We start from the raw sequence: 111203 nt of genomic DNA on the forward strand, positions 1-111203 counted from the left end.
GGGCGTTGCGCGCCAATTGGCACAAGCCATCGTGCGCGACGGCGAGGGCGCGACCAAGTTCATCACGATCCGCGTCGAAGGTGGGCTCGACACGGCGGAATGCCGGCAGGTGGCCTACGCGGTCGCGCATTCGCCGCTCGTCAAGACCGCGTTCTATGCGAGCGACCCGAATCTCGGTCGTATCCTGGCCGCCGTCGGCTATGCGGGCATCGCCGATCTGGACCAGACGGGCATCGATCTCTATCTCGACGATGTCCACGTGGCGGTCCAGGGCGGCCGCAATCCGACCTACCGCGAAGAGGACGGGCAGCGCGTGATGAAGCAAAGTGAAATCACCGTGCGCATCGGCCTGGGTCGTGGCGACGCCGCAGACACCGTCTGGACCTGCGACCTGAGTCACGACTACGTGTCCATCAACGCCGACTACAGATCATGAAGCCCCCACGCTCGCTTTGCTTGCTCGGCGCCCCAGGCGCGGCCGGGCGGTCGCTGACATGAACGAGAAATTCGAACGCCTGATCGATCGAGCCGAGCAACTGATCAGCCGCATCGAATCCATCCTTCCGCAACCCCTCGCGGCGCCCGCCGACTGGAGCGCCTCCATTGCCTGGCGCTACCGCCGTCGCAGTTCGGGCCACGGCACGCTGGAGCCGGTTCGCCACGTGGCGACCATGTCCCTCGACGCGCTGAAGGAAATCGACGTCCAGAAAGAGAAGATCGAACGCAACACACGGCAGTTCGTCGAGGGCAAGCCCGCGAACAACGTGTTGCTGACCGGCGCACGCGGCACAGGCAAGTCGTCGCTGATTCGCGCCTGCCTCCAGGCCTACGCGCCGCAAGGTCTGCGGCTCATCGAGGTCGACAAGGCCGAACTCACGGATCTGCCGGACATCGTCGAGGTGGTCTCGAACCGTCCGGAGAAGTTCATCGTTTTCAGCGACGACCTGAGCTTCGACGAGGGCGAGCCGGGCTACAAGGCGCTCAAGTCGATCCTCGACGGTTCCATCGCTGCCGCGACGCCCAACGTGCTGATCTATGCGACCAGCAACCGGCGCCATCTGTTGCCGGAGTACATGAAGGAAAACCTCAGCTATACCCATACCGAGGATGGCGAGGTGCATCCCGGCGAAGTGATCGAGGAGAAGATTTCGCTTTCCGAGCGATTTGGCCTGTGGGTCAGCTTTTACCCGTTCAGCCAGAACGAATACCTCACGATCGTTGCGCAATGGCTGTCGTCCTTTGGTGTCGACGCCAAGGCCATCGAGGCTGCACGGCCCGAGGCGCTGGTCTGGGCGCTGGAGCGGGGCTCTCGCAGTGGCCGCGTGGCCTATCAGTTCGCGCGGGACTACGCCGGCCGCGCCGCCTGAGGTCTGCAATGACGGATTCGCGCAAACACACCGAGGTCGCGGTCGGCATCCTGATCCGCGAGGATGACGCGCTACTCCTCTCGACCCGCCCGGAGGGCAAGCCGTACGCGGGTTACTGGGAGTTCCCGGGCGGCAAGATCGAGGCGGGCGAGACGGTCGAGCAAGCCTTGCGGCGCGAACTGCACGAGGAACTCGGCATCACGATCACGGGCGCCGAAGTCTGGAAGGTGACCGAGCACGACTACCCTCATGCGCTGGTGCGTCTGCACTGGTGCAAGGTCAGGGTGTGGGACGGCGACTTCGAGATGCGGGAAGGTCAGACGATGTGCTGGCAGCAACTGCCGCTCGATGTCGTGCCGGTTCTGCCGGGCGCCTTGCCGGTCCTGGGATGGCTCGCCGCCGAACGCGGGCTGCCGGTCCTGCCGGATCCGGCGACCCGCTGATTTTTGCCGACAAGGCCCGGGCAGGCCTTACTGCCGCTTGGGATCGCCGAACGGATCGTCGTCCGGCGGCGCTTCGGCCGGCATCCTGAACTCTTCGCTCGCCCAGGCCCCGAGGTCGACACCCTTGCAGCGGGCGCTGCAGAAAGGCCGGTAGGGGTTGCTTGGCGCATAGACGCTGTCCTGACCACACGCCGGACAGCGCACGATCCGCTCGCCGAAGGAGTTGGTGCCGCTCATGCGCAGAGAGTGAGCTCGAAGGGTGTGTCTTCAGTGCTGTGATGCAGTCGGTCGTCGGCTTCGTGCCGCATGAGCCGAACCGACACCATCAACCGGTTGCCGCTGATCTCGGGAATCAGCCCCAGCTTCGGATCGATGCGCAAGCGCAGGAGCTGGAAGCTACGGCCTTGGGGCAGGGTTTGCTGGAACTGGCCCTTCGTCGCGATCACCTTGTAGGGAACGTCGGCATCGCGCAGAAGCTTGAGCAGCAGGTAGATGGATTCCGCTAGCGGAGCGAGCGTGGACGACCAGCGCTCGAGGTCGGCGCGCCGCTCCGGGGCGCGACGGTTCTGCCAGGCGTAGTAGGCCGGCAGATCGAATTCGCAGGTGCCGCCCGGTATGCTAGCGCGGCTTCGAATGCTCATCAGCCACTCGTTCTCGGTCAGCGCCTGGCCGGCTTTCCCCGGGACGGTGTTGAGCGTCGTGAAATTGCTCTCCAGCTTGCTGACGACCTGGTCGAGCACCGTTTCGGCGATCGCCGGATTGCCGCGGTAGCTGTTGAACACATTCTTGTGCTTGTCGAGATCCCTCAGCACATCGGCCTTCAGGTCAGCGCGCGCCGCCACGTCCATGACCTCGAAGATCGTGACAAGTGCGTAGTGGTGCAAGAGGGCCGAATCGGCAGGCACCAGTTCGCCAAGGCGGCGAAAGAGATGCTCCAGCCGCAAATAGGTCCGGATGCGCTCGTTGAATGGGTACTCGTAAAGGATCACGCGTGACGGCTTCCGGTCGGGATGATAGCTTCAAGAAGCCTTGGCGGGCGGCTCGGGCAGGATCTTGCGCACCGCTTCCAGCATTCGCTGTCCGAGGACCAACTGACCGCGCATCGAAATGTGCGTGTCGTTGGGAAAATAGAAATCGCGAACCTTCGACTTCTGCTCTTTGGCGAAGCTGAAAAGGTCCGGACCAAGGTTCAATTCCCTGAGGGCGGTCACAAAATCTTTCGAATGTTCCGGCACGATATAGACCGTGGTCTTGTTGGGTATGACCATCCACATGATGGTTCGGGAAGTGTGCGCGTCGCTAAAGGCGCGCATTTGCTTCGCATTTTCCAGTGTGATTTCGCCGTTGTCGTCGTCGTCCTTGAAGAACAACGCCTTGCTGCACAGACGGTTGCTGAAATAGGAGCAGCCGTCGATGACGGGGCGCGCCCAAGACTGATTGATCGCCCGCATGTCGCCTTGGGATTCCTTCGCCCTGCGCGTATTCCTGTAGGTCGTGTAGCCGGAGGTCAGCTTGCCCTTCCAGTTCAGCTCGAATCCAGGCACTTGTTCGATAGGCTTGAAGAAGGGGTCGAGCCTGAAGTCGACGGGCTTTTTTAACGGCAAGCAATTCTGCGTGTGGGCGAGGCGGCCGCCTAGCAGGCGTTCAACGCTTTCGAGCACAACGAGCTTGCCGCGGAAGCCGATTTGGTCCAGCCAGGCGTCGAAATCCTCGCAGAGCCCTTCGTCGACTTGGCCCCAGTACATCGTCGTGATGCGGTAGCCCGCTTGCGTCAGCACCGATTGCCAACGGTTTGTCATGGAAAAGCTGTCTCCGATGACAAGGATGTCCGCCTCGGAGATCGGCGAAGCGCGGAGGTATTGCGGCTCGACATGCGGCTGTGCGAGTTGCCATCCGAACTCGTTGTCCGAGATCTGGCCGATGCGAGACAGATCGCCATAGGGGACCGTCGTCCCCAGGGTGGTGACGAGCATGGCAACGATGACGGCGAAGCCGGCCAGGAAGATCTGCAGCCAGAGTTTTGCGGGCGTCATATCAGAACTGGAAATAAAGGAACGGGCTGTAGGAGCCCAGTCTCGACACGCAAAGTCCAAGCAGGATGACGGTTGCCAGGGCCATCAGCCCGGTGAAGATCCGGGCCGCGCGCGGCCGCCCGGCCAGAGCCTGCGCTTGCGGCACCCAGCGCTGCAACGTGATGGTCGGCGGCAAGGCAAGACAGATGAACAGGCCCACCAGCATGGTCTGGAAGAACTCCGGCTTTCGGATCGGAACCGGTCCGAATTCAGTGAAGGCCGTCAGCTCGGTACCGTGCATTCCCAGCATGCCCTTGTAGATCTCCATTGCGGCGCTCATGCTCTCGGCGCGGAAGACCACCCAGGCGATCATCACGCAGATGAAGGTGAGGAACCAGCCGAGCACGCGCGCCAGGCGTCCCGGCGCGACATTGCGGCGCACCTTCGCATTCCAGAGGTGATTGATCATCAGGAAGGTGCCGTGCAGCGCGCCCCAGATCACGAACGTCCAGGCGGCACCGTGCCAAAGTCCTCCGAGAAGCATGGTCAGTAACAGGTTTAGATAGCGGCGCGCCGGACCCTTTCGATTGCCACCCAGCGGCACGTACAGGTAGTCGCGCAGGAAGGTGGACAGCGAGATGTGCCAGCGGCGCCAGAACTCGATGATGTTGGTCGACTTGTACGGCGAATTGAAGTTCAGTGGCAACTGCACACCGAGACACAGCGACAAACCCACGGCCATGTCGGAGTAGCCCGAGAAATCGAAGTAGATCTGCAGCGTATAGGCCATGACGCCGAGCCATGACGTGTAGAGCGTCGGGAGGGTGCCGTTGTGCACGCCCGTGAACATCAGGTCCGCGTACTCTCCCATCCGATCGCCGATGAGCAGCTTCTTGGCGAGGCCGAAGACGAAGATCGCAAGCCCGAGCGAGACCTTGTTCAGGTCCATCCGGTAAGTCGCCGGATTGGCGAACTGCGGCATCATCTGCGCGTGATGGAGCACCGGCCCGGCGATCAGGTGCGGGAAGTAGGTGACGAACAGCACGTAGTGCACGAAGCTGCGCTCATGCACCTTGTCCTGCCAGCAGTCGACCAGGAAAGCGATCTGCGTGAACGTGTAGAAGGAAATGCCGATCGGGAGGGCCACATGGAGCAGCGGAATCGGGGAAAGACCGGCTGCGGCAAGGCCCTCGTTCACGTTGCTGACAAAGAAGTTGGCGTACTTGAAAGTCGCGAGGACGCCCAGATTGACCACGAGCGCGACGACAAGCATGCGCTTGCGCCCGGCATCGGTCCGCCCGGGGCCCCGGGTCAGGCGCAGGCCCGCCCAGTAGTTGAAGCAGATCGATCCCACCAGGAGCGGCAGCGCCTGGACGCTCCACCAGCCGTAGAAGAACAGCGACGCCAGCGCGAGGAAACCGGCCGCTGCACGCGCATTTCGCTTTCCGATCAGGAAGAACCCGAAGAAGACAATCGGGAAAAAGCAGAAGATGAACGCGTACGAATTGAAGAGCATCTTTGGGGATGTGGCTCGCGGGGCCGAGTGCGCTCCGCTTTCTTGTTGTCCGGCGCCCGCGCCGTTGGCCGACGATTATCGCGCGTCGAATCCCCTCCACCGCTGCCACAAAACCCGAACAGCCTGAGACAGTTCCGCGAGGGTCAGGTTCTCGTTGAAGATCACCGCATCGGCTGCTGCCCTGCGATGGCTGCGCGCGGCCTGCTGCGCGATGACGGAGCGAACCGCTTCGGCCGTCCAGTCGGATCGCGCGAGGACGCGTTGCAGCTGGGTCGCTTCGCTGGCATCGATCACCAGCACGCGATCGACGATCGCGCGCCAGCGTCCGGACTCCACCAGCAGGGGCACGTCGAACACGATGGGTTGCCCTGCGGCTGCAGTGGCTGCCTGCCGTTCGCACTCGGCGCCGATCAGCGGATGCAGGATGGCCTCGAGCCGCTTTCTGGCCTCGGCATCTGCGAAGACGATGCCGCGCATGCGTGCCCGGTCCAGGCCGCCATCGGGGGCAATGATCGAAGGACCGAATTCTGCCTCGAGCGCTGGCATGGCAGCGCCCTGCGACTCTGCGACGGACCGTGCGATCGCGTCGGTGTCGACCAGCTTCGCACCGAGCGAGACCAGCGTGGTGGCGACGGTGCTCTTGCCGCTGCCGATGCCGCCGGTCAGGCCGATGCGCATGGTGCGCAGGCCCTCAGAGGCCGACCACGCGAAGGATCGCGTCAGGCCCGAACAGCATTGCCGTAAAGCCGGCGCCGGCAAGGAAGGGACCGAAGGGGACGTAGCCGCCTTCTCGCAATCCGCTGCTGAACTTGAGAGCGAGTCCGACGATCACGCCGATGACCGATGCCATCAGGATGATCGGGACCAGCGCCTGCCATCCAAACCACGCGCCGAAGGCGGCGAAGAGTTTGAAGTCGCCGTAGCCCATGCCTTCCTTGCCTGTGGTCAGCTTGAACAACCAGTACACGGCCCAGAGGGAGACGTAGCCTGCAACGGCGCCCCAGACAGCGTTGGCGAGCGGCACGCCGGTGAAGCCCGCCATGGCCCCCAGCAAGCCAGCCCAGAGCAGCGGGAGTGTGATGTCGTCCGGCAGCAGGGTGGTGTCCCAGTCGATCAGCGCCAGGGCAAGGAGCGCCGCCGCAAAGCCGCACCATGCCAGGCTGCCGAACTGTCCCGGCATGCGCCAGACGCACCAGGCGAACAGTGCGCCGGTCACCAGTTCGACCAGCGGGTAGCGCATGCTGATCGGCGTCTTGCATGCGGAGCACTTGCCCCGAAGGAAGAGATAGCTCAGGACCGGGACGTTTTCGTACCAGCGAATTGCATGGCCGCATTGCTGGCAGCGGGAATGCGGCACCATCAGATTGAATCGCTCGGTCGGCGCGGCGGCTTCTCCGGCAGTTGCGCCGGCGCATTCCGCAGCCCACTGCGCTTCGAGCATCTTCGGGAGGCGATAGATCACGACATTCAGAAAACTGCCGATCAAGAGCCCCAGCACGCCGGCCAGCGCGGCGTCCACCCCCTGCGAAACGAGCATCAGACGACCTGGCCGAGCTTGAAGATGGGCAGGTACATGGAGACCACGATCCCGCCGATGATGACGCCAAGGAAGACGATGATGATGGGTTCCATCAGGCTCGACAGCCCGGCGACCATATCGTCGACCTCGGACTCATAGAAGTCGGCTGCCTTGCCGAGCATGTGGTCGATCGAGCCGGATTCTTCGCCGATGGCGGTCATCTGCAGCACCATCGAGGGGAACAGGTTGGCATTCGTCATTGCCGTCGTGAGGCTGGTCCCGGTCGAGACTTCCTGCTGGATCTTGACGGTGGCATCGGCATACACCGAATTGCCCGAAGCACCGCCCACGGAATCGAGCGCCTCGACGAGGGGCACACCTGCGGCGAACATGGTCGCCAGCGTCCGGGTCCACCGCGCCACGCACGACTTGTCGATCAAGGTGCCAAAGATCGGCAGACGAAGGAGCAGCCGGTCCATCACCTGTTGCACACGCTCGTTGCGCTTCCAGGCCTGCAGGAAGAAGTAGATGCCACCACCAATGACGCCAAAGATCAGCCACCAGTAGGCGACAAAGTATTCGCTGATGGCCATGACGATCAGCGTCGGCGCCGGCAAGTCCGCGCCGAATGAAGTGAACACCTGCTTGAACGCGGGAATCACGAAGATCATGATGATCGCAACCACCACGAACGCCACCACGACCACCGACGTCGGGTACATCAGCGCCGACTTGATCTTCGACTTGATCGCCTCGGTCTTCTCCATGTAGGTGGCAAGACGATCGAGCAGGTCTTCCAAAATACCGGCGGCTTCGCCGGCTTCCACGAGGTTGCAATAGAGGCTGTCGAAGTACTTCGGAAACTTGCGAAAAGCGGAGGACAGTGAAGTACCCGTTTCCACATCGCTTCGGATGTCGTTGAGCAGCTTCGCCACGCTCGGATTCGCGTTGCCGCGACCCACGATGTCGAAGGCCTGCAGCAGGGGCACGCCAGCCTTCATCATGGTGGCGAGCTGACGGGTGAAGATGGCGATGTCCTTCGGCTTGATCGCCTTGCCGGAGCGCATGCGCCGTTTCTTGATCTTCGTGGTCAGTACGCCCTGACGTCGGAGTGCCGCCTGCACCTGGTTTTCGCCGGCGGCCCTGACTTCACCGCGTACCGTCTTGCCGTTGCGGTCCTTGCCCTCCCACTCGAAGACGTATTCCTTCAGGGTGGTCCGGTTTGATGCTGCTGCCGTTGCCATTGAATCTCCGCTTCTCGATGCTATTCGTTGGTGACCGCAAGCACTTCTTCAAGTGAGGTCAGCCCCTGCATGACTTTCTTCAGGCCCGACTGCCGCAACGAGCGGACGCCTTCGGATTCGGCCTGCCGCGCGATGTCGAGGGCGCTTCCGTCACGAAGAATGATCTTCTGGATCTCTTCGGTGATCGGCATGACCTGGTAGATACCGACACGACCCTTGTAGCCGCCGTTGCACGCGGAACATCCTACCGGGTGATAGGGCTTCCAGGTGTTGTCCACCTCGTGCGGCTTGAAGCCGGCATCGATCAATGCCTCCTTGGGCAAGTCGGCGGGCGCCCGGCACACCGTGCACAGACGGCGTGCGAGGCGTTGCGCGGTGATCAGGATGACGCTGGAGGCGATGTTGAAAGGGGCGATGCCCATGTTGCGCATCCGGGTCAGGGTTGTCGGCGCGTCGTTCGTGTGCAGCGTCGAGAGCACCAAGTGGCCTGTTTGCGCGGCCTTGATAGAGATGTCCGCGGTCTCGAGGTCGCGGATTTCACCGACCATGATGATGTCCGGATCCTGCCGCAGGAATGCGCGCAGCGCAGTTGCGAAAGTCAGGCCCGCCCGTTCATTGACATTGACCTGGTTGACGCCGGGCAAATTGATTTCGGACGGGTCTTCTGCCGTGGCGATGTTCACGCCGGGCTTGTTGAGCAGGTTAAGGCAGGTGTAAAGCGACACCGTCTTCCCGGAGCCGGTGGGCCCGGTGACCAGCACCATCCCGTACGGGCGGCCGATCGCCTGAAGCAGGCGTTCCTTTTCGACTGCGTCGTAGCCGAGCGCATCGATGCCGAGGCGCGCGCTGCTCGGGTCCAGGATACGGATCACGATCTTCTCGCCGAACAGCGTCGGCAAGGTGCTCACCCGAAAATCGATCACGCGCTCGGGACCGATCTTGAGCTTCATCCGTCCGTCCTGCGGAATGCGCTTTTCGGAAATGTCCAGGCGGGAAATGACCTTGATCCGCGACGCCAGCTTGTCCTTGATGACCGTGGGCGGGCTGGCGATCTCGCGCAACTCGCCGTCGATGCGGAAACGCACCCGGTAGTTGTGCTCATAGGGTTCGAAATGGATGTCCGACGCGCGCATGCTGAACGCGTCGAGCAGCATCTTGTGCAGGAAGCGCACGACCGGTGCGTCTTCGACTTCGGCAACGGCCGGGTCGTTGGATTCTCCGGCGGTCTCTGTCGCCACCTCATCGAATTCGAATTCGGCCCCGATGATGCTGTCGATGGTTTCGGCGGCGGTGACCGCTGCCGCTTCGATCATCCGGGAAAGCTTGTCGTACTCCGCGATGACCCAGTCGACGCCCATCTGGGACGCAAACTTGATCTTTTCTGCTGCCTGCTGGTCGGACGGGTCGGCTGTTGCAACAATGAGACGGTTGTTGCGCTTGCTCAACACAACGACGCGATACGCCTGGCAAAGCTTCGGGTCGAGAAGATCCTTCGGAAGGCGCTGCGGGTCGATCGCGTCGAGATCCAGAAGCGGTGCGCCGAACGCGCTTGAGAGGGTGTGGGCTAGGTCTGCTGCCGACACTGCGCCGGTGCCGGTCAGTTCAGCGATGAAGCTGGTCCGAGCGCTGAGAGACTTCTGGTAGATGTCTTCGGCGACTTTTGCAGGGAGCTTTCCAGCCGAGACCAACGCACGTGCGAGGCCCGGAAGAGCGATCGACGAGCTTTCTTTGACTAGGGGTTCGGCAGCGGCCATTCAACGAATGTAAGAGACGTGAAAAATTGCTTCACGATCATCGCTGATCGCCTTGGGACTGTAAACCGGCCCGGGCCCATTTGGGCGCGCAGCATTTGGCAATTACAGCCCCAAAAGGCTGGTCGGGGTGAGAGGATTCGAACCTCCGGCCTCTACGTCCCGAACGTAGCGCTCTACCAGGCTAAGCTACACCCCGATGGTTGCAAGAAAAGAGAGTCGTCCTTCGTGGTGACTTAGGCGCGTCGCTCAAGCAACTGAGCCGCTAATTGTAGCAAACCGGCGGAGTGCGAATTTGCAGGAAAACCACGAAGTGCATCCATTGCGCGTTGGGCTTCTGCTGCCGCTGCCGCCCGCGTGGCTTCCAAAGCGCCTGTTTCGCGCACGATGGCAACAACTTGCGGTAGTTGCGCCGTGTCGCCCGCCTCGATGGCGGCGCGAATCAGAGCGCGTTGGTCCGACGTGCCTCTTTGCATCGCGAGGATCAACGGAAGCGTGGTCTTGCCTTCGCGCAAGTCATCCCCGACGTTCTTGCCGGTCTCGTTCGCGTCCCCGGCATAGTCGAGCACGTCATCGATCACCTGAAATGCGGTGCCAAGAGCCTGTCCATAAGTGGCACACGCTTCCTCAACTTCCGGCGACGCTCCCGCCAGCACGGCTGCGAGGCGCGTGCTTGCCTCGAACAACTTGGCGGTCTTGGAGCGGATCACGCGAAGATAGGCTTCCTCATCAAGAGACGCGTCGTGCATGTTCATCAACTGCAGCACTTCGCCCTCGGCGATGACGTTGGTGGCGTCTGCGAGGATCTCCATGATTCGGACGTCATTGGCGTCCAGCATCATCTGGAAAGCCCTGGAGTAGAGGAAGTCTCCCACGAGGACGCTGGCCGGGTTCCCGAACGACTCGTTGGCGGTCGGCCGGCCTCGGCGAAGGGTGGACTCGTCAACCACGTCGTCATGCAGCAGCGTGGCGGTATGGATGAATTCCACGACAGCCGCCAGGTTGAATCGCTGCTCTCCGCGATAGCCCAGCGATCCCGCCATGAGAAGAAGCAATGCGGGCCGCAGCCGCTTGCCGCCAGCGGAAATGATGTATCTGGAGACTTGGCGAACCAGGGGCACGCCGGTATCGAGCCGGTCGGCGATCACGCGATCGACCCCCGCCATGTCTTCGGCGATGAGGGCCAGTACGGCAGCGGCGGGGGAAGTGTCGGCGGCGGGAACTGACAAAACAAGGGCGCTTGCGCGCTGCATGGAATGCGACGATGGCGCGGAGGGCTGGAAGTTGCAGATTATAGGGAGACCGCCCCACCCAAAGCCGGCCGGTCGAGGGCAACTCGCTTGAGAAAGATCTCGCGTGCTAGAATATAAGGCTCTGCGGAATTCGCCGCGGAGCCATCTTATTTCAAGAGGTCAACATGTACGCGGTCATAAAAACCGGGGGCAAGCAGTATCGCGTTGCTTCCGGCGAGAAAATCAAAGTAGAACAGATTGCTGCGGACGTAGGCCAGGAAATCGTGATCGACCAAGTGCTCGCCGTCGGCGACGGTAGCGCAATCAAGGTTGGTACGCCCCTGGTGTCCGGCGCAACGGTGACAGTCACGGTACTGTCGCACGGGAAGCACGACAAGGTTCGCATCTTCAAGATGCGCCGTCGCAAGCACTATCAGAAACGTCAAGGCCATCGCCAGCAGTTCACCGAACTGCAAATCGGCGCGATCGCTGGCTAAGGAGCTGATTCCATGGCACAGAAAAAAGGCGGCGGCTCAACGCGAAACGGGCGCGATTCAAAGCCCAAGATGCTCGGCGTGAAGGCGTTCGGCGGTGAATTGATCAGCGCAGGCTCGATCATCGTCCGCCAACGCGGTACCCAGTTCCACCCCGGCGTCAACGTCGGTGTGGGCAAGGATCACACGCTCTTTGCCTTGGTCGACGGCCATGTGTCGTTCGGTACCAAGGGTGCGCTCAACAAGCACACGGTCAATGTGACTCCGGCCTGAGCCAGTCACTTCGATCTTTCGAAGCCCCGCTTTGCCGGGGCTTCTTCATTTGTAAACTGGACATCTCATGAAGTTCGTGGACGAAGCCTTCATCGACGTTGCCGCTGGCGACGGTGGCAACGGCTGTGTGTCGTTCCGCCATGAGAAGTACAAGGAATTCGGGGGGCCTAACGGCGGCGACGGGGGACGTGGTGGTCACGTGTTTGCCGTGGCCGACTCCAACCTCAACACGCTCGTCGACTTCCGGTTCTCGCGCCGCCATGAAGCCAAGCGCGGGCAACACGGCATGGGGTCCGACATGTTCGGCGCCGCAGGCGACGACATCATTCTGAAGATGCCCGTCGGCACGATCATTTCGGACGCCGAGACCGGCGAGGTGCTGTATGAGTTGCTGACCCCGGGCGAGGTCATCACCATCGCCAAGGGCGGCGATGGCGGGTTCGGCAACATGCGGTTCAAGAGCGCCATCAATCGGGCGCCCCGCCAGAAGACGCCTGGTTGGCCTGGGGAGAAGAAGAACCTCAAGCTCGAACTGAAGGTGCTCGCCGACGTGGGGCTGCTCGGCATGCCGAATGCAGGCAAGTCGACGCTGATCAGTGCAATCTCCAACGCGCGTCCACGCATCGCCGACTATCCGTTCACCACGCTGCACCCGAATCTCGGGGTGGTACGTGTCGGACCGGAGCAAAGCTTCGTTGTTGCGGACCTTCCGGGCTTGATCGAAGGCGCCTCCGAAGGCGCGGGCCTCGGGCACCTGTTCTTGCGCCACCTTCAGCGGACCCGACTGCTGCTGCATGTGGTCGACCTGGCGCCGTTCGACGAGAACGTGGATCCTGTCGCGCAGGCCAAGGCCATCGTTGGCGAGCTTAAGAAGTACGATTCGGCGCTCTACGAAAAGCCGCGCTGGCTGGTTCTGAACAAGCTCGACATGGTGCCGACGGACGAGCGCGCCGCGCGAGTCAAGGACTTCGTCAAGCGACTGCGTTTTAAGGGGCCGGTGTTTGAGATTTCGGCTCTGACGCGCGAGGGCTGCGAGCCGTTGGTGCAAGCCATCTACCAGCACGTGAAGGCAGAGCAGGTGGCCGAACAGCCGCCGACGGAAGTCGATCCGCGCTTTTCCTGAGTGCCGGCCCTTTCGACGGCGCCCGTCACACCGAGATTCCTGCAGCATTCCCAGACCGCAACAGCCTCAAATGACTTCCAGCAGTGGTTCCAGCGCCCTCCGTGACGCACGGCGCATCGTCGTCAAGGTCGGCTCCAGCCTCGTCACCAACGAAGGCCGCGGCCTGGACGAGAACGCCATCGGCGAATGGTGCCGACAACTTGCCACGCTCGTGCAGGACGGGCGGGAAGTGGTAATGGTGTCCAGCGGCGCCATCGCCGAGGGCATGAAGCGGTTGGGCTGGCGCGTACGCCCTCATGAGATTCATGAACTACAGGCTGCCGCCGCCGTTGGCCAAATGGGGTTGGCGCAGATCTACGAGACGAAGCTGCGAGAAAACGGCATTGGCAGTGCCCAGGTGCTGCTGACGCACGCGGACCTCGCCGATCGCGAACGCTACCTGAACGCGCGATCCACACTGGTCACCTTGCTCGCGCTGGGTGTCGTACCCGTCATCAACGAGAACGACACGGTCGTCAACGACGAAATCAAGTTCGGCGACAACGACACCCTGGGCGCGCTGGTCGCCAATCTGGTCGAGGCCGATGCGCTGGTGATCCTGACGGATCAGAAGGGCCTTTTCAGCGCCGACCCGCGCAAGAATCCTGACGCCCGCTTCGTCCATGAAGCGGCAGCCGGAGACCCGGCGCTCGAAGCGATGGCAGGCGGTGCAGGCAGCAGCATCGGCCGCGGCGGCATGATCACGAAGATTCTTGCGGCCAAGCGCGCGGCAGCCTCCGGCGCATCGACCGTCATTGCCTGGGGACGCGAGCCGAACGCCTTGCTGCGTCTGACGGGTGGCGAATCCATCGGTACGTTGCTGATCGCCCAGACGGCCAAGCACCAGGCGCGCAAGCGCTGGATGGCCGATCACCTGCAGTTGCGAGGGGCGGTACTGGTCGATGCGGGTGCCGCGGCCAAGGTGCGCGGAGAGGGCAAGAGCCTGTTGCCGATCGGGATGACAGCGGTCGAGGGAGAGTTCTCGCGTGGCGACGTGATCGCCATCCGCGACGAACAGGGCGCCGAACTCGGGCGCGGCCTGGCCAACTACTCGAGCGCCGAGGCGCGGATGCTGTGCCGCAAGCCGTCAGCGGAGTTCGAACGCCTGCTGGGTTACGTCGCAGAGCCTGAAATGGTCCATCGCGACAACATGGTGCTGATGCCCGACGGCCGGTGATCGGCGGCGGCGCTCTACTGAACCTCGCGAATCGGATTCTTGAGCTGCTGAACCATCTCGCTCACAGACAGTCGGGCGGAATGGCCACGACACAGCGCCTGCGAAGCCAATTCCTTGGCGTAGCGTGAGTTGAGGTCGTTGAAGCGCTTCCATTCCGGGCTGGACACGTGGTGCCAGGTGCCCTGGTTGAAGCGGGCGTACTGCTTCACCTCGTCGGTCTCGCAGCGCACGCCTTCGTAGAAGGCGTTGTTCCCACCGCCGGCCTTGCTGCTGGCCACGATCACATAGCGAACGATGCCATCACGGCTCACTGCGATGGTGGCCGGGTCGACACCATACTGAAGACTGAAATGCCGCGGCATCTCGAGAGGGAGCAACTTCTTCTCGTCGAATGCGGGGGGCGGCGGCACTTCGCCCTCTTTCCACTCGTCGTCCTTGGCCGTCACCGTCGGCAGGGGGGGAGACCCGGCCTGGGCCCAATCCTTGTTGTCGGTGTCCCTTGGCCTCGAACTGCATGCCGCAAGCAGACAGACCAAGACGACGGCGAGGCCATGTCTAGCGTTGAACGTGAAGCGGGTCGCTGGGGTCGGGCGCTGGATGAGGGGCATTGGGATTCGGGTCGAAGCTTGCCCCGGGAGGCAGCTCGAAATGGGGTTCATGGCCTGCAGCCGGCGGATGGCGCTCGAACTCGCGAGCACGCACATTGCTGCGCAGGAAACGGTTGCGAAAATCCTGCCGGGGCAGGTAACGGGCGAGTTCGGTCAGCGCCATCTCGTAGACGCCGCGCTTGAATTCGACCACGACGTCCAGCGGGACCCAATAGTCGTGCCAGCGCCAAGCGTCGAACTCGGGGTGGTCGGTGGCACGCAGGTTCAGATCCCAGTCGTGACCGATCAGTTGCAGCAGATACCAGATCTGCTTCTGGCCCTTGTAGTGGCCGCGTGCGTCACGGCGGATGAACCGATCCGGCACCTCGTAGCGCAACCAGTCACGGGTACGGGCCACGATGCGCACATGCTCCGGGTGGAGGCCTACTTCCTCGTGCAGTTCCCGGAACATGGCCTGCTCGGGACTTTCGCCGCGATCGATGCCGCCTTGCGGAAACTGCCAGGAATGGGTGCGAATGCGTTTACCCCAGAAAACCTGGTTTCTCTGGTTGAGCAGGATGATGCCGACGTTGGGCCTGAAGCCGTCCCGGTCGAGCATAATCAAACCCCAATTTTTTGAACTGAGTCGATTATGCATGCCGGGTTGCCCACGGCAAGCGACCGTTCCAGGTCTTGTCAAGGCCTGCTCTCCCGGCATCACCCACCCGTACCCTCTGTCCGCGACCGATGAAAGCTTCCCGATTCTTTATCTCCACCCTCAAGGAAGCGCCGGCCGATGCCGAAGTCGCGAGCCATCGCCTCATGATGCGGGCCGGCATGATCAAGAAGCTCGGCACCGGCATCTATACCTATATGCCGATGGGCCTGCGGGTGATCAACAAGGTCGAGGCGATCGTCCGCGAGGAAATGAACCGCGCAGGCGCAGTCGAACTCGCCATGCCCGTGGTGCAGCCTGCTGAAATCTGGGAAGAGGCCGGCCGCTTCCAGGCCTACGGCCCCGAACTCCTGCGCATCAAGGACCGTCACGATCGCTCCTTCGTCATCCAGCCGACCAGCGAGGAGGTCGTGACCGACATCGCGCGGCAGGAGATCCGCAGCTACAAGCAGCTGCCGAAGAACTTCTATCAGATCCAGACCAAGTTCCGTGACGAGCGCCGTCCGCGCTTCGGCCTGATGCGCGGGCGCGAGTTCATCATGAAGGACGCCTACAGCTTCGACCGTGACCTCGATGCCGCGAAGGCCAGCTACCAAGTGATGGCCGACGCGTATCGCAAGATCTTCGATCGCTTCGGACTTCGGTACCGGGCGGTGGCCGCGGACAGCGGTGCGATCGGCGGTGACGTGAGCCAGGAGTTCCAGGTGATCGCCGCGACGGGCGAGGACGCGATCGTCTACTGCCCCGACAGCGACTACGCCGCCAACATGGAAAAGGCCGAGGCGCTCGCGCCGACCGGTCCGCGTGCGGCCGCCACCCAGCCTTTGGAGAAGACGCCGACGCCGGGCAAGAGCACATGCGAAGACGTGGCGGCCCTGCTGGGCGTCCCACTGTCGACCACGGTGAAGTCGCTGGTCCTCGCCACCGACATCGTGGACGCCGCAGGCAACATCATGGGCGCCCAGGTCTGGTTGCTGCTCGTTCGCGGCGACCACGACATGAACGAGATCAAGGTGAGCAAGGTCCCGGGGCTGGACAACGGCTTCCGCTTCGCGACTGCCACCGAGATCGAGGAACACTTCGGCTGCAAGCCCGGCTACCTGGGCCCGCTGAACCTCAAGCAACCAGTGACGATCGTCGCCGACCGCGAGGTGGCCCTCATGGCCGACTGGATCACCGGCGCCAACGAGGTCGACTTCCACATGACCGGCGTCAACTGGGGCCGCGACTTGCCGGAGCCCGATGCGGTGGCCGACATCCGGAACGTGGTCGCCGGCGATCGCTCTCCCGACGGCAAGGGCTTGCTCGCGATCGAGCGTGGCATCGAGGTCGGCCACGTCTTCGTGCTCGGCACCAAGTACAGCAAGCCGATGAATGCGACCTTCCTCGACGAAGCCGGCAAGCCCCAATTCCTCGAAATGGGTTGCTACGGCATCGGCATTACCCGGCTGCCGGCTGCCGCGATCGAGCAGAACAATGACGAGCGCGGAATCATCTGGCCCGATGCCATCGCGCCTTTCACGGTCGTGGTCTGCCCCATCGGGATGGACCGCAGCCCGGAGGTCAAGGCCGCGGCCGAGGCGCTCTATGAGCAATTGCTGGCGGCTGGCGTCGACGTGCTGCTGGACGATCGCGGCGAGCGCCCAGGCGCCATGTTCGCCGACTGGGAACTGATCGGCGTACCGCACCGCGTCGTGATTTCCGACCGGGGCCTCAAGGAAGGCCAACTTGAATACCAGCACCGTCGCGACACCGCGGCAACCAAGGTGCCCGCTGCGGGCATCGCGGAATTCATTGCCGGCAAGCTGGCTGCCGCATGAGCGTTGCTGCGGCGCAGGGGGGCGCATCCAGCCTTTCGCGGCGCCTCTGCCTTGGCAGCGCCGCGGCTGGCGTTGCCTCTCTCGTGCTGCCCCGCAGCGCCGTCGCCGGCGCCCAGATCGAGGAACCGCTGATTGACTCGGTCCGCACCGCGCTCAGCTCGGCCATCCACAACAAGGCGCCGCCGGTACCCGAGTTCGGCAACACCGAGGCGCGGATCGCCTACCTGCGCTGGCTCGGCGAGATGAGCGAGCGGCTCAAGAAGAAGGTGCCTGACTGGCCGACCCGCAAGGAATTCCTGCAGACCGCGTGGTACGAGGCACGCCGCTCCGGACTCGACGTCAGCCTGGTGCTTGGCCTGATCCAGGTGGAAAGCAACTTTCGCAAGTTCGCCGTCTCCAGCGCAGGCGCTCGCGGCTACATGCAGGTGATGCCCTTCTGGACACGGGTCATCGGCGACGGCGACCCCTCCAAGCTCTTCCACATGCAGACGAACCTCCGTTTCGGCTGCGTGATCCTGCGGCACTACCTCGACCGCGAGCAGGGCGACCTCTTCATGACGCTCGGCCGCTACAACGGCAGCCGGGGCAAGGCGCCTTACCCCGATGCCGTCTTCGCCAACCAGCGGCTGTGGGTGTTCAAGGACCGCCGGGCCGACGATTGAGCCTCAGCCCTTGGTCGCGGCGCCTGCGCGCGTGACCATCACCTGGTCGATGCGGAAGCTGTCGACGTCCATCACCTCGAAGGTATAGCCCGCCCAGGTCACGCTGTCCGTCCGCTTGGGCACGCGGCGCAGCATCACCATCAGGAAGCCGGCGAGCGTCTCGTACTCGTCGTCGTGCGGCAGCGCGTCGATGTCGAGTGCACGCTGCACGTCCTGGATGGGCGTCACGCCGTCGATCAGCCAGGAGTTTTCGTCCCGCTTGACGATCTGCTGCTCCTCGTCCTGGGCCCCGACCAGGTCGCCCATCACCGTGCTCATCACGTCGTTGAGCGTGATCACGCCCACCACGAGGCTGTATTCGTTGACGATGATCGCGAAGTCCTCGTGCGCCTGCTGGAACTGCTCCAGCACTTCGGTCAGCGAAAGCCGGTCCGGAATGACCAGCGCCTTGTGAAGCGGCAGGCCCTGGGCGAAGGAGAGCGGCTGCCCGCTCAGCACGCGCTGGAACATGTCCTTGGCGTCGACGTAGCCCAGCACGTGGTCGATATCGCCTTCGCAGACCGGGTAGGCCGAGAAAGGTTCGGCGACGATGCGCGCGCGCAGCACCGACTCGGGGTCGTCCCGCAGGAACCACGCGATGCGGTCGCGCGAAGTCATCACGCTGCTGACGAGGCGAGTATCGAGCTCGAAGACATTGGCGATCACCTGCTGCTCCCTTTCGGCGAGCACCCCGGCGCGTGCACCGGCCTCGGTCATGGCGAGGATGTCGGCTGACGTGATCTTCTCGTCGCGCTGGCTCGGCATGCCGAGCAGCTTGAACAGCAGGTCGGTGCTGACCGCGAAGAACCAGACCAGCGGCTTGAAGGTCGTGATCAACACCTGCATCGGCCCGACCATGCGCACCGCGAGGCGCTCCGGGTTGCTCATCCCCAGCCGTTTCGGGAACAGGTCCGCAAAAACCAGGAAGACCGCGATGATCGTGACGAACGACGCGAGAAAGGCGGCGTTCTGCGACGCTTCCACGCTGAGCCACATTTCGAACAGGTTCGCGTAGTAGGGGCTGAGCGAGCCTTCGCCCACCACGCCGCCCAGGATCGCGACCGCGTTCAGGCCGATCTGCACGACGGTGAAATAGTGGCCGGGATGCTCCTGGATGCGCATGACCCGCTCGGCGCGCACGTCGCCTTCGTCCGCCATCTGGCGCAGGCGCAGGCGACGCGAGGCGGCCAGCGAGATTTCGGCAAGGGAGAAGAAGGCGCTCGTCGCGATCAGCGCAACGATGACCAGCAGGCTTTGAGTCAGGGTCATGGGTCGGTCGATGAAGACCGACATCGTGCCATGACTCGCGACGCGCGCCTTATTGAACGAATCCGATGCGGCTCCTGGCGACGCTGGCGCGCGGGAGGTCTTCGACCCGCACTTCGTCCCGGCCAGCCAGCCGGGCATTGCCGAAGCCGGTCATCAGCGCCCGGCGCATCTCGCGCGGTGCAAGCGTGGCGAGGTGGTCGAGCACATCGCCCGAAGGCTCGTCGGCCAGCAGCCGCCCCCAATCGTGGTCGCTGCGAATCGAGAGGTAGAGCTGCCGTGCAATCTGGCGTGCGGCCTCGAGCGTCGGTGCCTCGATCTCGAACACGTTCATGCGGTTCAGGATGGGCTCCGGAATGCTGCGCTCGTCGTTGGCGGTCGTGATCCAGATCACCTGGCTGGCGTCGATCGGCACCTCGGCGAATTCGTCGACGAAGGCGTGCGCGGTGTCGTGCTCCAGCAGGTTGTACAGGGCGCCGAGCGGGTCGTACTGGCTGTCGGCGCCGGCCTTGTCGATCTCGTCGATCACCATCACCGGGTTCGCGTACTGCCCGTCGACCAGGGCTTCGAACACCTTGCCCGGCTTGGCGCCCTTCCACTGCGACGACGCACCGGAAAGCAACCACCCGGCGGTCATCGAATTCATCGGCACCAGTGACATCCCCGTGCCGAGCAACTCGGCCAGCTTCTTCGCGAAGTGTGTCTTGCCGATGCCGGGCGGCCCGAGCAGCAGCATCGGCGTGACTTCGAGGCCGTCGCGGCTGTCCTGGGCGAGGGCGACGTGGCGGCGGACGTCGTCGAGCACTTCGGTGAAGTTGGGCAACTGGGCGTACAGCGCGGCCATCTCGGGCACGCCGCTCGGCTTGACCTGGAAGCGATCGGGCCCGCGTTCGAGCATGCGCTCATAGGTGGTCCGCAGGTGTTCGTGGTCGCGGTCGGGCAGCTTGGCGAGCTTGCGTTCGACATCGTGTGTCTGGAACACGCTGCGTAGATTGGCCACCGGCAACTGGAATGACGGTGACGCCGGGACGAGACTGCGGGAATCCATGGACACCTCCGGTTTCGAACACGCTTTGGACAGCATAAGCCGTGCCCGGGTTCGACGGATGTCTACGTTTTCTCGCTTTGAGGTGTTTTGGAAATCTGTCGCGGCGCAGTCACACGCCGCCTTGCGGATGGGTCGGATCGACCCACAGCACCGACTCGGGCTTCTCGGCCGGCTCGATGTCGAGATTGATCGCCACCGCTTCCCCGTCGCTGCGGCAGAGCACGCATTCGAGCGCTTCGGTCTCGCTGGCGTTGATTTCCTGGTGCGGCACGTAGGGTGGCACATAGATGAAGTCGCCAGGGCCCGCCTCTGCAGTGAACTCCAGCCGCTCACCCCAGCGCATGCGCGCCCGACCCCGCACCACGTAGATCACGGATTCAAGATGCCCGTGATGATGGGCGCCGGTCTTGGCATTGGCATGGATGGTGACCGTACCCGCCCACAGCTTCTGCGCACCGACCCGCGCAAAGTTGATTGCCGCGGCCCGGTTCATCCCCGGCGTCTGCGCCGTGTTGGCATCGAGCTGGTTGCCGGGAATCACCCGCACCCCGTCGTGCTTCCACGCGCCTTCGTCATGCGCGTCCCCGTGATCGCCGTGATCGTGGCTCATAAAAGCGTGAGAAGAAACCGCCCCCTTCGCGAAACACCGCGGATCCGGCTTCGCCGGTCCGCCGGTGTTGCCCCCGGCAGGGGGAAGGCAAAGCGACACGAAGTGCGCGCAGCCTGGGGGCGAGTCACATTCAAGCCGGACTGTTGTTCAGCATCTGCTGCAGCTCGCCGGATTCGTACATCTCCATCAGGATGTCCGAACCGCCGACAAACTCGCCCTTCACGTAGAGCTGGGGGATGGTCGGCCAGTTGCTGTATTCCTTGATGCCCTGGCGAATGGCGTCGTCTTCCAGCACGTTGATGGTCTTGAGCGTTCGCGTGTCGACTCCCACGGCCTTGAGGATCTGGATCGCGCGGCCAGAAAAACCGCACATCGGGAAACTCGCGTTGCCCTTCATGAAGAGCACGAGGTCGTTGGTCTTGACGAGATCGTCAATGCGTTGCTGGGCTTCGGACATGGGGGACTCCTGGAAGTTGGATTGGGCGGATTATTTCACTGCGCGCCAGATCCCGCCTGAGCATCGCGCGATGCCGGCGAGATCGTCGCGGCTTTGGGCTTCGGAGAAGCCGCGCTCCATCAGCAGGCGGCGCACCGCCGTGGCCTGGTCGTAGCCATGTTCGAGCATCAGCCAGCCGCCGTCCGCCAGATGGGCCGGCGCCGCCTGGACGATGCGGCGGATGTCTTCGAGACCGTCGTCGCCGGACACGAGCGCTTGGAGTGGTTCGTGGCGGAGCGCGGGCAAATGGGCGTCACCGGTGGCGATGTAGGGCGGATTGGAGGCGATGAGGTCGTAACCCACTTCCGCGTCGGTCAGCCAGTCGGCTTCGACGAAGCGGACCGGCAACCCGAGTCGCATCGCATTGGCGCTCGCGACGGCAAGGGCGTCGGCACTGGCGTCAACCGCCGTGACCTGGGCGTCCGGGCGGGCATTCTGGATCGCCAACGCGATGGCGCCACTGCCCGTGCCGAGATCCAGCACCCGGGGCGAGGTCCGGCCGTCCAGGCACCGCAGGGCCCACTCGACCAGGGTTTCGGTATCGGGCCGAGGCACCAGCACGCGCTGGTCGACCCGCAGTCCGAGACCGTGGAATTCCTTTTCGCCGACCAGGTAGGCCACGGGCTCCCCCGTCGCCCGACGGGCGCAGAGCTGCGCGAATGTAGGCCACACCGGATCCGCCAGCACATCCGTGTCATGCGCCAGCAACCATGCCCGCTCGCTCGCGGAACGCCCGAGCGTATGCAATAGCAGCAGCTGGGCATCGAGCCGATCGACGCCCAGGCCTATCGCCGCGGCCAGCATCTGGGCCGCGGTTGACGGCGAGTGGGTGCCCGGGGACGTCACGCCGGGAGACTGGCTTCGAGTTCGGCCAGTTGCTCGGCTTCGCGCGCCGATTCCAGCGCCGCCAGCACGTCGCCCAGATCGCCTTCCATGATCGCCAGGAGCTTGTACAGCGTGAGGTTGATGCGATGGTCCGTGAGCCGCCCCTGCGGGAAGTTGTAGGTGCGGATCCGGTCGCTCCGGTCGCCGCTGCCGATCAGACCCTTGCGCAGGGCGGCATCCTTGGCGGCGCGCTCGCTACGGTCCTTCTCCTGGATGCGGGCCGACAAGACCTGCATCGCCTTCGCCTTGTTGCGATGCTGGCTTCGGTCGTCCTGGCATTCGGCGACGATGCCCGTCGGAATGTGCGTGATGCGCACGGCCGAATCGGTCTTGTTGATGTGCTGTCCGCCCGCGCCGCTGGCCCGGTAGGTGTCGATGCGCAGATCGGCCGGATTGATCTGCACTGCCTGCGTCTCGTCGGGTTCCGCCAGCACCGCCACCGTGCACGCGCTAGTGTGGATGCGCCCCTGCGTCTCCGTCGCGGGGACGCGCTGCACGCGGTGGCCGCCGGATTCGAAGCGCAGCTTGCCGAACACGTCGTCGCCCATAACACGCACCACCACTTCCTTGTAGCCGCCGAGTTCGCTTTCGCTTTCGCTCACGATCTCGCAGCGCCAGCCGGCGCGCTCGGCATAGCGCGTGTACATCCGCAGGAGATCGCCCGCGAAGAGCGCCGATTCGTCGCCGCCCGTGCCGGCACGGATTTCGAGGAAGGCGTTGCGCGCATCGTCCGGATCCTTGGGCAGCAGCAGGCGCTGCAGCTCGTCTTCGAGCTGGACCAGTTCGGCCTCAGCGCTGGCGATTTCCTCCCGCGCCATTTCGGCCATGTCGGGCTCGTCGAGCATCTCCCGCGCGCCCGCGAGTTCGGCCTCCCGCTGGACGTAGCGGTGATAGCGCCCCGCGATCTGCGTGACCTCCGCATGCTCGCGCGAGATGGTGCGGTACTGCGCCATGTCGGACATGATGTCTTCCCGCGAAAGCAGGAAGTCGAGTTCGCCGAGGCGTTGCGCGTAGCGCTCGAGTTGGTGACGCAGGAATGGTTTCACGGAAGCGATGAAATGGCGAAAGGGGCGGACCGCGTGGATGCGGCAACGACTTGAGGCGGCAGCGCCGCCGGCGCGACGGGCGTCGCTAGGACTCTTTGCGCTGGTCGCTGCGGAGATCGTTCCGCAGGAAGAGACGCGAGATCGCCTGCGCCGTGTGTTCGCGCGCGGTGGCGTCCCCGGCGTGCAACTCGGCCATGGCGCCATGCAGCATCTTCTGCGTGAGACCGCGGGAGAGCGCTTCCAGCACGGCGTCGACGCTTTCGCCCCTGGCGAGCAGCTTGCGGGCGCGTGCCAGTTCGGTGGCGCGCCATTCGTCGGTCTGCGCGTTGAGTTGCCGGATCAGCGGCACCGTGCCGCGCTGGTCCAGCCAGTGCATGAAGCTCTGCACGCCGGCGTCGATGATGACTTCGGCCTGTGCGACGGCGGCCTGCCGGTTGGCATGGCCCTGCTGCACGACCTGCGCGAGATCGTCCACGGTGTAGAGATAGACGTCTTCCAGCGCCTTCACCTCGGGTTCGATGTCGCGCGGCACCGCGAGGTCGACCATGAACATCGGGCGGTGCTTGCGCAGCTTGAGCGCGCGTTCCACGGCGCCGAGGCCGATCAGCGGCAGGGTGCTCGCGGTGCAGCTCACGACGATGTCGAATTCGGCGAGCCGCGCCGGAAGGTCCGCGAGCCGCATGGCCTCGCCGCCGAAGCGTGACGCCAGCTTCTCTCCGCGCTCGATGGTGCGGTTGGCGATGACGATGGACTTGGGCTGCCTGGCAGCGAAATGCGTCGCCGCCAGGTCGATCATCTCGCCCGCGCCGACGAAAAGCACGCGCGTGCGTTGCAGGTCTTCGAAGAGCTGGCCGGCCAGCCGGACCGCCGCGGCCGCCATGCTGATGGAATGCGCGCCGATCTCGGTGGCCGTGCGAACTTCCTTGGCCACGGCGAAGGAGCGCTGGAACAACTGGTTCAGCGTGCTGCCCAGGGCGCCCGCGGTTTCAGCCGCCCGAATGGCATCCTTCATCTGGCCGAGGATCTGCGCCTCCCCCAGCACCATCGAATCGAGGCCGCTGGCGACGCGGAAGGCGTGACGTGCCGCCTGGTCGTCGTGCAGCGCATAGGCGTGCGAGCGGAGGAGGGCCGGGGCGACGCCACCGCTCTGGGCCAGCCAGTCGACCGTGTGGTCGAGCGCCTGGTGGTCGGCGGCGCAGTAGATCTCGGTGCGATTGCAGGTCGAGATGATCGCGGCCTCCACGGCGGGGTGCCGGCCGGACGCGAAAGAGTGCCGCAAACTGTGGAGTGTCGGGGCGATCTGGTCGATGGCGAACGCAAAACGACCGCGCAGGTCGAGCGGCGCGGTCGTGTGGTTCAACCCAAGGGCCCAGACTGACATAGCCGCTGATTATAAAATCAGCAGCCCGCAGACGGCTCGCCGTCCGAAAAATGGCCGTGGCCATGGCGGCGATCACTCCGGTCGCCGTTGCGCGACGTTCCCATGGCCCCGCTGGACCTTCTTGACCACCTTCTCAATTTCGTTGCCCCGGCGTTCGTCGTCGGTTTTCTGTGCGCCATCCTGGGCCGGTTCGCGATGCGTCGGTCGCCCAGGAGCCTTGCCTGGTGGGTCCAGGGTGCTATCAATTTCGTAGTCGGTGTCATGGTGCTGGCGGCCGGGCTGATCGTCTTCGGGCGCGACGGAATGATGGCCACCTACGCCGCGCTCGTGGCCGCATGCGGCACCAGCCAGTGGCTGGTCAACGGAGGCTGGCGCTCCTAGGGCGCGACGATCGGGCCCACCGGCGCGGCGGCGGCCACGACGGGCGGCACCGGAGGCGCCCCCGGGGCGCCCGGCGTGAGCGGAACTCCCGGATAGGCGGCCAAAGGCATGTCCGCCGCAAGCAGGCCATCGAGGATCGAGAAGAGGACGTCGCTGCGCACCCCGCCCGCGAGGCGCGGACTTGTCACGTAGCCGATCGCCTGGAAGATGAGGACGCCCACCTCGATGCCTTCGAGCGTGACCGTCGGTGCCGGCGTCGGCAGCACGCCCGGATGATTCGCGAACGCCGCCAGCATCACATCGCGCGCACGGCTGGCGTTGGTGGCCAACGGCATCGGCAGGCGGATGAGCACCCGGCCCTCGGCGTTCGCGAGCGTCATGTTGCGAACGGTCTTGGTGATGAACTCCGAGTTCGGCACGATCAGCGTCGACCGGTCGCCCAGTTGGATCTCCGTCGCGCGCACGTTGATGCGCCGCACATCCCCTTCGGCCGTCCCAAGGACCACCCAGTCGCCCACCTTGACCGGCCGCTCCGCCAGCAGGATCAGCCCCGAGATGAAGTTCTGCACGATGGCCTGCAGGCCGAAGCCGATGCCGACCGACAGCGCACTCGCCACCCAGGCGATGCGTTCGATGCCGATGCCGAGTGCCGAGAGCGCGAATGCAACCACCACGATCCCGCCCACGTAGCCGAGCAGGGTGGTGATCGAGCTCTGCATGCCGGGCTCGAGGGCGGTGTTCGGCAGGAAACGCCCCGCCAGCCAGCGCTTGGTGATGCGCAACGCGACGAAGCCGCCGACCAGCACCGAAACCGCGCTGAAGATCGCGCCCGGCACGAGCTGGAGCTCCCCGACCTTGACGCCGGTCGCGAACTTCCCGCTACGCAGGAACACCTCACCCGGACTCGTGCCCAGGGGCGCTGCCAGCGCAATCACCATATAGAAGAACAGCGCCACGCGACTCAGGCCGGACAGCGCGATCGCCGCCTGATCGAGGGTCCGGGACTCCAGCCCGAAGCTGGACTGCAATCGCTGGCCGAAGTTGCTGCGCGAGGACACCACGGCCATGAACAGGTCGTCGGCGAACTTGAACAGCACGTAGAACGCCGCCACCACGATGCAGGTCCAGTTGAGCTGGCTCGCCAGGAAGCTCGCCAGCGCGACATAGCCGATGGCCACCAGGACCCAGATCACGACCAGCGCAAGGGCGACCACCCCAAGCAGGATGCCCACCCAGAGCGGCCGATCTTCGAGCTCGGACGCCGGCGCGGCGGCTGTCGCGGCTCCCGCGTCCGAGCCCGACGGCTTGATGCCTTCGGCCGGCGCGGCAGGCGGTTCCCGCAGCCGAAGAAGCATCGCACCGATCATCAAGGTGAGGGTCAGCGCCGTCATCACATGGGCGCCGACGATGGCGGCGAAACTGGCGTCCACCACCGCATTCACCTGCGACGTCGCCCATGCCATCGTCCCGACCAGCGCCATCAGCCAGGGGAACGGCGCCAGGCGCGAGGCCATGCCGTCCGGGATCGGCGGCAGGCGCCACGACGGCCGGCCGTTGGACAGCAGCGCGCGCCCGAGCCCGACCACGAAGGCGATGAAGATGCTCGATTGCACGACGGCCTGCCCGAGCTTGCGGGTCTGGGCGCCCCAGATGCCGTGAGCGTCGAAAGTTGCGTAGACGCCCTGCGCCGCCAGCCCGACCAGCAGCACATTGGTCAGCACGATCGCGATCACCAGCAGCGAACGCCGGAGACGGCCTCCCGGCAGGACGCGTGCGGCGAGCTGCGCCAGTGCCCGCTCGGCGGCCCAGTTGCCCAGCAGCGCGACCAGCAAGGCCACCACGATACTGATCACCACGGCCGAGAAGTGGGACGGTTGCCGCGCCACGGCGAGGCCCTTCTCCAGTTCGGCACCGAGTTCGCGCAAGCGGTCGATATCGGAGGGCCAGGCGTCGGCGATGTCTCGCCAGAATCCCATGCCGAGGGGCGAGCGTGAGCGTTCGGTGAGCTGGGCTTCGAAGAGCGCACGACGCTTGGCCAGGAGGTCGCTGGCCCGTTGCTGGGCGCCGACCGTCACGAGGCGCGCCAGCCGGACGTCGGCATCGATCTCGTTGCGTTCCTTGATCAGCGCATCGCGGCGACGGGTGATGTCGGGACTCTCCGCCGCAGCGCCGCCGGCCGGGGCCGCGCCCAACTCGCCCAGTCGCGCATTGAGGTCGTTGAGTTCTCCTGTGCGCGAGACGATGAACTTGTCGACGGCTGCGCTGAGTTCCCTCAGCTTTGCGATCGGGACTGCAACGTTCTCGTCGCTCTCGACGGACTTGGGGATGTTGTCGAGGCGGGCCCGCAAGTCGGCGACGCTGGGGGCGACGTCGGGCGCTGTTCCCTGGGCGAACGCAGTGCTGCAAAGCACTGCAGCGAACAGCACGGCCGCGAGACGTTGGAGCCAGCTCATGACTTCATCATAGAAGGCGACCGTTCCTGCCGCGAGACGGAGCGCCCTGCAAGCCTCAGCTCGCCGGACTGAACCTGTCGACGCGGTCCGTGATGATCCCGTCGGTGCCGAGTGCGATCAGATGCCGGGCGGCCCAGTCATCGTTCACCGTGTAGCTCAGCGCGCGCAAGCCGGCCGCGTGCACCTGCGCCACGGTCGTTGCGTCCCACAGCGCGTAGTTGCAGACGATCGCCACGCAGCCGAGTTGCGTCGCTGTATCGAGCCAGCCATCCCAGAGTGTGTCGAGCAGCAGGCCGCGCGGCAGGTCGGGCTGCGTTGCCTGTGCGCCCCGCAGCGAGTCGGGGGCAAACGATGTCAGGAAGGGTGGCGGAAGTGACGCGTCAGTCCAGAGTTGCGCCGCATGCCGCGCCACGGTTTCGCCAGTCAGCCGCTCCAGGCCGGGGGTCGGCTTGATCTCGATGTTGAGCGCATGGTCGTTCGCGATGCAGAAGCGGATCAGGCTTTCGAGGCTGGCCAGCGGCTCGCCGGCATAGCGGCGGGAATGCCAGGCGCCGGCATCCAGGCGGGAAAGCGCGGCCCAAGCCTGATCGCCCGCAATCCCGTGGCCGTTGCTCGTCCGTTCGAGCGTGCTGTCGTGCAGGAGAAAGGGCACTCCGTCGGCGCTGAGCTTGGCGTCGCACTCGAACATCCGGTAGCCGAATTCGGCGCCGAGCCGGAATGCGGCCAGCGTGTTCTCGGGCGCGAGCTTGCCGGCGCCGCGATGCGCGATCCAGCGCGGATAGGGCCAATCGGAGGCCGTCACCTGATTGCTCATGTCGTACGCTTGCCGGAACCGGCGTCGAACCAGTGCAGCTTGTCCTGTCGGGCGGCGATCTTGACGGTGTCGCCCGGCGCCGGCGGCGGCTGGCCCTCGTCCATCCGCATGATCACCGGCTCGTCGCCGATGCGGCCATAGATCAGTCGCTCCGCGCCGAGCAACTCGACGTGCTCGACCTGCACCGACCAGCCGCTCGCATCGAGCGTCATGTGCTCCGGGCGTATGCCCAGGATCGTGCCCGGCCGCACGCCGGGTGCGTGCCGCAGCAGGTTCATCGGCGGCGATCCGATGAAGCTCGCGACGAAGGTGGTCGCGGGGCGCGAGTACACATCCTCCGGCGTGCCGAACTGGTCCATCACGCCAGCATTCATGACGATGATGCGCTGCGCCAGCGTCATCGCCTCGACCTGGTCGTGGGTCACGAAGAGCGAGGTGATGCCGAGTTCGCGGTGGAGCTTCTGGATCTCCAGGCGCGTCTGCGCGCGCAGCTTGGCGTCGAGGTTCGACAGCGGCTCGTCGAACAGGAACACCTGGGGCTGGCGCACGATCGCGCGGCCCATTGCCACACGCTGGCGTTGTCCGCCGGACAGCTCGCGCGGCTTGCGCGCCAGCAGATGGCCGAGTTCCAGGATCTTCGCCGCCTTGTCGACGCGCGTCTTGATCTCCGGGACCGGCACCTTGGCGATCTTCAGCCCGTAGGCCATGTTGTCGAACACCGTCATGTGCGGGTAGAGCGCGTAGTTCTGGAACACCATCGCGATGTCCCGCTCGGCCGGTTCGAGGTTGTTCACCACGCGGTCGCCGATGCGGATCTCGCCCGCGCTGATCTCCTCCAGGCCCGCGACCATGCGCAGCAGCGTGGACTTGCCGCAGCCCGAAGGCCCGACGATGACGATGAATTCATGGTCGGCGATCTCGGCACTGACGCCGTGGATGACCTGGTTGGCCTTCGGCCCGTGGCCGTAGCGCTTGATGACGTTGCGAAGCGAAAGAGCTGCCATGTTGGTGCTTGTTAGTCTGTGGTGCCAGTGGCCCGTTGAGTGCGCGTCTCGGTCCAGGAATACCGCGGATCCGGCTTCGCCGGGCCGCAGGTATTGCCCCCTGCATGGGGGTGGGCGGTTACGCGAAGCGAGCAAGCCTGGGGGTGTGTCATTTTTCAGTGTCGACAAGGCCCTTGACGAACCACTTCTGCATCAGGATCACGACGATCGCGGGTGGCAGCATGGCGAGAAGCGCCGTGGCCATCACGATGTTCCATTCGTTCTGCCCGTCGCCGCCGGCAATCATCCGCTTGATGCCGATCACCACCGGGTACATGTCCTCGCTCGTCGTCGCGAGCAGCGGCCAGAGGTACTGGTTCCAGCCGTAGATGAACTGGATGACGAAAAGCGCGGCGATCGAGGTCTTCGACAGCGGCACCAGGATGTCCCAGAAGAAGCGCATCGGCCCGGCACCGTCCATCCGCGCGGCTTCGATGAGTTCGTCGGGCACGGTCAGGAAGAACTGCCGGAACAGGAAGGTGGCCGTCGCTGATGCGATCAGCGGGATGGTCAGGCCGGCGTAGCTGTTGAGCATGCCGAGGTCCGAGACGACCTGGTAGGTCGGCCCGATCCGCACTTCGACAGGCAGCATCAGCGTGATGAAGATCGCCCAGAAGCACAGGCTCTTGAAAGGAAAGCGGAAGTACACGACCGCGAACGCCGACAGCAGCGAGATCGCGATCTTGCCGAAGGTGATGACCAGCGCGGTCACTAGGCTCACCCACATCATCCGCGCCACCGGGGCCAGGGAACCCGCGCCCGCGGTGCGGCCGAACAGCGCGGACTTGTAGGTTTCCCAGAAGTGTCCGCCCGGGAGCAACGGCATCGGCGCCTGCACGATCTCCTGCGCCGTGTGGGTCGATGCCACGAAGGCCAGGTAGAGCGGAAAGGCGACGATCAGCACGCCGAAGATCACCACGGCGTGCGCCAGGATGCCGAGGGAAGGACTGCGTTCAACCATGATGGATATCTCCCGTACGGTCGCGCGGAGCCCGGTGAGGTCCAGGAATCCCGCGGAACCGGCTTTGCCGGGCCGCTGGGATTGCCCCCGGAAGGGGGGTGGCGGCCACACGAAGTGGGCAAGCCTGGGGGTGAGCTCTCATCAGTAGTTCACTTTCTTCTCTACGTAGCGGAACTGCACGACGGTCAGAACGACGACGATCGCCATCAACACCACCGACTGCGCGGCCGAGCCGCCCAGGTCCATCGCCTTGAAGCCATCGTGGTAGACCTTGTAGACCAGGATGCGCGTGGCCGTCCCCGGGCCGCCCTGGGTCGCCGTATCGACGATCGCGAAGGTGTCGAAGAAGGCGTACACCACGTTGATCACCAGCAGGAAGAAGGTCGTGGGCGACAGCAGCGGGAACTGCACGGTCCAGAAGCGCCGCCACGGCCGCGCGCCGTCGATCGCGGCGGCCTCGATCAGCGATTTCGGGATCGACTGCAGGCCCGCGAGGAAGAAGAGGAAGTTGTAGGAGATCTGCTTCCACACCGCGGCCATCACGATCAGCGTCATCGCGTGCTTCGAATTGAGCAGGTGGTTCCAGTCGATGCCGATCTTGCCAAGCGCGTAGGCGATCACGCCCAGCGACGGCGAGAACATGAAGACCCACAGCACCGCGGCCACGGCGGGCGCCACGGCATACGGCACGATCAGCAGCGTCTGGTAGATCATCGCGCCGCGCACGATGCGGTCGGCGAACACCGCCAGCAGCAGCGAGAGGGCGAGGCCGATGCCGGCGACCAGGACCGAGAAAAGGGCGGTCGTCTCGAAGGACTCGATGTAGGCCGGATCGTTGAATAGTTCCCGGAAGTTCTGCAGGCCGACCCACTCGGTCGAGGTGCCGAAGGCATCCTGCACCTGCATGGATTGCATCAACGCCTGGCTCGCGGGCCAGAAGAAGAAAACGATGATGACGATGAGCTGCGGCGTGAGCAGCGCCCAGGGCAACCAGCCCGAGCGAAAGACGACGCGTTTTTCCATGAGCGATACCGAATGAAAGACCGCCCCCCTGAGAACGATTCCGCCCCGGCTGCACGGCAGGCGGGGCGGTGGATGTTAGCTCGCCGGGAGCGGCCGGAGCCGCGAAGAGAGCCTCAGCTCTTGTTTGCCTTCTGGAAGCGTTCGAGTTGCTCGTTGCCGCGGGTCACGATGGCGTCGAGTGCTTCCTTGGCGGTCTTCTTGCCGTTCCAGACCTGTTCGAGTTCTTCGTCCTCGATCGAGCGGATCTGCACGTAGTTGCCCAGGCGGATGCCGCGGCTCTTGTCGGTGACCTTGCGGATCATCTGGGTCACGGCGACGTCGGTGCCCGGATGCTCCTTGTAGAAGCCGGACTTGTCGGTCAGCTGGTAGGCCGCTGTCGTGATCGGCAGGTAGCCGGTGCGCTTGTGGCTGGCGGACTGGACTTCAGGCGTGGAAATGAAGCTGAAGAACTTGGCGATGCCCCGGTATTCCTCGGGCTTCTTGCCGGCCATCACCCAGAGGCTGGCGCCGCCGATGACGGTGTTCTGCGGCGCGCCCGGGACATCCGGGTAGTAGGGCAGCGCGGTCAGGCCATAGGCGAACTTGGCGTTCTTCGCCACGTTGCCGTAGAAGCCGGAAGAGGTCGCGATCATGGCGCATTCGCCGGAGACGAACGACGCTTCCGGCACGTTGGAGCGGCCCTTGTAGACGAACAGGCCCTGCTTGGCCATGCTGGCGAGGTTCTCGATGTGGCGCTGGTGCAGCGGCGAATCGACCTTCAGGCGTGCGTCGGTGCCCGAGAGGCCGTTGTTCTTCGTGGCGAACTCGACGTTGTGCCAGGCCGAGAAGCTTTCGAGCTGGGTCCAGTTCTGCCAGGCCGTGGTGAACGGGCACTTGTGGCCGCTGGCCTTGAGCTTCGCGGCGGCCGCGACCACTTCGGGCCAGGTGGCGGGCGCCTTGTCGGTCGGCAGGCCGGCCGCCTTGAACGCATCCTTGTTGAAATAGAAGATCGTGGTCGAGCTGTTGAACGGGAAGCTCAGCATCTGCCCGTTGGGCGCCGTGTAGTAGCCGGCGACCGCGGGGATGTAGGCGGCCGGATCGAACTTCTCGCCGGCGTCCTTCATGACCTTGCCCACGGGCACGATCGCGCCCTTGCTGGCCATCATGGTCGCCGTGCCCACCTCGAACACCTGCAGGATGTGCGGCGCGTTGCCGGCCCGGAAGGCGGCAATGGCGGCGGTCATCGATTCGTCGTACTGACCCTTGTAGGTCGGCACGATCTTGAATTCCTTCTGGCTCTCGTTGAACTGCTTCGCCAGGTCGTTGACCCATTCGCCGTTGACGGCGGTCATGGAATGCCACCATTGGATTTCGGTTTGCGCGAACGCGGGGGTGAACAGCGTCGCGGCCAATGCCGAGGCCATGGCGAGCGTCTTGAATCGCATGAAGACTCCTGAGGGGGGAAACAAAAGCGCGGATGCTAAGTCGGGTGTATGACACGACAGCGTCACAATATTTTCGCGAGCGCGCATTGTTCACCAAAGCGGGGAAACCCTTTTTGGCGCCCGCCCCACGGACTGCATGCTGCAGCGCACCATGCTAGCATCGTCCTCCCTTTTTCTTGGCTCTGCCTCCTGGGTTCTGGCGGGCCTTCCGGACGCGCATGAGCAAGACTTCCCTCGACAAAAGCAAGATCAAGTTTCTCCTGCTGGAAGGCATCCATCCTTCGGCGATCGGGGTGCTGCACGCAGCAGGCTATACCAACGTCGAATCGCTCTCGGGTGCCTTGCCCGATGCCGAGCTCAAGGCCCGCATCGCGGACGTGCACTTCCTGGGCATCCGGTCGCGCACGCAATTGACTGCCGAGGTGTTTGCCGAGGCGCAAAAGCTGGTGGCAGTGGGTTGCTTCTGCATCGGCACCAACCAGGTCGACCTCGACGCGGCGCGCGAGCATGGTGTCGTCGTCTTCAACGCCCCCTATTCGAATACGCGCTCGGTCGCCGAACTGGTGCTGGCCGAGGCCATCCTGCTGCTGCGCGGCGTGCCCGAGAAAAGCGCGGTCGCGCACCGTGGCGGCTGGCTCAAGTCGGCCGACAACGCCTTCGAGATCCGCGGCAAGACGCTGGGCATCGTGGGCTACGGCTCCATCGGCGCGCAGCTCTCCGTGCTGGCGGAGGCGCTGGGCATGCAGGTCGCCTTCTTCGACGTGGTCACCAAGCTCCCGCTCGGCAATGCCCGCCAGGTCAGACTGCTGCCCGACCTGCTGGCGCAGAGCGACATCGTGAGCCTGCACGTGCCGGAGACGCAGGCGACGCAGTGGATGATCGGCGCGAACGAGATCGCGGCCATGAAGCCCGGCGCGATCCTGATCAATGCGTCGCGCGGCACCGTGGTCGAGATCGATGCCCTGGCCGCCGCGCTGAAAGACAAGAAGCTTCTGGGTGCCGCGATCGACGTGTTCCCCATCGAGCCGCGCAGCAACAAGGACGAGTTCCAGTCGCCATTGCGCGGGCTGGACAACGTGATCCTCACCCCGCACATCGGCGGCTCGACCATGGAGGCGCAGGCCAACATCGGGCTGGAAGTGGCCGAGAAGCTCGTGAAGTACAGCGACAACGGAACCTCGACCTCGTCCGTCAACTTCCCCGAGGTGGCGCTGCCTGCGCACCCCGGCAAGCACCGCCTGCTGCACATCCACCGCAATGTGCCGGGCGTGCTCTCCGAGATCAACAGGATCTTCTCGGACAACAACATCAACATCGCCTCGCAATACCTGCAGACGAACGAGAAGGTGGGCTACGTGGTGACTGACATCGATGCCGCCTCGTCCGACCTGGCCCTGGAGAAGCTGGCCAAGGTGCCGGGCACCATCCGCAGCCGCGTCCTGTTCTGACCGCCCGGCAGGCCGTGCGGGCCTGCCTTAAAATTCACGCCCCTGGTTGATGGGCGCGCAGCGCCCGACCGAGGCCACTCCCCGATGAATGCTCCGACCGCGTTGACGGCGTTGTTGTCGCAGGCCGCAGAGCCTGTGCGATTGCGTGAGATCCCCTACAACTACACCAGCTTCTCCGATCGCGAGATCGTGATTCGCCTGCTCGGCGAGCGCGGCTGGGAACTGCTCCAGATCCTCCGCGCCGAGCGCCGCACCGGCCGATCGGCCCGCATGCTCTATGAAGTGCTGGGCGACATCTGGGTCGTGCAGCGAAATCCCTATCTGGTCGACGACCTGCTGGACAACCCGCGCCGCCGCGGCCAACTGGTGGATGCGCTGAACCACCGGCTGAGCGAAGTGCAGAAGCGCCGCACGCCCGACATGGACGCCCAGCGCGACCTGTTGGTCGGCGAACTCACCGGGCTGGTGTCCCAGGCCATCTCGGCCTTCGACACCATGTTCCGTGACGTGGCCGCCCTGCGGCGCAAGGCCACGCGTACGCTGCGCCGGCTCACCGCCAAGGACAACATCAAGTTCGACGGGCTCTCGCGCGTGTCGCACGTGACCGACGCGACGGACTGGCGCGTCGAATACCCCTTCGTGGTGCTTACGCCCGACACCGAGGCCGAGATGGCCGGCCTGGTCAAGGGCTGCATCGAACTGGGCCTGACCATCATTCCGCGCGGCGGCGGCACCGGCTACACCGGCGGCGCGATCCCGCTCACCTGGAACAGCGTCGTCATCAACACCGAGAAGCTCGAGGCGATGACCGAGGTCGAGGCGACTTCGCTGCCCGGCCTGGAGGATCCCGTCCCGACCATCTGGACCGAAGCCGGGGTGGTGACGCAGCGCGTCGCCGATGCGGCCGAGCGCGCGGGCTTCGTGTTCGCGGTCGATCCCACGTCGGCCGAGGCCTCCTGCGTCGGCGGCAATGTCGCAATGAACGCCGGCGGCAAGAAGGCCGTGCTCTGGGGCACCGCCCTCGACAACCTCGCGTCCTGGCGCATGGTGACACCACAGGCCGAGTGGCTGGAGGTCACGCGCGTCGGCCACAACCTCGGCAAGATCCATGACGCCGAAAGCGCCGTCTTCGAGCTGCAGTACTTCGCCGCCGACGGCAAGACTGCACTGCGCGCCGAACGGCTGGAGATCCCCGGCAAGACCTTCCGCAAGGAGGGCCTCGGCAAGGACGTGACCGACAAGTTCCTGTCGGGCCTGCCCGGCATCCAGAAAGAGGGCTGCGACGGGCTCATCACCAGTGCGCGCTGGATCGTGCACCGCATGCCCGCGCACACGCGCACGGTCTGCCTCGAATTCTTCGGCAATGCCAAGGATGCGGTGCCGAGCATCGTCGAGATCAAGGACTTCATGTTCGCCGAGCAGAAGCGCTCCGGCGTGCTGCTCGCAGGCCTGGAGCACCTGGACGACCGCTACCTCAAGGCCGTCGGCTACGCGACGAAGTCGAAGAAGCATGGCGGGCTTCCGAAGATGGTGCTGTTCGGCGACATCGCGGGTGACGATGCCGATGCCGTGGCACGCGTGACCTCCGAGGTGGTGCGCATCGCCAATTCGCGCAGCGGCGAGGGCTTCATCGCCATCAGCCCCGAGGCGCGGAAGAAGTTCTGGCTCGACCGCAAGCGCACGGCCGCCATCAGCAAGCACACCAACGCCTTCAAGATCAACGAGGACGTGGTGATCCCGTTGCCGCGCATGGCCGAGTACACCGACGGCATCGAGCGCATCAACATCGAGCTCTCGCTGCAGAACAAGATCGCGCTCGCCGACGAGCTCGAGGCCTTCCTGGCGCGCGGCAACCTGCCGCTCGGCAAGAGCGACGATGCCAACGACATCCCCTCGGCCGAATTGCTGGAAGACCGCGTGGCACAGGCCGTCGCGCTGGTGCGCGAGGTGCGCTCGCTGTGGCAGGGATGGCTCGACAACGTCGAGGCGCTCTTCCCGCAACTGCAGGACCATTCGCTGCGCGCCAGCTGGAAGACGCAGATCCGCGCGCCGCTGGCGACCATCTTCTCGGGCGCGGAGTTCGCGCCGATCCTCGCCGAATGCAATGCCATCCACCAACGCGTGCTCAAGGGTCGCGTGTGGGTGGCGCTGCACATGCACGCGGGTGACGGCAACGTGCACACCAACATCCCGGTCAACAGCGACAACTACGAGATGCTGCAGTCCGCGCATGCCGCGGTCGCGCGCATCATGGTGCTCGCGCGCAGCCTCGACGGCGTGATCTCGGGCGAGCACGGCATCGGCATCACCAAGCTCGAGTTCCTGAGCGACGAGGAGCTGCAACCCTTCACCGACTACAAGCGCCGGGTCGACCCGGAAGGCCGGTTCAACAAGGGCAAGCTGCTGCGCAGCAACGAGCATCTCGGGCAGGACGGGCGCTCCCTGCATGCGGACCTGACCAATGCCTACACGCCGAGCTTCGGCCTGATGGGCCACGAGTCGATCATCATGCAGCAGAGCGACATCGGCGCGATCGCCGACAGCGTGAAGGACTGCCTGCGCTGCGGCAAGTGCAAGCCCGTCTGCGCCACGCACGTGCCCCGCGCCAACCTGCTCTACTCGCCGCGCAACAAGATCCTCGCGACCTCGCTGCTGGTCGAGGCTTTCCTCTACGAGGAACAGACCCGGCGCGGCGTGAGCATCAAGCACTGGGAAGAATTCGAAGACGTGGCCGACCACTGCACGGTTTGCCACAAATGCCTCTCGCCGTGCCCGGTGAAGATCGACTTCGGCGACGTGTCGATGAACATGCGCAACCTGCTGCGCAAGATGGGCCAGAAGTCCTTCCGGCCCGGCAACGCGGCGGCGATGTTCTTCCTCAACGCCACCAACCCGCAGACCATCAAGATGATGCGCACGGGCATGGTCGACATCGGCTTCAAGGCGCAGCGCCTGGCCAACGACCTGCTCCGCGGGCTGGCGAAGAAGCAGACCGCCGCACCGCCGGCCACGCTGGGCCCGGCGCCGGTCAAGGAGCAGGTGATCCACTTCATCAACAAGAAGATGCCTGGTGGATTGCCCAAGAAGACGGCCCGCGCGCTGCTCGACATCGAGGATGCGGACTACGTGCCGATCATCCGCAACCCGAAGGCGACCACGCCCGAGACCGAGGCCGTGTTCTATTTCCCGGGTTGCGGCTCGGAGCGGCTCTTCTCGCAAGTGGGGCTCGCCACGCAGGCGATGCTGTGGCATGCGGGCGTGCAGACGGTGCTGCCGCCGGGCTACCTCTGCTGCGGCTACCCGCAGCGCGGCAGCGGCCAGTACGACAAGGCGGAGAAGATGATCACCGACAACCGGGTGCTCTTCCACCGCGTCGCCAACACACTGAACTACCTCGACATCAAGACCGTGGTGGTGAGTTGCGGCACCTGCTACGACCAGTTGCAGGGCTACCAGTTCGACAAGATCTTCCCGGGCTGCCGGATCATCGACATCCACGAGTACCTGCTGGAAAAGGGCATCACGCTGGGCGACGCCGGCGGTGCCGGCTACCTCTACCACGACCCCTGCCACACGCCCATGAAGCTGCAGGATCCGATGAAGACCGTGAAGGCCCTGGTCGGCGACAACGTGCTCAAGAACGACCGCTGCTGCGGCGAGTCCGGCACCCTGGGCGTGACGCGGCCGGACATCTCGACGCAGATCCGCTTCCGCAAGGAAGAGGAGCTCCGCAAGGGCGAGGCCGCGCTGCGTGACGCCGGCAAGGTGGCGCCAACGGACAACGTCAAGATCCTCACGAGCTGCCCGAGCTGCCTGCAGGGCCTGAGCCGCTACGGCAACGACCTGAACAACGGCCTGCTCGAAGCCGACTACATCGTGGTCGAGATGGCGAACAGGATCCTGGGCGAAGGCTGGATGCCCGAGTACGTGGCGGCCGCCAACCAGGGCGGCATCGAGCGGGTGCTGGTGTGACGGACAAGCGCATCGCCGGCTGCCCCTTGTGCGACGAAGTCGGCGGTCGGCTGGTCTTCGACGCATCGAAGCTGCGCGTGATCCATGCGGCCGAGGCGAACTTTCCCGCGTTCTATCGCGTCGTGTGGAAGGACCATGTGCCCGAATGGTCCGACCTGTCGCCCGAAGACCGTGCCCTTTGCATGGAGGCCGTCGCCACGGTGGAACAGAGCCTGCGCGACGCGCTGGCACCCGCGAAGATCAACCTCGCCGCACTCGGCAACATGGTCCCGCATCTGCACTGGCATGTGATCGCTCGCTTCGAGTGGGACACGCGCTTCCCGTCCCCCGTCTGGGCCGCGGCACAGCGCGAGGCCGATGCGGAACGCGAAGCAGCGATCGAGGCCATGCTGCCGGCGATGGAACGCGATATGGTCCAGCGCCTGAGCGCAAGGAGTTTCTGATGGCAGGTTTGAAATCGGGCGCGCCCACGCCGCTGTCGATCACGGTGCACAACCAGTCGCGGGTGCTGGAGGTCGGCTTTTCGGATGGGGCGAGCTTTCGCATCCCCTTCGAGCTGATGCGCATCTGTTCGCCATCGGCGGAAGTGCAGGGCCATGGGCCGGGGCAGGAAGTGCTGCAGACCGGCAAGCGAAATGTCGGCCTGATCGATCTGCAACCGGTCGGCAACTATGCCGTGCAGCCCATCTTCAGCGATGGCCACGAAACCGGCATCTACTCCTGGGACCTCCTGTACGAACTCGGCGCCCGGCAGGACCAGCTCTGGGCCGACTACGAGCGGCGCCTGGCCGCGGCCGGCGTGGACCGCGACGCACCGATGCCCGAAAAGGGCGGACACGCCTGCGGCAGTCACTGACCGCGAATGCCCGGTGTCCCTGCGGGGTCGTCAGCTTGATGTGAACGCTTCCGGCCTAACATCGGGCGCATGAGTACTACCCATTTCGGCTTTGAATCGGTCGACGAAAGCGACAAGGCACGCCGCGTGCGCGGTGTCTTCGATTCGGTAGCGAAGCGCTACGACGTCATGAACGACCTCATGTCGATGGGCCTCCATCGCGCATGGAAGGCCTACACGGTCATGGTCGCCAACGTGGGCGAAGGCTCCAAGGTGCTCGACATCGCGGGCGGCACGGGCGACCTCGCGCTCGCCTTCGCGAAGAAGGTCGGCAGCACCGGCGAGGTGGTCCACACCGACATCAACGAGGCCATGCTGCGCACCGGACGCGACAGGCTGCTCGATGCCGGCGTCGCGTTGCCCACGCTGGTCTGCGATGCGGAGAAGCTGCCGTTCCCCGACAACCACTTCGACGTTGTCACCGTTGCCTTCGGCCTGCGCAACATGACCCACAAGGACATTGCGCTGAAGGAAATGAACCGCGTGCTCAAGCCGCGCGGCAAGCTGCTCGTGCTCGAGTTCTCGAAGGTCGCCAAGCCGCTGCAGAAAGCCTACGACTGGTATTCGTTCAGCGTGCTGCCGCGCCTGGGCAAGGTGGTCGCGGGCGATGACGCCAGCTACCGCTACCTCGCCGAATCGATCCGGATGCATCCCGCCCAGGAGGAACTCAAGACCCTGATGAAGGAGGGCGGTTTCGGGCATGTGGACTATCACAACATGACTGGCGGCGTCGTGGCCCTGCATGTTGGAATCAAGTGTTGAAGTTGTTTGTTCGCCGAAGAGGAGACGTCATGAAGAATTTCTGGTCCGTGATGCTGGTGTGTGCGCTGGCCATCGTGAGCATCGATGCCGACGCTGCCCGCATGGGCGGCGGAAAGTCGTTCGGCAGGCAGTCGGGCAACGTGACCCAGCGCCAGGCCACCCCGCCTGCGGCACCCGCCGCCACGCCGGGCGCGCCCGCGCAGAATGCCAACAACGCGACGGCGGCCAAGCCCGCTGCCGCCCCTGCCGCTGCGCCCGCCGCGGCACCCAAGCGCCCGTGGGCCGGCATGCTCGGCGGCCTCGCTGCGGGCCTGGGCTTGGCGTGGCTCGCGCATTCGTTGGGCCTCGGCGCCGCCTTCGGCAACATCCTGCTGATCGGCCTGCTGGTGCTGGCCGCCGTGGTCGTGTGGCGCATTTTCGCGGCGCGTTCGCGCAACGGTGGTGGCGCTACGCCCCGCGCCGGCGGCTTCGCCTTCCAGGGCGCGGGCAATCCGGCGGATGCGACCGCGCCCGTTCAGTACAGCCCGAACAACGTCGGCAACGATGCGTCGGCCCGTCCGTGGGAACGCAGCGCCGCTGCTTTCGATGCGACCCCCGCGCAGCCCGAGCATGTCGGCGGCTCGTCGATGGCCGGTGCGGCCGCGGCGGGCGGCGGCAGCATGATCGGGTCGGCGCTGGCCGGCTCGCAAAGCTGGGGCATTCCGGCAGGCTTCGATTCCGAAGGCTTCCTGACCGCCGCGAAGCGCAACTTCGTGACCCTGCAGGACGCCTGGGACCGCGCCGACATCAACATGCTGCGCTCGATGATGACCGACGGCATGGTCGGCGAGATCCGCCAGCAACTGGCCGAGCGCGAGGCCCACACGGGCGGCCAGCCGAACAAGACCGAGGTCGTGATGCTCGACGCCAAGCTGCTGGGCATCGAAGAACTGCCCGACGCCTACCTGGCGAGCGTCGAGTTCTCCGGCATGATCCGCGAGGACGTCTCCTCGGGTCCGAGCCCGTTCCGCGAAGTCTGGAACATGACCAAGCCGACCAGCGGCGCCAGCGGCTGGCTCGTAGCAGGGGTTCAGGCACTTCAGTAGGCGCTCCGCGCTTCGAACCGGTCGCAAGACCGGGATAATGGGGATCATGGTCACACCATCGTCCCCATTTTCTTTTCTCGACGACTTGTTCAATCGCGTCGGCAGCCGCCTGCAGCCGCCGGCCTGGGCGATTCACGAGATCCAGCACCGGGCGGTGCTCTTCCTGAATCACGTGCTTCAGCAGGAGCCGGAGGCGCAGCAGCGCCTCATGCGCCAGCAAGGCCGCGTGGTGCAGTTCGAATGGCGTTTCGTGACGATGAAGTTCGTTGCCACGCCGGCCGGCCTGCTCGACCTGGCGCCCGAAGGCGCGGCGTCCGAGCTCACGCTGACCGTGACCGAGGAGTCCCCCTTCGGCCTCGCACGCGCCGCATTCCGCGGTGAGAAGCCCGCGGTGCGGATCGAAGGCGACGTGCAACTGGCGGCGGAGGTCAACTGGCTGGTAGACCACGTGCGCTGGGACGTGGAGGACGACCTCGCGCGCGCCATCGGCGATGTGCCCGCGCACACGATCGCGACGGGCGCCCGCCGCGTGGTGGAGGCGCTGCGGCACTTCGTCGGCGAGCGCTCCGGCAAGGCCGGCGGGCCTGCAGCCGAATGAGGCGCGTCTACCGCGGCATCTTCATCGTCTGGGTCGCACTCCGCTTCGGCCTCGACGAACTCGTTCTCACCAGCTTCCAGAAGCCGTGGCTGCGTGTGGTGGCCCGCATCGTGTCGATCGGGCGCAAGCTCGACGCGCCGCGCGGCCAGCGCCTGCGCGAGGCGCTGGAGCGGCTCGGGCCGATCTTCGTCAAGTTCGGCCAGGTGCTGTCCACCCGCCGCGACCTGCTGCCGGCCGACATCGCCGACGAGCTGGCGTGGCTGCAGGATCGGGTTCCGCCGTTTCCGTCGAAGGTGGCGATCGCCACCATCGAGCGCGCCTTCCGCAGGCCTGTCGGCGACATCTTCGTGCAGTTCGACGAGACGCCGGTGGCAAGCGCATCCATTGCACAGGTGCATTTCGCCACGGTGCGCGTGGGCGACGGCACCGTTCGCGAGGCCGCGGTCAAGGTGTTGCGGCCGGGCATGCGCGACGTGATTGAGAAAGACCTGGCGCTCATGGCCATGATGGCCGGCTGGGTCGAGAACCTCTCGGCCGACGGCAAGCGCCTGAAGCCGCGCGAGGTGGTCGCGGAGTTCGACAAGTACCTCCACGACGAACTCGACCTGGTGCGCGAGGCGGCCAACGCCGCCCAGTTGCGTCGCAACATGGACCCGCTGAAGCTGGTGATGATCCCCGAGATGTTCTGGGACTTCTGCCATCCGGAAGTGATCGTGATGGAGCGCATGAAGGGCGTCCCGATCGCCCAGCTCGACCGGCTGCGCGCGGCCGGCGTCGACATCCCGAAGCTGGCGCGCGACGGCGTCACCATCTTCTTCACCCAGGTGTTCCGCGACGGCTTCTTCCATGCGGACATGCATCCGGGCAACATCCAGGTGAGCCTGGATCCGGCGACCTTCGGGCGCTACATATCGCTCGATTTCGGCATCATCGGAACGCTGACCGAGTCCGACAAGGAATACCTCGCGCAGAACTTCGTGGCCTTCTTCCGGCGCGACTACAAGCGGGTGGCCGAACTGCACCTCGAGAGCGGCTGGGTGCCGCTGGGCACCCGCATCGACGAACTCGAAGCAGCAATCCGCACCGTCTGCGAGCCGTACTTCGACCGGCCGCTCAAGGAGATATCGCTGGGCATGGTGCTGATGCGCTTGTTCCAGACCTCCCGCCGCTTCCATGTCGAGATCCAGCCCCAGCTGGTGCTGTTGCAGAAGACCCTGCTCAATATCGAAGGCCTGGGGCGCCAGCTCGACCCCGAGCTCGACCTCTGGAACACCGCCAAGCCCTTCCTGGAAAAGTGGATGAGCGAGCAGATCGGCCCGCGCAAGCTGTTCGAGCAGCTTCGGGCCGAGGCGCCGCGGTATGCCAAGCTGCTGCCGCAATTGCCCCGGCTCATGCACGATTTCCTGGAAAATCGGCCCGCGGACCACCGCCGCGAACTGATGGAGCTGCTGGCGGCTCAGAAGCGTACGAACCGCCTCCTGCAGGCGATCATCTACGGTGGCATAGGATTTGTATTGGGGTTGATCGCGATGCAGGTGCTGGTGCGCGTGCGTCTTTTCTGATTGGAGGAAATTGCCGTGCTGTTGACCCTGGTCATCGTCTACCTGCTCGTCACCATCGCGATCGGCCTGTACGCGGCCAGGCGCGTGAAGAACACCACCGACTTCGCGATCGCGGGGCGCCACCTGCCGCTCTACATGATCGTGACCACCACCTTCGCCACGTGGTTCGGGTCCGAGACCGTGCTCGGCATCCCGGCCAAGTTCATCGAGGGCGGGCTGAACGGCGTCATCGAGGACCCCTTCGGCGCCGGCACCTGCCTGATCCTGGTCGGGCTGTTCTTCGCGGGCAAGCTCTACCGCATGACGTTGCTGACCATCAGCGACTACTACCGTGAACGCTTCGGCCGCACGATCGAGGTCGCCTGTTCGCTGATCATCATGCTGAGCTACCTTGGCTGGGTGTCGGCGCAGGTGACCGCGCTGGGTCTGGTGTTCAACGTGCTGTCCGGCGGCGCGATCAGCATCCCGCTGGGCATGGTGATCGGGGTCGTGTCGATCCTGGCCTACACGCTCTTCGGCGGCATGTGGTCCGTCGCGGTGACGGACTTCATCCAGATGATCATCCTGGTCCTGGGCCTCGCGGTGATTGCCGTCTTCGCCGGCAACATGGCGGGCGGCGCCGACAAGGTGGTGGCTTTCGCGGTCAGCAAGGACCTCTTCAAGTTCTGGCCCGAGCCGAACCTGAAGGACATGATCTTCTTCTTTGCGGCGGCGATCACCATGATGCTGGGCTCGATCCCGCAGCAGGACGTGTTCCAGCGGGTGATGTCGGCCAACAGCGTCAAGTCCGCCACGCGCGGGCCGGTCATTGGCGGCGTGGCCTACATCCTGTTCGCCTTCGTGCCGATGTTCCTGGTGGCGAGTGCGCTGCTCATCATGCCGGAGGAGACCGCCACGCTGCTCAAGGAGGATCCGCAGAAGGTCCTGCCGACGCTGGTGCTCGAGAAGATGCCCTTCGTGATGCAGGTGCTGTTCTTCGGCGCGCTGCTCTCGGCGATCAAGTCGACGGCTTCGGCGACGCTGCTCGCGCCGAGCGTGACCTTCACCGAGAACATCTGGCGCCAGTTCCGCCCGGCGGGCAGCGACAAGTCCAACCTGATGACCATGCGGATCACGGTGCTGCTGTTCAGCGCGGCGGTGCTGACCTACGCGATCCGGATGCAGGGCACGCCGATCTATGAACTGGTGTCCGGCGCCTACCAGGTGCCGCTGGTGGGCGCGTTCGTGCCCCTGGTCTGCGGCCTGTACTGGCAGCGCGCGACCACGCAGGGCGCGGTGGCGGCGGTGGTGCTCGGTATCGGCGTCTGGCTGCTGTTCCTGGGCATGCCCTGGGGCAAGGAGTTCCCGGCGCAACTGGCGGGCCTGCTGGCTTCCTTCGGCGGCATGGTGGCCGGTTCGCTGGCGCCGCAGTGGGTGTCGAACACGCGCACGCCGCACCGTCCGCTGGCCGTCGACCCTGTCTGATCCCCTCGGAGGCGGGCCGGAGGGCGCCCTATAATCGAGGGCTTTGCGAGCGGCCGCCGGTCGCTCATTCCGCCCTCCCAATCCATGCCAATCTACGCCTACAAGTGCAGCGCCTGCGGCTTTGCCAAGGACGTGCTGCAGAAAATGTCCGACGCTCCGCTGTCGGACTGCCCTTCCTGCGGCGCGAGCGCGTTCAGCAAGCAGCTCACCGCCGCCGGCTTCCAACTGAAGGGTTCCGGCTGGTACGTCACCGATTTCCGTGACGGTGGCGGCGGCAAGAAGAATGGCGACGGCGCCGCGGCGGGCACGGCCACCCCGGCGGCGCCTGCTGACGGCGCCGCAGCCAAGCCGGCGGACGCTGCCGCCAGCGCACCGGCGCCTGCTCCCGCATCCGCACCCGCACCCGCCGCGGCACCCTCGTCCAACAGCAGCGACTGAGATCCGCCATGCTCGCGCTGCGCAAATGGCTGCTGTCCGGCTTGCTGGTCATCGTCCCGTTGGTCATCACGCTGGGCGTGCTGAACTGGATCATCGGCACGCTGGACCAGACGCTTTGGCTGCTCCCCGAGGATTGGCAGCAGTACCTCACCGACCACAAGGTGCGCGGGCTCGGCGTGCTGCTGACGCTGGCCATCCTGCTGTCCGTCGGTGCCATCGCGAGCAATTTCGTCGGCAAGCGCCTGCTGGGATGGGGCGACGCGGTCGTTCGCCGGATCCCGGTGGTGCGCTCGATCTACTCCAGCGTCAAGCAAGTTTCCGACACGCTGTTCTCCGAGAACGGCAACGCATTCCGCACCGCGGTGCTGGTCCAGTGGCCGCGTGAAGGCGTCTGGACCATTGCGTTCGTGACCGGCACGCCCGGCCACGAAGTCGTGACCCACCTCGGCGGTGGCGACTATCTCGGCGTGTACGTGCCGACCACGCCCAATCCCACGGGCGGCTACTTCGTGATGCTCAAGCGCAGCGACTGCATCGAACTCAAGATGAGCGTGGACGACGCGCTCAAGTACATCGTCTCGATGGGGGTGGTCGTTCCTGGCGGCCCCGCAACGATCGCGATCAAATAAAGATGCGCCTCACCGGCGCCGGAATCCACCTATGCCCATGCGTTCAATCTACTGCGGTCTCGTGACCGAAGCCCTGTTGGGCCAAACCGTCACCCTTTGCGGCTGGGTCAATCGCCGGCGCGACCATGGGGGCGTGATCTTCATCGACCTGCGCGACCGCGAGGGCTATGTGCAGGTCGTGTGCGACCCGGATCGCGCGGCCACCTTCGCCACGGCCGAGGGCCTGCGCAACGAGTTCTGCGTGCAGATCACCGGCCTCGTGCGTGCACGCCCCGAGGGCACGATCAACGAGAACCTCAAGAGCGGCAAGATCGAAGTGCTCTGCCACGAGATGAAGGTGCTGAATCCGTCGGTGACGCCGCCCTTCCTGCTGGACGACGACAACCTGTCGGAAACCACGCGCCTCACGCACCGCGTGCTGGACCTGCGCCGTCCGGTGATGCAGCGCAACATGATGCTGCGCTACAAGGTCACGATGGAGGCGCGCAAGTTCCTCGATGCCAACGGCTTCATCGACATCGAGACGCCCATGCTCGGCAAGTCCACGCCCGAAGGCGCGCGCGACTACCTGGTGCCGAGCCGCGTGCACGACGGCAGCTTCTTCGCGCTGCCACAATCGCCGCAGCTCTTCAAGCAGCTGCTGATGGTCGCCGGCTACGACCGCTACTACCAGATCGTCAAGTGCTTCCGCGATGAAGACCTGCGCGCCGACCGTCAGCCCGAGTTCACGCAGATCGACATCGAGACCTCGTTCATGGCCGAGGAAGAGATCCGCGAAATGTTCGAAGGCATGATCCGCAAGGTCTTCCGCGCGGCCGCCGAGGTCGAACTGCCGCCGTTCCCGGTGATGAGCTATGGCGACGCCATGTTCAAGTACGGCTCCGACAAGCCGGACCTGCGCGTCAAGCTCGAATTCACCGAACTGACCGACGTGATGCGCAACGTCGAATTCAAGGTGTTCGCCCAGGCGGCCAGCACGCCCGGTGGCCGGGTGGTCGCCCTGCGCGTGCCGGGCGGCGGCGGTGAAGGCGGCATGTCGCGCGGCGAGATCGATGCGTACACCGAGTTCGTCAAGATCTACGGCGCCAAGGGGCTGGCCTACATCAAGGTCAACGACGCAGCGCAAGGCCGCGAAGGCCTGCAGAGCCCGATCGTCAAGAACCTCAACGACGCATCGCTGGCCGAGATCATCGCGCGCACGGGCGCTCGCAATGGCGACATCCTGTTCTTCGGCGCCGACAAGGAAAAGGTCGTCAATGACGCGATCGGCGCCTTGCGCGTGAAGATCGGCCACAGTGCCTTCGGCAAGAAGAACGGGCTCTTGGAAGACCGCTGGGCGCCGCTGTGGGTGGTCGACTTCCCGATGTTCGAGTTCGACGAGGAAGGCCAGCGCTGGTCGGCCGTGCACCATCCGTTCACCGCGCCGAAGGACGGTCACGAGGACCTGATGGACACGGCACCCGAGAAGTGCATCGCCAAGGCCTACGACATGGTGCTCAACGGCATCGAGATGGGTGGCGGCTCGGTGCGTATCCACCGCGAGGAAGTGCAGAGCAAGGTGTTCCGTGCGCTCAAGATCAGCGCCGAGGACGCCCAGAACAAGTTCGGCTTCCTGCTGGATGCCCTGCAATACGGCGCGCCGCCCCATGGTGGCATCGCGATCGGCCTCGACCGCCTGGTGATGCTGCTGAGCGGTGCGGATTCGATCCGCGACGTGATCGCCTTCCCCAAGACCCAGCGTGCCCAGGACCTGCTGACGCAGGCGCCGAGCCCGGTCGACGAGAAGCAGTTGCGCGAACTGCACATCAAGCTGCGCAACGCTCAGCCGGCGGCTTGATCGGACAGGGGCTGCAAGCATGAGCGAGCGCCCCTGGAAAATCCCCGAGTCGGTGCTGGTCGTGATCCACACGCCGGCGCTCGACGTGCTGTTGATCCAGCGTGCCGACGCCGATGACTTCTGGCAGTCGGTCACCGGCAGCAAGGATGCGGTGGACGAACCCCTGACCCTCACCGCCTCGCGGGAAGTCGCAGAGGAAACGGGCATCCTCTGCGGCGAGGGCAGCGACCTCGCGCCCCATCTCGTCGACTGGCAGCTGCAGAACATCTACGAGATCTACCCGCGCTGGCGTGCCCGCTACGCGCCGGGCGTCACCCACAACACCGAGCATCTCTTCGCCCTGCGCCTGCCGGAGCGGGTGGCGCCGACACTCGACCCGCGCGAGCACACCGCATGGCGCTGGCTGCCGTACCGCGACGCGGCGGATGCCTGCTTTTCACCATCGAACGCCGAAGCGATCCTGCTCCTGCCACAATTTGCGAAATGAATTCGCCGGCAAACACCTTCCGAGTGGCTACTTACAACATCCACAAGGGTGTTCAGGGCATAGGACCGGCGCGACGCCTCGAAATCCACAACCTCGGCCACGCCATCGAGCAGCTCGATGCCGACATCGTGTGCCTGCAGGAGGTGCGCAAGATGAATCGCCAGGCCGCGGCCCGCTTCCGCCACTGGCCCGAACTGCCCCAGGCCGATTTCCTCGCGCCCGAGGGCTATACCGCCGTCTACGAGACCAATGCCATCACCCGCCATGGGGAGCACGGCAACGCGCTGCTGACCCGCTGGCCGGTGCTGCGCAAGACCCACCAGGACATCTCGGACCACCGCTTCGAACAGCGCGGGCTCCTGCACGTGGTGATCGATTTCGAGGGAACCCCCGTGCACGCCATCGTGGTGCATCTGGGCTTGATCAAGGGCAGCCGCATCCGCCAGGTCGCCCAGTTGCGCGAATTCATCGAGCGCGAGGTGGCGCCCGGGGAGGCGGTGGTCGTGGCCGGTGATTTCAACGACTGGGGCGCGCGCATGCGCTACGCCATGAATGCGATGGGAATGCGCGACTCCAGCGACCTGCGCGGGCCCCGGACGCTGACCTACCCCTCGCGCATGCCGGTCGCGCAGCTCGATTTCATCTATGGCCGGCAGCTGGAGCCGCTCGCATGCGCCGTGCCGCGCGGCCCGATCTGGGCTCGCATGTCCGATCACCTGCCGCTGGTCACGGACTTTTCGCTATCGAAACAATAGCAATGCGGTGAGGCGGGCAGGGCTTTGTAGGGGCAATCGCACCATTCCATTCGCTGTTAGGATGCGCTAATGCTTAGGACCATCGACGCCGCGAGGCGCCCCGCGGAAGGGGCTGAAGACGAGGGCACCCCCGTGTCCGTGAAGATTCGCGAGCGCCTGCTCGCCGCCCGCAAGCGCTTCAACGCCAACGACAACATCGCGGAGTTCATCGAACCCGGCGAACTCGAACATCTGCTCGACGAAGTCGAAGACAAGATGAAGAGCGTGCTGGAAAGCCTGGTGATCGACCTCGACAACGATCACAACACCGGCAACACGGCCCGTCGCGTCGCCAAGATGTACCTCAACGAGGTGTTCAAGGGCCGCTATGTGGCGCCGCCGTCCCTCACCGAATTTCCCAACGCAGAGCACCTGAACGAGCTGATGATCGTCGGCCCGATCACGGTGCGCAGCGCCTGCTCGCACCACTTCTGCCCGATCATCGGCAAGCTGTGGATCGGCGTCATGCCGAACGAGCAGACCAATGTGATCGGCTTGTCGAAGTACGCACGTCTGGCGGAGTGGGTCATGGGCCGTCCGCAGATCCAGGAAGAAGCCGTGGTGCAACTGGCTGACCTGATCCAGGAAAAGACGCAACCCGACGGCCTGGCCCTGGTGGTCGAGGCCGAGCACTTCTGCATGCAGTGGCGCGGCGTCAAGGAGATGGACAGCAAGATGATCAATTCGGTGATGCGCGGCGTGTTCTTGAAGGATCCCAACCTTCGCCGCGAATTCCTTTCCCTTCTTCCGCGCAAGCGCTGAAACATCATGCTCGTACGTCTTCTCTACGCCAGCCGTGCCGCGGACACGAGTCCGGGGGCGATCGAGGCGATCCTTGCGCAATCGCGCTCGCACAACACTGCCTGCGGCATCACCGGCATCCTTTGCTATGGCGCGGGCGTATTCCTGCAGGCCATCGAAGGCGGCCGGATGGCGATCAGCGAGCTGTACGGCCACATCCAGAAGGATCCCCGGCACAAGGACGTGGTGCTGCTGCACTATGAGGAAATCTCCGAGCGCCGCTTCGGCGGATGGACCATGGGCCAGGTCAATCTGTCGAAGCTCAATGCCTCGACCTTGCTCAAGTATTCGGAGCGGCCTGAACTCGACCCCTATTCGGTGTCGGGCAAGGTCTCGCTCGCACTGCTCGAAGAGTTGATGGCGACCGCCGCCATCGTCGGTCGACACTGACGCGCCATCCGCCGGGTGCTGCTGCTCGGTTGCGATTTCTCGAGCGCGCCGAGCGCACGAAAGCCGATCGTCATCGCGCTCGGCAGCGCCGGCGAAGGGCGAGTCCGCCTGTCGGGCTTCGAGTGCTTCGCCTCGCTCGACGCCTGGGCCCGATGGCTCGCCGACGCTCCGGCTTGGGTCGGCGGGTTCGACTTTCCCTTCGGCCTGCCGCGCGAACTGGTCGAACAGCTGGGATGGCCGCTGCAATGGCCGGCGCTCATCACCCACTATTGCGCGCTCGACCGTGCCGAGATCCGTGAGACCTTCGCGGCTTTCTGTGCATCACGGCCTGTCGGCGGCAAATTCGCCCACCGTGCGACCGACGGCCCCGCCGGCTCCAGCCCGTCGATGAAATGGGTCAATCCTCCTGTCGCGTTCATGCTGCATGCCGGCGTGCCTCGGCTGCTGGAAGCAGGAGCGATGCTGCCCGGATTGCATGTGCCTCCGGAGGGTGGTGCGCGCATTGCGTTGGAGGCCTATCCGGGCCTGCTGGCGCGCGAACTGATCGGCCGGCGCAGTTACAAGAGCGATGACGTCGGCGCCCAGACCGAGGCGCGCCGGCAGGCAAGGGCCGACCTGGTCCAGGCGCTGGAGAAAGGCTCTGCGCGATTAGGGCTTGGCCTCGTCATGGACAGGTCCGTTCGGCAGCAACTGCTGGACGACGCCAAGGGCGACTGCACCGACGCGGCGATCTGCCTGCTGCAGGCGGCATGGGCGGCGGAACGCCGATCCAGCCGCGGCCATGGCTACGGCCTGCCGGCGGAAATCGATCCGCTGGAGGGCTGGATCGTGACGGCCTGACCGCCCCATGTCCTACAGCAGGATGAGCCTCCGCCGCAGAGCGACGCCCGCACACGCTCGCTAGATTGAATTCAGTGGTTCGGGCGAACCACTGATCACCAACTTGCGAAGGAACTGCAATGAACAAGGACCAAGTGGCTGGCCGCGTCGAAGAGGCCAAGGGCAAAGTGAAGGAAGTCGCCGGCAAGGTCACCGGCAGCGAAAAGCTCCAGACCGAGGGTGCCGTGGACCAGGCGGCCGGCAAGGTTCAGAAGACCTACGGCGACGTCAAGGAAAAGGCCAAGGACGCCATCAAGAAAGACGCCGACAAGCTGTGACCCCAGGGCTTGCGCAACCCGTTGCGCAAGCTCACCCATCTCGACAGGAGGTTCTCATGATTCAACGCAACCCCATTTCCGGAAAGTCTCGTCACGTGCTGGCATGGATGCTCGCGAGCGGCGTGCTTGCATTGACCGCGTGCGGCGACAAGGCCGGCAACGAAACCGCCGGTCAGAAGGTCGATTCGGCCATCGCCAAGACGGAGCAGGCAGGCGCCGATGCCAAGGCCAAGTCGGAGGCCGCTGCGGCATCCACGGGCTCGAGCATGAAGCAGGGTGCCGCCGACGCCAAGGAAGCGGTGAAGGATGCGGGCGCGAGCGTCGCCGGCGCCGTGGACGATGCGACCATCACTGCCGCCGTCTCGAGCGGATTGGCCAAGGATCCTGACCTCAGCGCCATCAAGATCGACGTCGACACCAAGGGTGGAACCGTCAACCTGAGCGGCCCTGCGCCGAGCGCGGCTGCGAAGGCCCGTGCCGAGGAGATCGCGAAGTCCGTCAAGGGCGTTAGCGCGGTCAGCAACAATCTCGAAATCAAGTCGTGAGCCCTTGAGCGAAGCGCACATGAAAAAGCCCGGGGCTCCCGGGCTTTTTCATTGGTTGGCGAATCTTCAAGGATTCAGCCAGTCTTTCAACTCGTCGGCGTGCTCTTCCTCGTCGGTGAGGATTTCCTCGAGCATGCGGCGGGTTGTCGGATCCTTGTCGCCGATGAGCGCGATCATCTGGCGATAGGACTCGACGGCAATGCGCTCCGCGATCAGATTGGCGCGCACCATCGCCTGCAGATCCAGCGCCTCGTTGTAGTCGGCATGGCTGCGTTCCAGCAGCGTCTTCGGATTGAAATCCGGTTCGCCGCCCAGCTGGACGATACGCTCGGCGATCTTGTCGGCATGGCCCGACTCTTCGTTGGCGTGAACGAGGAATTCCTCGGCAATCTTGGGCGACGCCTCACCGGTGGCGGTGAAGTAGTGGCGCTTGTAGCGAAGAACGCAGACCAGTTCGGTTGCGAGCGCATCGTTGAGCAGCTTGACGATGTCGTCTCGCCAGGGGCCGTAGCTCGGCGTGACAGCGCCTTCGTCGAGGCTCTTCGACGCCGCATCGATGGCGGCCTGGTCGAGAACCAGATGTTCCGGACGTTCTTTGACGGCGGTGTTCATGGAGGATCCTTTCGTGGGGTTGTGTTTTTCTGCATCAGCGTGTTCACCAGATCGGCAACGTCGGATGTCTTGAGCACGGCTGCCAGGACCGCCGTGATCGACAGCAGCCGCCATGGCTTGACCAGGACCAGCAACGCGCCCGTGGCGGCCGCGGCCGCGACGAGCTTTGCAGGCTCTTCCCGGGCATAGCGTTCCAGGAGCGGGCGGGCAACCTGGGTGACCGCATTGGCGGGATGCCTCCGCCACCAGCGCCGTGCCACGTTCCGCGCGACCGAGGCCCAGGCGAATTGATTCGCTGCCTGGTTGGACAGGCGAGGCCGTTGAACAATGTCCGGGTCTTCGGGGATAGGCGGGCGGTCCCCCTGCAATTGGGAAACGAGGGCCCGGCGAGATATCGCCAGGCGCTGTTGCGGCGACAGGCTGTCCGGCTCAGCGGCCATGGCGTTCTCCCGCCGAATGAAGCGCGCGGACGTCCGCTTTAAGTTGTGCGCGGAGGTCGGCAAAGGCGTGGAATTCCTGCGGTCTGCTGGCGATGTATGCCGAGAGCAGCGCAATCAAGACCGCAACGCCCGGAACGACCGCCAGGACCCAGTGAAAGCTCCCATGCAGCATCCCGAGCATGACGGCGACGCCGATCAGGCCGAGTGCCAGCATGGCGCTCACCGCGGCGAGGACGCCCGCGACCATGCGGGCGACCACACCGCGCGTCGCTTCGTGCGTCTCCTGCCGCACGAGCGCGCCGTAGTTGGCAAGATGATCGGCGATCAGCTCGGGATGCCCGAGCACCGTGGAGTAAATGGGATGAAGCATGTTGCTGCAGGTGCTTGGGACGGGCTCCGCCGGAGCCGATGGGGCGCGATCGGTTCAGCGGATCAGTAGTCGTCGCGCCGGCGGCTGGCCAGCACGATCAACGCCGTGATCGCAGCGCCGGCGGCCGCAGCCACGAGCACCGAGCGAACAGGCTGATCGGCGATGTACTTTCCCGTCACGTCCGCAGCCGCCTCCAGGCGACGCTGTGCGCGGGCGCTGGTCGTCGATGCAGCGTCGAGCCCGCGCTGCACGGCCTGCTGGACGCGGGCTGCGAGCTGCTCCACCGCAGGCTCTGCATCGCGGCGAAGGTCGCGGACCTTTTCGCCAGCGGCGTTCACCGCGTTCTGGGCATAGGCGCGCGTCGTGTCGATGGCGTCATTTGCGGTCTGGCGCGCGTCGTCCGCGAGTTGGGCGGGAGTCTTTGTGGTCGTGTTCATGAAGTGGATCCTTCCAGGAGATTGGATTTGTTTGCGAGTGCCTGCTCATCGTAACGACGCTAACCGCGTCGCATCAAGCCCGCGATGAAACTGGCAAGGGCGAGAATCAGGAAGATCACGAAGAGAATCTTCGCGATTCCGACGGCGCTGGCCGCGATGCCGCCGAACCCGAACAGTGCGGCGATCAAGGCAATGACCAGGAACACGACTGCGTAGTGCAACATGCTGAGCTCCTTTGGAAGAAGGACTGGTTGAGATGAATACCAGCGCGTTCGATGGTGGAACGGCCTGGACCCAACGTTAAAAGGGCCGTCGCCCGGACCCTGTCAGCAGCAGGGGGCGGGGGGCGTAGGAGAGGGCCGAATCAGCCCGGTTGCCTCAGGCCGGACTGAAGAGACTGGACGGCAGGACAGCGCTCAGCTTCGTTCCCTGGCCGGGCAGGGACGACACGGTCAGCTTGCCCTTGGCTGCCTCGACACGATGGCGCATGCCCGCCAGCCCGTGCGTCGAGGGGCGCGCGTGCTGGGTGTCGAAGCCCTTGCCGTTGTCGGCCACTTCCACGACGACGTGGTTGCCGTAGTTCTTCATCACGATGCTGGCTTCGGTGGCCTGCGCGTACTTGCTGATGTTGGTGAGGCTTTCCTGCACCATCCGGTAGACCGTCAGCTGGTTCGACTCGTCGAGGTTCACGGGTTCGAGCACCATCTCGATTTCCATGTTCGAGCGTTCCGCGAACTCGCGCCCGAGGATTTCCAGCGAAGCGACCAGGCCGAGGTTCGACAGCGAGGACGGCCGGAGGTCTTCAATGATGCGGCGCTTCAGTGCGATGCCGCTGTTCAGGAGCTCGTTCAGGTGCTGCAGGCGCTGCGTCGCATCGGGCGAGTCGGTCAGCCGCGATTTCAGGCGCGCGACGTCGAGCTTGGCGGCGGTGAGCAGCGAACCCAGTTCGTCGTGCAGCTCCCGCGCCAGGTAGCCCCGTTCGGTTTCGCGCACCTGCTGCAGATGGGTGGCGAGTTCGGCGAGTGTCGCGGTGCGCTCGCGCACTTCGTCCTCCAGCGCATTGCGCTCGCGCTCGAGCGCCTTCTGCTGCCGCTCGCCGACGGAGCGCAGCGCGTGGGTCTGGCGCAGGTAGAGGTAGAAGGCGGCGAGTCCCGCCAGCGCCACCAGGCCGATGCCGATGCGCGCGAAGCGCAACGACTTGGCGATTTGCAACTGGCCCCGCGTGAGTTCGTCGTTCCGGATCGCGATCAGGTCGCCGGTCTCATTGCGAATGGCTTCCATTTCCTCACGGCCCACATCGGTCGTGATGACGAATTTCCAGGCATCCTCGTTGCCGTTCTCGCGCAGGCGGACGCTCATGTCCATCTCGGCGAGCTTGCGCGACACGTGCTTTGCGAGCTGGTTCAGTTGCGCAAGTTCGCCCGGGCGTTGCGCATAAAGCACCTGGAGCGCGGCCAGATGGCCGTCCACCTGCTTGACCGCGATGTCATAAGGTTCGCGATAGCGGGCTTCACCTGTCAACAGATAGCCCCGCTGGCCCGTTTCTGCATCGAGGACGTTCTGGAGCATCAGGTTGAGCACCATGCGCGCACGTTGGGCGTCGCCGACTTCGGTGAGCGCCTGGGAGGATTGTCGGTAGCCGGCTTCGTTGATTCCCACCAGCACCAGCGCTGCCAGCACGGCGAGCGTCAGGCCAAGGGCCATCTTCGGAAAAGCTAACCAGCGCATGAGGGTTCCGAGTAATGCCTGTGGTTTAAATTCGTGAATAATCAGAGTCGACCAGGGACCGGCATGTTGCGACGCAAAAGGCCGCGATACAAAGAAGGTAACAGATGATCAAGATCGGAATTGTGGACGACCACGCCATCGTGCGCTCCGGCTTGCGCCAGTTTTTCTCCGAGCACGTCGATCTGCGCGTGGTGGGTGAAGCCGCGAGCGGCCGCGAAGCGATCGAACTCGTTCGCACCACGGAGCTGGACGTGCTCGTGATGGATCTGTCGATGCCTGGTCAGAGCGGCATCGACGCGTTGGCGATGATTCGCGCCAAGGCGCCGGATGTCGGCATCCTGATCCTGAGCGGCTATCCGGAAGAGCACTACGCGATGAACCTGATCCGCCAGGGCGCGAGCGGCTACCTCAACAAGGAGTGCGATCCGATCGAGATCGTGAACGCGATCCGCACCATCTCGCTGGGTCGTCGCTACATCACGCCGGCGGTGGCCGAACTGCTGGCCCGCCAACTCGACCGCAAGGACGATGCGGCACCGCACGAGCAACTCTCCGAACGCGAGTTCCAGGTGTTCCTCAAGCTGGCGAAGGGGGAGACCGCGGGCGATATCGCGAAGACGCTGTCGCTGTCGGTCAAGACGGTGAGCACGTACCGTACGCGGCTAATGGAGAAGATGAACCTCTCCTCCAACAGCGACCTGACCTATTACGCCCTGAAGAACAAGCTGATCGACTGATCAGCCGGCGGTCGGTTGCGGCCGCCTAGTTGCGGCTGGTCGACTGGCGGAGCCTGGCAGTCTGTTCGATGCAGAAATCGATGAGACCGTCGATTTCGTTCGACTTGTCGAAGACGGCATCCACCCCGAACTCTGCACAGCGCTTGCGAATGTCGGGCGTGGCGTAGTTGCTGAGCACGACCACCTTCTGGTCGGGTCGGCGCGACATGCAGGCCTGCACGACGCCGAGGCCGCTTCCCTGCTTGAGAAACAGGTCGACGATGGCCAGTTCCCATTCGTCGCCGTTGGTGCCCAGCCATTGGCTGGCTTCGGCTTCCGTCTCTGCAAAGCCGATAGTCGATATGCACGTGAGCTCTTCCAGAGTGCCGACGAGGTTCTCTCGGATCGTGACGTTGTCTTCGACGATGTAGGTTTTCAAACGTGGGTCCATGAGAACCGCTTGCCCCTTGGCGAGCATCGAGGCGAACCGGGAAATCGCCTCAGAAGATGCTACTGATTATTGTCAGACATCATGCAGGGTTCCGGGGCTTGCGGCTGTAGGCGTGGTCTTACGAAGACATGGGAACTTCGGACGTAGGTGCGGGAGCACAGTAACACCGGCCAGCTACCGACCCTTGCGGTAAGGCACGCCCCTTACCCTTTGGCAAGATTTTTTTCAATGCCGATCCGACCACCCACTCGAAAGCAAGAGCATGAATAGCGTATGGAGTTACGTTGCAGCAGGTCTGCTTACCCTATGCGCTGCGGCAGCCGTGGCTGGCGGTGAGCCGGCCATGGCGGAGTTGAGGCTGGCCGCAGCAGCTACAGCGGCTGGGGCCGCCGCGGCGGACATTTGTTTCCTCGCTGCGCCCGAGGCCGACAAGTCGGCCAGCAGTACGCCGGCGACCGAATGAAGGCCTAACAGCCCATGACCGTGAACGCCGCGTCGCTGCGTCGCTCGGTCTGGTTCAGGCTCGGCGCGGCTTTGATTGGCCTGCTGGTCGTGCTGGTGCTGGTGATTGCGTTCTTCCCGTGGGATCTGCTGCGGGAACCCGTCAATCGCTACGTGAGCGACAAGACCGGTCGCAAGTTCGAGATCACGCGTCACCTGGACGTGCACGTCGGGTGGCGACTCGCCACTGTCAAGCTCGACGGCATCGAGTTTGCCAATCCTCCGTGGGCGCGGGATCCGTATCTGGTGCGGGCTGAGCGCGCGGAGTTCGACCTCAGTTTCTGGCAACTGTTTTCACGCAAGCTCGTCCTCCCTCGCCTAGCCCTGGATTCGCCATCGCTGGGCCTCCAGATGGAGGAAGACGGCCGGCGCACCTGGGCATTGGGCAAGGACACGGCGGACGAAGGGACGGTTCCGACCATCGGGTTGCTCCAGGTCGATAGCGGCTCGCTCGACTTTCTCGCGAAGCACCTGGACGTCGACCTTCATGCGGATTTCAACTTCGACTCCGCCCGGGGCGACATGCCGCTCACCTACGCGATCAAGGGGCGATACCGGCGCCAGCCGCTCACCGCCGAAGGCCGCACGGGCAACGTGCTGCAACTGAATGCCGCGGGCCAGCCACCTTTCCCGATCGAGATCGCGCTCGTGGCCGGGCAGACCCGTCTGAAAGCCCACGGAACGGTTGCCGAACTGGCCAGTCTCGATGGCCTGGATGCCGAGTTCGACATGAGGGGGCAGAACCTTGGCAACCTCTATCCCGCCTTGGGTATCGCGCTGCCGCAGACGCCGCCCTACGCACTCAGCGGCAACCTCCGCAAGCAGGCTTCGCTGTGGGAAGTCCGGGGCCTCAAGGGTCGTCTGGGGCTGTCCGACATCGGTGGCGACATGCAGTTCGACAAGTCGCAGAAGGTGCCCCACCTGGGCGGCACGCTGCGCTCGCGCGTCATGGACATGGACGATCTCGGGCCGCTGATCGGCCTGCCACCGACGAGCCGATCGGCCAATGCCGTCGAAGGTGTCGCGCCGCCGCCCACCATCACGCAGGTGAAGGGCAAGCGGAGCGATCCCGGCCGAAAGGTGCTTCCCGATGCCACCTTGGACTTCGAGCGTCTGCGCGCCATGAATGCCGAGGTGAAGTACACGGCCGACCGCATCCAGAACGTGCGTGAAATACCGCTGGACAAGGGAAGCGTGCAGGTGAAGCTCAAGGACGGCGTGCTGAGCCTGGACCCGCTCGTGCTAGGGATCGCCAGCGGCAACGTGGCCGGCGCGATCCGCATCGATGCGACCCAGAACCCGGCGGACATCCGGGCGGCGCTGGACATACGCGCCATGCAGATCAATCGCTTGATTCCGAAGGTGGAAACCCTGAAGACCAGTTTCGGCCGCCTCGATGGGCGCATCAATCTGTCCGGGCGCGGGAATTCCGTGGCTGGCTGGCTGGGCAACGCCTCTGGAGACGTCGCCGCCATCACGGGCCGCGGCCAGTTCAGCAACCTGCTGCTGGAGTTCCTGGGGCTCGATGGCGGTGAAATCATCAAGTTCCTGCTGGAAGGCGATCACAACGTCACCTTGCGCTGCGCCGCGCTGGCCTTCGACGTCGACAAGGGCGTGATGAGCGGTCGCAGCGTGGTTTTCGATACGACGGACACGGTGTTCAACGCCACCGGCAACATTAATCTGGGCAAGGAGACGATGGACATCGTCGTGCGGCAACAGCCCAAGGACATGAGCATCCTGGCGTTCCGCACGCCGCTGGTCGTCCGCGGCACCTTTGCTGCGCCCAAGGCCGGGGTGGAAGTCGCGCCCCTGGCGACGCGTGGAGCGGCGGCTGTGGCCTTGGGTCTGATCAATCCGCTGCTCGCCCTGGCGGCCACGATCGAAACAGGGCCCGGGCAGGATGCGGCCTGCCAAGAGGTGCTTGCCGAGTCGAAACAACCGAATTCGGGCGCTGCCGCGGCGGGCGCCGCCAAGGCGAGAAAGCAGCCGGCGGCGAGCGGAGGCTAGGGGAGCGGACGGTGTCCGCAGACGCTGCAGCTGGGGTCACGTGCCACACGCATGTTGTCGAACGCCGTGCGGCGTCCGTCGAACATCAGGAGGCTGCCCGCGAGAGAGGGGCTGATGCCTGCGAGCAGTTTCAGCGCCTCGCTGGCCTGCAGGGTTCCGATGGTGCCCACCACAGGCGCGAAGACGCCGAGCACCGCGCAGCGGGTCTCCTCGAAGTCTGCGTCAGGCGGGAAAAGGCAGGCATAGCAGGGTGAGGCCGGGTCGCGCGTGTCATAGACGCTCAACTGCCCGTCGAAGCGGATGGCTGCGCCGGCAACGAGCGGCTTGGCGTGCTCGACGCAAGCGCGGTTCACGGCATGGCGCGTGGCGAAGTTGTCGCTGCAATCGATCACCACGTCCGCCGCCGCCACGAGCCGGGCCAGAAGATCGTCGTCGGCACGCAGCTTGTGCGTTTCGATGGCGATGTCGGGATTGATGGCGCGCATCGCTTCAGCGGCCGAGTCGACCTTGGCCATCCCGACGCGTGCCGTCGCATGCGCCACTTGCCGCTGCAGATTGGTGAGGTCGAGTTCGTCGTCGTCCACCAGCGTGATGCGTCCGACGCCGGCTGCGGCCAGATACAGAACGACCGGAGAGCCCAGGCCTCCGACACCGATGACCAGCGCGTTGGCCGCACTGACCCGGGCCTGGCCGTCGATACCGAATTCCTCGAGCAGGATATGGCGCGAATAGCGCAGGAGGTCCTGGTCTTCCATGCGCGCGCCGATCGCCGGGGCGAGGGCTCCTCGATGGAGCCGCCCCAGGATCAGTTTTCCTTCTTTTCTTCCTTGTTCTCGACGATGACCTGCGTCTTGCTCACGAGCACTGGCTGGCCCTTGAGACGGTTGAACGCCTGCGTCAGCGCGAAGTCCTGGGCAGAGCCGAATTCAGGCACCTTGCGGTCCTGTGGCGGCTTTTTGGCTTCTTCCTCGAGGCGCTTGCGAGCCTCGTCGCGAGCCTTCTCACGCTCCGGATCCTTGCTCTCGGGGCCCTGGCCGCTGGCGAGGTGCTTCTCGAGATCCGCCTCGCGCATGCGCAAGGCCGCGAAGGGGCTGCCTTCCGCGCTCTCATCAACCAGCACGTTGGGGACGATCCCCTTGGCCTGGATCGAAGTGCCGCTCGGTGTGTAGTAGCGTGCCGTCGTGATCTTCAGGCCGGTGTCAGGGCCGAGCGGGCGCACCGTCTGGACGGAACCCTTGCCGAAGGTCTGGCTGCCCATGATGGTGGCGCGCTTGTGATCCTGCAGCGCGCCGGCAACGATTTCGCTGGCCGAGGCCGAGCCTTCGTTGACGAGCACGACCAGCGGCACCGTCTTGAGCGCGGCGGGCAGGCTGCGCAGCGGATCGCTGCCGGCACGGCGCTGGTAGAACTCCGGCGCGGCCTTGTACACCGACTTGCTTTCGGCCAACTGGCCGTCCGTCGACACGACGGTGACGTTCTCGGGCAGGAACGCGGCGGAAATCGCCACGGCGGCATCGAGCAGACCGCCCGGATCGTTGCGCAGGTCGAGCACCAGGCCCTTGAGGTTCGGGTCCTGCTTGTAGAGCTCGTCGACCTTCTTGACGAAGTCATCGACGGTGCGTTCCTGGAACTGCGACAGGCGAATCCACCCGTAGCCCGGCTCCATGATCTTGCCGCGGACCGATTGCGTACGGATTTCCTCGCGCGTGATGGTGACGGGGAAGGTGCGGTTCTCGTCCTTGCGATAGATCGTCAGCAGCACCTTGGTGTTGGCTTCGCCGCGCATGCGCTTGACGGCCTCGTTGAGCGACAGCCCGCGAACGGCGGTGTCGTCGATCTTGGTGATCAGGTCGTTCGGCTTGAGGCCGGCGCGGAACGCCGGAGAGCCTTCGATCGGGGACACGACCTTGATCAGGCCGTCCTCTTGCGAAATCTCGATGCCCACGCCCACGAAGCGGCCCGTCGTGCCCTCGCGAAATTCCTTGAAGGACTTCTTGTCGAAGTACTGCGAGTGGGGGTCGAGCCCGGCGACCATGCCGGAAATCGCATCCGAGATGAGCTTTTTCTCGTCGACCGGTTCGACGTAGTCGCTCTTGACCATGCCGAACACGGCAGCGAGTTGCTGCAGTTCCTCGAGCGGCAGTGGAGCCAGGGAGCCTCGTGCAACAGTTTGCAACGAGACGGTGGTCAGCGCGCCGGCAAAGGCGCCCGCGGCAACCCAGCCGGTGATCTTCAATTTCTGGCCCATGTGTAAGTGTCCTTGTCGCCTGTCAATCCAATATACAGGGCTTGGAAGCAAGTTGTCTGCCGTGGTTCCGCGAACCCGTCGATGACGCTCTGACTTTCTTCAGCCCTTGCCTTGCGCGGCGACTGCGGCTACGGCTTTCTCCGCCGCATCGGCATCGCCGAGGTAATAGTGGCGCAAGGGCTTCAGCTCGTCGTCGAGCTCGTAGACCAGCGGAATCCCGTTGGGGATGTTGAGACCCACGATCGCGTCGTCGGAGATGCCGTCGAGGTACTTCACCAAGGCCCGGATCGAATTGCCGTGCGCTGCGACGACCAGCCGGCGCCCAGCGCGGATCGCCGGCGCCATGGATTCGTTCCAGAAAGGCAGTACGCGCGCCACCGTGTCCTTCAGGCACTCGGTCAGGGGCACCTGTTCGGGGGAAAGCTTTGCATAGCGCACGTCGCCGCGCTCGCTGCGCGGATCACCGGGGTCCAGGGGCGGCGGCGGCGTGTTGTAACTTCTGCGCCAGACCAGAACCTGCTCGTCGCCATATCTCTTGGCGGTTTCCGCCTTGTTCAGGCCCTGAAGCCCGCCGTAATGGCGTTCGTTCAGGCGCCAGGAATGCACAACCGGCAACCAGGTGCGGTCGAGTTCGTCGAGTGTGTGCCACAAGGTGCGGGTGGCGCGCTTCAGCACGCTCGTGTAGGCGACGTCGAAGTCGTAACCCTCGGCCTTGAGGAGCCGGCCAGCCTGCTTGGCCTGCTCGACGCCTGTCGGCGTCAGGTCGACGTCAGTCCAGCCAGTAAAGCGGTTTTCGAGATTCCAGGTCGATTCGCCGTGGCGGATCAGTACCAGTTTGTGCATGAGAGAGGCCTTTGGGAACGCGTGCGGAAACCCGACATTCTAAAATCCGGGGTTTGCCACTCAAGGAATAACGTGAAATTCATCGTCGACAACTGGATGCTGATCCTGATTGCGCTCAGTTCGGGCGGCATGCTGGCATGGCCGATGGTGCGCGGCGCCAACGCCGGGTCACTGACGGCGCAGGGCGCGGTGCAACTCATCAACCGTGAGCGCGCGGTGGTGGTGGATGTGCGGGAGCCCGAGGAATTCGCGGCGGGCCACGTCACCGGTGCAAAGAACGTGCCGCTCAATCAACTCGAGCAGAAGCTGCCTACCACGGTCAAGAACAAGACCTTGCCCTTGTTGCTCGTGTGTGCAACGGGCGGCCGCGCACAGCGGGCGGTTGCCATGGCCAAGAAGCTGGGCTACGAGCAAGCCCAAGCGGTGGCCGGCGGACTCAAATCCTGGAAAGACGCTAACCTTCCGGTTGAAAAGGCCTGAACTTCCAAGAGATACCCCCCGATGCAAGCTGTCAAGATGTACACGACCGCCGTCTGCCCCTACTGCATTCGCGCGAAGCAAATTCTCAAGTCCAAGGGCGTCGAGCAGATCGAAGAGATCCGCATCGACAGCGATCCACAGGCTCGCGCCACGATGATGGACATCACCCAGCGCCGCACGGTGCCGCAGATCTTCATCGGCGAAACGCACGTCGGTGGCTGCGATGACCTGATCGCCCTCGACGGCCGCGGCGGCTTGGTGCCCCTCCTGCAACAGGCCTGAGTCGGTAGTCCTTCCCCCCAAGGCCGGCGCTCGACGCCGGGAATAACGCGGAACGGGCTTCGCCTGTTCGCTGGTATTGTCCCCGCGAGGTGGTGGGCGATAATCTTTCTCCAGAAGCCCGCTCCGGGATATCCGGGGCGGGCATTGTTTTGACACTCGAAAGTTCAGCCATGGCCGACCAAGCACAAGATCCCGTCTTCCAGATCCAGCGCGTCTATCTGAAGGACCTGTCGCTCGAACAACCCAATTCGCCGGCCATCCTGCTCGAGCAGGAACAGCCCACTGTCGACATCCAGCTCGGCGTGGACGCCCAGCCCGTGACCGACGGCATCTTCGAGATCACCGTGTCGGCCACCGTGCAGACGAAGATCCAGGACCGCACGGTCTTCCTGGTCGAGGCCAAGCAGGCCGGCATCTTCGAGATCCGCAACCTGCCCGAAGAGCAGATGGGCCCGATCCTCGGCATCGCCTGCCCGCAGATCGTCTACCCGTACCTGCGCGGCAACGTGGCCGACGTGATCCAGCGCGGCGGCTTCCCGCCGGTGCACCTGGCCGAAATCAACTTCCAGGCGATGTTCGAGCAGCAGCAGGCGCAAGCCGCGGCGCAGACCTCGCCCATCATCACGCAGTAAACCTGCCACCGCGCAACGCCGATGAGAATCTGCGTGCTCGGCGCCGGTGCCTGGGGCACGGCGCTTGCGGTGAATGCGGCTGGCCGCCACGCGGTCACCCTCTGGGGTCGGGACGCGGCGCAGATGCAGGCCATGTCGGCAGCGCGTGAAAACGCGCGCTACCTGGCCGGCGTCTCCCTTCCTCCTTCTTTGACGCTGCTGTCTGGCAAACCATTCGATGCCGTGGCGGGTGCCGATCTCGTGATCGTCGCCACGCCCATGGCGGCGCTGCGGGAGCAACTCGGCAAGCTGCGCGATGTCGCCTGCCCGGTCGCGTGGCTGTCCAAAGGCGTCGAGCCGGCGATCGCCGGCTCCGGCGAGGAAGGCCTGCTGGCGCACGAAATCCAGGCGCGTGTGGCGCCCGGGCTGCATGCCGGCGTGCTGAGCGGCCCCAGCTTCGCACTCGAGGTGGCACAGGGACGTCCGACGGCCCTGGTGGCCGCGAGTGCGCATGCCTCGGTGCGCGACGCGCTGGTCGGCGCCTTCCATGGACCCGCGTTGCGCGTCTATGCCAACGAAGACATCGTCGGCGTGGAAATCGGTGGTGCCGTCAAGAACGTGCTGGCGATCGCAACCGGCCTGGCGGACGGTCTGGCGCTGGGCCTCAATGCACGCGCTGCGCTGATCACTCGCGGTCTGGTCGAGATGACGCGCTTCGGCGCCGCGCTCGGCGCACGGCCCGACACCTTCATGGGGCTTTCCGGCCTCGGCGATCTGGTCCTTACAGCCACCGGCGATCTGTCGCGCAACCGAAAGGTCGGCCTGCTGCTGGCCCAGGGGCTCACGCTGGAGCAGGCGGTCAACTCGCTGGGCCATGTGGCGGAAGGCGTCTATTGCGCCCGAACGGTGGTGCAACGCGCGCGGCACCTGGGCGTGGAGATGCCCATTGCGTCCGGCGTCGTCGCACTGCTCGATGGCCGCGTGCGGCCCGCGGAAGCCGTCGCCGAGCTGATGGGTCGCGAACCCGGCGTCGAATCGGCCTGACCCGCCCCCGCGGCGGGGCTCAGGCCGGCGAGTAGGCGAGGCGCACGTAGATCGGCGCGAAGGCCTCGGCCTGCGTGATGTCGATCAGCGTCTCTTTCGCGAGTTCGAGCATCGCAATGAAGGTGACGATCAGCACCGGCGTGCCGCGCGTCACGTCGAAGAGCTTCTCGAACTCCACGAACTGGCGCCCCTGCAGATGGCGCAGGACGATGCTCATGTGTTCGCGCACACTGAGTTCCTCCCGCGAGATCTTGTGGTGTTGCACGAGCTTGGCGCGCTTCATGATGTCGGCCCAGGCTTCGCGCAGGTCGACCACGTTCACGTCCGGAAAGCGCGGCTTGAGCGATTGCTCGATGTAAACCTGCGCCTTCCAGAAGTCGCGCCCGGCCTGGGGCATGGCGCTGAGCGAGGCGGCCTGCAGCTTGGTCTGTTCGTATTCGAGCAGGCGGCGAACCAGTTCGGCGCGTGGATCCTCGGCTTCCTCGCCCTCGGCCGTCTTCTTGGGCGGCAGCAGCATGCGCGACTTGATCTCGATCAGCATCGCGGCCATGAGCAAGTATTCGGCCGCCAGTTCGAGGTTGGTCTGGCGAATCTCGTCGACGTAGCTGAGGTATTGCCGCGTCAGCCCCGCCATGGGGATGTCGAGGATGTTGAAGTTCTGCTTGCGGATCAGGTAGAGCAGCAAGTCCAAAGGGCCTTCGAAGGCTTCCAGGAACACCTGGAGCGCCTCGGGCGGGATATAGAGGTCGTTCGGCAGCGCGAAGAGCGGCTCGCCGTAAAGCCGGGCGAGGGCAACCTGGTCGATGACTTCGGGCATGGCCGCGACAACGGCAACGCCGTCGTCGGCGATGACTTCGTCCGGCGTGGAGCGGGTGTCATCCGCCGTGGCGGCATCGCCCTGCCGGCGGGCGCTGGAGCCCGGTACGGCGCGAATGACCACTTACTTCACGCGGGTCTGGTAGACGTACGGCTGCTGCGGCACCTTGGCTTCGCCGTACTCGCTGAGCAGGCTGCGATCGAGGTGCTTGTCCCACAGGAGTGCACGGCCGGCGCGCTGCTCGGCCTCCAGCGTCGGCTTCTTCTCCTTCATCTGCTCGATGAAATTCGTGATTTCGGACGTGTAGTGCGGGCGGGCGAAGATGGACATGGCGATAGGGACCTTTGGGCGGATTTTACCGGGTGGAATCCGCCTTGAACCGGCCGTCGGCATGCGTTAGCGTGGCGACACCATTTTTGAACCCAGGAGAAATGCCGATGAAGCGCCGACACACGATGGTCCTCCTCGCCTTGTCTGCCGGCGCGGTCTCGCTGATGGTGGCCTGTACCAGCAGCGGGCCCGCCGCGCAGCAAAGCAAGACGAGCTTCTTCATCACCAGCGTGAATCCCGGCAAGGGCGCCGATTTCGGCGGGCTGGCGGGCGCCGACCGCTACTGCCAGAGCTTGGCGGCCGCCGCGGGCGCCGGCGGGCGCACCTGGCGCGCCTACCTGAGCACCACCCCGGCAGGGGGAGCGCCCGCGGTCAATGCCCGCGACCGCATCGGCGCCGGGCCCTGGTACAACGTCAAGGGCGAACTGATTGCGAGCAACGTCGAGCAACTGCACGGCGACAACAAGATCAACAAGCAGACGGGGCTGACGGAAAAGGGCGACGTCGTCCCCGCGAGCGGCGACCCCGTCAACCAGCACGACATCCTGACCGGTTCGTCGCCCGATGGTCGCGCCGTCAACGATCCCGGCAAGGACACCACCTGCGCGAACTGGACCTCCGGCGGCGACGGCTCGGCGATCGTCGGACATCACAACCGCATGGGCACGAACGCCCCTCCCGCGTCGATGTCGTGGAACTCTTCGCATCCCACGCGAGCCTGCAGCATGGATGCTCTCAAGTCGACGGGCGGCGCGGGACTGCTTTACTGCTTCGCGCAGAACTGAAGTCGCGATCCCGGACCGGGCCGTGGAGCAGCGGCCTTAGACTCGGCGCCACCTATAGACAGTGGAGGCGCACATGGCGCGATCGAGAACCCGCTGGCGCCTGGCGATTGCGCTCCTGAGTGCCGTCTTCTGGCTTGCCGGCTGCGACAACAAGCACATCGCCGAACTGGAGGAGGGCGTGTCCACGGAGGCCGACGTGCGCGCGCGTTTCGGCGAGCCGGAGAACGTCTGGGACTCGCCGCAGGGGCGCGTCCTCGAATACAACCGCCAGCCCCAGGGGCAGAAGAACTACATGATCACCATCGGCGCCGACGGCAAGATGGCCGCGCTGCGCCAGGTGCTCACCCCGGTGAACTTCGACAAGGTGCGGCCCGGCATGCCCATGGAAGACCTGCGCAAGCTGCTGGGCAAGCCCGCGAAGCGAACGCCCTATCCCTTGAAGAAGCAGACCGAGTGGGAGTGGCGCTGGGTCCAGCCGCCGAATTCGCCCATGGTGTTCACCGCCACCCTCGACGACGATCAGCGCGTGGTGAGCGCAGGGTCATCGCCGGACCGCAGCACCGAGGCCAACTAGGGGCTCATCCAGCGTGCGCGGCCGGGCCCGGCGCGCGCGACGCGAGCTCGTCCGCGAAGCCCGATCGCACGATGACCTCCAGCGGCTGGGGCTGCAGCGATTCGATGCGCAGCAGGCCGTCGCGCGACAGCACGGCCTTGTGCACCTGCCGCAGCGCATCGAGCCCCGTGGCGTCCAGCGAGATGAGGTGCATCGCATCGAGCACCACCGTCATGCCGCGCGGCGCGCGTTCGACGGCCTGCACCGCCGGGTCCAGCTTTGCCGCCGCGCCGAAGAACAACGCACCGTAGAGCCTGAAGGTCAGCACCGGCGGCTCCAGCGACACCATCTCGACGCTGAACAAGGTGCTCATGCGGCGCACGAACAAGGCGCAGGCCAGCACGATGCCCGCCTGCACCGCGACCGTGAGGTCGAACACCACCGTGAGAAAGAAAGTGCCCAGCATCAGCAGCCGGTAGTGGCGGCTGAAGCGCCGCAGCATGAACGGCGAGAACTCGCGCCATTCGCCCATGTTCCAGCCCACGTACAGGAGGATGCCGGCGAGCACCGCGAGCGGCACATGGTGCGCAAGCGGCGCAGCCACGAGCACGACCGCCATCAGCGTGAGCGCATGCACCATGCCCGCGATGGGCGAAGTCGCGCCGGCACGCAGGTTGGTGATGGTCCGCGCGATGGTGCCGGTGGCCGGCATGCCGCCGAAGAAGGGAACGACCGCGTTGGCGATGCCTTGCGCCATCAGCTCCTGGTTCGGATCATGGCGCGGCAGGCCGCTGACCTGGTCGGCCACGCGCGCGCACAGGAGCGATTCGATGGCGCCGAGCATCGCGATGGTGAGCGTCGGCGTCACGAGCTGCTTGACCGTCTCCCACGAAAAGTCCGGCAGTGCGAAGCCCGGCACGCCGTCGGGAATGCCGCCGAAGCGTGTCCCGATCGTCTCGACCGGCAGGCTGAATCCCCAGGAGATCAGCGTCAACGTGATCAGGGCGACGATGGGCCCCGGCATGCGCGATCCCGCCCGCGCGGCACGCGTTTCGACGAGGCGCCCCAGCACCCGATGCACGGCATGGCCGACGCGCGTCTTGCCGCGCAGCAACTGCGGCCACGCGAACAGGCCGACGAGGCAGGCGAGCCCCAGCCCGAACGCATGGGGATTGAACGAGCCGAGATGCGTCGCCAGCGTGTGCATCTGCGAGAACATGTCCGCCGGCATCTTCGCGATCGAAAGCCCGAGCCAGTCCTTGATCTGGGAGATCAGGATCAGCACCGCGATGCCGTTGGTGAAGCCCACCACGATCGACAGTGGGACGTAGCGCACCAGCGAGCCCAGCCGGAACAATCCCATCAGGAACAGCAGCACACCGGCGCAGGCGGTCGCGATCAGCAGGTTCGCAACGCCGTAGCGTTCGACGATGCCGTAGACGATCACGATGAAGGCGCCGGCCGGTCCGCCGATCTGCACGGCCGAGCCGCCGAGCGCCGATATGAGGAAGCCCGCGATGATCGCGGTCCAGATGCCGGCCTCGGGCTTGAGCCCCGAGGCGATTGCGAAAGCCATGGCCAACGGCAGTGCCACGATGCCCACCGTCGCGCCGGCGCCCAGATCCTTGAAGAAGCGCTCCCGGTCGTAGCCTGCGAGTGCGTCGATGAGCCTGGGGCGGAAGCCGGCCAGCTTCAGGGGAGAGGTCATGGGGCGCTATTGTGGACGCCCCCTGCGGCTACTTCGAGTCGCCGGGAAGTACCGCATCCGCTGCGGCACCCACCGCCTTGCCGGTGATGCGCACCGTGCCGATCGCCGCGTCGGCCGCAAGCCCGACCGCGCCCGCGCCCACGCTCACCGCGGTGCCCGCCACGCTCGCCGCCGCCCCCGCCACCGCGCAGCCGCTCAGTGCGACGGTGCACCCCAACGCAAGAACCAGCCCCGTGCGTGAAACACCGCGGAACCGGCTCCGCCGGGCCGCAGGTGTTGCCCCCTGCAAGGGGGTGGGCGGCCACACGAAGTGGGCAAGCCTGGGGGTGCGCATCACCGGACTCGCATGCCGGGTGTCGCACCGGGCCAGGGTTCCAGCACATGGATGCCAGGGTTCGCCTTCTCGTCCGCATGGCTCGCGGCCAGCACCATCCCCTCGGAGATGCCGAACTTCATCTTGCGCGGCGCCAGGTTCGCCACCAGCACCGTGAGCTTGCCGACGAGCTGCTCCGGCTGGTAGGCCGAGGCGATGCCCGAGAACACATTGCGCGTCCTGCCTTCGCCGGCATCGAGCGTCAGGTGCAGCAGCTTGGTCGATCCTTCGACCTTCTGGCAGGACACGATCTTCGCGATGCGCAGGTCGATCTTCGCGAAGTCGTCGATGGTGATGGTCGGCGCGATGCCCTCGCCCCCGGGCAGCTCGGTCGCGGCAGGCGCTTCGGCGGCTGGCTCCGGTGGCTCGAAGAGTTGGTCGAGCTGCTTGTCGTCGACGCGCTGCATCAGGTGCTTGTAGTCGTTGATCGCGTGGCCTGCGCCCAGCAGCTTGTCCGCGTCGTCGAACAGCAGCGGCGCGCTGCCCAGGAAGGACTCGACCTGCGCCGCCAGCGCCGGCAGCACCGGCTTGAGGTAGATGGTCAGCAGCCGGAAGGCCTCGATGCAGGTCGTGCACACGTCGTGCAGGCGCGCCTCCATGCCCTCCTTCTTGGCGAGTTCCCAGGGCTTGTTCTGGTCGACGTACTCGTTGACCTTGTCGGCCAGCAGCATGATCTCGCGCAGGGCCCGTGCGTAGTCGCGCCCGTCGTAGAGCGACTGCATCGATGCGGAGGCGCCCTGCAACGTCGCCAGCAGCGCCGCACCGTCGGCCGACACCACGCCCAGCTTGCCGCCGAAGCGCTTGGCGATGAAGCCGGCCGCGCGGCTCGCGATGTTGATGTACTTGCCGATCAGGTCGGCGTTCACGCGGGCCATGAAGTCCTCGGCCGTGAAATCGACGTCCTCCACCTTGGCGTTGAGCTTGGCCGCGATGTAGTAGCGCAGCCACTCGGGGTTCATGCCGATCGAGAGGTACTTGAGCGGGTCGATGCCGGTGCCGCGGCTCTTGCTCATCTTCTCGCCCGAGACGGTGATGAACCCGTGCACGTTGACCTGGCTCGGCGTCTTGCGCTCGCTGAACTGCAGCATCGCGGGCCAGAACAGCGTGTGGAAGTAGACGATGTCCTTGCCGATGAAGTGCACCTGCTCGACCGAGGGATCGGCCACGAACGCGTCGAAGCTCTGCGAGGTGCGCGAAGGATCGTGCCAGTGGTTCGCGGCCTGTCCCTTGTCGAAGTGGTTCTTCAAGCTTGCGAGATAGCCTACGGGCGCGTCGAGCCACACGTAGAAGTACTTGCCGGGCGCGTCGGGGATCTCGATGCCGAAGTAGGGTGCCTCGCGCGAGATGTCCCAGTCGGCCATGCCGGCCTCGAACCACTCGCTGGCCTTCTTCGCCATCTCGGCCTGCAGCTTGCCGTCCTGCGTCCAGCTCTTCAGGAAGTCGACGACCTTCGGATCGGAGAGCTTGAAGAAGAAGTGCTCGGAACTGCGCAGCTCGGGCGTCGCGCCAGTGAGCGTCGAGTAGGGGTTGATGAGTTCCGTCGGCGAATAAACGCTGCTGCACACCTCGCAGGCGTCGCCGTACTGGTCCTTGGCGTGGCACACCGGGCATTCGCCCTTGATGTAGCGGTCGGGCAGGAACATGCCCTTGACCGGGTCGTAGAACTGCTCGATCGTGCGCGTGGCGATCATGCCGCCGGCCTTGAGCTTCCTGTAGATGCCCTGCGCGAGTTCGGTGTTCTCCAGACTGTCGGTCGAGTGCCAGTTGTCGAAGCGGATGTGGAAGCCGTCGAGGTATTCCTTGCGGCCCGCGGCGATCTCGCCGACGAAGGCCTGTGGCGTCTTCCCGGCCTTCTCGGCCGCGATCATGATCGGCGCGCCGTGCGCGTCGTCCGCCCCCACGAAGTGCACCATGTGGCCCTGCATGCGCTGGAAGCGCACCCAGATGTCGGCCTGGATGTATTCCATGATGTGGCCGACGTGGAACTTGCCGTTGGCGTAGGGCAGGGCGGTGGTGACGAAGAGTTTGCGCTGGGACATCGCGAAGGGCGCTTTCGGGAGAGAAGGAAACGGCTGGAAACGGACTGCGGCTGGCGCCTACGCCAGCGGGAGGAGCCGCATTTTAGGTTGCGGGGCTATAGTCTTCGCGTCGACCGAGGATCACCCGTGATCACACAGTACGAAATCACCCTTGCCCAGGCGGCGGACGCGCAGGAGATCGCGGCGCTGTCGCGCGACGCGATCGAGCGTGGTCTCTCGTGGCGATGGACCGAGCGGCGCGTGCGGCGCAGCATCCGCGACGAGGCCACCAACGTGGCCGTGGCCCGGCGCGACGGCGTCGTCCTCGGCTTCGCGATCATGCAGTATGGCGACGACGATGCGCACATCTCGCTCTTCGCGGTGCGCCCGTCGCAGCGTCGCAGCGGCCTGGGCACGGCGCTGCTGGCCTGGCTCGAGACCACCGCGGCCGTCGCCGGCATCCGGACGATCCGCCTGGAAGCGAGGGCGGGCAACGCGGATGCCAAGTCCTTCTACCTCCGGCACGGCTTCACCGAATCGGGCACGAGCCCGGGCTACTACGAAGATGTCGAGGACGCGGTGAGGATGGTCAAGCGCCTGGGGCCGGAGGCCTGAGCGCCGCATCGCGCTCGCGACGCCACGTTCCTGGCGGCGTGCCGACGACGCGCTTGAACGCCCGAACGAAGGCAGCCTCGGACTCGTAGCCGACATCGAGCGCGATCGCCGCGACCGAGGCGCGCGTGTCGACCAGCAGCCGTGCCGCCTTCTGCATGCGCCACTGCGCCAGGTACTGGATCGGCGCCACGCCCACCAACTGCACGAAGCGCTCGTGCAGCGCCGAGCGCGAGAGGCCGACCTGCCGCCCGAGTTCGTCGATCGACCAGTCGTGCGATGGCTGCGCGTGCATCAGCGACAGCGCACGCCCCACGAAGCGATCGCGCAGTCCTGCCAGCCAGCCGGCGCTCTGCGCGGGAAGCTGATCGGCATAGCGTCGCACGGCATCGACGAACATCATCTCGCTCATCCGGGCCAGCATCGCCTCGCCGCCGGCACGCTGCGCATGCGACTCGGCCACGGCCTGCCGGGTGAAGCCGGCGATCCACGCGTTGTCGCCGGTCGCACGCAAGTGCAGCAGGTGCGGCAGCGCGTCGATCAGGGGGTTGAAGGGCTGCAGGTCGCAGCCGAGGAAGCCGCAGACAACGGTCGCGTCCACGTCCGTGTCCGTCGGCGCCGAGCGCATGACGTTCTGGCCGCTGTAGGTCAGGCGCACCGGGAGCTGTTCGACGCTCACGTCGGGGAACCAGCCGAAGTCGCCGTTGCCGCGCATGCCGGGCTGGCTCGACACCACGTGCGCGTCCCCGTGCGGAAACATCACGACGTCGCCGGCGAAGAGCTGGACCGACGGGCCGCCCGGGATGCTCGCCCAGCAACTGCCCTGCGCGACCGCGTGGTACTCGATCACGTGATCGACGCCGCGCATCAGCATCGGCGCGAGCTCCTTCGCCGACGGCGCTTCGGCCGCCCACTCGCGGCAGCCGCTGATGCTGAAGAAGACCGCGCCGCGCAGGCGCACGCCCTGCAGCACATCCGATAGCGTGTCCTGGCTCATCCGGCGGCTACAGCGGAGCTTCGATCAAGTGGCGCGGACAACCGGTCAATCCGAAGGACTGCGCACATGCAACGGAGGACGCGCAGTCAAGTGCCGAGGACGGAGGGCGAAGCAAGGGACCGTGCAGGCAAGAAGAATGAATCCAACCCTCGCGATCGCTACGCGGCGGCCCGTTCTTCAATGCGTTCATATCAGGAGCACCCCATGCAATCCGTGACCTACCTTACGCTGGACAAGGACGTCCGGCAAGCCCGGCAGCCCGAGCTCGCGGCGTTCACTGCGCAGATCAGCGGCGGCGTCCTCGACGCCGCCGACGCGGCCTACGATGAAGCACGCGCGGTCTGGAACGCCGGCATCGACCGGCGCCCCGCACTGATCGCGCGATGCCTGAGCGACGCCGATGTCCAGGCCGCGGTCCGTTTCGCCGCGGCGCACCGGATGCTGCTCAGCGTGCGCGGCGGCGGCCACCATATCGCGGGCAACGCGGTGGCGGAGGGCGGGCTGATGCTCGACATGTCCGGCATGCGCGCCATCCACATCGATGCGGCGAAGCGCACCGCGCGCGTTGGTCCCGGTGCGCTGCTCGGCGATCTGGATCGCGAATCGCAGGCCCATGGCCTGGCGACGCCGCTCGGCATCAACTCGACCACCGGCGTGGCCGGGCTTACGCTGGGCGGAGGCTTCGGCTGGCTCACGCGCCGCCACGGCATGACCGTCGACAACCTGCTTTCCGCCACCATCGTGACGGCCGACGGCGCCCTGCGCACCGCCTCGGCCACCTCGGAGCCCGACCTCTTCTGGGCGCTGCGCGGCGGCGGCGGCAACTTCGGCGTCGTGACCTCGTTCGAGTTCCAGCTGCACCCGGTCGGCCCGGACTTGTACGCCGGTCTCGTCGTCTATCCGATGGCGCAGGCCCGACAGGTCCTGCGCGCCTGGCGCGACTTCACCATGGACGCTCCCGACGAACTCAGCGTGTGGGCCGTGATGCGCAAGGCGCCGCCGCTGCCCTTCCTGCCCGCCTCGGCGCACGGCACCGACGTGCTGATCCTTCCGTTGGTCCACTGCGGTCCCGTCGAGGCGGGAGAGCGCGCGGCCGCACCGGTGATGCGCTTCGGCGATTCCATCGGCACACACCTGGGGCCAACACCCTATGCCGCATTCCAGTCGGCCTTCGATCCCCTGCTGACAGCGGGTGCCCGCAACTACTGGAAGTCGAACAACTTCAGCCGACTCAGCAACGAAGCGCTCGACGTCGTGCTCGCGGCCGCCGGTCGCCTGCCGGGGCCGGAATGCGAGATATTCATCGCCCAGCTCGGCGGCGCCATGGCGCGCGTGAAGCCAACGGCGACGGCCTTCGCCGGCCGCGATGCGAACTACATCATGAACGTGCATGGCCGATGGAGGGACGCAGCCGACGACGAGAAGGTGCGCGCCTGGGCGCGCCGTGCCTTCGAGGAGGCGGCGCCGCACGCCACCGGAAGCGGCTACGTCAACTTCCTGACCGAGGACGAGGCCGAGCGCGTGGCCGCGAGCTACGGTGTGAGCCACGAGCGTCTGCAGGCCGTGAAGCAACGCTTCGATCCGGGCAACCTGTTCCGGATGAACCTCAACATCGCGCCGGCCGCGCTGCCGCTTCGGTGAGTCCGCCATGAGCCGCTTCGACGCCCATGGCTGCCGCGTCACCGGCGCCACGCCGTCCGCCCTGGCTGCGTACGAGCGGGCGCTCGCCGCGTTCCAGAGCTGGCGCGGCGGCGTCGAGGAGGCGCTGGGATCGGCGCTGCAGGAAGGGCCGGCCTTCGTGATGGCCCACGTGCTGCAGGCCTACCTTCTGATCTGCAGCCGCGATCCGCGCCGGGTGCGCTCTGCACGCCCGGTCCTGGAGCGCGCGGCCGGCCTTCCGGCCAATGGCCGCGAGCGGCTGCACCTGGCCGCGATCGCGGCGGCGCTCGCCGACGATTACGAGAGCGCCAAGACCAGGCTCGGCGAACTGCTGGCACAGGACCCGCTGGATGTGCTGGCACTGCAGGTTGCGCACATGTTCGACCACATCACCGGCGACGTCGACAACATGCGCAGCCGGGTGCCCTCCGTCTTGCCGTTCTGGTCGCGCGACCTGCCTGGCTATCACGCGGTGCTGGCCATGCATGCCTTCGGCCTCGAGGAAAACGGCGAGTACGAGCGCGCCGAGGAAGCCGCCTGCGCCGCGCTGGCCCTGGACCCCCTCGACGCCCGGGCCCACCATGCGATGGCGCACGTGTTCGAGATGTCCGAGCGCGCCGATGCGGGCGTGCGCTGGATGAACGCGCACAGCGACGCCTGGAGCATCGACACCGTCGTCGCGAGGCACGGCTGGTGGCACGTGGCGCTGTTCCACATCGCACGGCACGCCTTCGAGGACGCGCGGGCCCTGTACGACCGCCAATGTGCGCGCCGGCCCCTCCGGCCAGATCGGCGACCTGATCGATGCTTCCGCGTTGCTCTGGCGGCTCGAATTGGCGGGTGGCGATGCCGGTTCGCGCTGGACCGAACTGGCGATCGGGTGGAGCGCGTACTTCGATGACGGCTTCTGCAGCTTCAATGACCTGCACGCCATGCTCGCCTTCGTCGGCGCGCGCGACTGGGATCGCGCGGGACGGCTCGAGCGGGCGCTGGTGAGGGCGCAGGCATTGCCCACGCGCCACGGCATGACGACGCGGCAGCTCGGCCTGTCGTCGTGCCGTGCGCTGGTCGCATTCGGGCAAGGCAACGATTCCCTGGCGATCACGCTGCTGGCAAGCCTGCCGGCGCTGGCGCATCGGATGGGCGGAAGTCACGCGCAGCGCGACGTGCTGAACCTGACCCTCATCAGGGCCGTCGAGCGCATCCGCAGGCCGGCACGGCACGGCGGCCGCACCGCACCAAACCGGCAACTCGTGCGCCACAACAGCGCATGAGCTTCGGCCTGCAGGCCACTCGCGGGGGGCTTTCGGTGCGAACCGGGGCCGTGGAAGGCGGATTCCTTTGGCACGGATGTTGCTCGATCACCTGCACTGTTCCGTCGGCACCGTTGCCGCGGATTTACGGTGCCTCCGCTAATGACGGCGGGATTCGAGCGAACTGTGCGCGGTGACGCAAGCGGTTCGCCTGTTCCAACCCGATTCGCATCCGTTCCACGCGGGGGTCCTCTGCAACTGGCTGTCTGACAGCTTCCTTGCGGTCTGCACCCGTCACGAGGGCGGTTGTGTGCAGGATCCGACATGAAGATTGCAGTGATTGGCCACGGCATGGTGGGCCACAAGTTCCTGGAGCAACTCGACGAGCTCGGCCTCGCGAACGCAGAGGTCACGGTGCTGTGCGAGGAGCCCCGTCCGGCCTACGACCGCGTTCACCTCTCCGAATTCTTTGCCGGCAAGACCGCCGAAGACCTGTCGCTCGTCGAGCCCGGCTTCTTCGAGCGCACCGGCTTCACCCTGCGCCTTGCCGCCCGGGCCGCCGCCATCGAGCGGCGCAACAACACCATCACCACCGCCGACGGCGAAGTGCTGCACTACGACAAGCTGGTGCTGGCCACCGGCTCCGCGCCCTTCGTGCCGCCGGTGCCGGGCCGCGACCGGCCGCATTGCTTCGTCTACCGCACCATCGAGGACCTGGAAGCCATGAAGGCCTCCGGCGCACGCTCCCGCACCGGCGTCGTCGTGGGTGGCGGCCTGCTTGGGCTCGAATGCGCCAAGGCCCTGCGCGACATGGGGCTGGAGACGCACGTCGTCGAGTTCGCACCGCGCCTCATGGCCATGCAGGTGGACGACGGCGGCGGTCGCGCCCTGCGCACCGGGATCGAGGCGCTGGGCGTGCACGTGCACACCGGCCGCAACACGGTGGAGATCACCGATGGCGCGACGGCACGGCATCGCATGGTCTTTGCGGACGGCACCTGGCTGGAGACCGACATGATCGTGTTCTCCGCCGGCATCCGCCCGCGCGACGAACTGGCGCGCCAGTGCGTGTTGGCGGTGGGCCCCCGCGGCGGCGTGGCAGTGGACAGCCATTGCCGCACCAGCGATCACGACGTCTATGCGATCGGTGAATGCGCATCGTGGAACGAGCAGGTCTTCGGCCTCGTCGCGCCGGGCTACGACATGGCCCGCGTCGCCGCGAAGCACATCGCCGGGCAGCACGATGCCGCCTTCACCGGCGCCGACATGAGCACCAAGCTCAAGCTCATGGGCGTGGACGTGGCGAGCATCGGCGACGCGCACGGCAGGACACCGAAGTCCCGCGCCTACCAGTACGTCAACGAGCACAAGCAGATCTACAAGAAGATCGTCGTCAGCGAGGACGGCAAGCAGTTGCTCGGCGCGGTGCTGGTCGGCGATGCGGCCGAGTACGGCACCCTGCTGCAGATGGCCCTCAACGGCATCACGCTGCCGGCCGATCCGGAATTCCTGATCCTGCCTTCGAGCGACGGAAAGGCACGGCCCGGGCTCGGCGTGGACGCGCTGCCCGACAGCGCCCAAATCTGCTCGTGCAACAGCGTGACCAAGGGACAGATCTGCGCGGCGGTCGGCGAGGGCGCCTGCACCGTCGCGGAGTTGAAGGCCTGCACCAAGGCCGGCGCCACCTGCGGGGGCTGTGTTCCCCTGGTCGGCCAGGTGATGAAGGCCGAAATGGCGAAGCGCGGCCTGACGGTAAACAACCACCTCTGCGAGCACTTCGCCTACTCGCGCCAGGAGCTGTTCCACCTGATCCGCGTCGGCGAGATCCGCAGCTTCGGCGACCTGCTGGCCCGACATGGCAAGGGCCTCGGCTGCGACATCTGCAAGCCCACCGCCGCCAGCATCTTCGCTTCCTGCTGGAACGAATTCGTCCTCAAGAAGGACCTGGCCGGCCTGCAGGACAGCAACGACTACTTCCTCGGCAACATCCAGAAGGACGGCAGCTACTCCGTCGTGCCGCGCATGCCTGGTGGCGAGGTCACGCCTGAAGGGCTGATCGCCGTCGGCCAGGTGGCGAAGAAGTACGGCCTTTACACCAAGATCACCGGCGGCCAGCGCGTGGACCTCTTCGGTGCGCGCGTCGAGCAGCTGCCGCCGATCTGGGAGGAACTGATCGCCGCCGGCTTCGAATCCGGCCACGCGTACGGCAAGTCCCTGCGCACGGTGAAGAGCTGCGTCGGCTCGACCTGGTGCCGCTACGGCGTCGACGACAGCGTGGGCCTGGCCGTCGAGCTGGAGAACCGCTACAAGGGCCTGCGCGCACCGCACAAGATCAAGTTCGGCGTCTCTGGCTGCACCCGCGAATGCGCCGAGGCCCAGGGCAAGGACGTCGGCATCATCGCCACCGACAAGGGCTGGAACCTCTACGTGTGCGGCAACGGCGGCATGAAGCCGCGGCACGCGGAGCTGATTGCCACCGACCTCGGCAAGGCCGAGCTGATACGGCTGATCGACCGCTTCCTGATGTTCTACGTGCGCACCGCGGACCGCCTGCAGCGCACCAGCACATGGCGCGAGAGCCTCGAAGGCGGCCTGGACTACCTGAAGGGCGTGCTCATCCAGGACACCCTCGGCCTTGCCGACGAACTCGAGGCGCAGATGCAGCGCGTGGTCGACACCTACCAGTGCGAGTGGAAGACGGCCGTGAACGACCCGGCCACGCGCGAGCGCTTCCGCTCCTTCGTCAACAGCGAGAAGCCGGACGAGCACATCGTCTTCGTGAAGGAGCGCGGCCAGAACCGGCCCGCCCGCATCGATGAACGCGCCGAAGCCGTCGACGACGTTGCGACCGCCTGAACACCCGAGGACATTCCCGATGACCACCGAAACGCTTCACTGGACAGCCGTGTGCGCCGCCACCGACATCCTGCCCGACACCGGCGTGTGCGCGCTCGTGGAGGGCGTACACGTCGCGATCTTCCGCGTCGGCCAGCAGCAGGACCTCTATGCCATCGACAACGTCGATCCCAGGGCGAAGGCCAGCGTGCTCTCGCGCGGGCTGGTCGGCAGCCTGGGAGACCGCATCGTCGTGGCTTCGCCGCTCTACAAGAACCACTTCGACCTGCGCAACGGGGAGTGCCTCGAATCACCGGAGTACTCGGTGCGGGCGCATGCCGTGCGCGTGCAGGAGGGCCGCGTGCTCGTTGCGCTCGCGTGATCCCTTCGTCTCCCTCTCTTCACCAGCTTTCATCTTTCGCCGTCTTCAAGGAATCCCCATGGCCTATCTAGCACCCGCCGAGTTCGTCACCAAGATGGTCGACGCCGGCGAATCCAAGCTCCTGATGTCCACCCGCGACACACTCATCCGCTCGTACATGGCGGGCGCCATCCTGGCGCTGGCCGCGGCCTTCGCCGTCACGGTGAGCGTCAACACGGGCAACCCGCTGGTCGGCGCGATGCTGTTCCCGGTGGGCTTCATCATGCTGTACCTGATGGGCTTCGACCTGCTCACCGGCGTCTTCACGCTGGTGCCACTGGCCGTCCTCGACAAGCGCCCCGGCGCGACGTGGCGCGGCTGCCTGCGCAACTGGGGGCTGGTGTTCGTCGGCAACTTCGCGGGCGCGCTGACCGTGTCGGTGTTCATGGCGATCATCTTCACCTTCGGCTTCTCCGAAGGCCCGAGCCTCGTCGGCCAGAAGCTCGGCGCGATCGGCGAAGGACGCACGATCGGCTACGCGGCCCACGGCGCCGCCGGCATGCTGACGCTGTTCATCCGCGGCGTGATGTGCAACTGGATGGTATCCACCGGCGTCGTCGCGGCGATGATGTCCACCAGCGTGTCGGGCAAGGCGATCGGCATGTGGATGCCGGTCATGGTGTTCTTCTACATGGGCTTCGAACACTCGATCGTCAACATGTTCCTGTTCCCCACCGGCCTGATGCTCGGCGGCAAGTTCACGCTGATGGACTACTTCATCTGGAACGAACTCCCGACGGTGCTCGGCAACCTCGTGGGCGGCCTGACCTTCGTCGGCGCGACCCTGTATTCGACGCACTACAAGACGGCGCCGAAGCGCGTCCTGAGCTGAACCATCCCTCGCGTCCCGACGCCTGAAGAAGCCGGCATTGCGCGTGACGCGTGCTGGTGGGGCTGCGCGTAGCGCGGGGCAGTGATCCGCGCCGCTGTCAGCCGCCGATCTGCGCTGTCGCGTCCGCTGCCAGTGCCTTCTCGACGACCGCGCGCGGCAGCGTCGGCGCGAACGATTCGATGAAGGCGTGCACATACCCGCGCAGGTAGTTGCCGCGGCGCACCGCCAGCTTGGTGAGGTTGATGCCGAACAGTTCCCCCGCATCGAGCGCACGCAGCTGCGTGTCGCGCTCGGCCTCGTACGCGATCCCCGCGACGATGCCGACACCCATGCCGAGCTGCACGTAGGTCTTGATCACGTCCGCATCCATGGCGGTCAGCACGATGTTCGGCGCCAGGCCTCGCTCTTCGAAGGCCTTGTCGATGCGCGTGCGGCCGGTGAAGCCGGTGTCGTAGGTGATCAGCGGATAGCGTGTGAGCGCCTCGAGCGTGAGCGTCTCGCCGAGCAGCGCATGGCCGGGCGGCACGATGACCGAGTGCGTCCAGCGGTAGCAGGGCAGGGCCACGAGTTGCGGGCAGTCGCCCAGCGCCTCGGTGGCGATGCCGACGTCGACCTCGCCGCTCAGCAGCATCTGCGCGATCTGCTTGGGCGAGCCTTGATGGAGGTGCAACTTCACGTTCGGAAAGTGCGACCGGAACTCCTGCACCGCCACGGGCAGCGCGTAGCGCGCCTGAGAATGCGTGGCCGCGACCGAGAGCAGGCCGCTCTGCCTGGCCACGAACTCCTGCCCGGCGTGTCGGAGGTTGGTGCTCTCCATCAGCATGCGCTCGATGATGGGAAGCACGTGGCCGCCGGGTTCGGTAAGACCGGTCAGCCGCTTGCCCGCGCGCACGAAGAGCTCGATGCCCAGCTCTTCCTCGAGTTCACGGATCTGCCGGCTCACGCCGGGCTGTGAGGTGTGAAGCGTGTGGGCGACTTCGGTGAGATTGAAGCCGCAGCGCACGGCCTCGCGCACCGAGCGCAGTTGTTGGAAATTCATGATGCTCGAACGAAAAACGGCGCCCGCAAGGGCGTGACGGGCCATTGTCCGCAGAGCCTTCAGATTGGGGAACGACCGATTCGTTGATTCCAAATAGAGAAATCATCTTTGGGCCGCGCCAGGAGCCTTCAATGGCGTCAGGCGCCGGTCGCGAAGCCGGGGTCGAAAGTCGGTCGCACATCCAGCGGCTGCTTGATGAGTCCCACCTGATAGTAGAAGTCCGCCGTGCGTTGCTGGTCGGCGATCACCTGCGCGTCGATGGGCACCCACTTCTGCTCGCGGCGCTCGAACTGCAGCCTGGCCGCCTCGGGCGGGATGCCGATGATCCGCGCGAGCGTTGCGGAGAAGGCGTCGACATTGCGGTACGACCAGGCTTGCGCCTTCACCACCCGTTGCAGGAAGTCCTGCAGCACCGGTCGCTTCGCGGCGATCGCCGCATCGGTGGCCGCGAGGTAGCTGAGGCCGGGCAGCAGGCCGCGCCCGCTGACCAGGACCTTCGCGTGATGGCTGGTCTCGGCCAGCGCGGTGTAGGGCTCCCAGGTCGCCCAGGCGTCGACCGAGCCCTGCGTCAGTGCGAGCTTGGCGTCGGCGGGCGCGAGGAAGCGGATGTTGACGTCCTCCGGTTTCAGGCCCGCCGTGGTGATGGCCTTGAGCGTTACGTAGTGGCCGATCGAGCCGCGGTTGGTCGCGATGCTCTTGCCCTGCAGGTCGGCCGCGGTCTGCAGCTGCGAATCCGGCCGGACCAGCACGGCCGTGCCGTAGGAATCGGAGCGGTTCGCGCCGATCGCCTTCACGCGCGTGCCGGCCGCGAGCGCGAAGATCAGCGGCGCATCGCCGATCGGGCCCGAGTCCACGGCGCCCGCATTGAGCGCTTCGGCCAGCGGCGCGGCGGCGGGGAACTCCGACCACTGGATGTCGTAGCCGAGGCCTTCGAGTCCGCCTGCCGCTTCGAGCAGCGCGCGCAGCCCGCCCTTCTGGTCGCCGGCCTTGAGCACGGGGCGCGATTGCGCATGCAGGACAGCCGTCGGGAGTGCGAGCGCCGCAGCGCCTGCGAGCGAGTGAGTGATGAATTGCCGTCGGGATGCGTTCGTCATTGAATTTCCTTGGAGGACAGCCTCACAGAAGCAGTTCGGGCTCGGCCTCGACCAGCCCTTCGTAGAGGCTCTCGAAGGCGTGCAGCGCACCCTCGGGCCCGCCGATCTGGCCATGCGTGTGGCGTGCGACCGCCTCGTCGATGGGTTGCGGCTTGCCTGCGGCTTCGGCCAGCAGTTGCGTATGGCAGGCGTTGTCGAGCGCGATGTACCACCACGCGGCCGCCTCGACACTGGGTCCCGCGCTCAGGATGCCGTGGTTCTTGAGGATTGCGCCCTTGCGATCGCCCAGCGCCCTGGCGATGCGCAGGCCCTCGCTCTCGTCGACCACCATGCCGGTGAAATCGTCGAAGAGCGCATGGTCGTCATGGAACACGCAGGCGTCCTGCGTGAGCGTGTCGAGCGGGCGGCCCAGGGTCGACCAGGCCTTGCCGTAGGTCGAGTGCGTGTGCGCAGCCGCGATGATCTTCGGGTTGTATTCGTGGATGGCGGCGTGGATCGCGAAAGCCGCCTTGTTGAGCGGGCGATCCCCGACCACCGTCTCGCCCTGGGCATTGACGAGCAGCAGGTCCGACACCTTGATGCGCGAGAAGTGCACGCCCAGCGGGTTGACCCAGAAGTGGTCCGTCAGCTCCGGATCGCGCGCCGTGATGTGACCGGCCAGGCCCTGCGCGAAGCCGAAGCGGGCGAAGAGGCGGAACGCGCCTGCGAGCCGCTCCTGCCGATGCCGGCGCTCGGCCTCGACGCTGGTGCGTGCCGGGGGCGGATCGAACCAGTATTTGTGCTGCGGATGTGGATTGAGGACGAGTCGGCCCCGGGTGCGATCCCCGGTGCGGTCGAGTTCGAGTACGGCGCTCATGCGATCCTTTCTGGCACGTGGATGCATCGACCGCTCAGGCCGCCTTGCGGCGCGCGGCAATGCGCTGGGCCACGAGTTCGCGTGTGCGCGGAATCAGTTCGCGGCCGTAGTCGATGGCGTCCTCCAGGGGGTCGAAGCCGCGGATCAGGAAGGTCGTCACGCCGAGGTCGTAGTAGTCGAGCAGCGCATCGGCCACCTGCTCGGGCGTGCCGACCAGTGCGGTGCTGTTCGAGCGGCCGCCGATCTCCTGCGCGACGGCAGTCCACAGGCGCTTGTCGAGGCGCGTGCCTTTTTCCGCGGCGGCGAGCAGGCGCCTGGCACCTTCGCTCTGCTGTGGGCCGCCGCGGCCGAAGCCTTGCACCACGCGCAGGCGGCGGGTCTCGGCCAGGATGCCGTCGGCGCGCTCCCAGGCTTTCTCCTCGGTTTCCGCGAGGATCGGACGGAACGACACCGAGAAGCGCACGCTGCGGCCATGCTTCGCAGCTTGGGCGCGCACGCGGCCCGTGAGTTCGCGCGCCTGGTCGAGCGATTCGCCCCACAGCGCATACACGTCGGCATGCTTGCCGGCGACAGGGATTGCCGCCTCCGATGCACCACCGAAGTAGACCGGCACATGCGGCCTGCCATTGAGCGACTGCGCCGGCTTCACTTCCGAGAAGGCGTCCTTGAAGCGGTAGTGCGCGCCTTCATGGTCGAAGGGCCTGTCGCTGGTCCACACCTTGCGCAGCACGTCGAGGTATTCGTCGGTGCGGGCGTAGCGCTGGTCGTGGTCGAGCCAGTCGCCGTCGCGCTTCTGCTCTTCGTCCGAGCCGCCGGAGATGTAGTGCACGCCGAGCCGGCCGCCGCTGAACTGGTCGAGCGAGGCGAACTGCCGCGCTGCGAGCGTCGGCGCGACGAAGCCCGGCCGGTGCGCCAGCATGAAATGGATGCGCTCGGTCACCGAGGCGGCATAAGCCACGGTCAAGGTCGCGTCGGGGCTGGTCGAGTGGTGCGGCACCAGCACGCGGTCGAAGCCGGCCTGCTCGTGGGCCTGCGCGAAGGCACGGACGTAGTCGCGGTCGATGGCAGGGCCGCGTGCGGGGTGGATCTCCGAGACCTTCTGGGCCTGGATCATGCCGATGAATTCGATGTCGCTCATGGGTGCGTCCTTGGTACGAGAGAGAGGAATGAACAAAGGGGTCAGGCCGGATTGCCGCGCGATAGCGCAGGGCCGAAGCTGCGGTCCCACAGCGGCGCAACGTCGGTCGGGCCGTCGAGCACGCCGAGCTTCAGGAAGGTGTCGGCCACCTCCTGGTGGCTGCGCACCACGGCGTTGGTGACCGGGCCGAGCCCGTAGTCGTTGCTGCGGCCGTTGAAGAGTTCGATCAGGTCGCCGACCGGCACGCGCGTCTCGGCGGATTGCGCCTTGGCGTAGTCGAGGTAGTTGTCGTTGGCCCAGGCGTAACCGCGTTGCAGGCGCAGCAGGAAATCGGTGATGGCGGCATGGCGCAGCGGGTCGTCCACCGCGCGCGGATTGGCATAGACCGGGAAATCGCCGGAGAGATAGCCCTTGCCGGTCTTGATGGTCCTTGCGCCGTACTGCGTGCGCGCGAGCTGGCCGTTGTAGCCGTAGATGGCCCAGGCATCGAGGTCGCCGCGCGCGAAGGCCGAGAGCCCATCGGCGGGACTCAGGTTGATGGGCTGGATGTCGCTGAACGAGAGACCCACGTCGGCAAGCTGCTTGCTCAGGTAGTAGTGCGCGGTGGTGGCGCGCACATAACCCACGCGCTTGCCTTTGAAGTCGGCGACGGACCGGATCGGCGCATCCTTGCGTGCCAGCGTCGCCTGGTTGTTCAGGTCCTCGTGAATCACGGCAATGAAGCGCACCTGGGCCTTCTGGCGCGCGGCGAAGGTGGCGGGGATCTCGCTGCCCGAGCCCACGTCGAGCGCGTCGCCCTGGATGGCTTCGATGTGGAGCACGCCGTTGTTCAACTCGCGCCAGTCGATCCTGTAGGGCGTCTTCCCTTGGCCCGAGGCTTCGATCAGCGGGCGCCAGAGGCCCTTGTAGGTGCCGATGCGCAGCGTGACGCCGGAGAGGTCGGCGGCCGTCGCCGCGACGGCGGAGGCGGCCAGCGGACCCGCCGCGCCCAACGCAGCGGCCGCGCCCGCGGCCTGCAGCCAGCGGCGGCGCGACCAGACGGCGGCAAGGTCGGGATGAAGAGGGAATGTCATGAAGCTCGCGCCTTCCGTGTCGCTTTGAGGAGAGGCGTGACCGTAATGCGCGGCGCATCGAAAGCGAACGCAGAAAAATGAGTTTGGATATGCGGCTTCCGTCGTTTTCCTGTGCGGCGGCTGGGGCTAAGGTCCTGCCCCATGAGTTCACAAGTCCTGCGCCGCCTGGTGGCCGCGCCCGAATCGGACGACGCGTTGCTCGCGCGCCTGTCGTCCCAGTTCGCCGAGACCGCGGCCGATCACGATCGCAGCGGCGCCTTTCCGCGCGAGAATTTCGCCGCGTTGCATGAGAACGGGCTCGTCAGCCTCGTGGCACCGCGCGCGCATGGCGGCGGCGGTGCGTCATTGAAAGGCGCGCGCCGCGTGCTGGCATCCGTGGCCTATGGCGAGCCCGCCACTGCGTTGATCCTGACGATGACCTGGCTGCAGCACCTTGCGATCGGCCGCACCGACAGCCGTTGGCCGCCTCATCTGCGAGAACGCGTGTTGCGCGACGCGGTGCGCGACGGTGCGTTGATCAACGCCTTGCGCGTGGAGCCCGCGCTGGGCTCGCCCGCACGCGGCGGCCTGCCGGCCACGACCGCGCGCATCGAAGGCGATCAGTGGAGGCTCGACGGACACAAGCTCTACACGACCGGCGTCGAGGGACTGAGCTGGCTGTCGGTCTGGGGCCGGACGGATGAAGCCTCGCCGCGCGTCGGCGTGTTTCTCGTTCCGCGCAATGCGCCCGGTGTTCGCGTGATCGCGAGCTGGGACCACCTGGGCCTTCGCGCATCGGGCAGCCACGAGGTGGTCTTCGAGAACGTCGCGATCCCGCTCGACCATGCGGTCGACCTGCGCGCGCCGGCCGAGTGGGCGCCCGATGCCGGCAGCCAGACCGACATCGACGCGCATGCCACGCAGCAGGCCTGGATGGTGGTGCTGCTGGGCACGCTCTACGACGCGGTGGCGCGGGCGGCGCGCGATTGGCTGGTCGGCTTCCTCAACCTGCGCGCCCCGAGCGGACTCGGTGCATCGCTGGCGACGCTGCCGCGTGTGCAGGAGGGCGTCGGCGAGATCGAATCGCTGCTGCGGACCAGCCGTGTCCTGCTCGATCACGCGACCGCCGAAGTCGATGCAGGCCGCGCCCCTTCCGCATCGGAGAGCGGCTTGCTGAAATACGCCGTCACCACGCAAGCGATCCGCGCGGTGGAACTGGCGCTGCAGCTGAGCGGCAACCACGGGCTCACGCGCCAGAACCCGCTCGAACGCCACTATCGCGACGTGCTGTGCAGCCGCATCCACACGCCGCAGAACGACGCGATCCTGGTCGCCGCCGGCAAGGGCGCACTGGCGCGATGAGTGCGCGACTGCGCGATTTCGTCATCGCTTTCGGCCGGCTGCTCGATACGAATCCCGACGAGCCTCGCATCGTGGAAGAGGGCGGGGCGTTGCTGCGCGGTCTCGTGGCGCGCGACGACTGGCTGCCGGATGCCTTTGCGAAGCCGCATCCCGGGCGCTATCAGCAGTACCTGTTGCATGTCGATGCGACGGAGCGCTTTTCGGTCGTGAGCTTCGTGTGGGGACCGGGGCAAGCCACGCCCGTGCACGACCACACGGTATGGGGCCTGATCGGCATGCTGCGCGGCGCCGAGATCAGCCAGAGCTATCGCGAGAGCGACGGCCTGTTGCTGGCCGAGGGCCCGCCGGTGCGTCTCGCGCCGGGCGATGTCGAGGCCGTCTCGCCGGGCATCGGTGACGTGCACCGCGTGCGCAACGCCCACGACGACCGCGTGTCGGTCAGCATCCATGTCTACGGCGCGGACATCGGCAAGGTCCGGCGTCATACTTATCCAACTGGGGGCGGGCGCAAGCCCTTTGTCTCCGGCTATTCCGAATCGCCTCCGTGCCCGCTTGATTCCATCCCATGACCGCCACTCTCTCCGTCAGCGCCGTGCGCGCCCATCTGCTCGCACGCGACGAGATCGCCTTGCTCGACGTACGCGAGGAAGATCCCTACGCACAGGCCCATCCGCTGTGGGCTGCGAACCTGCCGCTGTCGCGCATCGAGATCGACGCCTGGCGCCGCATTCCGCGTCGCGACACCCTGATCGTGGTCTATGGCGCGCATGAGGGAAGCGACCTCGCGCCGCTCGCGGCCGCGCGGCTCTCCGAGCTGGGCTACACCCAGGTGCACCTGCTCTCAGGCGGGCTCGACGGCTGGCGTGCAGCCGGCGGCGAGCTGTTCCGCGATGTCAACGTGCCGAGCAAGGCCTTCGGCGAACTGGTGGAGCACGAGCGCCATACGCCCTCGTTGTCGGCGCAGGAGGTCAAGTCACTGATCGAAGCGCGTTCCGACGTGGTTGTGCTCGACGCGCGGCGTTTCGACGAATACCAGACCATGAGCATTCCCACGGCGACCAGCGTGCCGGGCGCCGAACTGGTTCTCCGTGTGCGCGAGCTGGCGCCCGATCCGCGGACGCGGGTGATCGTCAACTGCGCCGGCCGCACCCGCAGCATCATCGGCACGCAATCGCTGGTGAACGCGGGCATTCCCAATCCGGTCACGGCGCTGCGCAACGGGACCATCGGCTGGAAGCTGGCCGGGCAGGTGCTCGACCACGGCGCGGCGCGTCGCGCTCCCGAGGCGGGTGAGGCGAATCGCGTCGTCGCGCAGGCGAATGCGCAGGACGTCGCCCGGCGCGCGGGCGTGCGCTGGATCGGCCTGGAAGCGCTCGCGACGCTCGAAGGGCCGGGCCGCACGGTCTACCGCTTCGACGTGCGGACGCCTGAGGAGTACGAGACGGGCCATCTGCCCGGCTTCGCCAGCGCGCCCGGTGGGCAACTTGTGCAGGAGACCGACCACCACGTTCCTGTGCGCGGGGCGCGCATCGTGCTGGCCGATGACGACGGCGTGCGCGCACCGATGACCGCTTCGTGGCTCGCGCAGATGGGATGGGAGGTGTATGTGGTGGCGCCGCAGTCCGCGGCTGCACGCAGCGAGCAGGGCACGGCGCCGGCCGACCATCCCGCCGCGCCGTCGGTCGCCGGGATCGCGCCGGACCGGTTGGTTGAGGTGCTCGGAATTTCATCGCAAGACACCGTGGTGATCGACGTCACGACCAGCGCCAACCACGCGAAGCGCCACATTCCGGGCGCATGGTTCGCGATCCGCGCCCAGCTTGCGCACGCGCTGGACGTCGTTCCTGTCGCTCGGCGCTATGTGCTCACCTGCGGCAGCAGCCTGCTGGCTCGCTTCGCGGCCGTCGATCTGCGCGCGTTGCTCGCTGCGCGCGGGCGGGATGCCGAGGTGCTGGTTCTCGAGGGCGGCAATGCCGCATGGTTCGCCGCGGGGCTGCGTGCGGAAACCGGATGGACGCGGCTTGCGACGCCTGCAACCGATCGCTACCGGCGCCCGTACGAAGGCACCGACGCACCGGCGGAAGCGATGCAGGCGTACCTCGACTGGGAATTCGGCCTCGTTGCGCAACTGGCTGCCGACGGCACGCACCACTTCAAAACGATCTAGATCGGGGCGGGCATGCGCTCGCCTCCAGACTGCCATGACGGCGCTTCAGCGCCGGGATAGCCGGGCGCGTCTCATCACTCGAAGGAGACGATGCCTTCTTGATTCGATGTTATGTATATTCATCGCTCTCAAGAAAAATAGAGAACGGCAGAGGAAGCCGGACACAAATGAATAGCCTACACATCCCGACACGGCTCGGCCGTGTGCTGTCGCGTTGTCGCGCCTGCCCGACAAGCCCTGAACCTTCGCGGTTCACCGCACCTGCCCCCAAATCCGACCCCATCGCGTATTGCGTTGCCCGCTGATTCGCCAGCGTGATCTGACGCCGCCGCAGGCCATCGAGGCCTGCGGCGCTCGCCTGCGCATCGGCTAGTCGCGACCCGACACACATTCGCCTCCCGTCGCTACCCGGCTCGCCGCCTGGACAGCGGCGGACCCGCATGGCGCATGAGAGAGAAATCAACCTGAAGGAGGCCCTGGCATGTTGAGCAACCGAACCTTGTCCGTCGACTCGCCTGCGATGCCGCGGCACCTCGGCGCGCCCGCACTCGACCCCGTGCGCCTGTCCGGCCGAGAGGGCCTCAACAGCTTGTTCGAATACGAACTCCTGCTCAAGACACCGGATGCGCTGAATCTCGGCGCCAGCGCCGCCGCCGACTTCAACCTCGACGACTTCATCGGCCGCGAGATCAGCTGCAGCATCCAACTCGACGGCTCCGGTCGGTTCCTCCCCGGCGTCGTTGGCGCAAGCGTCAACAGCATCGGCGCAGGCGTGCGCCAGATCAACGCCCTCATCGCCGACGCTGCGTGTCTCGGCGAAGAAGGCCGCCACATCGAGTACCGCTTGACCCTGCGCCCCTGTCTGCACCTAGCGACATTTCGCACCGACTGCAAGGTCTTCCAGAACAAGACGGTCGTCGACATCCTTGATGAGTTGCTAGGCGACTATGACTTCCCCGTTGACAAGCGCCTCATCGAAACCTACCCCCAGCGCGACTACCAGACTCAGTACAACGAAAGCGACTTCGAATTCTTCGAGCGCCTTTGCCAGGAATGGGGCATCAGCTACTTCTTCGACCACTCCGAAGGCAAGCACCGGCTCGTGCTCATCGACAACATGGGCGCGTACAAGGAGAACGCGAGCGAGGCCTATCGGCAAGTCGAGTACCACACCGCGGGCTGGAGGCCCGACGCCGAGTACATCCACAGCTTCGTCCCCCGGAACGAGCTCACCAGCGGGCACTACACCACCAGAGACTACGACTACACCCGGCCGCGCGCCGATCTCACCTTGACTCGCAGCGACCCGCGACCCACCGGGCAGGCTGACGGCGAGGTCTACAAGTGGCACGACAGCAGCGCCGGTAGCCACTACGCTCAACCCAAGGCCGGCGCCGCCGACGTCAACGACCCGCACGAAGAAGGCCGCCACTTGTTACTGCTGCGCATGCAGGCACTGCGCACGCATGGGGCACGCGCGAAGGCCTGCGGCAACCTCCGGGGCATGGTGCCGGGCTGCACCTTCAGGCTCGCGCAGCACCCGCGCCAGCAAGCCAACGTCGAGTACCTGATCCTCGATGCACTGCTCCTCATCGAAGACGTGGCGCAGGACAGCCAGATCAAGGACGCGGTGCCGGGCCGTTCTCAGCAATGGCGAGTCGAAGTCGACTTCACTGCGCACCCCGTCAGTGAGCCGCTTCTCCCCGCGCTGACCCGGAAGAAGCCCCACAACTACGGCCCGCAAAGTGCGCTTGTCGTCGGCCCCGAAGGCCAGAACCTGTGGACCGACGAGTTCGGCCGCATCAAGGTGCAGTTCCCCTGGGACCGCGTCGGCGGCAGGAATGCCAACAGTTCATGCTGGGTGCGCGTCTCTTCCCCCTGGGCCGGCAACCAGTTGGGCGGCATCCACATCCCCCGCATCGGCCAGGAAGTCATCATCGACTTCATGGGAGGCGACCCCGACCTGCCGATCTGCACGGGACGCGTGCATAACCAGTCCAACCTGCCACCGTGGACCTTGCCGAGCCATTCGGCGCTCTCCGGCTTCCGGTCGAGAGAGCTTACAAAGGAAGGCGGCAACTCGGCGGCGGGCCGCTCCAACCACTTGATCCTCGACGACACCGAGCAGAAGATCCAGGCCCAGCTGAAGAGCGACCACAAGAGCTCCAGCCTGAGCCTCGGCCATATCGCCCGCATCGACGACAACGCCGGGCGCAAGGACGAGCGTGGCGAGGGCTTCGAGTTGCGCACCGATGCGCACGGCGTCATTCGCGCCAAGGATGGCATGCTCATCAGCACCGAGGCGAGAGCCAATGCCGCGGCCCATGCCAAGGATCTCGGCGAAACCCTGCAGCGCCTCACTCAGGCGCGCGAGCGGCATGAGACTGGGTTCGACGCCGCCGCTCAGGTCGACGCGCAGAAGAATGGCGACCAGGACGAAGTCGGCCGCGCCCTCAAAGCCCAGAACGACGACATCGAAGGCAAGCGCAGCGGCTCCGCAGAGAAAGGCCAATTCCCCGAACTCTCCGAGCCGCACCTTTTGCTGGCCAGTCCGGCAGGCATCGAGACCACCACGGCGGGCAGCACACACATTGCCAGCGATGCGCACACCGCCCTCACCAGTGGCGAGCACATCAGCCTGAGCAGCGGCGCCTCGTTGCTCGCGGTAGCGCTGGACGCGATCAAGCTCTTCGCGCGGCAAAGCGGCATGCACATGGTGGCCGCGCAGGCCGATATCGATATCCAGGCGCTCTCCAACTCGATCAACATGCTCGCCAAGCTGCAGATCACGGAGACGGCCGAGCGCATCACGATCCGGGCCAAAGAGGAGTTGCGGCTCGAAGGCGGCGGCAGCTACAGGGTGCTCAATGCGCAAGGGATAGGCAAGGGCACCTCGGGCGACTATGTCAACCATGCGGCCTCGCACACCTTCGTGGGGCCTGACAACGTGCAAGTGCCGCAGTTGCCCAGCGCGGACGTTACGAAGACTCCCGGCACGCTGCTGCTGCGATTGGGATCCCATGCGCAGAACGGCTACGTGTTCGCGGGCGAGCCGTACGAGCTCTTCAGAGGCGGGGTTTCCATCGGTCACGGCATCACCGACGAACACGGGCAAATCCTCGTCAAGGACCACAAGAGCGGTACGGCCTCGTACGAGGTTCGCCTGACCAATGGCGCCAGGTTCGACCTTCGCGTCCACGACAGGCTCAACGACTCCGCCGAGCACCGGCTCGCCAACAAAGGCTTCCGCGCCGCGCGGGACACCGGGGGGCGCCATGAGGACTACGGCGTTGACCAGGAAGGAAACGAAGCATGACCAAGCTGCAGGCTCAGAACGCCAACACCTCTCACATCGACGAGCGCCGGCGCACCGCTGACCTCACCGTTCAATGGCGGCTGGAGCGCGATGATGCGACCCATCCGGTGCATGCCAACAATGCGTTGGACGTCTTCATCTGCGGAGAGAGCGCCTTCAAGAAGATCGCCGAAGACATCGAGGCCGCCGAGCACTCCATCGACCTCGTGTGCTGGGGTTTCGATCCCGGCATGGCACTCGTCCGCGACGATGCGGGGGAAACCTGGCATCGGGGCCAGCCCTTTGGCAGCCTGCTGGATGCTGCAACTGCGCGCGGCGTCAGGGTGCGCTTGCTCGTGTGGTACGACAGACTGGCCAGCGCCAAGCAGAACAACATGCCCGGCTTCACCGGCGATCAGCGCGGGGGGTATTGGGTGAGCCCGACCACCACCACCCCCGAGGACCGGGCGGTCGTCGGCCTCGGCAGCCCACTCCCAGCCTTCGGAGGAACAGACTGGCGCACCGCCGAACAGCAACGTCACGACTACTGCGTTGGATGGTGGCGCAAAGTCATGGCGCCCACTGACGAGGGCGACACCAGCGTGCACATCGAACTCAAACTGCGCGGGGGCAGCAGTACAGAGCAGGTGCGCAACAGCCTCGCGCATCCTGAGAGCAAGGAAGAACCTCCCAGCCCGCTGGCCGGAAGCGCGCCCGTGGTCGGCAACGAGAAGGCCCTGCTGGAGAAATTCGCTACCCATCACCAGAAAACCATCCTCATCGACTACGCGTGGAAGACGGAGAAAAGGCGGTCGGGTACCCGCGTGTACCCCAAGCGCGTGGCCGCAGGTTGTGTGGTGCATGCCCGACGCAAGTACGACGAGCTGGCCAAGGCTGGAACGAGTCCGGTGGCCGAGGCGGCGATCAAGCGTTTGGCCCAGATCTACCACGTCGAAGGAAACTTCGCAGGAATGCCTGCGGACCATCGACATGAAGGGCGGCAGAAATTGATCAAGCCGCTATGGGAGGAGTTCAAGCGGTGGCTCGAACTCGAGCGGCGCCGCGTGCCCGACGGGAGCAGCATCGCAGCGGCGATCGATTACAGCCTCAACCACTGGGAGCAACTCACCCGTCATCTCGACGACGGCGAAGTCCCGATGGACAACAACTTCCTGGAGCGGCAGATCAAGCCCTGGCAGATGGGGCGCAAGAACTGGCTCTTCGCCGGAAGCGCACTCGCCGGCCAGCGCGCTGCAGTGGTGATAAGCCTGGTTCAGTCGGCCAAGCTCAATGGACACGATCCTTGGCAATACCTGCGCGACGTCCTCGCGAGGCTGCCGACCCACTTGAACAGCCGGATCGAGGAGTTGCTGCCCCACCGCTGGCGCGTCCGCGAACTCAGCGAGCCAACGTCCACATGAAGAACTTCGAGGCACTGATCGACGACGGCGGCGACATCACGATCGGTGCGATCGGATCGATCCACTGCGCAGCCACTGCCGCCGATGATCACAATGCGATGGCCATGCTCGTCAGGCGCGAAGGCGAGACTCTCAACGCGCTGCTCAAGCGGCTGGACAAGGCCATCGCCAAGTTCTACGAGGACGGAACAGTCATCGACGAGATCAACGACCCCGCGGAGTGAGCAGCGCCTCGGTCAAGGTGGGACGGCAAGACGCTCACGCCGTACGTGGTGCCGCGAGACACCGAGCACGCCATCCGGATCGTGGAAGAGGCGATGAAGCTAGGGATCCCGACGGCGTTCGATGCGATGGGCACATACCACCAGCGAGGGTTGGGTGTAACCGGGGACGTCAGCCGCGCCTATGCGTTCTGGGAATTGGCTGCGGACATGGGTAGCCCGAGTGCGCAGGCGTTTCTGGGACGCGCCTTGCTCGGGGGTTACGACAACCCAAAGGCTGGCATGTGGAGTAACAAGCCCGTCGCCCTCAAGTTGCTGGAGTGTGCCTTTGCGCAGGGCAATGGCAAGGCGGCCTACGAGTTGGGACTTGAATATCGTGTCTTTGATCGAGACTACGGAAAAGCGCTCCCGATTCTGCATCAAGGTGCTAAGTATGGCAGCGAACAATGTGCCCGTGCCCTTGCGGTTCTATTTGGCGGTGCGGAGATGGCGAAGGGTGGTCCATCCCCGGACCCGGCTCGCGCAAAGCGTTATAGGTCGCTCGCTCGCGCCTTGTACTCCAATCCCGATTTGCGCTTCCCCAATCTGGACAAGGTTGTCCCGCTGCCGCCCGCCAAGCTCCCCCAATGGGACATGAGCAAGCCGCGGACCCTCATCGATGCAGCCAAGCAGGTGGTTCCGGCACCAACCGTCAAGCCCACGCCGGGCTCGCAACGCACAGGCCGCGCCCACATTCCGCAAGGCTACGCACTGCCGAGTCAACCCCTGATCCCCGCCGCCGAGTGGCATGGACGGTTCGACCGCCGTCAGGCGCAGATGCCACCTCTGCCCGATGGCGAGACAGTCCCTTACTCTGGCTACTGGCTCGCGCAACTGACCCAGTCCGTGCGCGAGTTCCAGCGTGAATGGAATCAGCGCCAGGTGCCCTTGCGCTATGCACGGGGTGAAGCGTTCGACTCGCCCGACCGCCGCAGCCTCGGCGAGTACGCCGCGGTGCTCGGCGTGCAGTGGCACTACATGGGTGAACCAGTCAAGTTGGCCGCCCCTGCGCCACCCGCCGCAGTGGCGCGTGGCATCGCCCGCATGGGCCGCATGCCGATGCCGCTGGTCACCTGCCAGGGCAGCAGTCCCTGCCCGCGCACGGGCATCTGGGAGCCCCGGATCGAAGGCGAACATGCGCTCGCCAAGGTCTTCCACGAGATCAGTCGTCAGGCCTACATGGAGAAAGGCAAGCCCTTCCCCGATCCACGCTACGCGCATTTGGACATCGAGCCGAGTCACGTCCGGTGGCTATGGGTCGACAACGCCAACGAGCCTGCTGCGGTGGGCACGCAGATCACGCTGAGCGATCTGCACGACGGGCATGGCAAGCCGCTGGCCTGATGAATCGGCGTATGCGACTGATCCGTGTTGCCTGCTGCCTGCTGGTGGGCCTTGGTGTACTTTCTGCGTGCTCCGAGTCTGCCCCAGTCATCCCTCCGCTGCCGCGCAACATGGCGCTGAAGGCGTTCGAGCCGCACCGGCAGGATTTCGTCTGCAAGCATGAAGCCGATGCGGTGCCGGCCATCGATGCGCAAGCCGAGGCGTGGTTTCAGGAAGGTCTACATGCGACCAGCCGCGACCTGTGGCCCAACCAGCGCGACTATCCGAAGGCGGTGGAACTGTGGCAGAAGGCGGCCGAGCGCAAGCACTGGAAGGCCATGATGAACCTCGCTGGTGTGCTGATTGAAGGCGATGGCACGGAGCCCTATGTGGTACCGAGAGACACCGAGCGCGCCATCCGGATCGTGGAAGAGGCGATGAAGCTTGGCATTCCGGCGGCCTTCGATGCGATGGGCACGTACCACCAGCAAGGGCTGGGTGTGGGCGGTGACACCAGCCGCGCTTATGCGTTCTGGGAATTGGCTGCGGACATGGGAAGTCCGAGTGCGCAGGCGTTTCTGGGTTATGACCTCTCGGCGGCCTATGACAACCCGAAGGAGCTCTTCTGGGACAACCGCGTCGTAGGACTGAAGATGCTGGAGTGCTCGTTTGCACAGGGAAGCGGGAATGGCGCAAATAAACTGGCGCGCGTTTACAGACGGGACAAGACACCAGAAGGGTGGGCCCGGACGATCCGCGTGCTTCACGAGGGTGTCAAGTTCGGTTGTGAGAAATGCGCTAGCTCGCTCGCAGTTCTTTTCGGAGGCGCGGAGATGACAAAGGGCGGCCCGTCCCCAGACCCCGGCAGAGAAGACCGCTATATGGCCTTTGTGGACGCTCTGTATCAGAACCCCGACCTTCGCTTCCCCAACCTTGACAAGGTTCTGCCGTTGCCTCCCGCCAAGTTCTCCCAATGGGACATGAGCAAGCCGCGGACGCTCATCGATGCAGCCAGGCAGGTGGTTCCTGCTCCAGCCGTCAAGCCCACGTAGCCGGATCCGCGGTGTCCCTGAAAAGTGGGTAAAGGGGCTGTCCCGAGAGGCCCTGCGCCCAGCAGCACTAGACTAGCCGCCATTCAGGAGTTTCCAATGGCAGTTACGCAAGAAGCGCTCGCGGAGGCGCTCAAGTCGGTTCTCGATCCCAATACCGGCAAGGATTTCGTCAGCACGAAGGCGTTGAAGAACGTGCAGATCCAGGAAGGCGATGTGTCCTTCGACATCGAGCTGGGTTATCCCGCGAAGAGCCAGATCCCTGCGATGCGCCAGGCGCTGGTGGCTGCCGCGAGGACGCTGCCGGGCGTCGACAACGTCTCGGTCAACATCGTGACCCGGGTCATCAGCCATGCCGTGCAGCGCGGCGTGCAACTGATGCCCAACGTGAAGAACATCATCGCCGTGGCATCGGGCAAGGGCGGCGTCGGCAAGAGCACGACCGCGGCCAACCTTGCGCTCGCCCTGGCGGCCGAAGGCGCGACCGTGGGGCTGCTCGATGCCGACATCTACGGTCCGAGCCAACCCATGATGCTGGGCATCGACCGCCGCCCCGAGAGCGAGGACGGCAAGACCATGAAGCCGCTGGAGAACCACGGCGTGCAGGTCATGTCGATCGGCTTCCTGGTCGACCAGGACGAGGCCATGATCTGGCGCGGCCCGATGGCCACGCAGGCGCTGGAGCAGTTGCTGCGCCAGACCAACTGGCGGGACCTCGACTACCTCATCGTCGACATGCCGCCGGGCACCGGCGACATCCAGCTCACGCTCTCGCAGCGCGTGCCGATGACGGGCGCGGTGATCGTCACCACGCCGCAGGACATCGCGCTGCTGGACGCGAAGAAGGGCATCAAGATGTTCGAGAAGGTCGGCGTGCCGATCCTCGGCATCGTCGAGAACATGGCGGTGCACGTGTGCTCGAACTGCGGCCACGTGGAGCACATTTTCGGCGCCGAAGGCGGCAAGAAGATGGCTGCGCAATACGACATGGACTACCTCGGCGCACTGCCGCTGGACATCAACATCCGACTGCAGGCCGACAGCGGCACGCCGACGGTGGTGGCCGATTCCGATGGGGAAGTCGCGGGCATCTACAAGGCGGTCGCACGTCGTGTGGCAGTCGGCATCGCCGAGAAGGCCAAGGATTTCTCGGCCAAGTTCCCGACGATCACGGTCAGCAAAGACACCTGAAATGTTGCTCGCCCCCAGGCTGCGCGCACTTCGTGTCGCTTCGCCCGTAGGGGAGGGTCCTTGCGGGCTCGGTGAACTCGGATGAATCTGCTGGCCTCGATGCGCTATCTCGTGGCGCTGGACGAGCATCGCCACTTCGGTCGGGCGGCGCAGGCCTGCCACATCACGCAGCCGGCGCTGTCGAACGCGTTGCGGGCACTGGAGACCGAGTACGGCGTGGTGATCGTGCGGCGCGGGCGGACCTATGGCGGGCTCACGCACGAGGGCGAGCGGGTTCTGGCGACGGCGCAGCGCATGCTGCACGAGAGCGAGGTGCTGCAGCAGGAACTGCGCAGCGAGGAAGGTCGCCCTTGCGGGCAGGTTCGCATGGCTGCGGTGCCGACGGCCGTGCCGATGCTGGCGCGATTTGCGGCGATGCTGCAGCAGCGGCATCCGGGCATCGTGCCCTCGGTGCTGTCGATGAGTTCGCAGGAACTCGAGACGGGCCTCGACAGCCTGTCGGTCGATCTCGCGCTGGGCTATACCGAGCGCATGCAACTGCGCGAGGTCAGGCTGGAGGCATGGCCGCAGTGCGTCGAACACTATTTCCTGCTGTGCCGCGCTGAACGCCCTGCGGCTGAAACGCTGCAGATCGGCGACGCTGTGTCTTGGGCAGAGGCGGCACGGCATCCGCTCTGCCTTCTCGCACCGGACATGCACAACCGCTTCATCGTCGACCAGGCGTTCGCCAACGCAGGCGTCGCGGTGACGCCGGCCATCGAGACCAACTCGGTGCTCGCGCTCGTGCTGGCCGTCGAGGCCGGCGAGGTGTGGAGCGTGCTGCCGGGCGCGATGGTCGCGGCCGTGCGCAGCCATCGCGACCTGGAAGCGCTGCCGCTGGTCTCGCCGGATGTGAGGACGCCGATCGGTTTCATGACGCAGCAGGGCGTGCGGCCTTCGCGTGCCCTCGCGGCCGCGCTCGACCTGTTGCAGACGCCGCAATGGCGCGCGCAGGTCGATCTGCACAGCGGGGCGCTCGACGGCTGAGCAACCGTCGCGGCGACCCGACGGTTCCGGATTCCGGACCCGGAAGCTATGTGAAACCCGCTTGACCTCTTGTAACAACTGCGTCGAAACTCCTCGCCACCCCGGATGGGGTCTCCAATTTCAACAATCGGTACAGGAGAAATGGCAATGGCGGGTTCAAACGCTGGCGTCCTCGATGGGGGCGGCAACATCGACGGGTCGGGTTCGCAACCCGGCTTCCTCGACAAGGAAAGAATCATCGCGGGGCCGGGGTTCAACCGCTGGCTCGTGCCGCCGGCGGCACTCGCCATCCATCTTTGCATCGGGATGGCGTACGGCTTCTCGGTGTTCTGGCTGCCGTTGTCGAAGGCGCTGGCCACGGCAGGGACCGGCGCCCAGGCCTGCGCGAAGGACATGAGCTTCTTCGCCGAACTGTTCGCCAGCGGCTGCGACTGGCGCATCGCCACGCTGGGCTGGATGTACACGCTGTTCTTCGTCTTCCTCGGCTGCTCGGCTGCGCTCTGGGGCGGCTGGCTCGAACGCGCAGGCCCGCGCAAGGCCGGCGTCGTGTCGGCGCTGTGCTGGTGCGGCGGCATGATCCTGTCGGCGCTGGGCATCCACCTGCACCAGTTCTGGCTGATGATCCTCGGCTCCGGCGTGATCGGCGGCATCGGGCTGGGCCTGGGCTACATCTCGCCGGTCAGCACGCTCATCAAGTGGTTCCCCGACCGTCGCGGCATGGCGACGGGCATGGCGATCATGGGCTTCGGCGGCGGCGCGATGATCGGCTCGCCGCTCGCCGTCGACCTGATGAAGACCTTCTCCACCCCCACCGACGTGGGCGTGATGCAGACCTTCGTCGTGATGGCGATCGTCTACTTCGTCTTCATGATGGCCGGCGCGCTCGGCTATCGCGTGCCGCCCACCGGCTGGAAGCCGGAAGGCTGGACCCCGCCGGCGGCACAGACGGGCAACGCCATGATCACGCAGCGCCACGTGCACGTGAAGAAGGTCTGGGGCATTCCGCAGTTCTGGCTCGTCTGGATCGTGCTGTGCATGAACGTCAGCGCAGGCATCGGCGTGATCGGCATGGCCAGCCCGATGCTGCAGGAAGTGTTCGGCGGCAACCTCATCGGCGTCGCCAAGAAGTTCGGTGAACTCGACAAGACCCAGCTCGCGGCGATCGCCGCGGTGGCCGGCGGCTTTGCGGCGCTGCTGTCGCTCTTCAACATCGGCGGCCGCTTCTTCTGGGCGAGCCTGTCGGACAAGCTCGGCCGCAAGCTGACCTACACCGTTTTCTTCGTGCTCGGCGGGCTTCTGTACTGGAGCATCCCGTCGTCGGCCGGCGCCGGCAGCAAGCTGCTCTTCGTCGGTGCCTTCTGCATCATCCTGTCGATGTACGGCGGCGGCTTCGCGACCGTGCCGGCCTACCTGGCCGACCTGTTCGGCACGCAGATGGTGGGCGCGATCCACGGCCGCCTGCTGACGGCCTGGGCCACGGCCGGCATCCTCGGACCGGTGGTGGTGAACTACATGCGCGAATACCAGCTGGGCCTCGGCATTCCGCGCGAGCAGGTCTACAACCAGACCATGTACATCCTGGTCGGCATGCTGGTGATCGGCCTGATCGCCAACCTGATGGTGCGGCCGGTCGCGGACAAGCACTTCATGAGCGACGAAGAGCTCGCCCACGAGAAGAAGCTCGCCCACGAGAAGGCCGTCGCGGCCGAGGTGGGTTCGGCGTCGGCGGGCAGCGGCGGCACGGTGAGCCCGCTGGTCGTAGTGCTGGCGTGGGTGGCGGTCGGCATCCCGCTCGCATGGGGCGTCTACAAGACCCTGGTGGCTGCCGCGAAGTTCTTCAACTGACGATCTGAGCGGGCGAGGCTGCCGGACGGGTGCGACGGGGGACAATGCACCCCAGACATGGACAGCCTCGACCTGATCAAGACCTTTCGCGAAGTCGCCTCGCACGGCAGCTTCTCGCGCGCGGCCACCAAGCTCGACGTGTCGAAAGCCACGGTGAGCAAGTACATCTCCGAGCTGGAGTCGCGCCTGGGCGTGCGGCTGCTGAACCGCTCCACGCGCGCCGTCAGCCTTACCGACGCCGGATCGCTGCTGCTCGAACGCAGCAAGCCGATGATGGAGATGTTCGAACTCACCCAGGCCGAGGTGCAGGAGCATGCGAACCATCCCACGGGACGCCTGCGCATCTCGGCGCCGCTCGGTGCCGGGCAGGGCGATGTGCCGAAGCTGATCGGGCAGTTCATGGGGCACTACCCCGATGTGAGCATCAGCCTGCATCTCAGCAGCCGGCCGCTCGAGGACATGGCGGAGGAGGCCATCGACGTGGCCCTTCATTTCGGGCCGATCGAGGACGAGAACCTGATCGTCCGCAAGCTGGCGCGCCGGAGCCTGGTGGTGTGCGCTTCGCCGGTGTACTGGAAGAAGCACGGCAAGCCGCAGCATCCGAGCGAGCTGGCCCGGCACGACGCGCTCACGCAGTCGCGCCTGGGGCTGCATCCCCAATGGCGCTTCGAAGTGAATGGCGAGCCCTTCGACGTGTCCGTGCGGACGCGAATGGACGCCACCGAGTCGGGGCCGCTCATCCAGGTCGCGATGCAGGGCTTCGGCGTGATCTACATGCCCGAGATGCTGGTGCAGCAGCACATCGACCACGGCGAGCTGGTGCCGGTGCTGCAGGACTTCTCACGCAGCGACATGTGGCTGTCTGCCGCCTACCTCCAGCGGCGCCACAACAGCGCGGCGCTGCGGGCGCTGCTTGACTTCCTGGAGACGCGTTTCGGCGCGCGGGGCAAGACGGGAAGCTGAGCCGGCTGCCGAAGGGGCATTTACGCGCCCTGCATGGCCCCCTATATTGCTGGCAGGGAACCGGCGTCCCGAGGCGCCCTCGTGGCGGAAGGAGAGCAACCATGGCGATCGAAAGCATGTTCGGACACCTGCGCGGCAACTGGGGGTGGATGGCGTTGCGCGGTGTCGCCGCCATCCTCTTCGGCGTGCTGGCCTTCGCGTGGCCGGGCGCGACCCTGCTGACGCTGGCCCTCTTCTGGGGCGCCTACGCGCTGGCCGACGGGGTGTTCTCCATCATCGCGGGGCTGCGGATCCGCGACGGCATCAAGCCCGTCTGGCCGCTCGTGCTGACCGGCCTCATCGGGATCATCGCGGGCATTGCCGCCCTGGTCTGGCCGGGCATGACCGCCTTCGTGCTGCTGATGTTCATCGCCGCCTGGGCGATCTTCACCGGCGTGCTGCAGGTCGCGGCCGCGATCCGCATCCGCAAGGAGATCGACAACGAATGGATGCTCATCCTCTCGGGCGCGGTGTCGATCCTGTTCGGCGCGCTGATGGTCCTGAGCCCGGGGCGGGGTGCCGTCGCACTGGTGTGGGTGATCGCGAGCTATTCGATCGTCTTCGGCCTGCTGCTCGTCGTGCTGGCCTTCGAGATGCGGGGCCTGAAGCCGGAGGACCAGCCCGGCATCCCGAGCCGCTTCGGCACCTGAGGGGGCACTTTCCCTGAGCCGCGGGGCGGCGCCGGTGGCTAGGATGGCCCCGGCTCACAACAACAACGGAGACACCTCATGCGATCACGCCCTCGTTCCCTGCACGCGCTCGCCCTGGCCATCGTGGCCGCAACGGCTGTGCTTTCCGGCTGCAGCACGACGCCGTCCGGCGGACAGCGCCAGTTGATGCTGGTCGCCAACGACGAGAAGCAGAGCTGGAACGATGCGGGCGCCGTGATCCTCGGCGCGCCGGGCCGGGACACCCTGCAGGTGCTCGACATCGGCACCGACCCGCTCGCGCCGCGCTCGCTGGGCACGCTGTCCATGGACAACACCATTGCCGGCCCGCCGACCAACCTGGCGATCACGGCCGACGAGAAGCTCGCGCTGGTGGCGAATTCCCTCAACGTGGTCGAGGAAGGCGGCGTGCGCAAGCAGGTGCCCGACAACCGGCTGTTCGTCATCGATCTCACGGCCACGCCGCCGAAAGTCATCGACACCCTCACCCTCGGCAAGCAGCCTTCGGGGCTGTCGATCAACCGCGCGGGCACGCTCGCGCTGGTCGCGAACCGCGCCGACAACTCGGTCAGCGTGCTGCGCATCGCGGGGCAGAAGGTGACGCTGATCGATACCGTGGCGATGGGCGAATCGGTCTCGCACGTGCGCTTCACGCCCGATGGCAAGCGTGCGCTCGCGGCCAAGTTCCCGAACCACAAGATCGCGGTACTGGACGTCGATGGCGAGAAGGTCACCTACAACAAGGTCGATCTCGCCGCGGGCCTCTGGCCGTACAACGTCGACGTGACGCCGGACGGCAAGTTGGCCCTCACCGCGGACAACGGCAACTCGGGCGCGTCCGACGGACAGGTCGACACCGTGAGCGTGATCGACCTCGAAGCCACACCGCCGCGCGTCATCGACAAGGTGGTGGTCGGCGACGGCCCCGAAGGCCTTGCCGTGAGCCCCACCGGCAAGTTTGCGGTCGCGGTGATCCTGCGCGGCAGCAACTCGGCGAAGAACGCCTACTTCTACAACCGCAACGGCTCGGTGGTGGCACTGAAGATCGACGGCAAGAAGGTCACGCGCGGCAACGAGATCGAGGTGCGTGGCCTGCCCGAAGGCGCGGTGTTCAGCGCGGACGGCAAGTACCTCTACGTCGGCAACTTCATCGACCAGGACATCACCATCCTGCGCGTCGATGGCGACACGCTGGTCAACACGGGCAAATCGTTCAGCCTCGCGGGCCATCCGGCGGCGATGCGCGGGCGCGTCACGCACTGAGCAACGCTTCCATTTCGATTTCGAATCGGGGCATGTCCCGATTCAATTGGACGCTGCGGCGGGTGCCGAGAACACTCGCCGCATGCGAGAACAGAAGATCGCCCTGTACAAGGGGCCGGCGGGAGGATGGGGTGCGCTGCGCAGCGTGACGAATGCGCTCCTGAAGCAGGACATCCCGGTGAAGGGCGCGCGGACGATGCTGTCGGCCAACCAGCCCGACGGCTTCGACTGCCCCGGCTGCGCGTGGCCGGACCGCAATCACGCATCGACCTTCGAGTTCTGCGAGAACGGTGTGAAGGCCGTCGCGGCCGAGGCTACCGCGCGCCGTGCGGGGCCCGAGTTGTTCGCCTTGCACACGGTGGCGGAATTGGCGGAGAAGAGCGACTTCTGGCTGGAAGACCAGGGCCGGCTCACGCATCCGATGGTCTACGACAGCGCCAGCGACAAGTACCGGCCCATCGCCTGGGACGATGCCTTCGCCCTGATCGCGCGCCACTTGAACGGGCTGCCCGATCCGAACCAGGCGATGTTCTACACCTCGGGCCGGGCGAGCAACGAGGCCGCGTTTCTCTACCAGCTCTTCGTGCGCGAGTACGGCACCAACAACTTTCCCGACTGCTCGAACATGTGCCACGAGCCCAGCGGCAGCGGCATGCGGCCGCAGATCGGCGTGGGCAAGGGCACGGTCACGCTGGAGGATTTCGAGAAGGCCGACGCGATCTTCATCTTCGGCCAGAACCCGGGCACCAACCATCCGCGCATGCTCGGCGAGCTGCGCGCCGCCCACCGGCGCGGCGCGAAGATCGTGAGCTTCAACCCGTTGCGCGAGCGTGGGCTGGAGCGCTTCGCCGATCCGCAGGACAAGCTGGAGATGGCGACGGGCGGTTCCACGCCCATCAGCACGCACTACTTCCAGCTGCGCGTCGGCGGCGACTTCGCGGCGATCAAGGGGATGATGAAGCACCTCGTCGAGCGCGAGGACGCGGGCGACGCGGTGCTGGACCACGCATTCATCGCCGCGCACACCACCGGCTTCGATGCGCTGGTGGCCGACCTGCGCGCCGAGTCGTGGCCGCTGCTGGAGCGCGAGTCGGGCCTGAGCGAAGCGCAGATCCGCGCCGCCGCCGATGTCTACCGCAACGCCGGCAGCGCGATCGTCTGCTGGGGCATGGGCATCACGCAGCACACGGATGCGGTGGCCACGATCCAGATGCTGCTCGACCTGCTGCTCATGCGCGGCAACATCGGGCGTAGCGGCGCCGGCGCCTGCCCCGTGCGCGGCCACAGCAACGTGCAGGGCGATCGCACCATGGGCATCTGGGAGAAGCCGCCCGCCGCGCTGCTCGATCGCCTGCGCGAGGTGTTCGGCTTCGAGCCGCCGCGCGAGAACGGCTGGGACACGGTCGAATCCATCCGCGCGATGCTGGACGGCCGGGGCAAGGTCTTCCTCGCGCTGGGCGGCAACTTCGCGGCGGCTACCCCGGACACCCACGAGACATGGAAGGCGCTGCGCCGGTGCGACTTGACGGTGCACGTCGCCACCAAGCTCAACCGCAGCCACGTCGTGCACGGCCGCGAGGCGCTGATCCTTCCGTGCCTGGGCCGCACCGAGATCGACCGGCAGGCCGATGGGGTGCAGGGCGTGACGGTCGAGGATTCGATGAGCATGGTCCACATCTCGGTCGGCATGAACCCGCCGGCTTCGGAGCACCTGATGTCCGAGCCGGCCATCGTCGCGCGACTCGCGGCCGCCACCATCGGGCAGCGCAGCCGCACGCCATGGCGCTGGCTGATCGAGGACTACGGCCGCATCCGCGACCGGATCGAAGCGGTCTTCGGCGACTTCAAGGATTTCAACCGGCGCGTGGCGGCGCCGGGCGGTTTTCGGCTGCGCAACGCGGCGAGTGAGCGCGTGTGGGAGACGGCTTCGGGCAAGGCGAGCTTCTTCACGCATGCGGTGCCGCAGGACACGCCCTCGCACCGCGCGCGCGCGCGGGTGCGCGACACGGTCGTGTTCACCCTGCTCAGCACGCGCTCGCACGACCAGTACAACACCACCATCTACGGCATGGACGACCGCTACCGGGGCGTGTTCGGCCAGCGGCGGGTGGTCTTCATCCACGCGCACGACATCCGCGCGCTGGGGCTGAAGGACGGCGACTGGGTCGACATCAGGACCGTGTGGCACGACGGCCAGGAACGCCGGGCCGACAAATTCAGGCTGGTGGCCTACGACATCCCGCGCGGCAACCTCGCGGCCTACTACCCGGAAACCAATCCGCTGGTGCCGCTGGATTCCGTCGCGCTCAACGCGGGCACGCCGGCCTCCAAGGCGATCCCGGTGGTGCTCGAGCCGCACGTGCCAAATCCTGCATTCCCGGTATGAACAGGAATGGATTAACCCTTCTGTTTCAGTCTTGTGAAACGAGACGCCCGTCCTAAGCTCGATGCCACTCCAGCAATCGAGAGGAACTAGGTATGGCAAGACTGATCATCCTGGCACGGCATGCCAGTGTCCGGCAGGTCAACATCGCGGCGACGCTCACCACCATCGGGCGTTCCATCGGCAACAGGGTCTGCATCGACAGCGAACGGGTGAGCCGCCATCACGCCGCCATCCAGTGGACGGGCGAGGGCTTCATGCTCACCGACATGGGCAGCCGCAACGGCACCTACGTCAACAATGAAAAGGTGCGATCGCGCGCGCTGAAGAACGGCGACGCCATCGTCGTCGGGGATTGCCAGTTGCGCTTTCTGTTCAGCAGCAGGACGCTGCCGCCGGTCGAGGCGTTGCGCCTGCTGACCGCGCCCGACGTCCTGCTGAACCTTGAAGAGGCGGAAGCCCAGAGCGGCCGGGGCAAGCTGCCCAGTGGCCGGATCGGATTGGACAGCCGCACTTTCGTGCGCTGAATATTCAGGCGAACTGCGCTTCGGCGGGCTGGCGTTGCGCGGCCGGCGCTGCGGCAACGGGCGACGCGGCACGCGGCCTGCGCTCGTCGATCAGGCGCGCGGCCAGTTGCGCGGCCATTTCGAGCTTCTTGAGATCACGGGCCTCGATGGCCGGATCCGGGTTGAAGCAGAAGGAATAGAAGGTGCCGTAGATCGCGCCGCTGGCAAGCACCACCGGCGCACTGAGGTAGCAGCCCGCCGGAACGCGCGCGCTCAGCACCTGCTTGCAGAAAGCCAGTTCAAGGGGTTCAGCCTGTTCGTCGATGAACTGGGCGCGGAGGGACTGTTCGACACGGCGCGACACCCGCTGGCCGTCGTTGACCTCGCAGGCGAAGGCTGCTTCCATGCCGTGCTGGTCGCGCAACAGCTTCAGGACCTGGTAGACCGCGGGATCGAGCAACGGGTCGCACGCGTCCGGCGTGGCGATGAGCAGATCGGAGACCTTCACCTCGAGGGCGGCGAGTCCGTAATCGTGTTCGTAGTAGCTCATTCGTATGCTTTCCGTTGGGATGGGTTGATTGAAACCCAGAACCACGAGATTTCTCTGAAATGAGAACTATGGTTTCGGTTTCGATGCGACCTTTGTCACAAAAGTAGTACACGGTTTAACTTTTTGAAACGTTTCGGGCTAATCCCGCGCAGCCGGGTGTTCTGGCTGCTTCGGCTATCGTCAGGCCCCATGAACGCTTCCATTCGCCTCGGCTGGCGCACCCTCTGGCGCGATCTTCGTGCCGGTGAACTCCGTCTCCTGATCGTCGCCGTGCTGCTGGCCGTGGCGGCGCTCACGGCGGTCGGCTTCTTCGCCGACCGGCTCAAGGGCGGACTGCAGCGCGATGCGCGGCAACTGCTGGGTGGCGATGCCGTCCTGGCGACCGACAACCCGACGCCGGTCGCCTTCATGGAGCAGGCACGGTCTTTGGGGCTGGAGGGTTCGAGCACCTACGGATTCCCGACCATGGCGCGCGCGGACGAGGCCCAGGGCGGCGCGAGCAAGCTGGTGGCGCTGAAGGCGGTCACCGCCGGCTATCCGTTGCGCGGCAATCTGCAAGTGAGCACCGACCCCGCGGCGCCGGGCGAAATCACCCGAGACGTCCCCGCGCCCGGCGAGGCCTGGGTCGATGCCTCGCTGCTCGATTCGCTCTCGCTCAAAGTGGGGGACACGCTGCTGCTGGGCGATGCCGCCCTGCGCATCGGCCGGATCATCACGCTCGAACCCGACCGCGGCGCCGGCTTCATGAGCTTTGCGCCTCGCGTCATGCTCAGCCAGGCCGACGTACCCCGCACAGGCCTCGTGCAGCCGGCGAGCCGCGTGAGCTACCGCTTCGCCGTCGCAGGCGAACAGGGGGCGGTGAAGCGTTTCAGCGACTGGGCCGAGGCGACGATCAAGAAGGGTGATATTCGCGGCGCGCGACTCGACTCCTTCGAGAGCGGCCGGCCCGAAATGCGTCAGACGCTGGACCGCGCCGAGAAATTCCTGAACCTGGTCGCGCTCCTCGCCGCGCTGCTGTCGGCCGTCGCCGTGGCGCTGGCGGCGCGCGGCTTCGCCGCCAGCCACCTCGACGACTGCGCCATGCTGCGGGTGCTCGGCCAGAGCCAGCGCACCATCGCGGGCGCTTACGCCTTCGAGTTCGCGGTGGTGGGCGTGATCGCCAGCGCGCTGGGCGTTGCAATCGGCTTCGGCGTGCACTATGCCTTCGTGGTGCTGCTCGCGGGACTGGTCCAGAGCGCGCTGCCCGCGCCGACGATCTGGCCCGTCGCCTTCGGTTTCGGCGTGGGGCTTACGCTGCTGTTCGCCTTCGGGCTGCCGCCCGTGCTGCAGCTTGCGCGCGTTCCGCCGCTGCGCGTGATCAGGCGCGACGTCGGCAACCTCAAGCCCGCATCGATCGCCGTGCTGGGGCTGGGCGTCGCGGGCTTTGCGGCGCTGCTGGTCGCCGCCAGCAGCGACCTGAAGCTGGGCCTGATTGCCGTCGGCGGCTTCGCTGCCGCCGTGGCCGTGTTCGCGTTGCTGAGCTGGGTCGCCGTGCTGCTGCTGCGCCGCAGCGTCAACGAAACCACCGCACCGCGCTGGCTGGTGCTGGCCACGCGCCAGATATCGGCGCGACCGGCCTATGCCGTGGTGCAGGTGAGTGCGCTGGCGGTGGGGCTGCTCGCGCTGATCCTGCTGGTGCTGCTGCGCACGGACCTCGTATCGAGCTGGCGCAAGGCCACGCCGCCCGACGCGCCGAACCGCTTCGTCATCAACGTGATGCCGGACCAGAGCGACGTGTTCCAGCAGACGCTGCGCGACAACGGCGTGCGCAAGTTCGACTGGTATCCGATGATCCGCGGCCGGCTGGTGGCGGTGAACGACAAGCCGGTGACGCCCGACGACTATGCGGACGATCGCGCGAAGCGGCTGGTCGATCGCGAATTCAATCTCAGCAACAGCGTCGATGCACCGGCGCACAACATCGTCACCGCCGGCGCATGGAAGCCGGGCGCCGCTGGCGAGGTGAGCGTCGAGGAAGGGCTGGCAGAGACGCTCGGCCTGAAGCTCGGCGACATGCTGCGCTTCGACATCGGGGGCATGCAGAACGATGCGCGCATCACCTCGCTGCGCAAGGTCGACTGGGGGTCGATGCATGCGAACTTCTTCGTGATGTACACGGTGGCGTCCCTGGCCGACGTGCCCGTCACCTACATGGGTGCGTTCCGCGCGCCCGATGTGAAGGGCTTCGACAACGCGCTGGTGCGCACCTATCCGAACGTCACGAACGTCGACATGAGCGCCACGATCGGGCAGATACAGCGCGTGCTCGACCAGGTGATTCGCGCGGTGGAATTCCTCTTTGGCTTCACGCTGGCGGCGGGGCTGGTGGTGCTGTTCGCGGCTGTCACGGCCACGCGGGAGGAGCGCGCCCGCGAGTTCGCGATCATGCGCGCCGTGGGTGCGCGGGCGAGCCTGCTGCGCCAGGTGCAGCGCGCGGAACTGGTGGGCGTCGGGCTGCTCGCGGGCTTCCTTGCGAGCATCGTGGCCTCGATCATTGGCTGGGCGCTGGCGCGCTATGTGTTCGACTTCACCTGGACCGCGTCGCCGATCGTGCCGCTCGCGGGCGCGCTGGCGGGCGCTGTTCTTGCGCTCGCTGCGGGATGGTGGGGACTGCGCGAGGTGCTGCGGCGACCTGTGGTGGCGACGTTGCGACAGGCGGCGGAATAGGCGCGCGGATCGATGTCCGAGCGCATCGAGTTCGACACGGAACGTTTGCGCCTGCGGCAATGGCGGGCTGCCGATTACGAGCCTTTTGCCCAGTTGAATGCCGATCCGAAGGTGATGGCGTTTTTCCCGGCGCCGCTCTCGCGCGCCGAGAGCGATGCGATGGCGGACCGTTGCGCGCAGGCGATCGAGACGAGGGGTTGGGGCTTGTGGATTGCGGAGGAGCGTGCGAGCGGGATGCCGATCGGCTTTACCGGGCTGAGCGTGCCGAGACCAGAGCTGCCGTGTTCGCCCTGCGTTGAAGTCGGTTGGCGCTTGGCGCGTGCGTATTGGGGCCGCGGCTATGCCACCGAGGCTGCGCGTGGCGCATTGCAGGTGGGATTCGAGAGACTCGGGTTGCAGGAGATCGTCTCTTTCACCGCGGCGTCTAACCTGCCGTCGGAGGCGGTCATGAAGCGCTTGGGCATGGTGGCGGACGGGACCTTCGAGCATCCTGGGATTGCGGTTGGGCATCCGCTGCGGTTGCACAAGCTTTATCGGATGACGCGGGGGATGTGGCTGGATCGAAAGGCTTGAAATGCGGTCTGTGGGGTGGCGTCGTCGGGCGGTGTGCCCTGTGCCGGCCGACGTCACCGGCCGCTTCGCGGCTTCCCTGCGCTGCTCACGGTACGCGGGGTCCGCGCAAACTCACTCCACTTCGTTCCGTTCAAACACGCGCGGCCCTTTTTCCGCGTACCGCTGCGCTGCTCGGCGGTGCCTCAACGGCCGGCACAGGGCACACCGCCCGACGACGCTGGGACGCTGTGGTTGAACTGTTCGCTGCAACCGTTGTGAATGCGCGCAGGCTGCAACGTTAAAGACGACCACAACCGTTGCACCTTTGACAGAGCCCGGTAGGCGGTGCGGGTTGGGCGACCCCTCTACGCCGCTGAGGAGCGCAGCTTCAGGCGGATCAGGGCCGCGCGTGTCTGAGCGGAACGAAGTGGAGCGAGTTTGCGCGGACCCCGCCTGAAGCGAGCACCGGAAGGGAGCCCGAAGGGCCGGCGTAGCGGGGTTGACCGGCCCGCACCGCCTACCGGGCGCTCTCCCCAAAGAAAAGCAGCAAGAAGCTAAAGCACCTCATCCCGAAGCTGAGGAAAAACCTTCGAAACCTTGGCCAGCAAGTAGTCCCCATACCGGCCATTGAACGCGTGCACATTGGCACGGTCCCACCGCACAGCGCTGTCGTCCTGCGCATCCGCCCCAACCAGCCCGTCGATGCGCTGCACCCGAGCCTCGAAGTTCGGATCGAAGAAGAGAGGAAACGAAAGCCGGTCGCGCCCCGAGGTATTGCACGTCACGCGATGCGGCGTCGATTTGTAGATCCCGCCAGTCATGCGATCGAGCATGTCGCCGATGTTGCACACGAAGGAGTGCGGCACCGGCGGCGCCTCGATCCATCCCTCGGGTGTGCGCACTTGCAGTCCGCCCACATCATCCTGGTGAAGGATCGTGAGCAACCCATAGTCCGTGTGCTCACCGACGCCCCAATGCACATCCATGCCCTCCGGCACCGACTGCGTCGGATAGTTGAAGATGCGAAACAGGATCAGGGGGACGGCCGTGTAGCGCTCGGCGAAATACGTCGCCGGCAAGCCGAGACTCAAGGCGATGCCTTCCATCAACCGATGACCCAGCTTCGTGACCGCATCGATATAAGCAAGCACCGTGTCGCGGAATCCCTCGATCTCCGGAAACAGATTCGGCCCATGCACGGGCGTCCGGGAGCGCACCAATGGATGGTCGTCCGAAAGCTCCGTGCCCAGATAGAGCCCTTCCTTCCAGTCCGGCCGCCCCGAAGTCAACTCCCCGCCAAGCGGGAAGTAACCGCGCCACGCGCGACCACCCAAGGCCATCCGCCACTGCATCTTCGTCGCCTCGTCGAGCGCGAAGAAGCGGCGGCTCAGGCCTTCGAGCCGCTCCACAAGCGCCTCGTCCACACCATGGCCCGTGACATAGAAAAAACCGTGCGCGCGGCACGCGGCGCCGATCTGCGCGGCGACGTCGTTGCGCCCAGGTGCGTCGGCGACCAGCGCCGAAACGTCGATGACAGGCAACGCTTCGCTGCCAGAGAAGGATGGGGTCAAATCTCGCATCCCCCGATGGTGCCGCAAGTCTTGGAGACAATGTTGCCCATGCAAATCCAGGACAAACCGCCCTTCGACACACCCTTCGAATGGATCGGCGGCGAAGACAAGGTCCATGCGCTTGTCGAACGCTTCTACGACCTCATGGACCTCGAGCCCGCCTACGCCCAACTGCGCGCCGTGCACGGCACCACGCTCGACAACGCGCGGCAACGCCTCTTCTGGTTCCTCTGCGGCTGGCTCGGCGGC

At 65.8% G+C, this 111203-nt stretch carries 109 protein-coding genes, 1 tRNA gene and 1 pseudogene (2 of these 111 only partly in view); 63 read left to right on the plus strand and 48 right to left on the minus strand.

The window, feature by feature from the left end; all coding sequences use genetic code 11:
- The 3 genes in view from argJ to mutT are tightly spaced (at most 58 nt apart) and all read left to right on the plus strand, a layout consistent with a single transcriptional unit that may run on beyond the window.
- Positions 1 to 436, plus strand: the end of a protein-coding gene (gene argJ / locus ACSFBL_RS13855; RefSeq protein ID WP_435516357.1) for a bifunctional glutamate N-acetyltransferase/amino-acid acetyltransferase ArgJ. It extends 794 nt beyond the left edge of the window; only the last 436 of its 1230 coding nucleotides appear in the window; its start codon lies beyond the left edge, outside the window; its stop codon occupies positions 434 to 436.
- 58 nt (positions 437 to 494) lie between these two features.
- Complete coding sequence (locus ACSFBL_RS13860) at positions 495 to 1367, plus strand: ATP-binding protein (RefSeq protein WP_435516358.1); 873 nt, start codon at positions 495 to 497, stop codon at positions 1365 to 1367.
- A gap of 8 nt (positions 1368 to 1375) precedes the next feature.
- On the plus strand, positions 1376 to 1810 hold the full coding sequence (gene mutT / locus ACSFBL_RS13865) for an 8-oxo-dGTP diphosphatase MutT (RefSeq protein ID WP_435516359.1): 435 nt from the start codon (positions 1376 to 1378) through the stop codon (positions 1808 to 1810).
- Between the two features lie 27 nt (positions 1811 to 1837).
- Here mutT and ACSFBL_RS13870 read toward each other — a convergent pair whose 3' ends face one another.
- The 10 genes from ACSFBL_RS13870 to ACSFBL_RS13915 all read right to left on the minus strand — a co-directional run bounded on the left by ACSFBL_RS13870 (position 1838) and on the right by ACSFBL_RS13915 (position 11105).
- The gene (locus tag ACSFBL_RS13870) at positions 1838 to 2047 is read right to left on the minus strand and encodes a DNA gyrase inhibitor YacG (protein WP_435516360.1); all 210 of its coding nucleotides are present in this window, start codon (positions 2045 to 2047) and stop codon (positions 1838 to 1840) included.
- Positions 2044 to 2799: a cell division protein ZapD gene (zapD, locus tag ACSFBL_RS13875; protein ID WP_435516361.1), complete on the minus strand. Its 756-nt coding sequence runs from the start codon at positions 2797 to 2799 to the stop codon at positions 2044 to 2046. The genes ACSFBL_RS13870 and zapD overlap by 4 nt, the downstream gene beginning before the upstream one ends.
- 30 nt (positions 2800 to 2829) lie before the next feature.
- Entirely contained in the window at positions 2830 to 3843 is a 1014-nt protein-coding gene (locus ACSFBL_RS13880; RefSeq protein WP_435516362.1) for an alginate O-acetyltransferase AlgX-related protein, read from the minus strand.
- A 1-nt stretch (position 3844) separates the two neighbouring features.
- A complete protein-coding gene (locus ACSFBL_RS13885) occupies positions 3845 to 5338 on the minus strand; it encodes an MBOAT family O-acyltransferase (RefSeq protein ID WP_435516363.1) in 1494 nt (497 codons plus the stop codon).
- Between the two features lie 75 nt (positions 5339 to 5413).
- Complete coding sequence (gene coaE / locus ACSFBL_RS13890; protein WP_435516364.1) at positions 5414 to 6016, minus strand: dephospho-CoA kinase; 603 nt, start codon at positions 6014 to 6016, stop codon at positions 5414 to 5416.
- Positions 6017 to 6029: 13 nt separating this feature from the next.
- Entirely contained in the window at positions 6030 to 6875 is an 846-nt protein-coding gene (locus ACSFBL_RS13895) for a prepilin peptidase (protein ID WP_435516365.1), read from the minus strand.
- Complete coding sequence (locus ACSFBL_RS13900) at positions 6875 to 8101, minus strand: type II secretion system F family protein (protein WP_435516366.1); 1227 nt, start codon at positions 8099 to 8101, stop codon at positions 6875 to 6877. Before ACSFBL_RS13900 ends, ACSFBL_RS13895 begins: the two co-directional genes overlap by 1 nt.
- 20 nt (positions 8102 to 8121) lie before the next feature.
- Positions 8122 to 9855 carry a type IV-A pilus assembly ATPase PilB gene (gene pilB, locus ACSFBL_RS13905; RefSeq protein WP_435516367.1) on the minus strand — a complete coding sequence of 578 codons (1734 nt, stop codon included), beginning with the start codon at positions 9853 to 9855 and terminating at the stop codon, positions 8122 to 8124.
- A 119-nt stretch (positions 9856 to 9974) separates the two neighbouring features.
- A tRNA-Pro gene (locus ACSFBL_RS13910) sits at positions 9975 to 10051 on the minus strand.
- Between the two features lie 37 nt (positions 10052 to 10088).
- Complete coding sequence (locus ACSFBL_RS13915; RefSeq protein WP_435516368.1) at positions 10089 to 11105, minus strand: polyprenyl synthetase family protein; 1017 nt, start codon at positions 11103 to 11105, stop codon at positions 10089 to 10091.
- A gap of 164 nt (positions 11106 to 11269) precedes the next feature.
- Here ACSFBL_RS13915 and rplU point away from each other — a divergent pair, with 164 nt between their 5' ends.
- The 4 genes from rplU to proB all read left to right on the plus strand — a co-directional run bounded on the left by rplU (position 11270) and on the right by proB (position 14190).
- Positions 11270 to 11581 carry a 50S ribosomal protein L21 gene (gene rplU, locus ACSFBL_RS13920; protein WP_077001508.1) on the plus strand — a complete coding sequence of 104 codons (312 nt, stop codon included), beginning with the start codon at positions 11270 to 11272 and terminating at the stop codon, positions 11579 to 11581.
- A gap of 12 nt (positions 11582 to 11593) precedes the next feature.
- Complete coding sequence (gene rpmA / locus ACSFBL_RS13925; RefSeq protein WP_093105745.1) at positions 11594 to 11851, plus strand: 50S ribosomal protein L27; 258 nt, start codon at positions 11594 to 11596, stop codon at positions 11849 to 11851.
- 67 nt (positions 11852 to 11918) lie between these two features.
- Positions 11919 to 12974 carry an Obg family GTPase CgtA gene (gene cgtA / locus ACSFBL_RS13930; RefSeq protein ID WP_435516369.1) on the plus strand — a complete coding sequence of 352 codons (1056 nt, stop codon included), beginning with the start codon at positions 11919 to 11921 and terminating at the stop codon, positions 12972 to 12974.
- Between the two features lie 70 nt (positions 12975 to 13044).
- Positions 13045 to 14190 carry a glutamate 5-kinase gene (proB, locus tag ACSFBL_RS13935; RefSeq protein WP_435516370.1) on the plus strand — a complete coding sequence of 382 codons (1146 nt, stop codon included), beginning with the start codon at positions 13045 to 13047 and terminating at the stop codon, positions 14188 to 14190.
- 14 nt (positions 14191 to 14204) lie between these two features.
- Here the strand turns inward: proB and ACSFBL_RS13940 are convergent, their stop codons facing one another.
- Positions 14205 to 14849 (minus strand): CNP1-like family protein, encoded by a 645-nt coding sequence (locus ACSFBL_RS13940; RefSeq protein ID WP_435516371.1) that lies wholly within the window; start codon positions 14847 to 14849, stop codon positions 14205 to 14207.
- Complete coding sequence (locus ACSFBL_RS13945) at positions 14746 to 15396, minus strand: RNA pyrophosphohydrolase (protein WP_435516502.1); 651 nt, start codon at positions 15394 to 15396, stop codon at positions 14746 to 14748. Before ACSFBL_RS13945 ends, ACSFBL_RS13940 begins: the two co-directional genes overlap by 104 nt.
- A 128-nt stretch (positions 15397 to 15524) precedes the next feature.
- Between ACSFBL_RS13945 and ACSFBL_RS13950 the strand changes: the two genes are divergently transcribed.
- Entirely contained in the window at positions 15525 to 17273 is a 1749-nt protein-coding gene (locus ACSFBL_RS13950; RefSeq protein ID WP_435516372.1) for a proline--tRNA ligase, read from the plus strand.
- Entirely contained in the window at positions 17270 to 17935 is a 666-nt protein-coding gene (locus ACSFBL_RS13955) for a lytic transglycosylase domain-containing protein (protein ID WP_435516373.1), read from the plus strand. Before ACSFBL_RS13950 ends, ACSFBL_RS13955 begins: the two co-directional genes overlap by 4 nt.
- A 3-nt stretch (positions 17936 to 17938) precedes the next feature.
- Here ACSFBL_RS13955 and paeA read toward each other — a convergent pair whose 3' ends face one another.
- The 7 genes from paeA to hemA form a co-directional block, all read right to left on the minus strand.
- The gene (gene paeA, locus ACSFBL_RS13960) at positions 17939 to 19243 is read right to left on the minus strand and encodes a polyamine export protein PaeA (protein WP_435516374.1); all 1305 of its coding nucleotides are present in this window, start codon (positions 19241 to 19243) and stop codon (positions 17939 to 17941) included.
- A 49-nt stretch (positions 19244 to 19292) separates the two neighbouring features.
- On the minus strand, positions 19293 to 20288 hold the full coding sequence (locus ACSFBL_RS13965; protein ID WP_435516375.1) for an AAA family ATPase: 996 nt from the start codon (positions 20286 to 20288) through the stop codon (positions 19293 to 19295).
- A 109-nt stretch (positions 20289 to 20397) separates the two neighbouring features.
- Positions 20398 to 20898 carry a cupin domain-containing protein gene (locus ACSFBL_RS13970; protein WP_435516376.1) on the minus strand — a complete coding sequence of 167 codons (501 nt, stop codon included), beginning with the start codon at positions 20896 to 20898 and terminating at the stop codon, positions 20398 to 20400.
- A gap of 130 nt (positions 20899 to 21028) precedes the next feature.
- Positions 21029 to 21355: a Grx4 family monothiol glutaredoxin gene (gene grxD / locus ACSFBL_RS13975; RefSeq protein WP_435516377.1), complete on the minus strand. Its 327-nt coding sequence runs from the start codon at positions 21353 to 21355 to the stop codon at positions 21029 to 21031.
- Between the two features lie 30 nt (positions 21356 to 21385).
- Positions 21386 to 22198, minus strand: a complete 813-nt coding sequence (gene prmC, locus ACSFBL_RS13980) for a peptide chain release factor N(5)-glutamine methyltransferase (protein WP_435516378.1) — start codon at positions 22196 to 22198, stop codon at positions 21386 to 21388.
- Between the two features lie 38 nt (positions 22199 to 22236).
- Entirely contained in the window at positions 22237 to 23325 is a 1089-nt protein-coding gene (gene prfA, locus ACSFBL_RS13985; RefSeq protein ID WP_435516379.1) for a peptide chain release factor 1, read from the minus strand.
- An 85-nt stretch (positions 23326 to 23410) separates the two neighbouring features.
- Positions 23411 to 24706, minus strand: a complete 1296-nt coding sequence (gene hemA / locus ACSFBL_RS13990; RefSeq protein ID WP_435516380.1) for a glutamyl-tRNA reductase — start codon at positions 24704 to 24706, stop codon at positions 23411 to 23413.
- Between the two features lie 102 nt (positions 24707 to 24808).
- Here hemA and ACSFBL_RS13995 point away from each other — a divergent pair, with 102 nt between their 5' ends.
- Entirely contained in the window at positions 24809 to 25087 is a 279-nt protein-coding gene (locus ACSFBL_RS13995; protein WP_435516381.1) for a hypothetical protein, read from the plus strand.
- Here ACSFBL_RS13995 and ACSFBL_RS14000 read toward each other — a convergent pair.
- The 6 genes from ACSFBL_RS14000 to ugpB all read right to left on the minus strand — a co-directional run bounded on the left by ACSFBL_RS14000 (position 25084) and on the right by ugpB (position 32805).
- A complete protein-coding gene (locus tag ACSFBL_RS14000; RefSeq protein WP_435516382.1) occupies positions 25084 to 27540 on the minus strand; it encodes a DUF3772 domain-containing protein in 2457 nt (818 codons plus the stop codon). The genes ACSFBL_RS13995 and ACSFBL_RS14000 overlap by 4 nt on opposite strands.
- A gap of 55 nt (positions 27541 to 27595) precedes the next feature.
- On the minus strand, positions 27596 to 28354 hold the full coding sequence (gene ugpQ / locus ACSFBL_RS14005; RefSeq protein ID WP_435516383.1) for a glycerophosphodiester phosphodiesterase: 759 nt from the start codon (positions 28352 to 28354) through the stop codon (positions 27596 to 27598).
- Positions 28351 to 29358: a sn-glycerol-3-phosphate import ATP-binding protein UgpC gene (locus ACSFBL_RS14010; protein ID WP_435516384.1), complete on the minus strand. Its 1008-nt coding sequence runs from the start codon at positions 29356 to 29358 to the stop codon at positions 28351 to 28353. Before ACSFBL_RS14010 ends, ugpQ begins: the two co-directional genes overlap by 4 nt.
- Positions 29359 to 29506: 148 nt before the next feature.
- The gene (gene ugpE, locus ACSFBL_RS14015; RefSeq protein WP_435516385.1) at positions 29507 to 30358 is read right to left on the minus strand and encodes a sn-glycerol-3-phosphate ABC transporter permease UgpE; all 852 of its coding nucleotides are present in this window, start codon (positions 30356 to 30358) and stop codon (positions 29507 to 29509) included.
- Positions 30359 to 30499: 141 nt separating this feature from the next.
- The gene (ugpA, locus tag ACSFBL_RS14020; protein WP_435516386.1) at positions 30500 to 31381 is read right to left on the minus strand and encodes a sn-glycerol-3-phosphate ABC transporter permease UgpA; all 882 of its coding nucleotides are present in this window, start codon (positions 31379 to 31381) and stop codon (positions 30500 to 30502) included.
- 113 nt (positions 31382 to 31494) lie between these two features.
- Positions 31495 to 32805, minus strand: a complete 1311-nt coding sequence (gene ugpB / locus ACSFBL_RS14025) for a sn-glycerol-3-phosphate ABC transporter substrate-binding protein UgpB (protein WP_435516387.1) — start codon at positions 32803 to 32805, stop codon at positions 31495 to 31497.
- A gap of 218 nt (positions 32806 to 33023) precedes the next feature.
- Between ugpB and serA the strand changes: the two genes are divergently transcribed.
- The 19 genes from serA (at position 33024) to ACSFBL_RS14120 (ending at position 51669) form a co-directional block, all read left to right on the plus strand.
- Complete coding sequence (serA, locus tag ACSFBL_RS14030; RefSeq protein ID WP_435516388.1) at positions 33024 to 34253, plus strand: phosphoglycerate dehydrogenase; 1230 nt, start codon at positions 33024 to 33026, stop codon at positions 34251 to 34253.
- 84 nt (positions 34254 to 34337) lie between these two features.
- Positions 34338 to 38225 carry a DUF3683 domain-containing protein gene (locus tag ACSFBL_RS14035; RefSeq protein WP_435516389.1) on the plus strand — a complete coding sequence of 1296 codons (3888 nt, stop codon included), beginning with the start codon at positions 34338 to 34340 and terminating at the stop codon, positions 38223 to 38225.
- Positions 38222 to 38668, plus strand: a complete 447-nt coding sequence (locus tag ACSFBL_RS14040; protein ID WP_435516390.1) for an HIT family protein — start codon at positions 38222 to 38224, stop codon at positions 38666 to 38668. Before ACSFBL_RS14035 ends, ACSFBL_RS14040 begins: the two co-directional genes overlap by 4 nt.
- Positions 38668 to 39081, plus strand: a complete 414-nt coding sequence (locus ACSFBL_RS14045; protein ID WP_435516391.1) for a gamma-butyrobetaine hydroxylase family protein — start codon at positions 38668 to 38670, stop codon at positions 39079 to 39081. Before ACSFBL_RS14040 ends, ACSFBL_RS14045 begins: the two co-directional genes overlap by 1 nt.
- Before the next feature lie 69 nt (positions 39082 to 39150).
- Positions 39151 to 39882, plus strand: coding sequence for a bifunctional demethylmenaquinone methyltransferase/2-methoxy-6-polyprenyl-1,4-benzoquinol methylase UbiE (ubiE, locus tag ACSFBL_RS14050; RefSeq protein ID WP_435516392.1), 732 nt, complete (start codon positions 39151 to 39153; stop codon positions 39880 to 39882).
- Between the two features lie 29 nt (positions 39883 to 39911).
- The gene (locus tag ACSFBL_RS14055) at positions 39912 to 40967 is read left to right on the plus strand and encodes a Tim44 domain-containing protein (protein ID WP_435516393.1); all 1056 of its coding nucleotides are present in this window, start codon (positions 39912 to 39914) and stop codon (positions 40965 to 40967) included.
- 46 nt (positions 40968 to 41013) lie between these two features.
- Positions 41014 to 41565 (plus strand): ubiquinone biosynthesis accessory factor UbiJ, encoded by a 552-nt coding sequence (locus ACSFBL_RS14060; protein WP_435516394.1) that lies wholly within the window; start codon positions 41014 to 41016, stop codon positions 41563 to 41565.
- Positions 41562 to 43127, plus strand: a complete 1566-nt coding sequence (ubiB, locus tag ACSFBL_RS14065) for a ubiquinone biosynthesis regulatory protein kinase UbiB (RefSeq protein ID WP_435516395.1) — start codon at positions 41562 to 41564, stop codon at positions 43125 to 43127. The genes ACSFBL_RS14060 and ubiB overlap by 4 nt, the downstream gene beginning before the upstream one ends.
- Positions 43128 to 43142: 15 nt before the next feature.
- Positions 43143 to 44591: a high affinity choline transporter 1 gene (locus tag ACSFBL_RS14070; protein ID WP_435516396.1), complete on the plus strand. Its 1449-nt coding sequence runs from the start codon at positions 43143 to 43145 to the stop codon at positions 44589 to 44591.
- An 84-nt stretch (positions 44592 to 44675) separates the two neighbouring features.
- Positions 44676 to 45029, plus strand: a complete 354-nt coding sequence (locus tag ACSFBL_RS14075) for an FmdB family zinc ribbon protein (protein ID WP_435516397.1) — start codon at positions 44676 to 44678, stop codon at positions 45027 to 45029.
- 8 nt (positions 45030 to 45037) lie between these two features.
- Positions 45038 to 45658: a DUF502 domain-containing protein gene (locus ACSFBL_RS14080; RefSeq protein ID WP_435516398.1), complete on the plus strand. Its 621-nt coding sequence runs from the start codon at positions 45038 to 45040 to the stop codon at positions 45656 to 45658.
- A 31-nt stretch (positions 45659 to 45689) separates the two neighbouring features.
- A complete protein-coding gene (aspS, locus tag ACSFBL_RS14085) occupies positions 45690 to 47495 on the plus strand; it encodes an aspartate--tRNA ligase (protein WP_435516399.1) in 1806 nt (601 codons plus the stop codon).
- Positions 47496 to 47514: 19 nt separating this feature from the next.
- Entirely contained in the window at positions 47515 to 47982 is a 468-nt protein-coding gene (gene nudB / locus ACSFBL_RS14090) for a dihydroneopterin triphosphate diphosphatase (protein WP_435516400.1), read from the plus strand.
- Entirely contained in the window at positions 47979 to 48737 is a 759-nt protein-coding gene (locus tag ACSFBL_RS14095) for an endonuclease/exonuclease/phosphatase family protein (protein WP_435516401.1), read from the plus strand. The genes nudB and ACSFBL_RS14095 overlap by 4 nt, the downstream gene beginning before the upstream one ends.
- 69 nt (positions 48738 to 48806) lie before the next feature.
- A complete protein-coding gene (folE, locus tag ACSFBL_RS14100) occupies positions 48807 to 49538 on the plus strand; it encodes a GTP cyclohydrolase I (RefSeq protein WP_435516402.1) in 732 nt (243 codons plus the stop codon).
- A 6-nt stretch (positions 49539 to 49544) separates the two neighbouring features.
- Entirely contained in the window at positions 49545 to 49967 is a 423-nt protein-coding gene (locus tag ACSFBL_RS14105; RefSeq protein ID WP_435516403.1) for a BLUF domain-containing protein, read from the plus strand.
- Positions 49968 to 49982: 15 nt separating this feature from the next.
- Complete coding sequence (locus tag ACSFBL_RS14110; RefSeq protein WP_435516404.1) at positions 49983 to 50807, plus strand: DUF429 domain-containing protein; 825 nt, start codon at positions 49983 to 49985, stop codon at positions 50805 to 50807.
- Between the two features lie 119 nt (positions 50808 to 50926).
- A complete protein-coding gene (locus ACSFBL_RS14115) occupies positions 50927 to 51124 on the plus strand; it encodes a CsbD family protein (protein ID WP_435516405.1) in 198 nt (65 codons plus the stop codon).
- A 56-nt stretch (positions 51125 to 51180) separates the two neighbouring features.
- The gene (locus ACSFBL_RS14120) at positions 51181 to 51669 is read left to right on the plus strand and encodes a BON domain-containing protein (protein WP_435516406.1); all 489 of its coding nucleotides are present in this window, start codon (positions 51181 to 51183) and stop codon (positions 51667 to 51669) included.
- A gap of 66 nt (positions 51670 to 51735) precedes the next feature.
- On the opposite strand, the gene ACSFBL_RS14125 is transcribed toward ACSFBL_RS14120, so the two are convergent.
- The 6 genes from ACSFBL_RS14125 to ACSFBL_RS14150 all read right to left on the minus strand — a co-directional run bounded on the left by ACSFBL_RS14125 (position 51736) and on the right by ACSFBL_RS14150 (position 55256).
- Positions 51736 to 52281: a ferritin-like domain-containing protein gene (locus tag ACSFBL_RS14125; RefSeq protein WP_435516407.1), complete on the minus strand. Its 546-nt coding sequence runs from the start codon at positions 52279 to 52281 to the stop codon at positions 51736 to 51738.
- Positions 52278 to 52721, minus strand: a complete 444-nt coding sequence (locus ACSFBL_RS14130; RefSeq protein WP_435516408.1) for a hypothetical protein — start codon at positions 52719 to 52721, stop codon at positions 52278 to 52280. Before ACSFBL_RS14130 ends, ACSFBL_RS14125 begins: the two co-directional genes overlap by 4 nt.
- Positions 52711 to 53091, minus strand: a complete 381-nt coding sequence (locus ACSFBL_RS14135; protein ID WP_435516409.1) for a hypothetical protein — start codon at positions 53089 to 53091, stop codon at positions 52711 to 52713. Before ACSFBL_RS14135 ends, ACSFBL_RS14130 begins: the two co-directional genes overlap by 11 nt.
- Positions 53092 to 53153: 62 nt before the next feature.
- A complete protein-coding gene (locus ACSFBL_RS14140) occupies positions 53154 to 53528 on the minus strand; it encodes a hypothetical protein (RefSeq protein WP_435516410.1) in 375 nt (124 codons plus the stop codon).
- A gap of 59 nt (positions 53529 to 53587) precedes the next feature.
- A complete protein-coding gene (locus tag ACSFBL_RS14145) occupies positions 53588 to 53752 on the minus strand; it encodes a DUF1328 domain-containing protein (protein WP_286569281.1) in 165 nt (54 codons plus the stop codon).
- Between the two features lie 154 nt (positions 53753 to 53906).
- Positions 53907 to 55256 (minus strand): CHASE3 domain-containing protein, encoded by a 1350-nt coding sequence (locus ACSFBL_RS14150; protein ID WP_435516411.1) that lies wholly within the window; start codon positions 55254 to 55256, stop codon positions 53907 to 53909.
- A gap of 104 nt (positions 55257 to 55360) precedes the next feature.
- Here ACSFBL_RS14150 and ACSFBL_RS14155 point away from each other — a divergent pair, with 104 nt between their 5' ends.
- Positions 55361 to 55993 carry a response regulator gene (locus ACSFBL_RS14155; protein WP_028249172.1) on the plus strand — a complete coding sequence of 211 codons (633 nt, stop codon included), beginning with the start codon at positions 55361 to 55363 and terminating at the stop codon, positions 55991 to 55993.
- 25 nt (positions 55994 to 56018) lie between these two features.
- Here the strand turns inward: ACSFBL_RS14155 and ACSFBL_RS14160 are convergent, their stop codons facing one another.
- Complete coding sequence (locus ACSFBL_RS14160) at positions 56019 to 56423, minus strand: response regulator (RefSeq protein WP_435516412.1); 405 nt, start codon at positions 56421 to 56423, stop codon at positions 56019 to 56021.
- Positions 56424 to 56900: 477 nt separating this feature from the next.
- On the opposite strand from ACSFBL_RS14160, the gene ACSFBL_RS14165 reads away from it, so the two are divergent.
- The gene (locus ACSFBL_RS14165; RefSeq protein WP_435516413.1) at positions 56901 to 58934 is read left to right on the plus strand and encodes an AsmA family protein; all 2034 of its coding nucleotides are present in this window, start codon (positions 56901 to 56903) and stop codon (positions 58932 to 58934) included.
- On the opposite strand, the gene ACSFBL_RS14170 is transcribed toward ACSFBL_RS14165, so the two are convergent.
- The 3 genes from ACSFBL_RS14170 to gpmA all read right to left on the minus strand — a co-directional run bounded on the left by ACSFBL_RS14170 (position 58931) and on the right by gpmA (position 62025).
- Positions 58931 to 59689 (minus strand): HesA/MoeB/ThiF family protein, encoded by a 759-nt coding sequence (locus tag ACSFBL_RS14170; RefSeq protein ID WP_435516414.1) that lies wholly within the window; start codon positions 59687 to 59689, stop codon positions 58931 to 58933. The two genes, ACSFBL_RS14165 and ACSFBL_RS14170, sit on opposite strands and share 4 nt — an antisense overlap.
- A gap of 50 nt (positions 59690 to 59739) precedes the next feature.
- A complete protein-coding gene (locus ACSFBL_RS14175) occupies positions 59740 to 61182 on the minus strand; it encodes a S41 family peptidase (protein WP_435516415.1) in 1443 nt (480 codons plus the stop codon).
- A gap of 99 nt (positions 61183 to 61281) precedes the next feature.
- Positions 61282 to 62025: a 2,3-diphosphoglycerate-dependent phosphoglycerate mutase gene (gene gpmA, locus ACSFBL_RS14180; RefSeq protein ID WP_435516416.1), complete on the minus strand. Its 744-nt coding sequence runs from the start codon at positions 62023 to 62025 to the stop codon at positions 61282 to 61284.
- A 72-nt stretch (positions 62026 to 62097) separates the two neighbouring features.
- On the opposite strand from gpmA, the gene ACSFBL_RS14185 reads away from it, so the two are divergent.
- The 4 genes from ACSFBL_RS14185 to ACSFBL_RS14200 all read left to right on the plus strand — a co-directional run bounded on the left by ACSFBL_RS14185 (position 62098) and on the right by ACSFBL_RS14200 (position 64442).
- Positions 62098 to 62505: a rhodanese-like domain-containing protein gene (locus ACSFBL_RS14185; RefSeq protein ID WP_435516417.1), complete on the plus strand. Its 408-nt coding sequence runs from the start codon at positions 62098 to 62100 to the stop codon at positions 62503 to 62505.
- A 21-nt stretch (positions 62506 to 62526) separates the two neighbouring features.
- Positions 62527 to 62787 carry a glutaredoxin 3 gene (gene grxC, locus ACSFBL_RS14190; protein WP_435516418.1) on the plus strand — a complete coding sequence of 87 codons (261 nt, stop codon included), beginning with the start codon at positions 62527 to 62529 and terminating at the stop codon, positions 62785 to 62787.
- Between the two features lie 170 nt (positions 62788 to 62957).
- Positions 62958 to 63419, plus strand: a complete 462-nt coding sequence (gene secB / locus ACSFBL_RS14195) for a protein-export chaperone SecB (protein WP_435516419.1) — start codon at positions 62958 to 62960, stop codon at positions 63417 to 63419.
- A 21-nt stretch (positions 63420 to 63440) separates the two neighbouring features.
- Positions 63441 to 64442 carry an NAD(P)H-dependent glycerol-3-phosphate dehydrogenase gene (locus ACSFBL_RS14200; protein ID WP_435516420.1) on the plus strand — a complete coding sequence of 334 codons (1002 nt, stop codon included), beginning with the start codon at positions 63441 to 63443 and terminating at the stop codon, positions 64440 to 64442.
- A 19-nt stretch (positions 64443 to 64461) separates the two neighbouring features.
- Here the strand turns inward: ACSFBL_RS14200 and ACSFBL_RS14205 are convergent, their stop codons facing one another.
- Entirely contained in the window at positions 64462 to 65259 is a 798-nt protein-coding gene (locus tag ACSFBL_RS14205) for a segregation and condensation protein A (protein ID WP_435516503.1), read from the minus strand.
- A gap of 123 nt (positions 65260 to 65382) precedes the next feature.
- On the minus strand, positions 65383 to 65589 hold the full coding sequence (locus tag ACSFBL_RS14210; protein ID WP_435516421.1) for a DUF3460 family protein: 207 nt from the start codon (positions 65587 to 65589) through the stop codon (positions 65383 to 65385).
- 107 nt (positions 65590 to 65696) lie between these two features.
- Between ACSFBL_RS14210 and ACSFBL_RS14215 the strand changes: the two genes are divergently transcribed.
- Positions 65697 to 66374 carry a hypothetical protein gene (locus ACSFBL_RS14215; RefSeq protein ID WP_435516422.1) on the plus strand — a complete coding sequence of 226 codons (678 nt, stop codon included), beginning with the start codon at positions 65697 to 65699 and terminating at the stop codon, positions 66372 to 66374.
- Positions 66375 to 66447: 73 nt separating this feature from the next.
- Positions 66448 to 66948, plus strand: coding sequence for an outer membrane protein assembly factor BamE (locus ACSFBL_RS14220; protein WP_435516423.1), 501 nt, complete (start codon positions 66448 to 66450; stop codon positions 66946 to 66948).
- A gap of 4 nt (positions 66949 to 66952) precedes the next feature.
- On the opposite strand, the gene ACSFBL_RS14225 is transcribed toward ACSFBL_RS14220, so the two are convergent.
- The 3 genes from ACSFBL_RS14225 to metG all read right to left on the minus strand — a co-directional run bounded on the left by ACSFBL_RS14225 (position 66953) and on the right by metG (position 71047).
- Positions 66953 to 68635 carry a SulP family inorganic anion transporter gene (locus tag ACSFBL_RS14225; protein ID WP_435516424.1) on the minus strand — a complete coding sequence of 561 codons (1683 nt, stop codon included), beginning with the start codon at positions 68633 to 68635 and terminating at the stop codon, positions 66953 to 66955.
- Positions 68636 to 68663: 28 nt separating this feature from the next.
- Positions 68664 to 68852 (minus strand): hypothetical protein, encoded by a 189-nt coding sequence (locus ACSFBL_RS14230; protein ID WP_435516425.1) that lies wholly within the window; start codon positions 68850 to 68852, stop codon positions 68664 to 68666.
- A 116-nt stretch (positions 68853 to 68968) separates the two neighbouring features.
- A complete protein-coding gene (gene metG / locus ACSFBL_RS14235) occupies positions 68969 to 71047 on the minus strand; it encodes a methionine--tRNA ligase (protein WP_435516426.1) in 2079 nt (692 codons plus the stop codon).
- 126 nt (positions 71048 to 71173) lie between these two features.
- Here metG and rimI point away from each other — a divergent pair, with 126 nt between their 5' ends.
- Positions 71174 to 71641, plus strand: coding sequence for a ribosomal protein S18-alanine N-acetyltransferase (gene rimI, locus ACSFBL_RS14240; RefSeq protein ID WP_435516427.1), 468 nt, complete (start codon positions 71174 to 71176; stop codon positions 71639 to 71641).
- Here rimI and ACSFBL_RS14245 read toward each other — a convergent pair.
- On the minus strand, positions 71616 to 72635 hold the full coding sequence (locus tag ACSFBL_RS14245) for an AraC family transcriptional regulator (RefSeq protein WP_435516428.1): 1020 nt from the start codon (positions 72633 to 72635) through the stop codon (positions 71616 to 71618). The genes rimI and ACSFBL_RS14245 overlap by 26 nt on opposite strands.
- A 204-nt stretch (positions 72636 to 72839) precedes the next feature.
- Between ACSFBL_RS14245 and ACSFBL_RS14250 the strand changes: the two genes are divergently transcribed.
- From ACSFBL_RS14250 to ACSFBL_RS14275, 6 genes are all read left to right on the plus strand, one after another.
- The gene (locus tag ACSFBL_RS14250) at positions 72840 to 74276 is read left to right on the plus strand and encodes an FAD-binding oxidoreductase (protein ID WP_435516429.1); all 1437 of its coding nucleotides are present in this window, start codon (positions 72840 to 72842) and stop codon (positions 74274 to 74276) included.
- A 7-nt stretch (positions 74277 to 74283) separates the two neighbouring features.
- Complete coding sequence (locus tag ACSFBL_RS14255) at positions 74284 to 75195, plus strand: tetratricopeptide repeat protein (RefSeq protein ID WP_435516430.1); 912 nt, start codon at positions 74284 to 74286, stop codon at positions 75193 to 75195.
- 31 nt (positions 75196 to 75226) lie between these two features.
- Positions 75227 to 75568 (plus strand): tetratricopeptide repeat protein, encoded by a 342-nt coding sequence (locus tag ACSFBL_RS14260; protein ID WP_435516431.1) that lies wholly within the window; start codon positions 75227 to 75229, stop codon positions 75566 to 75568.
- Between the two features lie 303 nt (positions 75569 to 75871).
- Positions 75872 to 78403: a nitrite reductase large subunit NirB gene (gene nirB, locus ACSFBL_RS14265; protein WP_435516432.1), complete on the plus strand. Its 2532-nt coding sequence runs from the start codon at positions 75872 to 75874 to the stop codon at positions 78401 to 78403.
- Positions 78404 to 78422: 19 nt separating this feature from the next.
- The gene (gene nirD, locus ACSFBL_RS14270) at positions 78423 to 78764 is read left to right on the plus strand and encodes a nitrite reductase small subunit NirD (protein ID WP_435516433.1); all 342 of its coding nucleotides are present in this window, start codon (positions 78423 to 78425) and stop codon (positions 78762 to 78764) included.
- Positions 78765 to 78822: 58 nt separating this feature from the next.
- Positions 78823 to 79635, plus strand: coding sequence for a formate/nitrite transporter family protein (locus ACSFBL_RS14275; RefSeq protein WP_435516434.1), 813 nt, complete (start codon positions 78823 to 78825; stop codon positions 79633 to 79635).
- A gap of 97 nt (positions 79636 to 79732) precedes the next feature.
- Here the strand turns inward: ACSFBL_RS14275 and ACSFBL_RS14280 are convergent, their stop codons facing one another.
- From ACSFBL_RS14280 to ACSFBL_RS14300, 5 genes are all read right to left on the minus strand, one after another.
- Complete coding sequence (locus tag ACSFBL_RS14280) at positions 79733 to 80674, minus strand: CysB family HTH-type transcriptional regulator (RefSeq protein ID WP_435516435.1); 942 nt, start codon at positions 80672 to 80674, stop codon at positions 79733 to 79735.
- A gap of 137 nt (positions 80675 to 80811) precedes the next feature.
- Complete coding sequence (locus ACSFBL_RS14285) at positions 80812 to 81768, minus strand: ABC transporter substrate-binding protein (protein WP_435516436.1); 957 nt, start codon at positions 81766 to 81768, stop codon at positions 80812 to 80814.
- A 22-nt stretch (positions 81769 to 81790) separates the two neighbouring features.
- Positions 81791 to 82624 carry a class II aldolase/adducin family protein gene (locus ACSFBL_RS14290; RefSeq protein WP_435516437.1) on the minus strand — a complete coding sequence of 278 codons (834 nt, stop codon included), beginning with the start codon at positions 82622 to 82624 and terminating at the stop codon, positions 81791 to 81793.
- Positions 82625 to 82658: 34 nt separating this feature from the next.
- Entirely contained in the window at positions 82659 to 83762 is a 1104-nt protein-coding gene (locus ACSFBL_RS14295) for an LLM class flavin-dependent oxidoreductase (RefSeq protein WP_435516438.1), read from the minus strand.
- Between the two features lie 41 nt (positions 83763 to 83803).
- The gene (locus ACSFBL_RS14300) at positions 83804 to 84835 is read right to left on the minus strand and encodes an ABC transporter substrate-binding protein (RefSeq protein ID WP_435516439.1); all 1032 of its coding nucleotides are present in this window, start codon (positions 84833 to 84835) and stop codon (positions 83804 to 83806) included.
- Between the two features lie 141 nt (positions 84836 to 84976).
- Between ACSFBL_RS14300 and ACSFBL_RS14305 the strand changes: the two genes are divergently transcribed.
- From ACSFBL_RS14305 to ACSFBL_RS14380, 16 genes and pseudogenes are all read left to right on the plus strand, one after another.
- The gene (locus ACSFBL_RS14305; protein WP_435516440.1) at positions 84977 to 86176 is read left to right on the plus strand and encodes an acyl-CoA dehydrogenase family protein; all 1200 of its coding nucleotides are present in this window, start codon (positions 84977 to 84979) and stop codon (positions 86174 to 86176) included.
- Positions 86173 to 86745, plus strand: a complete 573-nt coding sequence (locus ACSFBL_RS14310) for a cysteine dioxygenase family protein (RefSeq protein ID WP_435516441.1) — start codon at positions 86173 to 86175, stop codon at positions 86743 to 86745. The genes ACSFBL_RS14305 and ACSFBL_RS14310 overlap by 4 nt, the downstream gene beginning before the upstream one ends.
- Positions 86742 to 88343, plus strand: a complete 1602-nt coding sequence (locus ACSFBL_RS14315) for a rhodanese-related sulfurtransferase (RefSeq protein ID WP_435516442.1) — start codon at positions 86742 to 86744, stop codon at positions 88341 to 88343. Before ACSFBL_RS14310 ends, ACSFBL_RS14315 begins: the two co-directional genes overlap by 4 nt.
- A gap of 481 nt (positions 88344 to 88824) precedes the next feature.
- Positions 88825 to 91659, plus strand: coding sequence for a type VI secretion system Vgr family protein (locus tag ACSFBL_RS14320; protein ID WP_435516443.1), 2835 nt, complete (start codon positions 88825 to 88827; stop codon positions 91657 to 91659).
- A gap of 815 nt (positions 91660 to 92474) precedes the next feature.
- A pseudogene (locus tag ACSFBL_RS14325) lies at positions 92475 to 93059 on the plus strand (IS66 family transposase); the annotation flags it as partial.
- Positions 93056 to 93283, plus strand: coding sequence for a hypothetical protein (locus tag ACSFBL_RS14330; protein ID WP_435516444.1), 228 nt, complete (start codon positions 93056 to 93058; stop codon positions 93281 to 93283). The pseudogene ACSFBL_RS14325 and the gene ACSFBL_RS14330, both read left to right, overlap by 4 nt.
- 93 nt (positions 93284 to 93376) lie before the next feature.
- Positions 93377 to 94663 (plus strand): tetratricopeptide repeat protein, encoded by a 1287-nt coding sequence (locus tag ACSFBL_RS14335; RefSeq protein WP_435516445.1) that lies wholly within the window; start codon positions 93377 to 93379, stop codon positions 94661 to 94663.
- Positions 94664 to 94674: 11 nt separating this feature from the next.
- Positions 94675 to 95694 carry an SEL1-like repeat protein gene (locus ACSFBL_RS14340; RefSeq protein WP_435516446.1) on the plus strand — a complete coding sequence of 340 codons (1020 nt, stop codon included), beginning with the start codon at positions 94675 to 94677 and terminating at the stop codon, positions 95692 to 95694.
- Between the two features lie 96 nt (positions 95695 to 95790).
- Positions 95791 to 96882: an iron-sulfur cluster carrier protein ApbC gene (apbC, locus tag ACSFBL_RS14345; RefSeq protein ID WP_435516447.1), complete on the plus strand. Its 1092-nt coding sequence runs from the start codon at positions 95791 to 95793 to the stop codon at positions 96880 to 96882.
- A gap of 81 nt (positions 96883 to 96963) precedes the next feature.
- Positions 96964 to 97908 carry a LysR family transcriptional regulator gene (locus tag ACSFBL_RS14350; protein ID WP_435516448.1) on the plus strand — a complete coding sequence of 315 codons (945 nt, stop codon included), beginning with the start codon at positions 96964 to 96966 and terminating at the stop codon, positions 97906 to 97908.
- A gap of 147 nt (positions 97909 to 98055) precedes the next feature.
- On the plus strand, positions 98056 to 99753 hold the full coding sequence (locus tag ACSFBL_RS14355) for an OFA family MFS transporter (protein WP_435516449.1): 1698 nt from the start codon (positions 98056 to 98058) through the stop codon (positions 99751 to 99753).
- Between the two features lie 57 nt (positions 99754 to 99810).
- On the plus strand, positions 99811 to 100716 hold the full coding sequence (locus ACSFBL_RS14360; RefSeq protein ID WP_435516450.1) for a LysR family transcriptional regulator: 906 nt from the start codon (positions 99811 to 99813) through the stop codon (positions 100714 to 100716).
- 101 nt (positions 100717 to 100817) lie between these two features.
- Positions 100818 to 101405, plus strand: coding sequence for an HdeD family acid-resistance protein (locus ACSFBL_RS14365; RefSeq protein ID WP_435516451.1), 588 nt, complete (start codon positions 100818 to 100820; stop codon positions 101403 to 101405).
- A gap of 78 nt (positions 101406 to 101483) precedes the next feature.
- Positions 101484 to 102686 (plus strand): lactonase family protein, encoded by a 1203-nt coding sequence (locus tag ACSFBL_RS14370; protein ID WP_435516452.1) that lies wholly within the window; start codon positions 101484 to 101486, stop codon positions 102684 to 102686.
- Positions 102687 to 102768: 82 nt separating this feature from the next.
- Positions 102769 to 105072: an FdhF/YdeP family oxidoreductase gene (locus tag ACSFBL_RS14375; RefSeq protein ID WP_435516453.1), complete on the plus strand. Its 2304-nt coding sequence runs from the start codon at positions 102769 to 102771 to the stop codon at positions 105070 to 105072.
- Positions 105073 to 105164: 92 nt separating this feature from the next.
- Positions 105165 to 105596 carry an FHA domain-containing protein gene (locus ACSFBL_RS14380; protein ID WP_435516454.1) on the plus strand — a complete coding sequence of 144 codons (432 nt, stop codon included), beginning with the start codon at positions 105165 to 105167 and terminating at the stop codon, positions 105594 to 105596.
- A gap of 4 nt (positions 105597 to 105600) precedes the next feature.
- On the opposite strand, the gene ACSFBL_RS14385 is transcribed toward ACSFBL_RS14380, so the two are convergent.
- Positions 105601 to 106125, minus strand: coding sequence for a hypothetical protein (locus tag ACSFBL_RS14385; protein ID WP_435516455.1), 525 nt, complete (start codon positions 106123 to 106125; stop codon positions 105601 to 105603).
- Positions 106126 to 106314: 189 nt separating this feature from the next.
- On the opposite strand from ACSFBL_RS14385, the gene ACSFBL_RS14390 reads away from it, so the two are divergent.
- The gene (locus ACSFBL_RS14390; protein WP_435516456.1) at positions 106315 to 108831 is read left to right on the plus strand and encodes an ABC transporter permease; all 2517 of its coding nucleotides are present in this window, start codon (positions 106315 to 106317) and stop codon (positions 108829 to 108831) included.
- Between the two features lie 12 nt (positions 108832 to 108843).
- Entirely contained in the window at positions 108844 to 109404 is a 561-nt protein-coding gene (locus tag ACSFBL_RS14395; RefSeq protein ID WP_435516457.1) for a GNAT family N-acetyltransferase, read from the plus strand.
- 533 nt (positions 109405 to 109937) lie between these two features.
- Here ACSFBL_RS14395 and ACSFBL_RS14400 read toward each other — a convergent pair.
- The gene (locus tag ACSFBL_RS14400) at positions 109938 to 110924 is read right to left on the minus strand and encodes an isopenicillin N synthase family dioxygenase (RefSeq protein ID WP_435516458.1); all 987 of its coding nucleotides are present in this window, start codon (positions 110922 to 110924) and stop codon (positions 109938 to 109940) included.
- A gap of 78 nt (positions 110925 to 111002) precedes the next feature.
- On the opposite strand from ACSFBL_RS14400, the gene ACSFBL_RS14405 reads away from it, so the two are divergent.
- Positions 111003 to 111203, plus strand: partial view of a group II truncated hemoglobin gene (locus ACSFBL_RS14405; protein ID WP_435516459.1) — the 5' end (the start) only. 219 nt of this gene lie beyond the right edge of the window; the window shows 201 of its 420 coding nt (coding positions 1–201); it begins with the start codon at positions 111003 to 111005; its stop codon lies off the right edge, out of view.

Source organism: Variovorax glacialis (genome assembly GCF_051216375.1).
Classification (GTDB): domain Bacteria; phylum Pseudomonadota; class Gammaproteobacteria; order Burkholderiales; family Burkholderiaceae_C; genus Variovorax.

Excerpts from the sequence above, each read along its gene's own strand:
- ACSFBL_RS13860 (WP_435516358.1), top strand. The coding sequence starts at position 495 with ATGAACGAGAAATTCGAACGCCTGATCGATCGAGCCGAGCAACTGATC.
- mutT (WP_435516359.1), top strand. The coding sequence starts at position 1,376 with ATGACGGATTCGCGCAAACACACCGAGGTCGCGGTCGGCATCCTGATC.
- ACSFBL_RS13870 (WP_435516360.1), bottom strand. The coding sequence starts at position 2,047 with ATGAGCGGCACCAACTCCTTCGGCGAGCGGATCGTGCGCTGTCCGGCG.
- ACSFBL_RS13880 (WP_435516362.1), bottom strand. The coding sequence starts at position 3,843 with ATGACGCCCGCAAAACTCTGGCTGCAGATCTTCCTGGCCGGCTTCGCC.
- ACSFBL_RS13885 (WP_435516363.1), bottom strand. The coding sequence starts at position 5,338 with ATGCTCTTCAATTCGTACGCGTTCATCTTCTGCTTTTTCCCGATTGTC.
- coaE (WP_435516364.1), bottom strand. The coding sequence starts at position 6,016 with ATGCGCATCGGCCTGACCGGCGGCATCGGCAGCGGCAAGAGCACCGTC.
- ACSFBL_RS13895 (WP_435516365.1), bottom strand. The coding sequence starts at position 6,875 with ATGCTCGTTTCGCAGGGGGTGGACGCCGCGCTGGCCGGCGTGCTGGGG.
- ACSFBL_RS13900 (WP_435516366.1), bottom strand. The coding sequence starts at position 8,101 with ATGGCAACGGCAGCAGCATCAAACCGGACCACCCTGAAGGAATACGTC.
- pilB (WP_435516367.1), bottom strand. The coding sequence starts at position 9,855 with ATGGCCGCTGCCGAACCCCTAGTCAAAGAAAGCTCGTCGATCGCTCTT.
- ACSFBL_RS13915 (WP_435516368.1), bottom strand. The coding sequence starts at position 11,105 with ATGCAGCGCGCAAGCGCCCTTGTTTTGTCAGTTCCCGCCGCCGACACT.
- rplU (WP_077001508.1), top strand. The coding sequence starts at position 11,270 with ATGTACGCGGTCATAAAAACCGGGGGCAAGCAGTATCGCGTTGCTTCC.
- rpmA (WP_093105745.1), top strand. The coding sequence starts at position 11,594 with ATGGCACAGAAAAAAGGCGGCGGCTCAACGCGAAACGGGCGCGATTCA.
- cgtA (WP_435516369.1), top strand. The coding sequence starts at position 11,919 with ATGAAGTTCGTGGACGAAGCCTTCATCGACGTTGCCGCTGGCGACGGT.
- proB (WP_435516370.1), top strand. The coding sequence starts at position 13,045 with ATGACTTCCAGCAGTGGTTCCAGCGCCCTCCGTGACGCACGGCGCATC.
- ACSFBL_RS13940 (WP_435516371.1), bottom strand. The coding sequence starts at position 14,849 with ATGAACCCCATTTCGAGCTGCCTCCCGGGGCAAGCTTCGACCCGAATC.
- ACSFBL_RS13945 (WP_435516502.1), bottom strand. The coding sequence starts at position 15,396 with ATGCTCGACCGGGACGGCTTCAGGCCCAACGTCGGCATCATCCTGCTC.
- ACSFBL_RS13950 (WP_435516372.1), top strand. The coding sequence starts at position 15,525 with ATGAAAGCTTCCCGATTCTTTATCTCCACCCTCAAGGAAGCGCCGGCC.
- ACSFBL_RS13955 (WP_435516373.1), top strand. The coding sequence starts at position 17,270 with ATGAGCGTTGCTGCGGCGCAGGGGGGCGCATCCAGCCTTTCGCGGCGC.
- paeA (WP_435516374.1), bottom strand. The coding sequence starts at position 19,243 with ATGACCCTGACTCAAAGCCTGCTGGTCATCGTTGCGCTGATCGCGACG.
- ACSFBL_RS13965 (WP_435516375.1), bottom strand. The coding sequence starts at position 20,288 with ATGGATTCCCGCAGTCTCGTCCCGGCGTCACCGTCATTCCAGTTGCCG.
- ACSFBL_RS13970 (WP_435516376.1), bottom strand. The coding sequence starts at position 20,898 with ATGAGCCACGATCACGGCGATCACGGGGACGCGCATGACGAAGGCGCG.
- grxD (WP_435516377.1), bottom strand. The coding sequence starts at position 21,355 with ATGTCCGAAGCCCAGCAACGCATTGACGATCTCGTCAAGACCAACGAC.
- prmC (WP_435516378.1), bottom strand. The coding sequence starts at position 22,198 with ATGCTGGCCGCGGCGATAGGCCTGGGCGTCGATCGGCTCGATGCCCAG.
- hemA (WP_435516380.1), bottom strand. The coding sequence starts at position 24,706 with ATGTCAGTCTGGGCCCTTGGGTTGAACCACACGACCGCGCCGCTCGAC.
- ACSFBL_RS13995 (WP_435516381.1), top strand. The coding sequence starts at position 24,809 with ATGGCCCCGCTGGACCTTCTTGACCACCTTCTCAATTTCGTTGCCCCG.
- ACSFBL_RS14000 (WP_435516382.1), bottom strand. The coding sequence starts at position 27,540 with ATGAGCTGGCTCCAACGTCTCGCGGCCGTGCTGTTCGCTGCAGTGCTT.
- ugpQ (WP_435516383.1), bottom strand. The coding sequence starts at position 28,354 with ATGAGCAATCAGGTGACGGCCTCCGATTGGCCCTATCCGCGCTGGATC.
- ACSFBL_RS14010 (WP_435516384.1), bottom strand. The coding sequence starts at position 29,358 with ATGGCAGCTCTTTCGCTTCGCAACGTCATCAAGCGCTACGGCCACGGG.
- ugpE (WP_435516385.1), bottom strand. The coding sequence starts at position 30,358 with ATGGTTGAACGCAGTCCTTCCCTCGGCATCCTGGCGCACGCCGTGGTG.
- ugpA (WP_435516386.1), bottom strand. The coding sequence starts at position 31,381 with ATGGAAAAACGCGTCGTCTTTCGCTCGGGCTGGTTGCCCTGGGCGCTG.
- ugpB (WP_435516387.1), bottom strand. The coding sequence starts at position 32,805 with ATGCGATTCAAGACGCTCGCCATGGCCTCGGCATTGGCCGCGACGCTG.
- serA (WP_435516388.1), top strand. The coding sequence starts at position 33,024 with ATGAGCAAGACTTCCCTCGACAAAAGCAAGATCAAGTTTCTCCTGCTG.
- ACSFBL_RS14035 (WP_435516389.1), top strand. The coding sequence starts at position 34,338 with ATGAATGCTCCGACCGCGTTGACGGCGTTGTTGTCGCAGGCCGCAGAG.
- ACSFBL_RS14045 (WP_435516391.1), top strand. The coding sequence starts at position 38,668 with ATGGCAGGTTTGAAATCGGGCGCGCCCACGCCGCTGTCGATCACGGTG.
- ubiE (WP_435516392.1), top strand. The coding sequence starts at position 39,151 with ATGAGTACTACCCATTTCGGCTTTGAATCGGTCGACGAAAGCGACAAG.
- ACSFBL_RS14055 (WP_435516393.1), top strand. The coding sequence starts at position 39,912 with ATGAAGAATTTCTGGTCCGTGATGCTGGTGTGTGCGCTGGCCATCGTG.
- ACSFBL_RS14060 (WP_435516394.1), top strand. The coding sequence starts at position 41,014 with ATGGTCACACCATCGTCCCCATTTTCTTTTCTCGACGACTTGTTCAAT.
- ubiB (WP_435516395.1), top strand. The coding sequence starts at position 41,562 with ATGAGGCGCGTCTACCGCGGCATCTTCATCGTCTGGGTCGCACTCCGC.
- ACSFBL_RS14075 (WP_435516397.1), top strand. The coding sequence starts at position 44,676 with ATGCCAATCTACGCCTACAAGTGCAGCGCCTGCGGCTTTGCCAAGGAC.
- ACSFBL_RS14080 (WP_435516398.1), top strand. The coding sequence starts at position 45,038 with ATGCTCGCGCTGCGCAAATGGCTGCTGTCCGGCTTGCTGGTCATCGTC.
- aspS (WP_435516399.1), top strand. The coding sequence starts at position 45,690 with ATGCCCATGCGTTCAATCTACTGCGGTCTCGTGACCGAAGCCCTGTTG.
- nudB (WP_435516400.1), top strand. The coding sequence starts at position 47,515 with ATGAGCGAGCGCCCCTGGAAAATCCCCGAGTCGGTGCTGGTCGTGATC.
- ACSFBL_RS14095 (WP_435516401.1), top strand. The coding sequence starts at position 47,979 with ATGAATTCGCCGGCAAACACCTTCCGAGTGGCTACTTACAACATCCAC.
- folE (WP_435516402.1), top strand. The coding sequence starts at position 48,807 with ATGCTTAGGACCATCGACGCCGCGAGGCGCCCCGCGGAAGGGGCTGAA.
- ACSFBL_RS14105 (WP_435516403.1), top strand. The coding sequence starts at position 49,545 with ATGCTCGTACGTCTTCTCTACGCCAGCCGTGCCGCGGACACGAGTCCG.
- ACSFBL_RS14115 (WP_435516405.1), top strand. The coding sequence starts at position 50,927 with ATGAACAAGGACCAAGTGGCTGGCCGCGTCGAAGAGGCCAAGGGCAAA.
- ACSFBL_RS14120 (WP_435516406.1), top strand. The coding sequence starts at position 51,181 with ATGATTCAACGCAACCCCATTTCCGGAAAGTCTCGTCACGTGCTGGCA.
- ACSFBL_RS14125 (WP_435516407.1), bottom strand. The coding sequence starts at position 52,281 with ATGAACACCGCCGTCAAAGAACGTCCGGAACATCTGGTTCTCGACCAG.
- ACSFBL_RS14130 (WP_435516408.1), bottom strand. The coding sequence starts at position 52,721 with ATGGCCGCTGAGCCGGACAGCCTGTCGCCGCAACAGCGCCTGGCGATA.
- ACSFBL_RS14135 (WP_435516409.1), bottom strand. The coding sequence starts at position 53,091 with ATGCTTCATCCCATTTACTCCACGGTGCTCGGGCATCCCGAGCTGATC.
- ACSFBL_RS14140 (WP_435516410.1), bottom strand. The coding sequence starts at position 53,528 with ATGAACACGACCACAAAGACTCCCGCCCAACTCGCGGACGACGCGCGC.
- ACSFBL_RS14145 (WP_286569281.1), bottom strand. The coding sequence starts at position 53,752 with ATGTTGCACTACGCAGTCGTGTTCCTGGTCATTGCCTTGATCGCCGCA.
- ACSFBL_RS14150 (WP_435516411.1), bottom strand. The coding sequence starts at position 55,256 with ATGCGCTGGTTAGCTTTTCCGAAGATGGCCCTTGGCCTGACGCTCGCC.
- ACSFBL_RS14155 (WP_028249172.1), top strand. The coding sequence starts at position 55,361 with ATGATCAAGATCGGAATTGTGGACGACCACGCCATCGTGCGCTCCGGC.
- ACSFBL_RS14160 (WP_435516412.1), bottom strand. The coding sequence starts at position 56,423 with ATGGACCCACGTTTGAAAACCTACATCGTCGAAGACAACGTCACGATC.
- ACSFBL_RS14165 (WP_435516413.1), top strand. The coding sequence starts at position 56,901 with ATGACCGTGAACGCCGCGTCGCTGCGTCGCTCGGTCTGGTTCAGGCTC.
- ACSFBL_RS14170 (WP_435516414.1), bottom strand. The coding sequence starts at position 59,689 with ATGGAAGACCAGGACCTCCTGCGCTATTCGCGCCATATCCTGCTCGAG.
- ACSFBL_RS14175 (WP_435516415.1), bottom strand. The coding sequence starts at position 61,182 with ATGGGCCAGAAATTGAAGATCACCGGCTGGGTTGCCGCGGGCGCCTTT.
- gpmA (WP_435516416.1), bottom strand. The coding sequence starts at position 62,025 with ATGCACAAACTGGTACTGATCCGCCACGGCGAATCGACCTGGAATCTC.
- grxC (WP_435516418.1), top strand. The coding sequence starts at position 62,527 with ATGCAAGCTGTCAAGATGTACACGACCGCCGTCTGCCCCTACTGCATT.
- secB (WP_435516419.1), top strand. The coding sequence starts at position 62,958 with ATGGCCGACCAAGCACAAGATCCCGTCTTCCAGATCCAGCGCGTCTAT.
- ACSFBL_RS14200 (WP_435516420.1), top strand. The coding sequence starts at position 63,441 with ATGAGAATCTGCGTGCTCGGCGCCGGTGCCTGGGGCACGGCGCTTGCG.
- ACSFBL_RS14205 (WP_435516503.1), bottom strand. The coding sequence starts at position 65,259 with ATGCCCGAAGTCATCGACCAGGTTGCCCTCGCCCGGCTTTACGGCGAG.
- ACSFBL_RS14210 (WP_435516421.1), bottom strand. The coding sequence starts at position 65,589 with ATGTCCATCTTCGCCCGCCCGCACTACACGTCCGAAATCACGAATTTC.
- ACSFBL_RS14215 (WP_435516422.1), top strand. The coding sequence starts at position 65,697 with ATGAAGCGCCGACACACGATGGTCCTCCTCGCCTTGTCTGCCGGCGCG.
- ACSFBL_RS14220 (WP_435516423.1), top strand. The coding sequence starts at position 66,448 with ATGGCGCGATCGAGAACCCGCTGGCGCCTGGCGATTGCGCTCCTGAGT.
- ACSFBL_RS14225 (WP_435516424.1), bottom strand. The coding sequence starts at position 68,635 with ATGACCTCTCCCCTGAAGCTGGCCGGCTTCCGCCCCAGGCTCATCGAC.
- metG (WP_435516426.1), bottom strand. The coding sequence starts at position 71,047 with ATGTCCCAGCGCAAACTCTTCGTCACCACCGCCCTGCCCTACGCCAAC.
- ACSFBL_RS14245 (WP_435516428.1), bottom strand. The coding sequence starts at position 72,635 with ATGAGCCAGGACACGCTATCGGATGTGCTGCAGGGCGTGCGCCTGCGC.
- ACSFBL_RS14250 (WP_435516429.1), top strand. The coding sequence starts at position 72,840 with ATGCAATCCGTGACCTACCTTACGCTGGACAAGGACGTCCGGCAAGCC.
- ACSFBL_RS14255 (WP_435516430.1), top strand. The coding sequence starts at position 74,284 with ATGAGCCGCTTCGACGCCCATGGCTGCCGCGTCACCGGCGCCACGCCG.
- ACSFBL_RS14260 (WP_435516431.1), top strand. The coding sequence starts at position 75,227 with ATGCTCGCCTTCGTCGGCGCGCGCGACTGGGATCGCGCGGGACGGCTC.
- nirB (WP_435516432.1), top strand. The coding sequence starts at position 75,872 with ATGAAGATTGCAGTGATTGGCCACGGCATGGTGGGCCACAAGTTCCTG.
- nirD (WP_435516433.1), top strand. The coding sequence starts at position 78,423 with ATGACCACCGAAACGCTTCACTGGACAGCCGTGTGCGCCGCCACCGAC.
- ACSFBL_RS14275 (WP_435516434.1), top strand. The coding sequence starts at position 78,823 with ATGGCCTATCTAGCACCCGCCGAGTTCGTCACCAAGATGGTCGACGCC.
- ACSFBL_RS14280 (WP_435516435.1), bottom strand. The coding sequence starts at position 80,674 with ATGAATTTCCAACAACTGCGCTCGGTGCGCGAGGCCGTGCGCTGCGGC.
- ACSFBL_RS14285 (WP_435516436.1), bottom strand. The coding sequence starts at position 81,768 with ATGACGAACGCATCCCGACGGCAATTCATCACTCACTCGCTCGCAGGC.
- ACSFBL_RS14290 (WP_435516437.1), bottom strand. The coding sequence starts at position 82,624 with ATGAGCGCCGTACTCGAACTCGACCGCACCGGGGATCGCACCCGGGGC.
- ACSFBL_RS14295 (WP_435516438.1), bottom strand. The coding sequence starts at position 83,762 with ATGAGCGACATCGAATTCATCGGCATGATCCAGGCCCAGAAGGTCTCG.
- ACSFBL_RS14300 (WP_435516439.1), bottom strand. The coding sequence starts at position 84,835 with ATGACATTCCCTCTTCATCCCGACCTTGCCGCCGTCTGGTCGCGCCGC.
- ACSFBL_RS14305 (WP_435516440.1), top strand. The coding sequence starts at position 84,977 with ATGAGTTCACAAGTCCTGCGCCGCCTGGTGGCCGCGCCCGAATCGGAC.
- ACSFBL_RS14310 (WP_435516441.1), top strand. The coding sequence starts at position 86,173 with ATGAGTGCGCGACTGCGCGATTTCGTCATCGCTTTCGGCCGGCTGCTC.
- ACSFBL_RS14315 (WP_435516442.1), top strand. The coding sequence starts at position 86,742 with ATGACCGCCACTCTCTCCGTCAGCGCCGTGCGCGCCCATCTGCTCGCA.
- ACSFBL_RS14320 (WP_435516443.1), top strand. The coding sequence starts at position 88,825 with ATGTTGAGCAACCGAACCTTGTCCGTCGACTCGCCTGCGATGCCGCGG.
- ACSFBL_RS14330 (WP_435516444.1), top strand. The coding sequence starts at position 93,056 with ATGAAGAACTTCGAGGCACTGATCGACGACGGCGGCGACATCACGATC.
- ACSFBL_RS14335 (WP_435516445.1), top strand. The coding sequence starts at position 93,377 with ATGAAGCTAGGGATCCCGACGGCGTTCGATGCGATGGGCACATACCAC.
- ACSFBL_RS14340 (WP_435516446.1), top strand. The coding sequence starts at position 94,675 with ATGCGACTGATCCGTGTTGCCTGCTGCCTGCTGGTGGGCCTTGGTGTA.
- apbC (WP_435516447.1), top strand. The coding sequence starts at position 95,791 with ATGGCAGTTACGCAAGAAGCGCTCGCGGAGGCGCTCAAGTCGGTTCTC.
- ACSFBL_RS14350 (WP_435516448.1), top strand. The coding sequence starts at position 96,964 with ATGAATCTGCTGGCCTCGATGCGCTATCTCGTGGCGCTGGACGAGCAT.
- ACSFBL_RS14355 (WP_435516449.1), top strand. The coding sequence starts at position 98,056 with ATGGCGGGTTCAAACGCTGGCGTCCTCGATGGGGGCGGCAACATCGAC.
- ACSFBL_RS14360 (WP_435516450.1), top strand. The coding sequence starts at position 99,811 with ATGGACAGCCTCGACCTGATCAAGACCTTTCGCGAAGTCGCCTCGCAC.
- ACSFBL_RS14365 (WP_435516451.1), top strand. The coding sequence starts at position 100,818 with ATGGCGATCGAAAGCATGTTCGGACACCTGCGCGGCAACTGGGGGTGG.
- ACSFBL_RS14370 (WP_435516452.1), top strand. The coding sequence starts at position 101,484 with ATGCGATCACGCCCTCGTTCCCTGCACGCGCTCGCCCTGGCCATCGTG.
- ACSFBL_RS14375 (WP_435516453.1), top strand. The coding sequence starts at position 102,769 with ATGCGAGAACAGAAGATCGCCCTGTACAAGGGGCCGGCGGGAGGATGG.
- ACSFBL_RS14380 (WP_435516454.1), top strand. The coding sequence starts at position 105,165 with ATGGCAAGACTGATCATCCTGGCACGGCATGCCAGTGTCCGGCAGGTC.
- ACSFBL_RS14385 (WP_435516455.1), bottom strand. The coding sequence starts at position 106,125 with ATGAGCTACTACGAACACGATTACGGACTCGCCGCCCTCGAGGTGAAG.
- ACSFBL_RS14390 (WP_435516456.1), top strand. The coding sequence starts at position 106,315 with ATGAACGCTTCCATTCGCCTCGGCTGGCGCACCCTCTGGCGCGATCTT.
- ACSFBL_RS14395 (WP_435516457.1), top strand. The coding sequence starts at position 108,844 with ATGTCCGAGCGCATCGAGTTCGACACGGAACGTTTGCGCCTGCGGCAA.